Raw genomic sequence first — 93,827 nt, 5'->3', positions numbered from 1 at the left:
ATTCTTGGGACAATGCTTACTTTACAAGATTTTCAGCCTTAACTGAACCGTATTGCCTTATACTCAACATATATCTCCAACGCTGTCTGCAAATGAACCCTCGCGTCTGCGTAGTTTTCTTCTGCTTCTGCAAGCGTTCCTAAACTGTGGTATGTGCGTGCTTGGGAATAGCGATCGCCAAATTCGATGAAGATAGCCAAAGCTTGTTGGTAATTGCGCCGCGCCTCCTCAAATTCCCGCAATTCTTGAGCAACAGATCCCAACTGGTGGTAAGTGAGTGCTTGAGAATAGCGATCGCCAAATTCGATTTTAATCACCAAAGCTTGTTGATAATTGCGCCGCGCCTCCTCAAACGCTGCCAATTTTTGACCAACTATTCCTAAGTTGTGGTATGTGCTAGCTTGGGAATAGCGATCGCCAAATTCGATTTTGATAGCTAAAGCTTCTTGGTAATTGCGCCGCGCCTTCTCAAATTCCCCCAATTCTTCAGCAACCATTCCCAACTGGTGGTATGAATAGTTCTGATTGTATCTATCTTCGTATTCAATCCATATTTCCAGAGCCTGTTGATAGTTACGTCGTGCTTCCTCAAACTCTCGGTATTCAGAGGCAACATTTCCTAGCCAATGGTAAGTGCTAGCAGAAGAATAGCGATCGCCTATTTGTTGTTCAATTTCTAGACGCTGTTGATAGAAAGTTGTCGCTTGTGTAAATTGTCTCAACTCTAAATAAGCATTGCCCAGTTTCAACAAAGCAGCAATTTCGCCGCGAGAATTCTGAAGTTGCTGTGAAATACTTAAAGATTTTTGATAATAAGCGATCGCTGTATCAAATTGCCTTTCCTGCCCATAAGAATCTCCTAATGTGTTGAGGACTTCAGCATGGAAGGTGGAATCTGGAAACTCATTAGCTATTTTTTCAGCTTCTTCTAAATATTCTCTAGCTTTGATAGGTTCTATCTTACTTATATACGCGATTCCTAGCTGATGCAAAATATTACTACAGTTGCGGAGGTTTTCTCCTATGTGATGATGTCCAGTAGGGTTATATTCCATTAGCAGGCGGTGTAATAAATCAATGCGCTCTTGCTTTTCTGGAGGTTCTAATCTGTCTATGATTCTCTCAGTATTTTGAGTCTCATTAATCGCATTATCTTTGGTAATTTGAGGTGTTTGAAACCGAAACATCCCCGATTGCCAAGCCCAAAAATCAGGAGCAAATTTGGCTAACCTAGTCAGCGCATAATCTGGCAGAATAAACAGAATGGGATGAGGAACAGTTCTTTTATAAGCATCTCGGACAAAGTTGAGGTCTTGTAAAACTGGCGGATAGTCTCCATAAACGCCAATAGACTTTTCTAAACCTTGTACAATCAAGACTAATTTTTTGTTAGATTCTATCTCAATAGTTGGTAATATCTTGATAATTTCATCCCTGAGAAATCGCAAATTTGCATCAGAAAAACTCAGACTAACAAACTGAATATCCCGACAATCAGGATTTGTCTTTAGCGCCTCAACTAATATTTCTGCATCTGGGGGAAAATTAATTTCCACAAAACCAATGGTAAACTTTTCTGCAAAGTCTACAAAGGTGAGTAATTGAGCAAATACCTCTTGATTAAGCGCGATAAATGCTCCTCTTTCTGAGCTAAGGTTGCGCTGCAAGTGCGGATTCGAGGGCTTTCTGGAAGAATTCATTTTGCTTCACCACTGGATTCGGGTAATTCCACCGTTTCTCGCCGTTGTATTCCAAAACTGAAGTGTTAAACAGCATTAACTGACCGATATCATCTTTGCTGACATTCTTGGTTATACACACTTGGCCTAAAAACGCATAATGTTCTTCAGGAATAAACCTTTCAAAACTAAATTGCCGTTCTTTCACAGCATAGATAATATCTTCGGCAATAATTTTGGGATGTTTGCGAGTACTAGCAGTATAGCAAGCAGTCCGCATCATCTGCATTAATTGGCGGACATGCCCACCACTGGCTTTTGCTAAATTTAGCAATTCCTGGCGAGATTCAAATACAGCATCAATATCTACCCGCTTTTCAATGACACTGGCAACTGCTTCTAGTCCGGTTTGATTGTAGTTTAAATGGCAGCGATCGCGTTCAAATTCATAAATATTCACCATTGGGACAATATGAGGATTACTATCAAACTGATTAAGTGGGTTTTTCGGGGAACAAAGCACAGAAATTGGAACTGTATAAATTATCGTGCAATCTAGTTCTTGTAACTGAGCCGCATAGTCAAAAAATAAATGTTCTGCAATCGTCGGTGGTACACGATCCATGTTGTCAAAAATAATTAATAAACCTTTATATTGAGGGAATTTTTTTCGGAGTTTAATGAATGCATCTCCTAATAAAAGGTTAATATCTGCTTTCAGACGTGATAGGTCTTTTTCTAAAGTTTGGCGAATAGTAGTTTTTTGCTTATCAGAACCTTTAATTTGTGCCAGTAATTTAACCATCAATTTAGCGATAAATGGAGCTTCTGGTTTCAGAGTCGCTTCTCCTTCAATACTGACAGACCTTTCCACAGTTTCTTCGGTTTCTTTGGTAATATCCTTAAACCAAGATTCAAAGTTTTCCAGAAGTTGAGAATCAAATTTTAAACCTAATTTACGCAACTCAAATTCTACTTGTTTGATGACGATTAAATATAAATCTGTATAACGAGCATCATTAATATCTGTTTCTTCGTTAACTTCTAAATAAATTACGTGATATTGTTCTTCCCATTGGTTTTGAATGCGTTTTAACTCTGTACTTTTGCCACAACCCCGATGTCCGGTAAACAAAATTGTGCTGAAATCTGCGGGTTCTTGAAAGTCTAAAATCGTACTAACGCTGTCAATTGCTGAAGTTTTGCGGACTGCTGATAAATCAACATAGTAACGCTCCATGTCTGCACCCTCTAGCGGTTCAACATTACAAACTTGAAAAGCAGCTTTGAGAGTATTAGCACGCTGGTGATTCATTGGGTTTTAATTAACTTTATAGATATGAATTTCTCAATTTTAAATTTTAGGCGATCGCACTGCGATTTTACATCTGATAAAAGTTTACTTTTTGATGATCTAATACTTTGTAATATCTTATACATGAATAAACTTTTAACTTGCATATTAACTGGAAGTAAAACGGGAGCATCCGAGTTTTTTGCAAAGAGGGTAAAAATCAGTCAGGACAAGTAAGACGAATGTGGGATTTACCTACGGATGACTCCAGAACAAAAGCAAGCTCTTGAAGAACATATTCAGGCGATCGCTGAGTGAGCAAATTGAGTGGCTTGAGGTGGTCGATTCTCACAGTGTATTGTCCATCCCACGTTGTCAGTGTACAACTGAAGTCGCCTACATGGTTGACACTGCCTGATTTTTAAATACCTACCCTTGAAAACTGCCCACTCCCCACTCCTGTTGTACCAGGACTAGAATTAGAATTGAGGTGACGTTTTCTAATAGCCAAAGTGTCAGAATCTCTGCCGTTGCGCGATCGCTATCTTGCCTTAATCGATGAAATTGTCGAAACCACCCTCAAGGGCAAAATTAGCTCTGTTGAGATGGTATATCAAATGCTGCTTAAAGGAATCACTTCCGGTACAGGGGAAGTATTTGAGCTAGCTTTGAGCGATCGCCTGAATGCCCTCCAAAGCCAAGTAGATAGCGAAAAAGACGAACTCAAGAAAGGGAAAGCGACTCGGAGTTTGAGAGCGATTAAGACTATTCAAAGTCAATGGCAACGCTGGCAAGAGCAAAACAAAGCCACAGAAGCGATCGCCGGAGCAGCTACAGAAATTACCACAGCCCCTGCTGAGGAGCGTCTGGCGGCATTTATACGCGTTACTGACCCCAATCAGAAGTATCCGCTAAATTTACAACAGCTACAGCAGTTGTCAAAAGCATTGCAGCAATTTGCTCAGGCAGATTCTGATTTAGAACAATTTTCTGAAGGTATTAGCCGTGGTTTAGCTTCTTGGCAGCGATTGCAAGACAACTTGCTCAGTTGGATGTACGAGCAAAAAGAATCTTTGGGATTTGGCGGCGTACCCGGAGAACGTGGCCCTTGGGCAAGTTGGGCCAAACAACTCAATAGTGAGTTACCCCAAGCGCTGCTTCGCACCTTGGCTATGGAAGAATCGGCAATTGAGTTTGCCCAGCGACAACGAGGAATCACCCTCAGAGATTGGGTGGAAATGGCATTGATTTTACAGTTCTTACAACGGGGACTAATTAACTGGTTTGACCAACAAGCTTACGATGTTAAGGCCGGGCCAAAGTTGTCCATTTCCACTTTCTTGACCTTTGCAGTGATTTGGAGTCAGTTAGCAAGTGGTTTTGGGAGCGTTGGGACAGTATACAGCGAAGCCTGTTCTCAAATCATGCTCCAGATTTTGCGAACCTTTGCCCAGCGTCCGTATTTTCCCTTTTACGGCGGGATTTTTGCCTCTTTTACTGGCACTTATTTGCGAGATGCCTTAGATTATCTGGATGAACCGCTACGACGAGGCGAGGGAACCCAAGAAAAGGCGCGAATTTTGACACTTTTAGGTTATTCTCAGCGTGCTTTAGGACAATACCAGCGATCGCTTGATTTTCATCAACAGGCGCTAGAAATAGCCAGGAATGCAGGCGATCGCGCCTGTGAAATTGCCAATCTCAACCACCTCAGCCGCACCTACGTGCAACAGCAAAATTATGCTGAGGCAATTAACTATAGTCAACGGGCATTAATACTAAGTCGGCAAGCAGGCGATAGAACAGGAGAAGCAAACGCGCTGGTAAATTTAGGTTACAGCGAAGTTATGCAAGCTCAAGAACTAGAACAAATAGAACCCGAAACCTATGAAGCCGCAATTAATTATTTGGAACAAGGTTTAAAATTATCAGAAAAATTAGGTGATATTCAAAGTAAAGCCTTATGTGTCAGCAGCTTAGGAATTGCCTATCTAGTAATTGGACAACACCAAACGGCAATTAAATATCTCGAAGACGGCTTTAAAACAGCGCAAGTTTCCGGCGATTTATATCTCCAAGGGCGGAACTTAGCTTATTTGGCAGAAGCTTATTATCATCTACAAAATTCGGAAAAAACAGTTTACACAGGCTGCTTGGGAATGTATCTTTTAGAGCAAATTGCTTCTCGTGAGTGGCGTCAACCAGCAGGGTTACTGACAATTTTACAAGGGCAAATAGGTGCAGAAACTTTCCAAAACTTATTACAGCAACATCGCCCTAAAATTATTGCAGTTATTGGTGTGGATGGGTATGATCACATTCCGCAATTGTTAGAAGAATATAAGGGAGATATCTAATTATTTGCCAAATGGTTAATCTGCATCTCGGATAAATTTTCGGATACAGGCTTAATATAAATAGTTGCTAACAGTTTATCTGCTGTATGACTACTGTATAGCTACGTAATTTCTATGAATATCTCCTTTTGGGGGTAACATAGTGAAACAGCGACGCTGATTTGTACTGCTTTACTTAGCCAAGTTTTGTTTCACACGTTTTGAGAATATGAGTAAACTAATTCCAGCCATTAGAGTCAAAAACTTCAGCTTCTATTACGACACTCAAAAGATAGTTGAAGGCGTGTCAATGGATATTTACCAAAACCAAGTCACGGCAATTATTGGTTCTAGTGGTTGTGGCAAGTCTAGTTTTCTTAAATCGTTAAATCGGATGACTGAATTAGAAGGAGAAATCAAGGTTGAAGGAAAAGTAGAATTTTGTGGACAGAGTATTTATGAGCGTCGTGTTAACATCAATCGCTTACGTCGCCAAGTTAGTATGATTTTTCCCAAGCCAAATCTTTTTCCCATGAGCATTTATGATAATGTTGCCTATGGGGTGAAGTTAGTTGGATGGCATCCGAAAGTAGAATTAGATGGGATTGTTGAATCTGCGATTAAAGCTGCCGATCTTTGGGATGAAGTGAAAAATAAGCTACACAAATCTGCTTTAGAGCTTTCTGGCGGTCAACAACAAAGATTATGTATTGCCCGTGCTTTAGCAGTCAAACCGAACGTTCTGTTGATGGATGAACCTTGCTCAGGTCTTGATGCTGTCGGTAGCATGAAAATTGAGCATCTGATCCATAACTTGCGTTCTGAATTGACAATTGTGATGGTTACTCACAATATGCAGCAAGTTACTCGCCTATCTGATTTTACGGCTTTCTTTTCTAGTAATGAAAATCGCATTACTCAAATGGTTGAGTTTGGTACTACAAATAAAATCTTTAGTAACCCCGTGGATTCTCGCACCCGCAATTACGTTTTCGCCCGCGTCAGTTGAAATGTTTCGATTCTAGCTATTTAGAGGGCAACAACATGGTGCCAGAGGGAATCAGGAGTTGAATTTAATTCCCACTGGTATACAGTTGTTCCTTTCGTTGAACAATAAAAAGTTATGAATAGTATTATTTTATACCATATTTTTTCAGACAAGTATCTGTTTTAGACAACCTGAATTACAAGATGAAATGTCCCAGGTGCGAATCTACTTCAGCTATTCGCAACGCGGTAGGATGCGATCGCTATTATATACCCCTGTTGTTTCAATAAATATATATTAAGCAACTATTGAATGTTTAGTTGCTGTATAGTACTATTATTTATAGAGTTATAAGTTTCGACTAAAACTTAAGTCAATTTGCTTTATCTAAGTAAGTCGGCACGGTAAAAGCCGTATGTGCTTAGTTTTGTAAAAAGGTTGTAATGACCGAATTCTAAGCTGTTTCCTGATTTTAAGTTTCGTTACATAGGTTGATTTTTTAACGCCGACTTACTTAAGTCGTAGCAAGGCTTTGAAATTTTGCTGTGTCAAATAGGCTAGAAATGGGGTGGATTAACTCTACTTTATGTCTAGTAAGACTTTTGAGCTTTCAGTATTCAAATTGGTCGAAACTCCAGTAATAAGTTGAACTGAAAATAAATTATTTTCAGAAATTTCAGTTAATTACAATCAAGGAGAAAAACCATGTCAAATATCGACAATATCACTTCTACTTCTAACAATTCTGTTGTTGGTCAAGAACAACTGTTCACCGAATTAACTCCCGAAGAAGGAGCTGTGATTGAAGGTGGTACTATCTACAATCTCGGCAATAAAGCGGGTATTACCGTCAACTTCAGTATTAACGGAAGAAATGACTTTTTGTATTTCAATGATGAAAGGCAATATGATTACAAAAAAGCACCAACTATTACCTTCGATCAAAAGATTGGCCCTGGCTATCAACCAACAAGTGTAAGACTATCTCCAGGAAACAATAACTTTGATACCAGTGAAGGTTATTTAATCTTAACTACTGGTAGTAATGGGCCTGTAGCTAACGTAATTGCCAACAGTGCGAGATTCTAGTCTAACCGCAATCACCTTTTACTGCCTCAGCCAAGCAGTCGAAAGTCGAATATGACAAGCTAAATGCTCAATACAGTCGCGTCAAATGACCCGACTGTATTTTTTCACCTATAACTAATCGGACAAAATTAATTACACAAGTGAATAAGGGGCTTCCAAAAAATAAATTATCCAAAATTATTTGTACATTTGTAGGGGCGCAACGCCTTGCGCCCCTACGTTCGCGGAGCGTCCCGCAGGGATGGGATGTTTTTTTAACTGTAAGTCCCTAATTAAAGGTTTTTATTAAGGGCTGAAGCCGCTTATTACGAGCAAATTTAATTAACTTTATATTGCGTAACATAATTTGATTTATTCTTGCCTACTTACTTAGGTATTCAGAGGACTATTAAATGGTGCAAGCCGAAATTAAAAGTTAAATTTAATTTCCGCTTGCTTTAAGTTTTTCTTGTGTTGGGCAATGCGAACTTATATTAACAGTATTTTTTATACTGTATACTTAAAGACAAGTATCTGCTCTAGACCACCTGAATCATAAGATGAAATGTCCCCGGTGCGAATCTACTTCATATCATAAAAATGGTCGTCGGAATGACAAGCAGAATTACCTCTGCAAAAATTGTGGTAAACAATTCCTTGAGCCTGTATTCTCTCGTTCCCTAGAAACTGACTTGGTTGCTAATAGCAACGGGCATACTAAAGCCTTTATGGCTGAAGCGACGGAAGTTCCTTTAGTAAAAAGCCTGCTAGAAGAAAAAATCACAGAGAAAAGTCTTAGCTCTTTTAGTTTGACATTAGCTGAAGAACTCCTGCAAACTATACTATCGCCTGATTGGCTAGAATCTGGTGCGTTCAGCCAATTTATCCAAAAATTTCAACAAAAAGCTGAAATTAAACCTCAATTAGAAACAGGAATCTCTCTTCTACTTTTGGATGCAGAAAACTTAAAATTAGATATTAATTCAGAATTATTTTTAGCCAGTGTCTGTAAGTATCCTCTCCAAGTTAAAATTGCATTTGCTAACTGGAGAAATCCCAGCATTGGAAAGCAAGATATTGAACTATATAACCGTGGCTATGAACTTGTCCATGTGCCTGAAGGTAAGAATAGTGCTGATGCAAAAATGATCGCAATTGGTGCTTGTGTTTTACGCCCTTATCCAACAGTTAAAGAAATCTTGGTCTGTTCTAGCGATGGAATTTTAATTCACCTTTGTAACGAACTCCAAAATCAAGGATTGATTGTCTATTGGGTACGTAGACAAGGGCAAACATTGCATATAGAAAATAGAAATACTGCCAAATTAACTCATTATTCCTTAGCAATGGCAACAGAAGTTCCATCCTTTGAAAAAGTGGTTGAGCAAATTCAAGATTTAATTAAAAATGAACAGGAATCAATCAATGCTCGATTAAACAGTTTAGTGACTATTGCGAGTTTATTTAAAGAAAAATGTGATATAAATATTAAACATAATCCAAAGCAACCAGAAGTTGAGAAAGTAATCCCTGTTTTGGATAACTCTTTTGGAAAATCTATTCAAGAAGTAAAAAAAGAAGATTTTGCAAAAATTCCTAATGGAAAAGCATTAGATAAATTACTATTAAAAATTATTCAAGACATCCAAACAAAGTCTCCTAAAACTAAATTATCTGTGCCTAAGCTAGGTTCAGAGTTACAGAAAATAACCGGAGAATCTCCTAATTCAATTATTAAAAAATTAAAGTTAGGTACCAATTTTACTAAATATTTAGAATCATCTCCCACATTTACATTAAAGGCGAGTGGCAAGGAATATGAGGTAACAGCGCTACTCTGTGAGTAAATACTTTCTGGATGTCTACGTACAATCTGAGCCTGTAATTCAGTATTATGTAAAAAGATGTAAAGAAATGTAAATAATACGATGCAGGATAAAGTCGTTGTTGTTGTTGGTGCTACTGGTGGTATTGGTTCAGCTTTAATACACAAACTTGCGCCTACAGGAGTCCGGTTGGTATTGGCTGCCAGAGATGCGGTTCGTTTAACAACACTGGCAGCTGATTTACCAGGGCAAGTTTTGAGCGTTCCCACCGATATTACTGACCCCCAACAGGTAGATAATTTGATAGAAAAGGCGATCGCTGAGTTTGGTCAAATCGATATTTTGGTGAATGCAGCTGGTGCTGGTATACTCAAGCCTTACAACAGCCTGGAACCTGCTGATTTAGATAAGATGCTAGATGTCAACTTAAAAGGCAGCTTTTATACCACCCAAGCGGCTGCTGAAGAGATGCAAAAGCGCAAGTCTGGTCACATCTGTAATGTGGTAGGAATTCTGGGCAAGCATTCGATGGGGATGGCAGCAGCTTATTCTGCTTCTAAGTTTGGTGTTGTCGGTTTTAGCAAGTGCATGGCAGAGGAACTCAAGCGTTTTGGTATCAAGTTTACGCTATTCTACTTTGGTGGAGTAGATTCTCCTTTTTGGGATAATGTCAACCTAAAAGTAGACCGGAAAAAAATGCTCAGTCCTGAAACTGCTGCCAATGCAATTTTTTTTGCCCTTTCTGCCGAACCGCAAGCTGTGCCAATGGAAATTAATATTCAACCTGATAGTCATCTGTTCTTTTAATGTGGGAGTACGTCTAGATAATTCTTGCTTAGTAAAGACGTGAAAATCTAGCAAAAAAGGCAAAATTTACAGATATATAAACTTTTATGCTGTATTTTCAGTATCTATGAAAATTGATCACGTTCATTTCTATGTAGAAGATGCCAAAGTATGGCGGGATTGGTTTGTACACCATCTTGGTTTTCAAGCAGTAGCCGATCGCATCAGTTCATTTCATACTTGTACAGAAGTGGTGGAAAGTGGTACTGTCTGCTTTTTTCTGTCTTCGCCACTGTTGCCCACAAGTCCAGTAGCTGAGTTTCTGCGTCAATATCCACCTGGTGTGGCAGATGTCGCTTTTGCTGTCGAAGATGTAGAAGGCGCGATCGCACTAGCTCAAATGCACGGTGCTACAATCTTACAACCCATCCAGGAACGCCAGATAGGTACAGCATTCCTGAAGTGTGGCAAAATAGCCGCCTGGGGTGGGCTGACTCATACGTTGATACAAAAGTCATTGGTTTTTGACAAAGGGCTAATGACTAATGACAACGGACAAATGACAAAGGACAACATTTTTACCGCCATAGATCATATAGTGCTGAACGTGGCAGTTGGTGAATTAGAGTCTGCTGTGGCTTGGTACAAAAATATCTTAGATTTTCAACCCCAGCAAGCATTTAAAATTAAAACTGATCGCTCTGGTTTACACAGCCAGGTGATGGTTTCGCGCAACGGTAGTGTCCAATTGCCAATTAATGAACCAGCTTCCAGTAATTCCCAAATTCAGGAATTTCTCAATGTCAACCGGGGGCCAGGAATTCAACATATTGCTTTGCGGACGACTAATCTTGTGAGTGCGATCGCTAAATTTCGTGCCAGTGGTTTATCCTTACTCTCAGTTCCCCAAAGCTACTACTCCCAACTAAAACAGCGTCCAGGACTGACGCTATCACACTTAGAATTGGAAGCGATCGCTCAACAGGAAATTCTCGTGGATTGGCAAGAATATACTCCTTTAGAGGGAGGAAATATCGCGCCCTTATTACTACAAATTTTTACCCAGCCAATATTTGAACAGCCGACATTTTTCTTTGAGTTTATTGAGCGCCGTTTCCAAGCTCAAGGTTTTGGCGAAGGTAACTTTCGCGCCTTATTTGAAGCCATTGAAAGCGAACAAATAAAACGCGGTACCCTGCAATGATGCCTGAGTACAATTTACCTTTTTTGTACTATTTTTATGGACTTAATGGTGATAGCCTTGATTTGTAACTTGCAGAGTGAAAGATATTGAGATAAATTAGATATAGAAGGCGAAAACTAGACTAAAAAACATGAAAGTCAAGTCTCGTGATAGACGTAATTATATTGCTATTGTAGAAGCTACTAGTCACGCACACCCACGTAAGTATTTTATAGCTTTTCTTAGAAAGTCTACAAGTGAGGTAGTATTTTACTCTAGCCAAAGCAATGTAAAGGCAAAAAAAACCAATAAAAAATTTGACAAAATTAAAGCCAAATTTTCTACAGAAGCGTTCTTAGACTTAATTGACAAAGATATTGCTCATAGCTCTAGTTTGATTGAACCTCTCACTGAAGATTTGTATCATCGTGCAGAAGCTCTTACCAAAGGTATGACAGCTGATTTTAATGAGGAGCTGCCAGAGGACTTTATTTTTGCATGAATGTTAATGGGTGGACATTAAAAGCTCACCCCGCTTTCAGTGAATATTTTAAAAAACTGATTGTGACTGTTGAGCAGCTTGAAGAAAGTAATCCTGAAACATATCAATCTCACCCATCTACAAAGCTCCTTAACATTATTAAGGAGCTTGTTTATAATCATATTCCTAGAGACCCTACAGCAAAAGAGTTCAGACAGGGGAAAAAGCTAGGGGCAGATAGAAAGCATTGGTTTCGAGCAAAATTTTATCAACGGTTCCGTTTATTTTTTCGTTACAGTAGTATTGATAAAATAATTATTTACGCTTGGGTAAACGACGAAAAAACCCTAAGAAAAGAAGGATCAAAAACAGATCCTTATCAAAAATTTACAAAAATGCTTGATCAAGGAAACCCTCCAAATTCATGGAGCGAACTTTTAAAAGCTTCTTTAGATATAGACAATTTAAACACACAAGATTTAAATATAGAAACAATATCTGAAGATTCTGAGACTTTAATTTAAGAGGTTAAAAATGTTTTTGGAGAGTTAGAAGATTTTCCTCCAGGTCATCGTCGATACTTTCTTAAAAAGAGTTTGGAAAAAACCCTTAGCCAGTAGGTTGCGCTAGGTTGAAACGCCCAACGCACCAATCACGACACAGGCAAAAGTTGGATAATTTCTCCAGGATTTATCTTAGGATATTCACGCCAAAGTAGATTGTACACCTGTAGTAAAGACTTTTTTTCAGGATCATCATCAGAATAACTTAATGCTAACTCGTAGAAGTCAGCAAAAGCTGGTTGGATTTCACAGCCTAAAAATTGGCTAACAAAACTATGCTTTCCAGTAATAACAAGGAAATCTAACTTAGTACACATAATTACCCAATCAGGCTCTCCAGCATACAGTGCAAACCAAAAAAGTGTACATTTCCAATTAAACTCTGCAATTGCTTCAGCCGTTGCTGGAAATACGAATGCGAGAGGGAAAGGTTCTACAGGCTCAAATGCTATTGCTACAATTTCTTGATTCCCATGTTGCAATACTGCTTGTAAGAGTTTAATTTCATCTTCTTCAGAAAAGTGATCTCCACTTTCTGTTGGTATGGCAATCCAGTCGGACTGCTTAATAATATTAAGTTTACTAGGCTCGACAGTACTTCCAGAACCGATTACAACTTTGTTTAGTGTTTCCCTAAGTTTAATTACTTCTTCATCATTGAAAATAGGCTTTAAAAATTTCCATTCTTCACTCATAATTTCCCTGAAGGTGATGGTAGTTTATATCTAAATACTGTGTGTTTTTTACTACCTACTGGATTAACTTGTATAGTTAGAGAACCTTCCGTACTATTATTCCGAACACTGATTGTTGAAATATATTGCTATATCTGGTAGTTCTTGAGCTAATTTTTGTGCAGCGCTTAAATCACGCTGCTGCTCTCGAAAAATAGCGAAATATCTGAGATAATTTTAATAAAATTTAACATTTTCCGCCGATGCTAAGACTTATTACTGACTTCGACGGCCCAATTATTGACGTTTCCGAACGATACTACCGTGTTTATCAATTCTGTTTGGAGAAAACCCGTCGCCCAGACCAAGTGGTGCAAGAACTTCCGAAAGCGGAATTTTGGCAGTTAAAGCGATCGCGCGTTCCCGAAAAACAAATCGCCTTAAATTCTGGGTTAGACGAAACCCAAGCCCAAGAATTTGCCCAGTTGCGGCGGCAAAATGTGCATACAGAAGCTTATTTCAAATATGACACTCTCGCGCCTGGTGCTGTGGATGCACTGTTAAAAATTCAACAAGCTGGAATTGATTTGGCAGTTATGACCATGCGCCGAGTTCGGGAACTAGATTATGCTTTCAAAAAACACGATTTAGATAGATTTTTCCCGGAAAATCGTTGTTATTGCCTGAGTAACGACTACGTTAAAACTCGTGATATTGAAGATAAGCCCTTGTTGATGGCTAGGGCATTAAAAGAACTGCCCCCGGCTACTGATACTTGGATGGTGGGAGATACGGAAGCCGACATCACCGCCGCTAAAAATTATGGCATTAAGGTGATGGCTGTGGAATCTGGTATCCGCGATCGCACCCAATTGGAAATTTACCACCCCGACTTAATCGTTAAGGATTTCAGCGCTGCTGTCGATTTAGTCCTAAAACCTAAACACCTTGTCTAGAAAGGCTCTGTAGCTGTAACAGATTGAATTAAAATAGGAGCCAGAAAAGGTATTCTGACTCCTGACTCTCAAATTTTAAGAAGAACATATATTAACCACGTCTTCTTTATAGAAACTTGCTTACGGATAGCGATTTAGCGGAGAAAGCTACTAACCAACCACAACAATATAAACGTCACTACACTAGAGAACTGATTCGTTCCCAGACTGATAAATGATATTTGTGGTAAGAGCAAGCTGGCAACTAGTCCCCCAGCGATTAAGCCAATTATTAAACTGGCCAGGGTGAACAAAACTGCTCGACCAAATTTACCTTCCTTGCGATTGAGAAAGTAAATACTGGTGCCTACTCCAACCACCAATGCTAACTGCAAAACCTGATCGCCTCCCTCTGGATAAAACAGGCTAATAGAACTCAAACCAAGAAACCAAGCTCCTGGTAAGAGAATATCCGCAGGTGTTGGCTGATCCAACATTCGTTGCAGCCATGCAGGTGACTGCTCGCGAGGGGTTGGACTTTCTTTAGGAACCGATTGCACTCGCAACTCTGGAAACCGGATACGCTCAGGGACTTTAATTTTACCTTCCTGTCGCATCCGTAAGCGATCCATTAAAATCGCATCGTAAGCCGCTTCAATTACTTCTAAATGCTTGGCATCGCCACTATGCTGCTCGAATAGGCGATTACGAGCATCCTGAATTTCATCGAAGCTAGCCTCTTCTGATACCCCAAGTTTTTCGTAGGGATTTTGATCGCTCATGGGAGTTTGTTACTTCAGCCTCAGTCAGCGGCAGTCTTTTGTCGAATCAAAAACAGCTTTAGGTTTTATTTTGATCGAAACTAAAATCTCGACCTATTTTATGCCCTACCAGGATAGTAGCACGGGTTAGTTTAATCGACTTTGTAATTTCAACTATAGTCACTTTAACATATCGCTATAACTCCGTGTATACCCTCATGTCGTTACCCAGTTCTGGCTCTAATCTAGAATTTGAACGGAGAGTACCTAAAACACATAGTTTTGATGAAAAAATCAACTTTACTGTTTCAGATTTGGCAACTTAGTGTACCGTAACAGATTTTTTTTAATTATACTGAATAATCGCTTGTGGTATATATCCGCATATCGATTTAAAATTGAAACGTTTTCAGTTACCACCTAACTGGGATCAAGAAGGTGTCTTGCTGTCAAGAACTGTTGCGGCCAAAGTCAGAGCGCCTATATACTGTGGCTAACATAAGTTTCGCGTTCTCATCGCCCACAATCCTGATTAGAGTATTTCTTTTTGAATAATCAGGATTCTCATGGTGTAGCCATGTAGATTCTTAGTTACTCCCAAAGTGGCAACTGCGTTTTTACGCAACTCTCTTGTTAATCTTACGAATTTTTGTGCAAAGTAATGGTCATGGCTCCTGCCAAGATTCTTGTAGTTGACGACGACCCTGCGGTTCGGAATTTAATCCAACGCTTTTTGATAAAGCAGAACTATCAGGTGGAGGCTGCCGAAGATGGAAAGACAGCCTTAGCTCTATTTGAGCAGTTTAACCCTGATTTGGTGATTCTAGATGTGAATCTACCAGATGTAACTGGGTTTAACCTCTGCCAAGAGATGCAAAGTCGTAATGGTGTTTTTGTTCTGATGTTGACTAGCCGTGCTGACGAAGCTGACAAAATTCGCGGCTTTTCTAAAGGTGCTGACGACTATCTCACCAAGCCTTTTGGGCTGGGAGAGCTAGAAGTCAGAGTCGGAGCGATTTTGAGGCGTCAGCGAGTGATAACTACGGCCGAGCAGAAACGCTTGGTATTTGAAAAACTTATGATTGATCCGGTGCGACGGGAGGTGGCACTTAATAACCAACCAGTACTCTTAACTGCTCTGGAATTTGACTTATTGCATTTTTTAGCCAGTCATCCAGGCCGAGTTTGGCGGCGTGCAGAACTAATCCAAGAGGTGTGGGACTATGAATATGTCGGCGACCAGCGGGTTGTAGATGTACATATCGGCCAAATTCGCAAGAAGATTGAAATTGATGCTAGTCAGCCAGCATTAATTCAAACTGTACGTGGCGTAGGGTATAAGTTTGAATCTGCTAGTTACGTTACCCCCAGCACTTAGAAGCCAAGTCCTGAGTTTATAGTCTAGAGTTTTTTAACTCTTGACTGTTAACTTCTGGGGGAGCAATTAGTGAATTTCTTTGGCTTTAGTAAAAGACAAATTTAGACAGTCAAAATAGGTAAATATTCCTCAAATACAGACCAAGCAGTTATTTGAGATATTGATTTATCTGTTTAAGGCAGTGGACACAACAGAGAGTCCACTGGAAAATATTTCTTTGCTTGTGACCGTTTTAGTAGATATGACGGTGCTTAGGATGGAGTTCGCAGGGGCGCATAGCTGTGCATTTGTGTCAACTTAAGTGAAATCGGCGGTTAAAAACCGCGTCTACACAAACAAAACCCACCTTCGTGGGTTCTCTCGAAAAGAAGTCTCTGACTCTTAATGCCTAATAGGAGGGCTGGAACCTTTTTAAGGATCAGAATCTACTGATCTTTTTTGTTGTAATATTGCCCCCAGATGGCCGATCGCTTCGGCTGAAAATCCATTAATGGGGCACGGCAAACCGTGCCCATATTAGGGCATTAGCTAGAATAACGCCCCTCATACCAGTACTGAATGGCACTAAGTTAAGATACAGACCTTTCCCATCCTGGGAGGCTCTGCCTCCTCTTTCTTTACCAGAGGCAGAGCCTCTGATCATACATTCCCAGTCTTAAGACTGGGAACGAGGCGAACGAGGTGACACAAGCCTTTGGGCTTTACAAGCGTGCCATTCATACCAGCACCTATGGGGTGTCTAGTAGATTAGCTGTTGCGGGTGAATCGATGCTGGGCATTTCTACTGAGGAGTGGTGGAACAAAGTTTCCAGATAGACTCGGGCAGCACGGCGATCGCTATCTCCATTTTGGAGTAAAAATAATGATAACGCCGCCGTCAACACTCTGTTTTCATCCCAATCGGGATGCTTTTCTAAGTAGTTTTTTAAGGATTCGTGGAGTGTTTCGGGAATTTCTGTAAAGATGCTAACCGTTGCTTTCATGAGATTTTCCTCCTATGAGGATAATCAAGAGGGACAAGTTGCTTGCGGTGAAACGGCAATCAGGCTACCTCACACGCTCTTTCGCCAGCCCGCCAATCTACGCCCGCATCTGGTAGTAATATATTTTACACATTTGATGCCAACGGTTGAACGAACTACAAAAGCAAGCCGAATCATTGTGCGCTAAGAGGGGGTGGGTTTGTCAATGCTGCGAAATGTTAAAAACGATTGTATAAAAAATAAATGCGAACGGAACAATAAGGCTTTAAGCCGATTTTTCGTTACTTTACTTTATAAAAACTCAGTCCTTGAAGTTCCTTGCCACTCTTAATTAACAATCCCCAGTTAGACGGCAACAGCCTATTGACTCGTAGAGCACCTGTGGAAAACTGCTAAAATCCCTGTGGAAACCTTGTGGAATGAGTGAGGAAAATTGTAGCAAATGATAAGAATTACCAAAATGTCAGGAAAGCATGACATTTAAACTGATGAAATTAGCTTCTCAATCCCAGTTATCATCGTGGCTGCCCTCGATACATCCCCAAGTCTGGATTTTCGCAATTGGTAGATTCTTCTCGGAAGTTGGCACCGGCTGTACCCTGTTTTACGCCCCGATATTTTTTGTCAATCAAGTTGGTTTATCTGCAACCAGTGTGGGGGTAGCCTTGGGTAGCGCCTCGATTTCCGGCATTGTAGGGCGGATTGTAGGTGGTTCTTTGGCTGATTCTGGACACTGGGGACGCCGCCGCACTTTGTTGCTAGCGACGGCGATTTCAGCAAGTGGTTCTCTAGTTTTGGCTACAACCAATAATTTTACTATTTTGGTAATTGGTAGCTTGATTAGCGGTTTAGGGATAGGTTTCTATTGGCCGGCGGCTGAAGCTGTTGTTGCTGACGCCAGCGAGATTGATAATCGCCGCGAAACTTTTGCGATCGCCCGATTAGCTGATAATCTTGGGTTAGCGATCGGAATTGTGCTAGCAGGGTTTTTGATCGCGATAATTGGGAGTTATCGATGGCTATTTGTGATTGATGCCATCTCTTTTATGGTGTTTTTTGGGGTTGTCTATGTGGGAATTAGTGAAACTGAACAACAGCAGATAGGGGAAGCTGAAAAGACAGAACATTTTGCTTCTTGGATGGCAGTATTAAGCGATCGCCGTTTCCTGGTCTACATAGCAGTTAATATATTCTTTACAATCTATATTTCTCAAATCCACAGCACCCTGCCGCTTTACTTCAAAAACTTTGTTATAAAAAGTACTACTGAAGGATTTGCTCAAACTACGATTAGCGTTCTATTCGCTTGGCATCTGGTGTTCGCCATCATCTGTCAGTTGCCTGTCACCAGCCTCTTAAAACGCTGCTCTCACACACTCGCGCTCACTGTTTCCGCTATTCTCTGGGCAATTGGTTTTGGCCTGATTTGGGTAAGCGGCACTGCCCCATCTCATAATCTGGTTTGGGTAATATTGGCATTAGGAGTATTTGCTGTGGCGATTGTTTCTTATACCCCATCTGCTGCCTCTTTAGTGACGGAGTTAGCCCCGGAAAATCAACGCGGCGTTTATTTTTCCATTAACGCTTTGTGCTGGGCTGTAGGCTCTTTTATTGGTCATCCCTTGGGTGGATGGGCATTAGATCAACCACAAATTATTACCAATAGTTACTGGCTATACTTTATCTTGAGTGTAGCGATCGCTGTGGTAATTTTACAATACCTGAATCGAATTTTTGCTGATTCAAAGCCTCATTCCACCCCACAGTAAAATGACTAGTTATTCCCTCTATTGACGACGTTCTTGCAACTTACGATACACCGATTTCAAATCAACTTGATGGTGAGCTAAGGCAACCAAAGTATGATATAGCAAATCAGCAACTTCACCTGCGATCGCATCTGCTTCATCATCCTTAAAGGCCATTACCACCTCAGCAGTTTCCTCACCAATCTTTTTCAAAATTTTGTTATCGCCACCTGCAAATAATTTACAGGTATAAGAACTCTCAGTAGGATTATCGCGGCGATCGCATATTATTTGAAACAATTGCGACAAAGTATCCCCTGGTGGTGCAGCAATTTTCCCTTCTATTTGGTGAAAGCAACTGCGTTCTCCAGTATGGCAGGCAACATCTCCTAATTGCTCTACCCCGATGAGCAACGCATCACTATCACAGTCATAACGGATACTCCGCACTTTTTGAATATGTCCAGAAGTCGCCCCTTTGTGCCACAATTCTTGCCGGGAACGGCTCCAAAACCAAGTTTCTTCAGTTTCCAAAGTTTTTTGTAACGACTCCTGATTCATCCACGCCATCATCAGGACAGTACCATCCAAATAATCTTGGACAATTGCAGGCACTAGACCGCGTTCATCGTAGCGAATTTCCTCAACAGGGATGGTGTAATGCAGCGATCGCGAATCGTTAGAAGACATACCAGCTAATTTGCTCTAATGAGAATAATTCATGGATTCACGATACCATTCTGAATAGAGCAGCTGGGATGTTTTTTTAAATTGAACTATCTTATCTAGCTCTCAACAAGAGCATTCCGTTCCATAGCAGACTGCATTTTTACAGCACTCAAGGCGACTTTGTGAGCTTTTGAGGCTTCACCATACCAATGGATCGCCGAGTTAAAAGCTGCTCGGTAAAGATCCTGGTATGCTTCAGATAATCGAGTTTGAATATCTAAAGGCAAGTCTTGATTCGACTTGTATAACATATTGTTATTTTTTAGTTCAGCTAATTCTATACGATAGAAATTCTAAGTAGCTTTTGACCCTATCCTAAGATAGAGCTTTTTATTGCCCACTGTTAGGAGAGAACCTTGGTAAATACCACAATTAAAACAACAAAATCACAAGAAGTCTTCGCCGCTGCTCAAAACCTCATGCCCGGAGGAGTCAGTTCTCCAGTTCGTGCCTTTAAATCTGTGGGCGGACAACCCATAGTTTTTGATCGTGTTAAAGGCGCATATATTTGGGATGTAGATGGCAACAAATATATAGACTATGTAGGCACCTGGGGGCCAGCTATTTGCGGTCATGCTCATCCAGAAGTAATTGCAGCCTTGCATGAAGCTTTAGAAAAAGGTACCAGTTTCGGCGCTCCCTCAGTCCTAGAAAATGTTTTGGCAGAAATGGTCATCGATGCCGTTCCTAGCATCGAAATGGTGAGATTTGTCAACTCTGGAACTGAAGCCTGTATGGGAGTTTTGCGGCTGATGCGGGCTTTCACCAACCGGGAGAAAATCATTAAGTTTGAAGGTTGCTACCACGGACACGCCGATGCGTTTCTCGTGAAGGCAGGTTCTGGAGTTGCTACACTTGGTTTGCCAGACTCACCAGGAGTTCCTAAATCAGCAACTAGCACCACTCTAACCGCGCCTTTCAATGACTTGGAAGCCGTCAAAGCCTTGTTTGAAGAAAACCGCGACGAGATTGCTGGCGTCATTCTTGAGCCAGTTGTCGGCAATGCTGGATTTATTGCACCTGATGCTGGCTTCCTAGAAGGATTACGGGAACTGACTCACGAGCATGGAGCGTTATTGGTATTTGACGAAGTGATGACAGGCTTCCGCATTGCTTACGGTGGCGCTCAGGAAAAATTTGGCGTCACTCCCGATTTAACGACCTTGGGTAAGGTTATTGGTGGTGGTTTGCCAGTAGGAGCCTATGGCGGTCGTCGGGATATTATGTCAATGGTTGCGCCTGCCGGCCCCGTATATCAAGCTGGGACTCTTTCTGGTAATCCCTTGGCGATGACTGCTGGCATTAAGACTTTGGAATTGCTGCAAAAGCCAGGTACTTACGAGTATCTTGACCGGATTACTAAAAAGCTAGCAGATGGTTTGCTGCAAATTACCACAGAAACTGGTCATGCGGCTTGCGGCGGTCAAATCAGCGCGATGTTCGGCTTATTCTTTACATCTGGCCCAGTTCATAACTACGAAGATGCGAAAAAGTCTGATACAGCCAAATTTGGACGCTTCCATCGCGGGATGTTAGAGCATGGTGTTTACTTAGCACCCTCTCAATTTGAAGCTGGGTTTACATCTTTTGCTCACACCGAAGAGGATATTGATCAGACTTTAGCAGTAGCACGGGATGTAATATCTAGTCTGTAACCTGTTAAGGGATTTCCAAATAAAAAACTATCCAATGACCTCTTGTGGGGTGGGCGTTTTCCACCCCACAAAATTCATGATTTATTAGAAGTCCGACTTTGCATTAAATCACCGTTACAAAACTTAATTATATTAGCGAGTCCGCGTAGAGAGCGTCATTACGAATTACGAATTACGAATTATTTTAACGGATCTGCCCTGTGCCCTCATTACTCAAGGAAAGTCACATCTTCGTCATAATTTTGCAATAGCTTCGTCAATAGGATATGCAATATTTAACCTACATTAAGTATATTCATATTAATAAGGCAGGATAAATTAGCTTTTACAGTTATTGAAATTCTCCTGATACCACCCTATAGTCTACAAAAATTAACGCGCAAGAAGGCTCTCACCTTCATGGTCACACAATGAGAGGATTTTAGATTTTAGATTTACCCCAGCAATCAAGTCACTTGCTCTGTGATTTTATTTTAGATTTATGCCACGAATAAATTCGCTTGTTCTCAGACCTTTTTAATTTTGAATCTTCTCTTCTTAGGCTCCGCCAACAATTCCATTATCCAAAATTTAAAATCTAAAATCCGGTGAGGATTTTGCTTATAGGTATTAGATTATCCCTAGGGTAAGGCATTTTTCAGGTCAGGGTTGGAGCTAACTTTAAAAAATATACCAATCATGCTCTAGCTTACAGGGCAAAGCTTACAAAAGTCTAAAAAACTACCCGAAGTATTGCGAAAAAAAGATGGTTCGACCCTTGAAGGAGCTATGAAGTGCAGGACAACAAATCATTTTTTTGTCTGCAAAAAATATTAACTAGGTTGCTTGTCTTAAGTGCCAGTTTGAGTGTCAACACGATGATGCTTATCAAGTCAAGCTCCTCTGAGGCTCAAAGTAGAGAGAATATAAATGTAAACAATCTATCAGCCAAAGTTGGAACTGAGCAGCAGATTGAAGAACTAAAAGCGGCGATGCTTAAAAGTTGGCAGCAACAAGCACAAATAAAGGGTCTCTCCTATGCTGTGCCGCTACGCTTTCAAGGGGCAATAGTTAAGTCGGCAAAACTTACTCCCGAACAGAAAGTAATTGCTCTCACCTTTGATGATGGGCCATGGCCTGAAAGTACGGCGCAAGTACTGGATATTCTTAAACAAAATCAGATCAAAGGGACATTTTTTCTGATTGGGCAGAACGTGAAGAATTATCCAGGCTTAGTAAAGCGGGAGATTGCTGAAGGTCACGTAATTGGAAACCATACTTGGCATCATTGGTATCAATTCTTGAATCCACAAGCAGCTGCCTATGAAATTGTCCATACAGCAGACCTGATTTATCAAGTCACAGGGATTAAAACAAATTTGTTTCGGCCACCAGGGGGAATCATGCACAATGGGGTGGCTGATTACGCTAGAAATAGCAAATATGCGATCATTCTCTGGTCTTCTGACTCTGTAGACTACTCGCGTCCTGCTATACCAAAATTAATTAATAATGTGTTCAGTAAGGCCAAATCAGGCGGGATTGTGCTGATGCATGATGGTGGTGGTAATCGCTCTAAAACTGTGCAAGCTTTACCAGAAATTATTGCCAACTTTCGCAAACAGGGCTATAACTTTGTTACTATCCCGGAACTTTTAGAAATGCAAGATAAAGATCAAAAGGAGACTCATTGAACCTCGCATGACTAGAAGTCACGCGATTCCTACTTCAACGATCTCTGCCTGGATGACTCCAGGTCTTACAAGTTCTCCATAGGCGTTTAAAGCATCCGGCGCACCGACGGCTGCTGCTAATATTTTCAATCCTTCAGTTAATATGTTCCTAGCCGCATTCTCATCTCTGGAATTGTAATTATGACAATGAGGACAAGACCATTCACGCAACTTTAAATCTTTGACTAGCGGGTTGATAAAACCACAATGATTACAAGTCTGAGATGAGGGATAGAACGTACCAACTTTTTGCACAATTCTGTCATGCCACAAAGCTTTATATTCCAGCATGGTAACAAATTTAGACCAACTAGCTTCTGTTATGCTCAATGCTAGCTTGTGATTCTTCACCATATTGGCAACTCGCAAATCTTCGATACAGATAATGCTGTTTTCTTTGATTAAACGAGTTGAGAGTTTGTGTAGAAAGTCATCTCTCAAATTGGTAATGTGTTGGTAAGTCCGAGCTAGCTTGATTTTCGCTTTAACTCTATTGTTACTACCTTTGACACTACGAGATAGTTTTTTATGGTATGAGCGTAACTTACGAGTTTGAGTTCGGTAATATTTGGGGTTATCTATAACTTCACCCTTGCTAGTAACAAAATAAGATTTGATTCCTAAATCTAATCCAATATTTTGAGTAACTTGTGGATATTTTTCTATCTCTGTTTCACACAAAATACTAGCAATGTAGTTACCGCTATTAGTACGAATTATGGTAACGTTTATAAGCTTTCCCGTGATATCTTGGGATTTGTGAAACTTTACCCATCCTAGCTTTGGAAGTTTTAAGCGATTCTCTATTATCTGAATGTTGCCGTTAGTCAGGTTAGTCTTATAAGACTGTTTGCACCCATACTTCTTTTTGAATTTAGGAAAGCCTACACCTTTTTTATTTTTGGCTTTTTTTAGATCGGAAAAGAAGTTTTTATATGCTGTCTCTAAGTTCTTGAGTGAGTTCTGTAAGGCGAACTTGTCTACCTCCTTGAGCCAGATAATTTCTTTTTTCAGTAAAGTAAGTTGCTGACTACAAGCATGATAGTTTAATGTTTTCTGCTCGGTGTTATACAACTCCTGTCTTAATGCTAGAAAGCGATTATACACAAACCTTGCACAACCAATGGTCTTGTTAATTAAGACTTGCTGGTTATGGTTAGGAGTGAGTGTAACTTTAAACGCTTTCTGCATTTTGGTTCTCGATATATTTCTTAACTTGTGCCTCTGTGTTTTCTGAAACAGTGCTTACAAAATATGAGGGATTCCAAAGATGAGCCACCCCCGTGCGGGGGTGGAGGAGTTTGAGGGGAGTGGCGTCACCTCCCCCTAACTTTTTTTTGAGTTCGGGAAACTTTAAAAATAGCTTTCTAGCCGATATTCCCTTTAGCATTTTGACTATATTCGGAATAGTGTGCTGAGGCGTTGCAGATACTAAGACATGAACATGATCTTCTACTACCTCAAGACTCTCGACTTTAAACTTGTAGAGAATTGCCGTCTCAATTAGAACCTCTTTCAGGAACTCAGCTATCTCATCCTTCAGTACCTTGTGTCTATACTTAACACACCATACAATATGATACTCAATTGCATAAACGTAGCCTCTGCCGTGTTTTACTTCCATACTTTACCTTACCATGTGCATGACCATAAGAAGAAAAAATATGGAAATATAGAGTGCCTAACTCATGACTAGAAGTCACGAGTGTGCGGCTTGCAGAAATCAATGCATTCCCAGGCTCCGCCTGGGAACGAGGAAAGCCTTCGTGAAAAGTCAGTAGGCGGGGTTCCCAATTTAAATCACCGTTTTTACAAAAAAACCGTCCAAAATTAACATCTGAACGGAATTTTTACGTATTAATACTTTATGCCAACCTAGTTTTGTTCCCGATTGTACTGATACCTAAAAACTACAAGTCAGGAGGTAAAATCACCTGATCGATTGCGTGGATTACACCGTTACTCCCTGTGATATCTGCCTGTGTTACTTTAGCATCATTGACAGTTACACCGGTAGCAGGATCAACTTTAACATTGATTGTGCCGCCTTCAAGGCTTTTAACTTCGCCAGACTTCAAATCAGCGGACAATACCTTACCAGGGACTACATGGTAAGTTAAGATTTTGATCAATACTTCTTTGTTGGCTGGTTTTAACAATTCTTGCAAAGCATCTGGTGGCAACTTAGCAAAAGCTGCATCAGTGGGTGCAAAAATAGTTAAGTTATCTTTGCCTTGCAAAGCTCCGGTCAACCCTGCTGCTTTCAAAGCCTTGGTTAAGGTTGTAAAGGAAGCGTTTGACTCTGCCAACGCTAACAAGTTTTTGCCTTGATTGTCGCTTGCTCCTGGGCCTGGTGGAGTTGTACTAGGTGTGCCAGGAGATGGTACTTCTGTTGGTGGTGTGGTAGGTTGATTTCCTGGGGTAGTACCTGGAGTGCGGGGTGCACTTTCACTAGGTGTAGCGCTACCACCACGGTTATAGGGAGGCTCGTTGAAAATACTTGGTTTGGGATTTAGCGTCCCACCGCCACTGTTCTGTCCTACTTGTTGGCGTTTGGTATTGCCTTTTTCTATTTTGGAAGCAGCCTCAACGGGTGTATATTGAGCGTTTGCTTGAAGGCGTTGTCCCTGGTTATAGGGGGCTTCGTTGAAAATACTGGGGTTAGGATTTAGTGCCTCTTTCGCATCAGATGGTAAAGTAATCAGGACGCTAAAACTAGTAAATCCTGCTATGCCTGCCAACGTGGTCAGCAATTTGCTGTAATTTGTCTTCATAAATTTTGTTTGTCTTTTTGTCCACACACTACATAAAAATTTATAACATTTTGCTACGCACAAAATAATATAGCCGAAGAGGGAAGTAAGATTTTTTCCCAGAATTTGTACTTGTGACGCAAAATATCCAACTTCGGCTTAGGCTCACAAGTATGAAATATATCTAGCATATATTTTATGTAAATTCAGCAAATTTTCTCTATCACACCAAAAAGAGTTAATAAAGCCTCACTTGGTGTAGCGTCACCTCTAAAAAAGCGGGAAAATCTCACATCTACAACTTATAAGTTACAATAAGCTGTGATAAAGATTCTACTTAAAAGCCAATTTATATACAAACTTGTACGTAAGTTAATAGTTGATTCAAAAACCCTGAATCCGATACGGCCCAAGGCTATAATCTCGAAATCAACCATTGATTTTTCAGCAAAAGTAGAGGAATTAAGTACCTAAATATCTTAACGTAGTACTCTGTCAAGTTTAAACTGATGGGTAAGCAAGTTCGTAGTAAGGACTTTAGTGATTATTTTCTAAGTACTAAAGTCCTGACGACAAACCTTCTTTCATTAGCTTGACGAAGTAGTAGGCTAACAGTGACGCAAATTAAAATAACGGCTGAAGACTCACGACTGAGCGGTTAGGTTTATTTATATATATGCCGAATTAAATTATTTAGTTATTTGATATTTTCATCAATCAGAGAGTAAGTTTTTTAAAATCGATAATTTTGCCAAACATCAGGCAGAGTTAAACCCTAATGTAAATTAAATAGACAACTAAGCAACTAATGCCAAGAAAAATTACTTTAACTAAAGATACAATTGTAAAGTTAAGAAGTTGACCAGTTACAAGGTATACAACATGCTGGAATTATACCAATGGGAACTCTCTCAATACTCAGAGAAAGTGCGCCTAATTCTAGATTTTAAAGGACTAGATTACCGCAAAATAGAGGTTACGCCTGGGATTGGACAAGTAGAACTGTTCCGGCTGACTGGTCAGAAACAAGTCCCAGTATTAAAGGATCGTAATAGATATATTGCGGATTCTACGGAAATAGCTAAGTATTTAGACTTAGAGTATCCCGATCGCCCAATAATACCGCAAGATCCCAAACGACGGGGTTTAACTTTATTAATAGAAGAATGGGCTGATGAGTCTATAGGCATTAAAGGTCGCAAAGCACTATTTGCTGCAATAAGTCAAGATCAAAATTTTCGCAAGTCTTTATTACCGACCTCAACACCAGATATATTTAAAAGTCTGGTTGAAGGAGTACCTAGTGACTTCTTGACACTGTTGGGTTTTGGGGTAGGTTATAGCCCAGATGTGATACAGTCAGCGATCGCATCCTTAAAACAAGACTTGGAAGCGTTGACATTGTTACTGGCAGATAGTCCTTATTTAACAGGAGATGAGCCGACTTTAGCTGACTTGGCGGTGGCTGGCTTATCGATATTGCTCAAGTTCCCCGATGGGCGGTATCTAGATTTACCAGCTTCTATTAGAGGTAAAGGATTGCCAATCTTTACAGAGAATATAGATTATGAACCATTCTTCACCTGGCGCGATCGCCTTTACACCCAATTCCGTAAACCTTTAATTGTTACGACTCCACCAACCGGAAGTGCGCCCACTTCGATTCAAATTGATTAGGTAATGGGGCATTGGGCATTGGGCATTGGGCATTGGGCATTAATTATCATTCCTAACTCCTAACTCCTAACTCCTGACAAATTCGCAACTTTTGCCCTATGCAATTACAATTCAACGTAAGAGATAGCACCAACAATCATGTAACTAATTAGATGAATTCGGCACAGCCATTAGGTTCGGTCATTCAAGGTTCTCTAACTGAAGGTTTAGAAGTACGATTGCATCCTGACATTTCTGTGGAAGATATGCGGGTGGGTAAGTTTCTCGTTGTGCAAGGGATGCGATCGCGCTTTTTTTGTATGCTGACAGATGTAGCATTGGGAGCTGCTAATGCCCGAATTATTGCTAATCCTCCCAATTGGGAAGACACTTTTTTACGAGATGTTTTAGCCGGAAGTGGCACATACGGTACTATCAACCTCGCGCCGATGTTGATGTTCACTCCCGAATCTGAAGAATCTTTATCGCCAACAAATGGTAAATCGGTAAATCCCTTCCTCCCATCGATGACGGGTTTGGCTTCATTCGTGCCACAAACTAGTACGACGATGGAATTGTTGCCTGTTAAAACTATTCCTAGCCACTTTAGTCAAGTTTACGATGCAAGTGTTGACGATTTTCGCCGGGTATTTGGCTGGGAAGATGACCCCCAAAGGCGCAATTTTTCCATCGGGAAACCTTTGGATATGGATGTGCCCGTTTGCATCGATTTGAACCGCTTTGTAGAACGCAGTAATGGGATTTTTGGGAAATCTGGTACTGGTAAATCCTTTCTAACACGGCTAATTTTAGCTGGCGTTATCCGTAAAAGTGCGGCAGTAAACTTGATTTTTGATATGCACTCTGAGTATGGCTGGGAAGCTGTTGCAGAAGGTAAAAACGTCAGTACTGTTAAGGGCTTAAAGCAACTTTTTCCTAGTAAGGTGGAAGTCTACACCCTCGACCCGGAATCGACAAAGCGTCGGGGTGTGCGTGATGCTCAAGAACTTTATTTAAGTTACGAGCAAATAGAAGTTGAAGATATTAAGTTATGTAGTCGAGATTTAGGACTCTCTGACGCAGCCTTAGATAACGCCAATATTCTATATAGCGAGTTTGGCAAGTCCTGGATTGTCCAATTGCTGAACATGACTAATGAAGAAATCGAAATGTTCTGCGACGAAAAGCGCGGACACAAAGGCTCGATTATGGCATTGCAGCGCAAACTCTTGCGGATGGATAGTTTGAAGTATATGCGAGCGGTTTGCCCCCAGAATTACATTAGTAAAATTGTGCAATGTCTGGAATCTGGGAAGAATGTTGTGATAGAATTTGGTTCCCAGTCTAATATGCTCTCTTATATGTTGGTGACAAATATGATCACCCGACGTATTCACGAGCATTACGTCAAAAAAGCCGATAAATTCCTCCAAAGCAAAAATCCTAGCGATCGCCCCACGCCATTGATGATTACCATTGAAGAGGCGCACCGTTTCCTTGACCCAGGAGTGGTACAAAGTACTATCTTTGGGACTATTGCCCGTGAACTGCGAAAATATTTCGTCACACTTTTGGTAGTTGATCAACGTCCATCGGGTATTGATAATGAAGTTATGTCCCAGATTGGGACTCGGATTACCGCTTTGCTGAATGATGAAAAAGACATTGAGGCGATTTTTACAGGTGTATCTGGTGGTAGTGGACTGCGATCGGTATTGGCAAAATTAGACTCGAAGCAACAAGCATTAATTTTGGGTCACGCCGTTCCGATGCCAGTAGTAGTACGTACCCGTCCTTATGACGCAACTTTTTACGAAGAAATGGGTGAGCCAGCCTGGGAAGAAAAACCTGACGCAGAAGTATTCGCTGCTGCTGAACTAGCCAAAGCTGACCTGGGATTCTAGATAGTTATTTCTCATTGGTCATTTCCGGTTGGTTATAATGATCAGTCCTAAGCAATGACGCCACTTGCTACCCTGCGGGAACGCCAAAGGCGAACAACCAAGGGAACCCCAGCAACGCCAGTGGCTCTCCAATGCCCAATTCGTAACATCCCTCCATCCTCACAGCAAATTAAGTTCGGTTATCCGGCTAGTTTTTGGCAACAGAAGAGGGGTTTTGGCGTCACTATAGATATAGTAAGTAATTTCAAGGAAGTTTAATTTTTTTTTGCAAATGGGCAATTTTGAATTATAATTATATGCTTTCTCTTAAGATACTTTACTATCTGCCTGATTTATAGTAATATAAAGCTAAGTAGAACTCATATCGACTTCGGATTTTCTAGTTGCTGTCAGTAACTGCCCAAAAGAAAAATTCTCAAAAACAGCCAGTGTGATTATAAGAGATTGAAAATTTAAGGAAGGTAGGGGAACCTATCATTGGAGGCTTACCGTCTTAACAACGGCTATATCAATTGATAATTACTTTTGGTAGCTCCCGATATTTCCTGATAGATGTACTACCTTTATCCATCGATTTTAAGAAGAAAATATACATTGTGTTTACGGAGTAGAGGATAACGCACCAATGCCTACTGTCAACACCCAAACGGAGAACCTCAACACTAAATTCACGGTTGATATGGTGCGAACCTATCTACGTGAAATTGGTCGTGTACCACTGCTAACCCGTGAACAAGAGATTGTCTATGGGAAGCAGGTGCAACAAATGATGACGCTGATCGACGCTAAGGAAGCCTTGGCGAAGAAGCTGCACCGCGAACCGAATATGTCAGAGTGGGCTGACCAAGTTGAACAATCGGAAACGGAAGTACAACAAACGGTGGCGCAAGGTAAGCGGGCAAAGCAAAAAATGATCGAAGCGAATTTGCGCTTGGTAGTTGCTATTGCCAAAAAATACCAAAAGCGGAATATGGAGTTTCTGGATTTAATCCAGGAAGGAACATTAGGATTAGAGCGGGGTGTAGAGAAATTTGACCCAACCAGGGGTTATAAGTTTTCAACCTATGCTTACTGGTGGATTCGCCAAGCGATTACCCGCGCGATCGCCCAGCAAGGTCGCACCATCCGGTTACCGATCCACATTACCGAGAAACTGAATAAAATCAAAAAAGTGCAGCGCGAGTTGGCTCAAACCTTGGGGCGATCGCCGACTCCAGCCGAAATTGCCAAAGAACTAGAACTAGAACCTGCTCAGATCCGCGAGTACCTGAATATGGCGCGTCAACCAGTGTCTTTGGATGTGCGAGTTGGCGAAAACCAGGATACTGAGTTGCAAGAAATGCTCGAAGATGACGGCCCATCACCAGAGTATTACACCAACCAGGAATTCTTACGCCAAGACTTGAACAACCTGCTAGCAGAACTAACCCCCCAACAGCGAGAAGTTGTAGCCTTACGCTTTGGTTTAGAAGATGGTAATGAAATGTCATTGGCGAAAGTGGGTGAGAGATTGAGTCTCAGCCGTGAACGCGTCCGTCAGTTAGAGCATCAAGCGTTGGCTCATCTGCGTCGCCGTCGTGCCAATGTCAAAGAATACGTTGCTAGCTAATAACCAGAGACGCGGAATTTCGCGTCTCTACACCACCTTGGTGATCCGCCTCCTGAATTCAGGGGGCGATTTTTTTATGCTGACAACCAGGAAAAATATTTGTCAGAAACAAGATCCGCGACTTCCAGTTCTACGGAGATAAATCTGAGAAAAAATATCAGTATTTTTATTACCTGAAAAATGTAAAAGCTAAGATTTGACATCCTCACTGCCCTATAAGGGACGGTGATTCTCTAGCAATCAAATAATCGTAATTGTTCGTATTCTAGGTGGAATAAAGAATAAATACTCGAACTGATGGTAATCTAAGATTGTTGAGCTAAATTAAATAAAAACTTTAGTTTTTGACAGTTTTCTTTTTTGGACAATAGTAATATAAGTCGTTAACAAAGTCTTTGACAATTAAGACTTGGTTATAATTTAAGTAAGTTCTAGAGAAGTTAGTTAGTTTTTTAACAGGAGAAGTAGGGTGCTTAACAACCTTCATCAGTTATTATCTCCCCGTCAGTGGGTAATTTCCCTCGCGGGCTTAGGCTTACTTCTCGGTTTGGGCTTTATAGGCAAGCAGACTCAAGTAGTACCAGTTACAGATTCTCCATTATCATCGGCTCAGATTCACAAAAGCTCCGAACCGTCTCTTTTGTCGCAGCTAAGAAGAGTTCGAGAGCAGAGAAGTCAACTAAATGCGGCTTCTGGAGATAGAGAGCTTTTTGTCCATAAGAGCGGAAAAACACAAGCTACAACCACCGCGCTGGTTCCAGGTTCTCAGGGAACTACACAAGGCGCAGGAATTTTACCAGAAGCGAATTTTCCTGAAAAAGATGGGGTTTATCTCTATGGTCAATCCCCAAAACCAAACCAGCTTGGTCAAGGTTACATCATATTTCAAAAGCAGCAGGACAAGGTAACGGGTGCATTGTATATGCCCCAATCAGAGTTTAATTGTTTTCAGGGTACACTCAACCGATCAGGAGAGTTGGCGATGACGGTTAATGGTTCACCAAATGAAGCCAGCTCTAATCAGTCGAATCAGGTAGCTACAAGCAGCAGACTGCCTAAGGTCGGTGAAGATGAGTCAAGCAGTTATGCTTACTCCGTGGCTCTGCAAGATTTTCATCGGTTAAATTCTATCACTGCTAGCGATCGCCGCACATTGCAAATGTGCAAATAATCTTCAAGTTAATACTCAATTCCTGGTTGCGCCTTAACACCTTGATCGCGGAAAGGGTGCTTAACTAAGGTCATTTCTGTTACGAGGTCAGCACGCTCAATTAAAGCAGCCGGTGCGCCTCTGCCTGTGAGAATAACGTGCTTGTTAGCTGGTTTTTGCGCCAAACCCGCTAAAACGTCTTCTACTGGTAAGTAAGCCATTTTGAGAGCGATATTGATTTCGTCTAACAATACCAGATGAAAGTCTGGGTTGCGGATGTATTCTAATGATTTCTCCCAGGCGGCGCTAGCTTTATCAAGATCGCGATCGCGGTCTTGAGTTTCCCAGGTAAAGCCTTCGCCCATTGCGTGAAATTCTATCTGGTCTTCCCAATAGCTGAAAACCCTTTTTTCGGAAGGTTCCCAGCTACCTTTGATGAATTGGATGATCGCTACTTTATACCCGTGACCTAGCGATCGTAACACCATCCCCAAAGCCGCAGTGGTTTTACCCTTACCGTTACCAGTATTTACAATAATTAACCCTTTTTCTGGTACAGCTTGTGCTATGCGTAAATCCTGCACTTCTTTGCGTCGCTGCATCTTTTTGCGATACTGTTCATCAGTCAGAGATGAAGACATGACTTCATCAATCAAGCGCCCAATCTCTTTGTCTGGGTTTAATTCTTCTGGTGTATCGTTTTTCATCAACCTTGTCTATAAATAACTCTTAAAAGTGTTGATAATGAACCAAAATCGTCTTACTTATCTAATTTCACTTAAATCACTTGATTGGAAATGTTCACTAAGTTTTCATGGGAAATATTAATAGTGCGTTAGCTTGATTAACATGATTTGCAGACAATTATGGAAATCCATATGATATACAAACTGGACTTATAATTTGAGTTTACTATTACTGTTTTAAATAATTTAATATGTTCATTAAAGCACTTTACTCAGAAAATTTTGTCATTCTCTCGTTTGGTACAGTCATGAGTTAGACTACTAACTGAGGGCAATGACCACCTGTACATTTGGCTTAACTATCAGAATTATGATGTCTGATGTCGGGAGTTGTGCATTTATGGATGTTGTTGTCTCCATTTTTCCCATAATGGCTGAACATCCTCTGGTTGCCCGTCATAATTGAGCAATTGGTCTGAAATTATTACCCATGACGCACTGCCTGTCCAAATGTTGCCCACTGGGCGTAACCAACTTGTATCATCTAACGTTCCGGCTTTGACATTGATAGTATTTGGGTTGTAAGTCCGTTCATGGAACAATCGCGTTCCGCAGTCGCCACAGAAGAGGTTATTTACTTCACGTCCGCTATCATTTTTCCGAGTCCAAGCTTTCGGTTTTCCCTGAACAATCATAACAGCATCTCGTAGTACTGTGAGAGACATTCCAAAGGCACTAGACGATTGTTTCTGACACTCCTTGCAGTGGCATAGGTAAAGGGTTAACGGTTGGGCATGAATTTCGTAACCAATTTGTCCACATTGACAACCTCCAGTATATGGAATCACAGGTTTTATCTCTTGACAATTTGTGTTGCTTCATTGTAACTAAAGCTATCTCAATCTTGAAGCTGGTTGTAGAAGACACAAACAGAAGACACGGGCACACGGGAACATTTTTATTGTCCACGTCTCTCTAAATCTCCCTCATTCTTCATCTTCATCCAATTCATCGTCCTCACTCCAATACTGTTGAGGTGCATTTCCGTAAACTTCTAAAATTTTTGCTTTTTTGATTTTGTTATCAGCCGGATTAATTGCTTCTAACTGCACATCAAATTCCCAATTATCACCAAAATCATAAAGATAAGTCATTTTAGCGCCCGGTTCTAGAGACAAGTCACCAATCTGCACTTGGTCTGCAAATGGGGGTGTTTCCATGTAGGGATGACCGATTTTGATTATACGACCAAAACGGTCTTTATAGCTAAACTCATATAAATGGTCGTAGTCAAAATCAAAAGCATCGAGAATTGTCTCTGCTAGCCAGCTTAATGGTTTTTTTGCTGGGATGGCGATGCGTCTCCAAGCCTTAGAAACGGACACTTTAAAAAGATAAATACCATCAGTAAAACCTGGCTTTGGAACAAATAAATTATGCTTCCATTCTGCAAAGAATGGTTGTAAATGTGACTGCAATTTTCCAAAAGTCACATTGACATCATCCTGTAATTCTCCTCGTATCCCCAGAGGAAATAATAATTGCAACATAGCATCACCAAAGGGCAAGCGTTGTAAACTAGTAATTCGCCACCCTTTGCCTTCTTGTGGTTTTCCTTGCTTGATAGATAAAAATCCAAATAACTCTAACAGGGCAACGTTATGCAGACCTGGGTAATAACTAATATCGTGTTGGTCTTCATATTTAGAAAATTTTAAACCTTTTTCTGGGACGCGAGGCCAAAGTTGAATGCATCTAAATAAATTCCCGAACGAGTCTTGGTGCTCACCCAAAATTTCGTTATTTCCCCAAATCAACCAGGCTTCTAATAAGTTGAAATAGCGTTCTGTTGGGTTGAGATTTGACCAAGATTCTAAGGTGGCTGCGTCTAATATTAAAATTTGCTTCTTCCCTTGGGATCTAATTTGGGCTATCCCAGAACTGCGTAATAACAGATATAGTCCATTAATGTAGGGGTATGATTTCTGTACGGGGCGTTTGAGTTTAGTTTCAATTGGGTGACTTAACCGAGAATTAAGTTCTGATAGGACTTTTAGCGGTAGAAGGTTATTAACACTACTCACTTCTACTCCATTTGGTTGCAAGAAATCTATCAGGGTTTGAAAGTCATGCAGAATCGTACCGGGTTGATTTTGATCAATACTGAGTTCTTGTAGAAGTTGTTGTTGTGACTCTGAAAGGGTTGGCAGTTCAGGATTGAGTGTGCGTTCTAGCCGCGCAAATAAATCTTCCATAAATAAAAATTCTAAATTCTAAATTCACAATTTAACCTTCCGTAAAACCCTGTTCTCTTTATATTATTACTTCAGGAGTTAGCCTAAAAAACATCGACCCGCCAAGTGTGACCGCAGGACTATCAATACCGTAAGCTTAATCAAATGTGAATAATAATATTTTCACCTTCTACTTGACAATCCCAGGAGTTTGATATGAATAGTAACACTCGTCTACAGATGATTTTAGCTGATACACCTATTGATACAGTATTAAGAGCGATCGCTCAACTAAATCTACCTAACTGGTGGTTAGCCGGGGGTGCAGTCCGAAACACGGTTTGGCATTCGATTTTTGGCGAGAATTGTCGGTTAGGTATTAAAGATTTTGATATTGCATTCTTTGATATAGAGGGGAACCGTTCCCAAGAACTAGCAGCAAAGGCGACTCTCACAGAACAATTTCCTCATCAGCAGTTTGATGTCAAAAATCAAGCTAGTTTTGCCCGTTGGCGGCTTGGTAGCAGACCCTACAGTAGTACAGAGGATGCGATCGCAGATTGGCTGCACACCGCTACTGCTGTGGGAGTTCGACAAGATACACAAGGCCAATGGCAATTTTTCACTCCCTATGGGTTGGATGACCTGTTTGGCGGCATTATTCGACCTACGCCAGCACATATTCATAACCCAGATGCCGATAATAAAGCATCTGGGTTTTTGCAAAAGTGTCCTTATCTGCGATCGGCGTAAAAGTTACAGTCGGATTTTAGCCACGGTTTCCGTTACAAGAAAATAATCGCTTTTCAATTTACAGCCCTTGGGTACGCAATCCCAATGTTAATAATTTTCTCCTACTGGGAATAATTAAAATAGAACCCCTTTCACGACAGAACAGGGGGTGATGCTAATTTTGTAACTTTATAGTCAAAAATCAATGCCAAATCGGACTGGATACCAAATCAACTCAACTCTCCACGAAGGAATCCAAACAATTATTTATCAAACCCAAACGCCAAAGACGCAAGAGCGAGTTATCCTCAAGCTGCTTAAAAACGAATATCCTACTCTCGAAGCCTTTACTCGCCTTAAAAATGAGTATCAAATTCAGCAATATTTAGACCATCCCAATATAGTTAAAGCCATCAGTCTGGAAACCTTTAACAATCGGATGGGGCTGCTGTTAGAAGACTTTGGTGGTCAGTCTTTAACTCAACTGCTACAAACAGAAAAACTTGACTTAATTAACCATTTAAAGATTGCTATTCAACTGACTAAAGCTTTAGATTATTTGCATAATAACCAGATTATTCATAAAGATATCAAACCCAGTAACATCATTATTAACTCCCAGACAGGTCTAGTTAAACTTACTGACTTTGGTATAGCCTCCCGCCTGAATAAGGAAAACCCCCAATTTAATAATCCTAACTGCGTTGAAGGCACACTTGCTTATATGTCTCCCGAACAAACTGGGAGAATGAATCGTATTCTTGATTATCGCACTGACTTTTATTCTCTTGGTGTGACTTTATATGAAATGCTCACAGAGCAAACACCATTTTTTAGCGAAGATCCCCTAGAAATAGTTTATAGTCACATTGCCCTTCAACCGATAAACCCGCAGTTATTAAATCCACAAATTCCTAGCGTTATCTCTGAAATTGTGATGAAGCTGATGGCAAAAAATGCGGAAGACAGATATCAAAGTGCTACAGGATTACTAGCCGATTTAGAATCGTGTCTCAACCAGTTAAAAACTAAGGGGATAATTGCTGATTTTGTTCCAGGTCGTTTAGATATCTTGAGCCAGCTATTAATCCCCCAAAAATTATATGGTCGTGAACAACAAGTTAATGAACTGTTAGCTGCATTTGAGCGCGTTGCTAACCCCCCTGAATCCCCCCTTGGTAAGGGGGGACTAAGGGGGGTAGAAATGATGCTAGTTTCTGGTTATTCTGGCATTGGCAAATCAGTTTTAGTAAACGAAGTTAATAAACCGATTACTCGCAGACAAGGATACTTTATTTCTGGTAAATTTGACCAATTAAAGCGAAATATACCTTATGCTTCTTTAATTCAAGCTTTTGCTTATTTAATGCAGTATCTGCTCACAGAAAATAATCAGAAAATAGAAATATGGCGGAATAAAATCTTATCAGCTTTAGGAACAAATGGAAAGGTGATCACAGACGTAATTCCAGAAGTAGAATTAATTATCGGTACACAGCCGGAAGTTGCCCAAATTGGAGCAACAGAATCACAAAACCGCTTCAATTATGTTTTTAAAGAATTTATCCAAGTTTTTACTCAAAAAGAACACCCCTTAGTCATCTTTTTAGATGATTTGCAATGGGCAGATTCAGCCACCTTAAATTTAATCCAACTCTTGATTACTGACACTGACAGCAAATATTTGCTATTTATTGGTGCATATAGAGATAATGAAGTTAGTCCGGCACATCCTTTAATCCAAAAAATAGAAGAAATTAAGAAGAATGGCACGGTTGTGAATAATCTTGTATTGCAACCTTTAAATTTAGAGAATGTGACTAATCTAGTTGCTGAGACTTTACAACAAACAGAGTTTAAGCAGGATACAGAAACCAGAGCTTTTAACAAAAACATTATTCAATTAGCTGAATTAGTTTTTAATAAGACAGGTGGGAATCCATTTTTTATAACACAACTAATTCAGGCGCTTCATCAAGAAAAGCTATTAATATTTGACTTTTTAAATGTTAAATGGCAATGGAGCCTAGAGGATATTCAAGCAATTGGAATAAGCGAAAAAAATGTAGTTGAGTTAGTTGCCAGCCGAGTTGAAAAGCTACCAAAGTTTACCCAAGATGTTTTAAAATTAGCAGCTTGTGTAGGTGACAAATTTAGTCTGGATGTTTTATCGATAGTCAATGAAAAATCAGCTTCTTTGACAGCAAATGATTTACACTCGGCTTTGCAAGCGGGATTAATTCTGCCTTTAAGTGAAGCTTATCGTATTCCTTTAGTTTTTAATCAAGAAGAAGCGGTTAATTTAAATTTCGATACTTCACGGGTGGGTTATAAGTTCTTGCATGACAGAGTACAACAAGCAGCATATTCGTTAATTCCAGAAGAGCAAAAAAAATCTACTCATTTAAAAATAGGGCAATTGCTTCTGCAAAATATACCTAAGGGGGAAATAGAAGCCAATATTTTTGATATCGTCAATCAGTTGAATGTAGGTATTGTTAACCTAATAAAGCAATCTGAAAAAACTGAATTGGCACGATTAAATTTAATTGCAGGGCGAAAAGCTAAAGCTTCTACAGCTTACGAAGCTGCTCTTAAGTACTTCACAAATGGGATAGAACTTTTAAATGTAGATGCTTGGCAAACTGAATATACCTTAACCATAGGTTTATATGAAGGAGCCGCAGAGGCAGCCTATCTAGGTGGTAATTTTGAGCAGATGCAGCAATGGGCTGAGGTGGTGCAGCAACAAGCCACAACCCTTTTAGATAAAGTGAAAGTCTATGAAGTACAGATTATCGCTTCTATAATTCAAAGTAAACAATTGGAAGCGATCAAAATAGCAGTATCAATTCTGCAATTGTTAGGAATAAGTTTTCCAAATGAACCGACATCAACTGATATTCAGCAGGGGATGGATGAAATTTCTACTTCTTTGAAAGGTAAAGCGATGTCTAACGACAAGCCACTGCGCGTCTACGCAGATTTAATTAACTTACCATTAATGACTGATCTTAATAAGATTGCAGCGATGAGAATTTTAATGGGAGTTCTCCCTGCGGCTTTTCAAACTGCTCCTGCAATGATGCCAATCATTGTCTGTAAAATGGTCAATTTGTCCTTAAAGTATGGGAATACAGCTGTATCTGCCTATGGTTATAGTCTTTATGGATTACTTCTTTGTGGAGTTCAAGGAGAAATTGATTCTGGCTATGAATTTGGTAAACTGGCTTCAAGTCTGGTGTCACAATTTGATTCTCAAGAACTTAAGGCTAAGATTCTGACAGTTGTTAGCGCTCATGTTATGCATTGGAAAGAGCATGTTAGAGAGACATTAACATCAGCAATGGCAGGGTATTCTAGTGGTCTGGAAACTGGAGATTTAGAATATGCTGGCTATTGTGGTTACATTTATCCCTATCATTCATTTTGGCTCGGTAAGGAACTTTGGGTTTTAGAAAAAGAACTGATAGCTTACTGTGAATCGCTAAAAAAAATCAAGCAACAAGTAGCTTTAACTTGGAACCTAGTATATTTACAAACAGTTTTAAACTTGAAAGGAAATTTTGAAAATGTGGACTGTTTAATTGGAGAAGCCTACGACGAGCAAAGTATGCTGCCAATTCATCAGCAAGTAAATGATCTTTACACAATTAACCATTTATTTGTTAATAAACTAATGCTCTCTTATATATTTGGGGAGTATTTTAAAGCTGTAGAAAATGCTGCGATCGCAGAAAAATCTTTAGGTGGTGTTACAGGGTTATTTGTTGTTCCACTGTTCTATTTTTATGATTCTTTAGCCCACTTGGCAATCTATCATACTGCTAAAGAGTCTGAGAAGCAAGCTATTCTGGAAAAAGTCCAAGCTAATCAGCAGCATATGGAACTCTGGGCTACTCATGCTCCAGCTAATCACTTACACAGATTTTATCTTGTAGAGGCAGAACGCTATCAGGTTTTGGGTCAAAAGCTTGAAGCAATGGACTACTATGAAAACTCTATTGCAAAATCTCAACAAAATGGTTTTCTCCAAGAAGAAGCTTTAGCCTATGAGTTAGCAGGAAAATTTTATCAATCTCTAGGTAAAGAGTTAATTCATCAAACTTATATAACTAAAGCCTATTATGCCTATATTCGTTGGGGTGCGATCGCTAAAGTTAAACACTTAGAATCAAAGCATACTTTTCTAGTAGGACAAACTACTACTATAGAAACTACTACTTCAAAAATAGATACAATTCACCTTACTACTACCACGACTACCAATAGCAGTTTGAGCGATTTTTTAGATTTTAATTCATTCATAAAGTTTTCGCAAGCGATTACCAATGAAATCGTTTTGGAAAATTTGTTGGGCAAGCTAATCAAAATTTTACTAGAAAACACTGCGGCACAAAAAGCAGTACTACTCCTACTTAAAGATAATCAACTATATATCGAAGCTTCTGGAAATACTGCTGACGATGTAGTGACAGTTTTACGCTCTATTCCTGTTGAAACCTATCAGGATTTACCGCTCTCTGTGATTAATTATGTTTTTCGGACTCAGCAATATCTTGTATTAAATGATGCGATAATTACAGAACCTTTTAACTTTGATATTTATATTCAGGAATCTCAAACAAAATCAATTTTTTGCTTGCCTATTATTTACCAATCACAGCTTACGGGCATTATTTATTTAGAAAATAAGCTATCATCAGGGGCTTTTGTGCCAGAAAGGGTAGAAGTATTAAAAGTTTTAGTTTCTCAAATGGCTATTGCGATAGAAAATGCTTGCTTGTACACAAGGGAACAAGACAAATCGAGAGAATTAGAACAGTCAATAAAAGATTTACAAGAGGCACAACTACAAATTATCCAAAGCGAGAAAATGTCTTCTCTGGGGAATTTAGTTGCAGGTGTAGCACACGAAATAAACAATCCTATTGGTTTTATTACAGGTAGTATTGTCCAAGCAAAAGATGTCGTGACTGATTTAATAGACTATCTGCAACTTTATCGAGAAAAATTCCCAAATCCTGGCGCTGAAATTGAAGAAAAAGCCGAAGAAATAGATATAGATTTCCTGCTAAAAGATTTACCGAAAATGATTGATGGCATGACAGTGGGGACACAACGCATTCGTAACATTAGTACTTCCCTCCGTACTTTCTCTCGTGCTGATACTACTTCTAAAGTGTTAGCTAATATCCATGAAGGCATTGATAGTACTTTGCTGATTTTACAGCATCGTCTGAAAGCTGATCATAATCGTCCCGCCATTCAAATAATGAAACATTATGCAGATATCCCCTTAGTAAAATGCTATTTGGGACAATTGAATCAGGTGTTTATGAATATTATTGCAAATGCAATTGATGCTTTAGAAGAAGGAAATATCGGTCGTAGTTTTCTAGAAATTGAAGAAAAATATCCTACTATTATTAATATTGAAACTAATATATTAGAGGATGAAAATGTGGTGATTAAGATTCAAGATAATGCTAAAGGAATGACAGAAGAAGTTAAAGGCTGCATTTTTGAGAATCTATTTACTACTAAAGGCGTCGGAAAAGGTACGGGATTAGGATTATCTATTAGTCGGCAAATTATAGTAGAAAATCATGGTGGAAGTTTGATTTGTGAATCCGTCTTGGGACAAGGAACACAATTTATAATTTCAATTCCTATTTTGGGAGAATAATATTTCATAGCAGAGGCGCGTTAGCAAAGCGATACGTAATTTCGCGTACAGTGTCTATCAGATAATACGCTTGGGTTGAACGAACGCGAACAACGCCCCGTAGGGAAGTGAAACCCAACATCAAGTGTTAATTGTTGGGTTTCGTTCCTCAACCTACGCAGGTTAAGGTTTTTATGGCTATAGCAATCCTATTTGAGTTGTGAAAATTACTTTTTAATCGAACCACTCCAGGCGCAGAGAAGCCAGTGCGCCCTTGCGGTTCCCCGACTTGTAGCAACTGGCGCGACACAGAGAGAAGAATCAACAGAAATTTTCACAAATGATTTAGGACTGCTATAACACCAAGCGTATTTGTCTATTAGAAGGAAAATTATTTTCTGCTAAACCTATTATTTCATAGCAATTATATTTTAGTTGCGTAAATCGGAAAAATAAAGATTATTGGATAGTTAAGAAAAGTATATAACCGCTAATTTCACTACTTAATCAAATCAATACACAAATAGTTGAGTTTACCACTTACAAACTTAATAATTACCTGTTATAAATGATTATATAGTTCAACTCTTGTACTAGCTTCGTAATTTTCTAAAAAATCAGCTTTTTGTCTGAAAGCGCACGTAAAATCTAGCTTTACCTGTAATAAGTTTAGCCTGTTTTAATGAGCTAAAATCTTCAGCAAAAATGTGAGTTTACAGCAAGTTATAAGATGCGAAAATCGTAAAAATTAAGGTGGCTATCCTGTGGAAAAAAAAAGAGAAAATGGGCGAATAGTTTCAAAGGCTATCTCGTTTCTGTTAAATCGTATAACTTTGATTGTGCTTGCAGTCACTTTTGTGCTGTTTATTGGAGGTAGGTTTGAGGTAGCAAGTGCAACTCAACCCAACGCGGAATTAGAAATTCAAAAATTAACATCCTGTTACGCGCTGGGAACTGATGCTATTGGTAGAGGAAATCTCCTAGAGGGAAAGAGTATTTATCGGGATTGTTTTACTCAAGATGCAGTCCTCACTGCTATTTTTCCTGATGGGGCAACTCAAACAAGTTATGGGACAGATTCTTGGGCAGATTTTGTCTATTCAGTATTCCAAGGAAATGGATATCAAGCTACCCAACATTTAATGGGTACGATAAACATTTCAGTTCAAAATAATCAAGCAAGGATGACCTCTTACCTTCATGCGACTCACAAACGTTCTGAAACCAGCATTGATGTCGCTAATGGTACTTATGAAGATAAAGTTGTCAACATAAATGGGCGCTGGAAAATTCGTAATCGTACCCTTAAACTAATCGATTTCTTGAACCTCAGTTCTCCGAATACTGATTCTTCAAGCACTAATTCCTCAACCACTAATTCCCGAACTGCTAATTCATCGACTACTTTGGTAAGACCAAAGATACCTCACTTAAAGTAGTAGTCGCTCAGACATGAATGCCACTAATAGGTTTGGATAAGTATTCTTCAGTTCCCTTATGGTCTGGGAAAAAGGTAAGAAAAAAATGGTAAGGGGTGAATTCAAATATTCACTCCTTTTTTCTTTGCTACTTACCGAATTATAGTGCGAGACAAAACACAGTTTAGTATTCAATAATTTAGTGAAAATATATCCCAATCTAAGTGTTGGCAAAGCTGTAAAATCATCCTTTATTCTGTTTGATACGTGAGTATAGAAGTTCGCGTAGGCGTAGCCCGTCGTAGACATCGCTCCGAGGATTTACAATTAAGCATGGACTATTACCGCCACTTCCATTACTTACAATAACGACAGTAATGCCGGATTTCGGACAAACTCCTAAACAACTGCTGCTAACGACCCGAAATTCACCCCACAATCCCTCAAATTTTAAACGAGATTTCAACCAATTCTCTAAGTCTTCCGAAGCCGTTGAGCTTCTGCTAGTTGGATGAAAACTATTTGATCGCTCGTTTGCACATTGTGAACACACAAGCACCAAACCAGACTCCCATCTGGGAGAAACACTGGGAATAGAAGTTTCTAACGGGTGAGAATTTATTAAGGGCGATGTCTGCTGAGAATTGGATGCAAACCTCTTGAAGATACGTTTGAACAATCTCTTAATACGCTGGATCAGCTTTTTCATGGACGAACCTATTTGTTTCTCTGAACAACTTAAAAAGACCTCTAAGAAGGTTTTACTACGTAAAACCGTCCCTCTCCGAGGCGGAGAGGGATAGAGATAGACTTGAATTTTAGTTCAAGGTTTGTTGAACAGGATAGTGGAAATTTCAGGTTTAGTCTGTTCTGGTAGATCATTAGACATAGGAGTGAAAAAGAATGTAGAGACGTAGCAATGCTACGTTTCTACAAGGGTTCTAAATAACGCATATTTAATTTTTGGAGATGTCTATTGTAAATGTACGACAAAAATTATTAAGCCACGCTAGGACATACCTTAACCGAAACGCCCTGAAATGTAGTCGCGGGTGCGGGGATCTAGTGGGTTGTTAAAGATTTGCTCTGTAGCGCCAAATTCAACCATTTGACCAATCCGACTTTCATCGGTGCTGAAGAAAGCCGTAAAATCAGAGACGCGAGCGGCTTGCTGCATATTGTGGGTAACGATCGCAATTGTCAACTGAGACTTCAAACTATGGAGCAGTTCCTCAACTTTCATCGTAGCGATCGGGTCAAGAGCCGAGCAAGGCTCATCCATCAGCAGAACTTTCGGCTTGACTGCTAAAGCACGGGCAATACATAATCTTTGTTGTTGACCACCAGAAAGCCCTAAACCGGATTTATCCAACTTATCTTTGACTTCATTCCAAAGAGCTGCACTGTGAAGTGCAGATTCGACAATTTCATCTAATTCTACTTTGGAATACCTGCCTGCTATCCTCATACCGTAGGCAACATTTTCGTAAATACTCAGGGGAAAAGGATTCGGTTTTTGAAACACCATACCAATTTGGCGACGTAAGCGATTGATGTTGACACGAGGAGCATAAATATTCTGACCAAAAAATTCTACATCTCCTTCAACTTTCACAGGCCCTTCTAATTCGCTAATCCGATTAAGAATTTTGATAAAAGTAGATTTACCACAACCACTAGGGCCAATAATTGCGGTTACTTGATTCTGACAAATATCTATTGATACCCCTTCGATCGCCTTGATTGTGCCATAGTAAAAGCTGATATTTTTAACTTTGATAGCTGGAATTAGGTTATTCATACTTGCCCAAGGTGCGAAACAACACAAAAATTTATTTTTAGTTTATTCTTCTCTGTCTAATAACTAAGCGAGAGAGAATACTGACACATAAAATTAAGCCAAGTAGAACTATAGAAGTAGTCCATACTAATTGGCTTTTTTCCGGGTCGGGGTCGTTGTAGAGGTTAAAAATTAATACTGGTAAGGAAGCTGTTGGACTTAAGAATCCTTCTGACCAATCTAGACTAAATAAGGCAGTAAAAATTAAGGGTGCTGTTTCACCAGCAGCACGAGCTACAGCTAATAAAATGCCTGTAGTAATTCCGGGAATTGCAGCAGTTACAACGATGCGAAAAATAGTTTGGAAGCGAGTTCCGCCTAAAGCAGCCGAGGCAAGCCGTTGAGATATGGGAATAAGTTTTAAGGATTCTTCTGTTGTCAGTATAATCACAGGTAGCATAATTACGGCTAAAGCAAAACCACCTGCGATCGCACTAAATCCTTTAGTTACCAAAACTATCACACCGTAAGCGAATACGCCTACAACAATTGAAGGCACGCCTGTAAGAATACTGCTGATAAAACGAACTACCCCAGTAATTGGGTTGGTTTGACTAAATTCTGCCAAGAAAATTCCTGTCATTATCCCTGTGGGAATGCTCAATATACCACCAATTAATACCATGATTATGGTTCCCAGTATGGCATTGCCAAAGCCATTGTCAATCACTGCTTTGACAAACATATCTGATTTCAGCCCAGATATTCCCCGGACGAGAATTTCCCACAAAATTGATAATAAAGGAATCAGTGCTAAACCTGTCAAACCAAAGGCGATCGCATTCATTGCATAAGTAAATATTACTCGCTCTGTTGGCAGAGGACTGCATAATTCTATCGCCAATTCATCAGTTTCAGACTGGATGGAACCACTCATATTTTTTACAAATTTTGATTAATAAATGTCTTACTACATTGAAATGGAAATATTTATGGCAACATTAAACTGAAATAGGATTATTTATTTTTCCTGCCAACCCACTTCACCAAAAGTACAGCGCCAATATTCACAGCTAAAGTTACGCCAAACAAAATCAATGCCAAATAACTGAGAGCGCCTATATGCAATCCCGGTTCAGCTTCCGCAAATTCATTAGCTAATACAGAGGGAATTGTATAACCTGGAGCGAGTAAAGAAGCACTGATTTGAGCCGAGTTACCAATTACCATAGTCACAGCCATTGTTTCGCCCAAAGCACGTCCTAAGGACAGCATTGCTGCACTCACCATTCCAGAAAATCCAGCTGGTAATAAGACTCGAAAAATTGTTTCCCAACGGGTGCCACCCAAAGCCATAGATGCGCTACGTAATTCTTTAGGAATAGCCATTAAGACATCACGAGTAATTGCTGCCATTGTCGGCAAAATCATGATGGCTAGAATAATTCCAGCAGTCAACATATTAGTCCCAGAAGGGTCTTCTGTATTAAACAGGGGTATCCATTTCAAAGTGCTGGAGAGCAACTTTTGTAGAGGTTCTAGAACTGGAATAAAAACAAAAATCGCCCACAAACCAATAATGACACTGGGAATTGCTGCAATTAATTCAACAACAAATGCTAAGGTTGTTCGTAACGATGAAGGTAAGAAATTTTCACTCGTGACTAAGGCTACTGCTATCCCCACTGGGACAGCCAATAAAATAGCGATCGCACTACTCACCAAACTTCCATAAATATAGGGTAATGCACCAAAAATCTGATTACCTGTATCCCAATCTTGATCCCACAAAAACCCCAGTCCAAACTGTTTAATGGCTGGCAGAGCCTCGTGTGAAATTACCCAACTCATCACAAATAGCACTGCAACAGTAATCACGGCAAAAAAGTATACTAGCCATGTAAAACCTTGGTCAAACCATAAATTTGTGCCGCCGATAGCTGTTAAATTGAAATTTTCATCGCCTAGATTTGAATTATTTGATGAATTTCTGTCGGCTGGTTCAGATGAATTTGCCATTACAAATCAATAAAATAGATTTTTTTATTACTAATAGAGTGAGTTGTTAATTCACTCTATTAGGAGAGGAAAGTATTCATCAGTGCTGAGTGAAATTATAGGGTTTCCTAATCACATGAGGTACATCATAGCCCCCTCCTCGCTTGCGGGGAGGGGGTTGGGGGTGGGGTTCTTTGTACCTCACTCAACCGATAACTGCAATTATTGTTTTTTACTCAGCACTCTTTCGGTAAGATTCCAAATTAAGGCTTGACAGAGCTATTTACTGTCTGAAGCACCCGATTTACCACATCAGATGGAATTTTGGTGTAGTTGAGGTCATCGTTATATTGTTGACCATCTTTCAATACCCAATTAATCCATTTCTTGACAGCATCAGCTTTGGAAGCATTAGCATACTGTTTGTAAACCATCATCCAAGTAAGACCTACAATTGGATAACCCTGTGCTGGTTCTCCTACGAAAACGCGATAGTTTTCAGGGAAATTCACAGTTGACAAAGCTGCATTTGCAGATTCTAAAGAAGGAGCAACAAATTCTCCTTTCTTATTTTGTACCAGTGCTGATTTCAGGTTATTTTGGACAGCGTAGCTATATTCTACATAACCAATAGAACCGGAAGTACGAGATACTAAGGCAGCTACGCCTGGATTGCCTTTACCTTTGAGGACGTTTGGCAAAGTCCATTTGGGAGCAGTGTTAGTTCCAACTCTGCCTTTAAAATAACCACTGGTAGCACTCAAGTGATTGGTGAAAATGAAAGTTGTACCGCTACCATCAGCGCGAACAACAAATTTAATTGATTGATTTGGTAGATTTACGCCCGGATTATCAGCTTTAATTTTTTGGTCATCCCATTTGGTAATTTGACCTGAGAAAATTGCTGGTAGTGTAGCGCGGGACAATTTAAGATTATTAACGCCAGGAAGATTGTAAACAACAGAAACGGCACCGCCTGCTGTAGGTACTAAGATTACACCGTTCTTAACTTTAGCAATTTCATCATCTTTCATTGCAGCATCACTACCACCAAAGTCAACTGTTCCAGCGATGACTTGACGAATACCGCCGCCGCTACCAATTGCTTGGTAGTTAATTTTCAAGTCGGGATATTTCTTTTTCACTTCACGAGCATAGCGTTCGTAAAGTGGAGCCGGAAAAGTTGCTCCTGCACCATTGAGAGTTTCAGCTTGTGCGATCGCACCAAAAAATGGACTAAGTGCAACAGAAGTTGCCATCACTGAAGTAGCAATGACACGATTCAAGATGGTAGTCGAAAAAATCATATTACCTCTAATTAAAGGAATACTTTTATGCTGTAATTTCAGCCTTAAGATAACTTACATTTTTTATGGTTAAGCATGAATAAACAACAGATTAATATCTGATTAAATCTTGCTTTTAAACATACCTTAATCTTTTGTTTATTGATATTTGATTAGCTAGATTAGTTGAGCAATAATACTCTATAGATAGGAAGCATTGCTTCTTGTTCATCAGATAGTTCGGTATGATGCGTTTTGGCATATCATTTATGCGTCTTGGCGTATTTCAGTGCAAGAATCGTAGATTGACTTGAACGAAGTGAACAAAATATCTTCTGTTACTTTTGGGCAAAAACATTAATGCTAAACTAATCCGATTAATAGATGATGTTTTTTTACATAGTTAGTAAGCTAAAACACATCTAAGAAAGCATATTAAAAAATTTTCAACATTTTGTGGGGTGGGCATCTTGCCCGCCTTGATTATGCAACTTAAATGCTGATTAGCTTCTTTACCTTATTCTAAAATATTTTTTAAATTTTCCAATCAGCCGCCATCTAAATTATTTCATGTTTGCTTGCGACTACAATACATTACTAAAAGTATAAATAATCCTATCCCTACCAAATATTTAATCGGTTCCGGTACGCTGGGATTAGGGGAAAAAAAGCCTTCGATCGCACCAGCCATAATCAACATTGGTACAATCCCAAATACTAGCTGCACTGCCTGAGAACCATACAATTTCAGTGCATCCCCACGGCGATATTTACCAGGAAATAAAATTGCTCTTGCTAATAAAAATCCTGCACCCCCAGCAAAAAAGATCGCGGGTAATTCCAAGGAACCATGCGGAAACACAAACGCCCAAAAAGGATAAGCCAGATTATTTTGACCAACTAAAGTACCAACAGCACCAATCAATAAGCCATTAAATACCATCAAATAAGTTGTATATGCTCCAGCCGTGATGCCACCAGCAACAGCCCCAAAACATACCGACAGGTTATTAATCATAATACTGCTGGATGCCAGAGGTTCAACACCGACAATTGACCCCATCCACAATTTATGCTCATCTCGCACCTTGGTAATCAAGCTTTCAGGTACTATCAACGACATAAAGCTAGGATTTTGCCAGGAATACCACCAAGCTACTAGCGCCCCCAGTAGAAACAGTGCCGTCGCCGCAGCAATATATGCAAATGTTTTCTGAACTACAGATGGTAATCCCCATCGGTAAAATTCTCGGATTGCCTGCCATTCCTGTCGCCGCGAACCTTGGTAAATCTGCGTATAGGCACGAGTTGTTAAAGATTGTAAACTTTGGATCAAAGTATTGCCGATTTGTTGTGTACGGGCACGAGCCAAATCTGCCGCTACTGAACGATATAAACTCGCTAACTCTCTAATCTCTGCTGCCCGTAAGGACTTTAACCCTTTTTTTTCTGTCTGCCTTAATAGGGCATCCAAACGCTGCCAATTCGGTTCTCGTCGCGCAATCCAACGTTGAATATTCATGAATTTTCGGAACACTGAGTTTAACTTAGCTTAAGATAGCCTCAACTTCATCTCCGTAGTTTCAAGGAAATTTAGTATTATGTCTGAAAACTTTGGATCTCCCGGTCAGATACAACCACTGAGTATCGGTAACGTTGTCAGTGCTGCGGTACAGTTGTATCGTTCTCATCTCAAAAGTTATCTGAAGCTGGCTTTAATTGCTCACTTGTGGATTATAGTTCCTATCTATGGCTGGGCAAAATATGCAGCCATTTCTGGACTAATTTCACGCTTGGCTTTTAGAGAATTGATTTACCAACCTGAAAGTGTCCAAACTGCCAGCAGCCATATTAATCCGCGTCTTTGGTCATTTTTAAGAGTTGGTTTCCAAGTAGGAATATCAATGCTTTTAATTTATTTGGGACTAGCGATCGCAGCTGGTGTCTTGGCTACCTTGCTGGCAGTAGCATTAGGACGGATATTTGGTGGTAGTACAGGCGTTATAGTCACAACTACATTGGTAATAATTTTTACAGTAGTTGTGCTGTTGGAACTAACCCGGTTCTACTCTCGTTGGGTAGTAGCTGAAGTACCACTAGCAGTTGAGGAAAATGTCAATGGTGGCGAAAGTGTTGCGAGAAGTTGGGAGTTAACTAAAGCTTCAGTACTTCGCATTCAGGGCGTCGTTTTAGTTGCTTTTTTCGTTACACTACCGTTGGTGTTTGTATTAAACTATATACCCCAACTATTCCTCTTAAAGCTTGAGCAAGGTTCTATAATCTACGGAATTGTGTATTTTATTTCTTGGATCGGCAGCTTAGTAGGTGGAGCTTTTGTGATGCCATTCTGGCAAGCACTAAAAGCTGTTTTATACTTTGACTTGCGTAGTCGGCGTGAGGGTCTAGGTTTGCAATTACGAGAACCTCCCTTGCAAGATTTTCGTTAACTTAACACCTTAATTCAACTCTATTAATTTTCAATTAGTTAAAATATGCGCTTTTTTAATCGCATCACATTCCAGACTCCAGAAAGTGTAGAGTTGGAATTTACTTTAGCGGGAATCGGCAATCGAGCTTTAGCACTGGTTATTGATTATACAGTCTTGGCTGTAACCTTGCTTGTGTTTTTCCTTACCTGGACTGTCTTTTCAACGCAACTGTTCAATTTTTTTGAGGCTCAGAATTTAGGAATTTGGTTAATAGCAATTTTCTTCATTATCGCCTTTGCAATTTACATCAGCTATTTTGTATTTTTTGAAACCCTATGGTTTGGACAAACTCCTGGTAAACGGGTTGCTAAAATTCGCGTAGTTCGAGATGATGGGAGACTCATCGGACTACAACAAGCAACGCTACGTGCCTTACTGCGACCCTTTGATGAGACTTTGTTTATTGGCGCATTTTTAATTATGTTTGGCCGTCGAGAAAAGCGCTTAGGTGATTTGGCAGCTGGCACAATTGTAATTCAAGCCCAAACATCCACTGCATCAGCGACATTAACAATTTCAGAACAGGCTAAGGTACTCCATGAACAGTTAATCAAAATTGCCGATTTATCACCATTATTGCCCGATGATTTTGCTGTGATTCGTGAGTATTTGCAGCGACGTGGTGCAATGTCATTAAAGGCCAAAGCCTCATTATCTCTAAAGTTAGCCGAGCAAGTTTTAGCTATTATTAATTTAGAAAAATTGCCAGAAGGTGTTACACCTGATGTATTTTTAGAAGCTGTTTACCTCGTTTATCAACACCCGGAATTTTAGATGCCAAAAAACTATAAAATTCCGATTGAATTTATGAAAAAGCAAAGGCTTAGATTCCCGATTTTTCTAAGAAGTTGGAAATCTTATTGTTCTTGCCAAGTAGCCGTTACCTCAATACGATTCGGTTAGTGATATTTTGCCCAGGAAGATCCCCCCAACCCCCCTTAAAAAGGGGGGCTTATAACCCTCTTTTACCCACTTTTTAAGGGGGTCGCCGCAGGCGGGGGGATCTTAACCGAACCGTATTGACCGTTACCTGTAGTGATGTCTACTTTAAGGGGCTACGCCTACGCTCCTTTGTATGCAATAGGCTTTGACCTCACTTCCATTCCTCTCTCCTAAAAGGAGAGAGGCTTTGAGACTTATTCCCCTTCCCTACAAGGGGAGGGGCTGTTCTTGTTAGGTCTATATTGGACTCAGCTGAGAACCGCTATATTAGCAAACCCAAATTTAATGTTGCTCAAATGATACGCGGATCAGGTCAGAAATCCAAAATCGGCCAGTCTGGTTCACGATAATAGCGTGTCATGTTATCAAACTTCCGTAATTCGACGCGATGAATCAAAAACTCTGGCAAATTCAACAGCCATTGTTCATTCAATTGAGAAAGCATTGTGCTGAAACTTGTGCGGTCTAAGTCAGATGAAACCTCCCCAAAATAGGCTAATGTAACATGGGCTGTGAAATGATAATGCTGCTCAATACCCAAAGCAATTAACTTGGGATTTTGATAGATTGTTCGGCGAAATTTAATAATTTCCTCGTAGCAGCGTTCATCCTTGGGTACTAAACAAACGGCTACAGCTCTTGGCATCAGTATTAGTCCCAACATTTGCCATTTAATCGGATGACTCCTGTTTGTCATCAATTGTTGATATTGCTGAAACATTTCGGCTAAACAAGAGTTTAACTCCTCGTCAAATTTGGGATTTTTTTCGTAGGCATCAAGGTAAGCATTCTCCCAAATTAAATCCGCTAAAGTCAGATGGAAGCTAGCAGGAGGTACAGGTACAATCAAATTACGGTTTACAGGCAACTGTAAAAGTTCCTGTTGGTAAGTCTGTAATTTGGCATAGAAAGCAGAGTTTTGTGATTCTTCTTCTGCCGCAGGCGGGGTAATTAGCGTATAGCCAGGAAAGGACGCTGCTTGTCTCAACCCAGAATCTGGCTGAAATTTAGAAGATTCCTGAATATGCTGGGCTTGAGATCTGTAGGCTTCTGGCAGCGTCAGCCGTGCTAACCGATTTAAGTAAGTTTGATAGTTGTCGTCCAATCTTTATAGCCTCATGCTCTCACTTGATAGATTTTAGGGAAAATTATCCAGATTAACAGAATGATTTCAAAAGTATTTAGTTTTGGGAGTGGGAAGTGGGGAGTGGGGAGTGGGGAGTGGGTAGAGACGCGATTAATCGCGTCTGTACTGAGTTAGGAGTTAGGAGTTAGGAGTTATAAATATTAACTCTTCACAAATGCTCAATCCCCAATCTACTAAGAGGTTAATCTATGCCAATCTATGTTTACTGGGGTGAGGATGATTTTGCTATAGAAAAAGCGATCGCTATGCTGCGCGATCGCGTCCTCGATCCCCAATGGATAAGTTTTAATTACACTTCATTCCCCGCAGATCAAGCTGATGCTGCGATCCAGGGGTTAAATCAGGCGATGACACCCACTTTTGGCGCTGGTGGGCGCTTGGTATGGCTGATAAATACTACTCTGTTTCAGCACTGTCCAGAGAATGTGTTAGCAGAATTGGTGCGATCGCTAGCTGTCATTCCAGAAAACTCATTTTTGTTGCTCACTAGCCGTAACAAGCCAGATGAACGCCTCAAATCCACGAAATTGTTAAAACAGTTTGCTACCGAGTTCCGAGAATTTCCCCTCATTCCCCCTTGGAAAACAGAATTACTGGTGCAATCTGTTAATCAAGCAGCCCAGACTGTGGGCGTGAAACTGACTGCCAATACTGCCCAGTTGTTGGCAGAATCAGTAGGAAATGATACACGGCTGCTCTACAATGAGTTAGAGAAACTGCGGTTATATGCCCAAGGTAGCAACAAGCCTTTAGACACAGATACTGTTACCAAGTTAGTAAGAAATACTACTCAAAATAGCTTACAATTAGCAGCAGCAATCAGAACAGGAGATACAGGTAAAGCTTTGACGACACTGGCAGATTTGAGCAATGCTTCCGAGCCGGGATTACGGATAGTCGCCACGCTGATTGGGCAATTTCGCACATGGCTGTGGGTGAAGATTATGATAGAAAGTGGGGAGCGCAATCAACAAGCGATCGCTCAAGCTGCTGATATCGGTAATCCCAAACGGATCTATTTCTTACAGCAAGAAATCAAGCTGCTTTCAGTGCAACAGTTAATCTCTTGCTTACCCCTACTATTGGAGTTAGAAGTCAGCCTCAAGCAAGGAGCATCAGAAATATCAACACTCCAGACTAAAATAATCGAACTTTGTAAAGTATGCCAAGGAAATTAACAATCAAATATAAAAGCTTGATGTATTGAGCAGTTGCTGGAACTTCCAACTCCGAAAATAATTCAAAGTCCTTATAATATGCCTGATGTAGTTCTGTGCCACACACTATATGAAGAAAATTTCCGATTTATTTTCCCGATATAGCCGAAAGCGAATCCTTTCCCAATCATTCTTTTTCGGCGCGATCGCTACTGCGGGAGTGATTTCCAACGCTTTTTCATTGGGTTCAAAAGCTTATGGTCAAACTCCATCACCAATAGTTAACAATACTGAAATCGACAGCTACGCTCAAGCCGTGCTAGCAATGGAGCCAGCACGTCAAAATGCCTTTGGAGAAATTAAAAAACTTATTGGCAATGGAGAAATTCCCAAGATTGTTTGTAACGATTCTGGCAGCATAAATGGTCTTCCAAAGAAGGCTCAAGATATCGCAGTGAATTACTGTACTCGCGCTCAAAAAATTGTCGAAGATAATGGTTTGAGCTTTGATCAGTTCAACAAAATTACTATAGAACTACAAAATAACAATATGTTAAAACGGCAGGTTTACGATAGTTTATTACGCCTGCAACAAACTCCTGAGTCTCGGTAGTTAAAACATCGCCCCAATACACAATAACAATTCATGCATTCACGCATTCACGCATTCTTCCATTAAAGACATTTTGCCTACGGCACGCTATTCGCGAACAGACTCTTATTTAAACTCCGACTGAAACTGAGTGGAGGCCAAGCCACCGTTGCCAAGCAGCGTCTCCCAAGCACTCCCTCACGCGCGTGGCTAGCGCCTGCCGTAGGATGCCCGAACGCGCAACAGCGTCTCCTGTCTTGAGAAGGGCTGTAGGGAGAAAGGGAGCGCTACCTCTAATGGTTGGAGTCTTAAACCCTTTAATTTACGATAATTATTTATAATAAAAATATACGAGGGGATGGGGCAAAATTTAATTTTTATTTCCCACTCCCCACTCCCCACTCCCCATTCCCTATTGCCTCTAAGTCCTTCCAACAAGGCTGGCGACTACTGTAGCTAACTCAGCTGCTTCAATAGGCTTAGGTAAATGCAGCTGATAACCTTCTTGTATAGCTCGCATCCGATCCTCTGCCCTAGCATAAGCTGTTAACGCGGCGGCGGGAATATTACCCCCTAATTCTGGTGGTTGCGATCGCAGTTTGCGGATCAAAGAATAACCATCCTCCTGGGGCATACCGATGTCGCTGACTAAAACATCTGGTTTCCACTGTATAATTATCTGCAATGCTTCTTCAACTGATGCTACAGCCTGAACTTCCGCTTGGCACTGTTGGAGTACTGTGATCATAAATTCACGGGTATCGGCTTGGTGATCTACAACCAGCACGCGCACGCCAAACAGGGAGAGGGGAAGAGGGGGAGAGAGGGGCAAAGGGGCACAAGGGCAAAAGGGTTGACTCTTCAGAAGTGGTATTTTGACTGTAAACGTCGCTCCTTGTTCTTTACCTGGACTATTTACGTGGACAGTACCGCCATGTAATTCTACTAAATGACTGACGATCGCTAATCCTAGTCCTAATCCACCATACAATCTAGTGTTAGAACTATCAGCTTGACGAAAGCGATGGAAGACGTAAGGAAGAAAATCAGGGCTGATACCAATACCTGTGTCAATCACCTGAATTTGGGCTTCTTGCTCACTGGCTAGTGACAATTGCACCTCTACCCGTCCTCCTACGGGTGTGAATTTGATGGCATTGGATAGCAGATTCCAGATGATTTGTTGCAAGCGCTCGAAATCACCGGAAACTAAGAATTGAGAATTTTCGCCAAGCTTGCTGGACTCTGAGTATTGATTGGTTTGGGATTGTGCTTCTCTTGATTCTAGGTTTTCGTGATTGATTCTTAATCTTAAATCTGAATTTGGCGCGAAAGTCACCACGGGCAGTATCTCCGGTGGCGCATTTCGCGTTTCTTTTGAGGGAATGAGGGAAAATCTTAAATCGATTTCCTTACACTGGGCGGCTAGCCTAACAGTCTCAATAGCTGACTCAATCATCAAAACCAAATTGCAAGTACCGACATTCAGGCGTAACTTACCTCTAATCATCCGCGATATATCCAGCAAGTCTTCAATTAGCTGGGTTTGCGCTTTCGCGTTGCGCTCAATTGTCTCCACAGCCCTAGCCATTAGGGTTTCACTGAGCTTACTTCTTTGCAGTAATTGCGCCCAGCCAAGGATGGCATTCAGGGGCGATCGCAATTCGTGAGACAATATCCCCAGAAACTCATCTTTCATCCGGTTGGCCTCTTGTAACTGCTCTGTTTGTTGTTGCAGAGAAGCAATTAAACTAGCCCGTTCCATTGCGATCGCTATTTGGTCGCATACTGCTTGCATCATCCCCAATTGATTCTCGGTGAAGCTTAACAGAGTGCGGCTGCCAAAAGAAAGAGTACCCAACAGCTGTCCTTGGGCAATCAATGGGTATGCATAATAAGCAGTAATCCCTAAAGAGCGAATCAATTCTGTTTGCGGGTCAGTTGATTGCTGCACATTCTCTACAGCTATGGGATGGCGTTTCTGCGCTACACTACCACAAACCCCTTCACCAGCTGCCAAACATTCAATTTCCTTTGCCATCTCCTGGGAAATGCCACTGTAAGACCTCAACCGCATTACCTGAGAGTTATCCTCAACCAAATAGTTAAAGTAAATATCTAAAGCAATTTGGTCTGTTAGTTTTCGGTAGACGCTATCGATTAGTACTACTGGTTGCTGGCTCGATAGTAAATCGTTAGCTGTGTCGAATAGTAGCTTTAGCCTTTTGTAACCTAACGAGAGGGCTTTTTGTGCCTGCTTGAGGTTGCTAATTTCTTGGAAGACCAAGATACAGGTAGCCGGATGACCGTGCATTGCTGGCAGGGTATCAGCAAATACTAATAGAGAGCGCACACCACCGGGAGTGTGCCAGTCTACCTCCAATCCATTCAGGCGTTCCCCAAGGGCAACCCGCACTCCTGGCATTTGCTGATTGGGGATGCGATCGCCAGCCGCATCTGTGTAGTGGTAAACTGTGTGATACTCTGTGGCTGGTACACCTTTGGGAAATTCGCCCCCAGCTAATTCGTTAGCAGAGCGATTGGCAAAAGTTACCCGCGCCGTTCCTGGTTCAATAAATAGCAACGGTCTTGGCATCAGATTTAACACATCCTCTAGCCATTTTTGCTGATTTAGGAGTGCTTGCTCTGCCCTGGCACTTTGCCAAATCAAAATAGTAAAAATCACAATCAGGACGATCGCAAACACTGATACTGCAAACGCCGAATCGTATTGTCCTGCCCGTTGACCTTCAACAATAATCCACCCTAATCCAAAAGGTACTGTGATCGCGGCAATTAATAAATGACGTGCAAGTAAGCCGCCGTCAGTATCACTTGTAACTACCCTCATTAACCCCTCTTCTGCCTGTGCCCACAGAATGCCGATACTTAATAAGAGGAACAACACCGCCGTATGTAACGCCATTGATGTTGTATAAGGGGCAACTCCATAGAGAACTTTCACTTTATAGGCATAGCCCATCAGCGCCTGAAAGGAAATTAAAGTCGCGATCCCAGCGATAATCTGGGCATACCAATAACTGCGGTGGGTTTTTGGATGAATCAAAATCTGTAGGGCGACGCTGACCAGCATAAAGTTCAGTGCTGTGTTCGCGCCCATTCGCCCCGGATGCAATGTCCCTATACTAGTTGGCGAATCACGAAACAGTAGCTCGTCAATGCCGAGATTCCAGCCAAATAGATATTCACAGAGTGTAAGCGCAGCAATTGTGGTGACAGCTATTCCACAGACTCTAGAAATTAGAAGCGAACTATGGGGGGAATTTTCAATTGTTCTTTCCCCCCTACTCCTCTGTGCTTTTAAAAATAGCCACAGCGACATACCACACAGGACAAAACATAGCGCTGTATTGACTTTCATTGTGGCAGGACTACCAGGGAAGCCGCGCTTAAGAACTTCAATGCCAAAGCACCAGCCAACTAGTACCAAGCTGCCAACAAAAACAGCGATCGCACCTGCAACTTTTGCCACAAGTGAATTTGTCGGAATATATCTATCTTGCAGCCGCAAGCGGTTAATATTTAACATTTAGTGTTCTCTAACCGCATCTATCTAGCGTAGTAAAGTTCCGTATTTCTTACGATTGAACTATTGAGCTTATTTGTATTTTATGTTACTCCTTGACTTGATTTTCATCTATCCTTATGCATACTTTTTCTAACAGAATTGAGAATCACCACAAAGGTGGTTCAGAATTGCAGAGTATGTCGCTTACCATCATCTGGGAAACGTTGCTCTCCAACACCAACAAGTTCTACAATCACTTCACGCGGTGGAGGTGTCCATTCTCCGATTCTCGCTCCAATTTCAACTACTGTTTGATTAGACTCAATAAATACGCTGATAGTTGCTAAGGAAAACTTTTGATCTTGATACTCGTTTGTGTGTCCATCATCTTCAAATAGTTGATATTCGTTATTCCCAGGCCAAATGCGTAATCGGATCTCGTCGAGTGGGGCTTGATCAACGTATTGCCTGACAGGTTGCATGGGAACGATCGCACCACTACGAACATACAGTGGCATTCTTTCGAGTGGTGCATGAGCAAGAATGTGAATCGGGCCTTGATAGCGATCGCCACTCCACCAATCATACCAAGTGCCGGCAGGTAAATAGACAGATCGATGCTCAACTCCAGGGCGGTAAATTGGTGCAGCCATCAGCGACGCACCTAGCAATACTTGATCGTAGAGGCTATAGGTTTTCGGATCGTTGGGGAAGTGGTACAATAGTGGTCTTAAAATCGGTGCGCCCGTTGTTGCCGCTTCCCAGAAAAGAGTATAAATATAAGGAAGTAGTTGGTAACGTAGATTAATGTATTCTCGACAGATATTTTCAACGCGATCGCCAAATACCCAAGGTTCATGACGAGCAGTAGACATTGCCGAGTGACCGCGCATCAATGGGTAAAGCATTCCTACCTGCATCCACCGAGCGAATAATTCAGCTGTGGCGTTACCAGCAAACCCGCCAATATCGCAACCCACAAACGCCACACCCGAAAGTCCCATATTGCAAAGCATCGGCAGAGACATTTCTAAATGCTCCCACAACGATTGGTTATCCCCCATCCACACAGAAGACCAGCGCTGCACACCAGCATAACCCGATCGCGTTAACACAAATGATCGCTCTGAGCTTCGATGCCGTTGCAACCCTTGATAACAAGCTTTAGCCATCATCAACCCATACAAATTATGCACTTCTACATGAGTCACATCAATTTTAGATTTTAGATTTGGGATTTTGGATTGAGAGTTTTCCTCCTCTCCGCCCTGCGGTGCATCTAGCGGAAACCAAATCTTTTCACCATCATCGCCGAAAGGGCGATCGTTTATGGCAGGTTCATTCATATCATTCCAAATTCCTGCCACACCGATATCAGTTAAGCTTTTGTGTAAATCAGCCCACCAATTACACACATCAGGACGTAAAAAGTCAGGAAAAACAGCTTTCTCAGGCCAAACGTAGCCGTGGAACAACGCACCATCAGCTTTACGCACAAAATAGTCGTTTTCTATTCCTTGGTCAAAAACATCATAATTGGCTTCTGGTTCATACTTCACACCAGGATCAATGATTGTGACTGTTTTAAAACCATCCTCTGCTAAATCACTAATCAGTTTTGCTGGGTTGGGAAAGCGTTGAGGACTCCAAGTAAATACTCGATAGCCCTGCATATAGTCAATATCCAAGTGGATAACATCGCAAGGAATGCGGCGTTGGCGAAATTCCTTTGCCAGTTCCCGCACAACGGTTTCTGAATCGTAACTCCAGCGACATTGATGATAACCTAACGCCCATTTTGGCGGTAATGGCATTCTCCCAGTTAGCTGAGTGTAAGTCTCCAAGATTTGGGCAGGTTCGGGGCCGTAGATAATGTAATAATCCAATTCATCACCGCGAGTTTCCATCTTCCAAATACCTGGTTGTTCAGCACCGATATCAAACTGACTCCAAAAAGTGGTGTTGAAAAAGATGCCATAGCTTACCTCAGGGCGCAAAACCATAAAAAATGGAATTGCTTGGTACATTTCATCAGTAAGTGCATCATAATCTAAAGCATCCGTTGTCCAGTTGGTTTTGACCTCGCTGAGTTTATCCAGCCAGCCTGTGCGTTCACCAAAGCCATAAAAATGTTCGTCGGCTGCAATTTGCTTCCACCCTGCAACTGCGCCCATCCGCCAACCCATCCCCATCTCTGCATCTTGGGCAAAGGGACGATTAGCTTTGTCAAAACAGGTGATGCGGCACTTTTCCCTCTGGACGCACACACGAATCTGTGCTGTTTCAATTTCTATCGTTGCTTCAGTTTCCCGCACCGCAAAAGGTGTTGTAGCCCATTCTGCATCATCTAACGTCACTGCCCAAGAACGGCGGGGCATAAATTCCCCAGTTGGTGCGAAACGCACGCGGATTAAATTGGGAGCAAGTACGCTGATGGTAAGGCGTGAGTTGCCACAGTCAAAATTAATAATAATATTGTCCCAGGTTACAGCTTTTACATTGCTAACAGTTGTCCAAGCTTGGCTAGTAGTGGGTAGTTTTCCGAAATATTGCGGCATATTATTTAGCCCTTTAGCACTTCTTTGCATCCATGATTACAGCTATTGAAGCAGAAAGCCGATCAGTAAAATCCTGAAATCCCAAAAATATTTCACGTCTGGTTGGCGCAGCCCAAGGTAGAGAAGAGAAGCGCCTTGCATCCGCTGCCCCATTTAGCTAAAACCATCTTCAATATGTTATGCTGGTAGTAGAGCGTAAGAGGCGGTGATTTGCTAGTCTACGAATTCAAGTTAAAGGGCAAACAAGAACAGTTTAATCTGATTGATCAAGCTATCAGAACTGCTTTGTTTGTCCGAAATTCTTGTGTTCGTTATTGGCTAGATAATCTAAAAATTGGTAAGTACGATCTAAGTGCTTATTGCAAGGTGTTGTCCGCTAATTTTGAGTGGGCGGGTAAGCTCAACTCAATGGCAAGGCAGGCATCGGCTGATAAAGCTTGGTCTGCAATTTCTCGATTCTACGATAATTGCAAGAAAAAGATTTCAGGCAAAAAGGGTTTTCCAAAATTCAAAAAGCGTGGACATTCTGTAGAATACAAAACCACAGGATGGAAGTTATCAGAGGACAGGAAGTACTTAACTCTGACAGACGGGTTTGAAATTGGGAAACTTAAATTAGTTGGAACCTACGACTTACATTTTTACCAAGTCAAAGACATTAAGCGTGTCCGCTTGGTTAAACGCGCTGATGGCTATTATGCCCAATTCTGCATCGCCGTAGAGCGTGAAATCAAGGTACATCCAAGCAAAAAAGTAGTTGGATTGGATGCGGGGTTAAATCATTTCTACACTGATTCTGACGGGAACAAGGTAGAAAACCCTCTTGTTCTAAGAAAGTCCCAGAAAGCGTTAAAACGCTTGCAAAAACGAGTTTACAATAAATTCCGTAAAGGGCAGATTCAATCTAGCAACTACAAAAAAGCTAGGAATAAACTAGCAACAAAGCATTTAAAAGTGAGTAGGCAGCGTAAAGACTTTGCTGTGAAGTTAGCAAGGTGCGTAATCCAGTCTAACGATTTGGTTGCCTATGAAAACTTGCAAGTGCAGAACATGGTTAGAAACCAGAAATTAGCTAAAAGTATCAGTGACGCTTCCTGGTATTTGTTCCGGCTTTGGTTAGAGTATTTTGGTAAGGTGTACGGCAAAATAACTATTGCTGTTGCTCCCCAGTGGACAAGCCAAAACTGCTCTAATTGTGGTCTGGTGGTGACAAAAACTTTGTCAACCAGAACTCATCAATGCCCACATTGCCGGACTGTTTTAGACCGGGATGAGAATGCAGCGCTGAATATTTTAGCGAAGGGATTAAGTACGGTGGGGCACACCGGGATCAGCGCTTGGGGAGAGAACGACCTCTATTTGAATCTGGCAACAGGTTCAGACAAGTCGGCTCGGTGAACCAAGAATCCCACGGCTTCAAGTCGTGGGAGTGTCAATACTCTCAGATTTATCCGTACTATTATTACTTAGGACTGGGGAATGGAAACAAGAAGCAGAATAATCACTCCTAACTCCTAACTCTTGTACAGACGCAATTAATCGCGTCTCTTGTACAGACGCGATTAATCGCGTCTCTTCTTTTAACTCCTAACTCAGCACGGGCTAAACCCTAGCTATCCGCTAACAGTACTCATCACTCATCTGGAGAGAGGAATTTGAAAAATCAGCAATTGGGAAATTGGCAAACCACAGTTTTAGGAATTGTATTAGCAATACTAGTGATTCTCGGACTAAATTCCTTTATCATTATTAATCCTGGACAAGCAGGAGTGATCAGCATCTTGGGTAAAGCTAGAGATGGCGCTTTATTAGAAGGTATTCACCTAAAACCGCCTTTTATCACAGTGATAGATGTGTATGATTTGACAGTGCAAAAATTTGAAGTGCCAGCAGAGAGTTCGACTAAGGATTTGCAAAATTTATCTGCGAGATTTGCGATTAACTTTCGCCTCGACCCGATAAAGGTAGTTGAAGTTAGAAGGAAACAAGGAACCTTAGAAAATATTGTATCAAAAATCATTGCACCTCAGACACAAGAAGCATTTAAAATTGCAGCAGCCAGAAGAACAGTAGAAGAAGCAATTACCAAAAGAAGTGAATTGAAAGAAGACTTTGATAATGCGTTAGGCGATCGCTTAGACAAATATGGGATAATTGTGTTAGATACTAGCGTAGTTGACTTAGCGTTCTCACCAGAATTTGCCAAAGCAGTCGAAGAAAAACAAATTGCTGAACAGAGGGCGCAAAGAGCCGTTTATGTAGCACGGGAAGCTGAACAAGAAGCACAAGCAGATGTGAATCGCGCCAAAGGTAAAGCAGAATCTCAAAGGCTCTTAGCAGAGACACTCAAAGCCCAAGGAGGGCAGTTGGTTCTACAAAAAGAAGCAATTGAAGCTTGGAAGAGTGGCGGCGCTCAGATGCCAAAAGTCCTTGTTATGGGTGGTGACTCAAAAAGCGGCGTCCCCTTCATGTTCAACCTTGGGAATGTCCAAAATCAACCTGAATTCGAGTAAATAATACTTAGTAAGTTTGGCTAGTTCCAACTAAAACACAAAAGAAAAACCAAAAAGATAATAATTGAAGTTTATGTCAACCCCCAATCCTCAAAATCTCACCGACGAAGAAGCAAAAAAAATACTGAAGAAATTCAACTGTCTAGACATTGCGCCTATTCTTAACCCATCAGAAAAAATTGTAGTTCGTAGTGCCTTAATTTTGCTCACCAAGCTTGCTGATTACCAAATTTTAGGAATTTGTGCTGATACAGCAGAAGAAGGAATACTGGCTATGAAAACTTATTCTCTGGCTTTGGGTTATGAACCACCAGACAATTTACTTACACCTGAAGGGCCAGTTTATATCAAATTAAATGGTAAAAATGGCTTGTGTTATCTCGATTCTTATGCTGGACATCATCGTGGTGTATTAGTATCTTGTCAGTCTGAGGATGAAGAGGGAATCAACGAGATGTATGGACATTTACCCTTGGATTTATTTGTATAGAATTCAATCTAGGTAGGGTATGTGCCTTGCCTACTGAATAATGAAAAATAATTAATGACTTAAATCTTATGAGTATTCTTACACTACAATCAGTAAAAAAAGACTTTGGCATCAAGGAAATTTTAAAAGATGCTAGCTTTAGCCTCGATGCTACGGATAAAGTTGGTTTAATTGGTACGAATGGTTCTGGTAAATCAACCTTATTAAAAATGATCGCTGGTCTAGAATCAATAGATAGTGGTCAAATTTTAGTCAACTCTGGTTCTAAAATTATCTACTTACCCCAGCAGCCAGATTTAGATGAAAATCACACAGTTTTAGAGCAAGTTTTCGCTGACAGTGGCGAACACATGGCTTTGGTGCGTGAGTATGAAGAACTCTCAGATAAATTGGTTCACTATCCAGATGATAGCCAACTGATGTCTCGCCTTTCTGTGGTGATGCAACGCATGGATACGAGTGGTGCTTGGGAACTAGAAACTAATGCCAAAATCATCCTCACAAAATTAGGAATTTCTGACTTTGATGCCAAAATAAGCACTTTATCTGGAGGCTATCGAAAGCGTATTGCTTTAGCATCAGCATTGCTATCAGAACCCGATGTTTTGCTGATGGATGAGCCGACAAACCATCTTGATGCTCTTTCTGTAGAATGGTTGCAAAGTTATTTGAATCGCTATCGCGGCGCACTTTTTCTAATAACTCATGACCGCTACTTTTTGGATAGGGTTACTAATAGAATCATTGAAATTGACCGAGGCGACATTTACACCTATACAGGTAACTATTCGTATTACCTGGAAAAGAAAGCCTTAGCTGAAGAATCTGCTATTAGCAGTCAACGTAAACATCAAGGCGTATTGCGGCGCGAGTTAGAATGGCTCAAAAAAGGCCCGAAAGCTAGAAGTACTAAGCAAAAAGCTAGAATTGACCGCGCTCATGCTCTCCGGGATACTGAATTTAAACAAGTTCAGGGTAAAGTTGATATTTCTACAGTTGGTCGTCGCATTGGCAAAAAAGTTATTGAATTAAATCAAATTTCTAAAGCCTACGATGGACGTACCCTGATTAATAATTTTACCTACGAATTTGGACGAGAAGACCGCATTGGCATCATCGGCGCTAATGGTGCTGGTAAATCCACTTTAATGGATATGATTACTGGGCGGGTTAAGCCAGATTCGGGGATTGCGGAAATTGGTACTACAATTCACATTGGTTATTTTGACCAGCATTCTGAAGAATTGCTGACAAAAATGAACGAAAATCAGCGCGTGATTGACTACATCAAAGAAGAAGGAGAATTTGTCAAAATTACCGATGGGACTCAAATTACTGCTTCCCAAATGTTGGAGCGGTTCCTGTTTCCTGGTAATCAGCAGTATGCCCCAATTCATAAACTTTCTGGTGGAGAAAAAAGACGTTTATTTCTGTTGCGGGTTTTGATGGGTGCGCCGAATGTATTGATTTTAGATGAACCGACAAATGATTTAGATGTCCAGACCTTGGCAATATTAGAGGATTATTTAGAGGATTTTGCTGGGTGTGTAATTGTAGTTTCTCACGATCGCTACTTTCTTGATCGTACCATCGACACAGTATTTTCCTTTGAAGAGGGCGGTAATCTCCGGCAATATCCAGGTAATTACTCAGTTTATTTAGACTTTAAAAAAGCTGAAGAAGCACAGCAGCAAGCAGCCAATACTAAAGAGAAGCCCAAAAATGTCGAAGTCCAAAATGTTACGTCTTCGCCCAAAGATGTAGACAATACAAAGCGGCGGAGGTTATCCAACTGGGAAAAAAAAGAATTTGAGCAGTTGGAAGGTAAAATTGCCCAGTTAGAAGCTGAGAAAGCAGAAACCGAGAAAACACTAGCGAATGTTTCTTCCGGTAATTATAGCCAAGTGCAGAAACTCTATGAAAAGGTGGAATCGCTCAAGCAAGCAATTGATCTGGCGACTGAACGCTGGTTAGAATTGGCAGAGATGGAGTCTTAATGTCTAAACTCCGGTGTGTTAGGCTAAAGCGACTCCTAATGATGCACGAGGCTTAGTCCTGTCTGGTGAAGTTGCTCTGTTTTCGCCGATCTTGCTTACAAATTAAGCAGCGAATATTTCCTGCACCAAAACGTAAGGCTGGACAATCAGGGTATGAAATCGCTTGTCGCGATCGCCATTCCATTCTCCCACCTGTACTATCGTCGGTTTAGTAATCAATTGCTCATCAATCCACTGTTGCACTGATGGTATGTTATCGCTGGCGATCGCTACTCCAACATCCAGCAAGTTTAACTCAGGTGCCACCAAAATTACTGCATCTCGTTGTACATGAGGAATTAGCCACTCCCACTCTGCCTCATCCACAATTTCTGTTAATTGCGCTCTTAAATCTGACATCATTCCCCAATCTTTATTTGTAGATGGCTATTTTTACATTATTAACTAAAAGGTACTTCCTGACCAAAAATTAATAACTAAACTTCTGATTTCATTTCATCAATTTCAAATAAAGATACAATTACTCCAGCGATGGGAATAGATATAAAAACACCTAGTAATCCTGCGACTCTACCGCCTACTAGCAAAGCAAAAAATACCACTACAGGATTAAGATTCAGCGCATCTTGCATAATTCGGGGCGCAATCAAGTTGTCTTGTATTTGCTGGAGGACAATACAAGCTATCAACACTTTTAATGCTAACCAAACACCTTGAGACAACACAAATAGAGTCACTGTGCTGACTCCTAATGTTGCTCCTATGCCAGGAATGATATCAACAATTCCGACTATCACTGATAATATCAAAGGAAAAGGTACTTTTAATATTAAAAAAACTAGAAAAGTCGTAGTTGTGAGAAATGCACTTAATAATAACTGACCTCTAAAAAATCCGAGAAAGGAGCGTCTGATTATATTTGTAAATCTATTGCGGCGCTGTTTTGGTACTATCTTTATGATAAAGTTCCAGAGCTTGTCTCCATCTAATAGCATGAAAAAAGCCACAACTGCAATTAAGACAAATGTCACAAAGTTCGTCATAAACCCTTGTAAAATAGCTAAACTAGTAACAAGAGTTGATACAGCTTGGTTTCGTAATTGTTCTTGAAGAAAACTTAAATCTATCTGCAAATTACGGTTTCGCAAAAACCCTTCTAGTCGCTCTAATAGAGGTATTAAAGAATTTACAAAGCCAGTTATACTGTCAATTAATTGTTGTCCTTGAGATAAAACCGTTAAGCCCACGGTAATTATCAGGCTGCCAATAATCACAATACTGAGCAAGAAAACGACACCAACAGCTACACTGTGGGGCAAAAAACGCCGCAGCCATTGTACAGGATAGCTGAGTAAAAAAGCCAAAATTGCAGCAAATGTAAAAATAACAATGACCGCTTCAAAGTAAGCTAAAAGTTGTACAATTGCCCAGCCAGAAGCAAGCAAAAGCAAAAAGCGGACTAACGCCAGATTATTTAATCGCTCCCAAAAATTTTTGGCTTCAAAGCCGCTCATATCAATTTTAGATTTTAGATTTTGGATTTTGGATTAAAAGCATTAGACATAGGCGTGAAATTAAATATGCGTTATCTAGAACCCTTGCAGAGAGACGTAGCATTGCTACGTCAAAACAATTCTTTTTCACGCCTATGTCTATTTACTAAGTTGACTTTAAACATACAGAAATTAAGGGGCTTAGTTTACCGCCGTAGACATCGCTACCTCCCTAAAGCATATATCTCTGGCTTGTCTAACTCATCGTCCTAAATCATGCATTTCATTAATTATCGTGGCACACTTTTGTGTCAACGCTTCCAATTCCTCTTTATTAGTGGAACTGGGAGCATCAATCAAGTTACCAATTCTCACAGTGATGGGAACTGCGCGAGGTAGGGACGATCCTTTTTGTAAAATCCCCTCAGTACCCCAGACACTTACCGGCAATATTGGGGCTTTTGCTTTCGCCGCCAGCAGCAATGCGCCTCTTTTGGGGTCTGTAATTCGACCATCTGAGGTGCGGGTACCTTGCAAAAAAACACCGACAGCCCAACCGTTATCAAGATATTCTAGGGCGGAACGGATGGCATTGCGATCGGCATTTCCCCGACTCACCGGGTAAGCGCCGTACAATTTAATCGCTTGTGCCAATATGGGAATATTAAATAACTCTTCCTTAGCCATGTACGCCACTGGACGACGTACACAGTTGGAGACAATCGGCGGGTCAAAGTAACTAGCGTGATTACTCACTACCAGCAACGCCCCTGATTGGGGGACATTTTCCGTACCATAAATCTGGCCCCGAAAGTAAGTGTGAAGCATGGGGCTGACGACCGACCATTTAAAGGCGTGGTAAAGTGCCAGACTGATAAACGGTTCGCGGTTTCTGTCCACAGAAGATAATTCAAATCAGGCTGAATTTAGCATAAGCGATCGCCAGCCCCAGAGCAAACTTAACAAAGCTGTAGAAACGCAAGCTACTGATTTCGACAATTTCAGTTGACGCTTAGTGAGCTTTTTACTATCGGATAATTTATTTTTTGTATTCTTTTAAATTATGAATTCCTTTACCCATCTGGGAATACTAGATATGGAAATCGTCAGGATTTAGCAGTATGGTTACTATTCCCGGATATCAAGTCAGCGAAGAACTATACAATGGTTCGAGAACCCTAGTTTATCGTGGGTATCGAGAAACTGACTCCTTAAAAGTAGTGATTAAACTGCTGAAAAATCCTTATCCGAGTTTCAGCGAATTCGTGCAGTTTTGCAATCAGTACACCATTACCAGAAATCTCAACTCACCCCTAATCATCCAAACCTACAGCCTGGAACCTTACCAAAATGGGTATGCGTTGGTGATGGAAGACTTTGGCGGGATTTCTCTGAAAGAATGGGTAACAGGGGAAAGTCTACGAGATATCACGGAGTTTTTACAGATAGCGATCGCACTATGCAATACCTTAGATATACTCTACCGCGATCGGATTATTCATAAAGATATTAAACCCGCGAATATTCTAATTAATCCCGAAACCAAAGAAGTTAAATTAATTGACTTTAGTATTGCATCTTTACTACCACGGGAAACTCAAACGATCATCAATCCCAATGTGTTAGAAGGAACACTCGCTTATATTTCCCCAGAACAAACAGGAAGAATGAATCGGGGGATTGACTACCGGACTGATTTTTATTCTCTAGGTGTAACTTTCTACGAATTACTCACAGGTGAGTTACCTTTTCAGTCAAATGATGCGATGGAGTTGGTGCATTGTCATATTGCAAAACTTCCACCCAATATGAATAAACCTGACCCGCATCAAGCACCCTCTTCTTACCAAAGAGAGGGTTGGGGTGAGGTTGATTTGACTATTCCCGAAGTTCTCTGTGATATCGTAATGAAACTGATGGCGAAAAATGCCGAATCCCGCTATCAAAGTGCATTAGGAATTAAATTTGATTTAGAAAATTGTTTAACTCAACTTCAAGAAACTGGTGAAATTAAGAGTTTTCCACTTGCCCAAAGGGATGTGTGCGATCGCTTTATTATCCCCGACAAACTTTATGGAAGAGAAACAGAAGTATCAACCCTACTCCAAGCATTTGAAAGAGTCAGCCTTGGGGCGACAGAAATGATGCTGGTAGCTGGTTTTTCGGGAATTGGTAAAACTGCGGTTATCAACGAAGTTCATAAACCGATTGTGCGGCAACGTGGCTATTTTATCAAAGGTAAATTTGACCAATTTCAACGTAATATTCCCTTCAGTGCATTTGTGCAAGCTTTTCGGGATTTAATGGGTCAATTGTTAACCGAAAGTGATGCTCAAATTCAGCGATGGAGAAACCAAATATTAGATGCTGTTGGAGAAAATGGACAAGTAATTATTGAAGTCATACCCGAATTAGAACGCATTATTGGTCAACAACTACCCGCCATAGAATTATCAGGAACGGCGGCACAAAATAGATTTAACTTATTATTTCAAAAATTTACCCAAGTTTTTCCTAGTACTGAACATCCCTTAGTGATGTTCTTAGATGATTTGCAATGGGCAGATTCAGCATCGCTGAAGTTAATGCAGCTATTAATGACTGATATAGGTCATCTTTTTTTTTAATTGGTGCTTACCGTGATAATGAAGTCAGCCCAGCCCATCCACTAATGGTGACTTTAAATGAAATCGAAAAAACAGCAGCCACAACTAATACGATTACTTTAGCACCATTAACTCAAAGACAAATAAATCAGTTAATTGCTGATACACTTAAATGTACAGAAGATTTGGCATTACCGCTTTCTGTATTGATATCGCAGAAAACTCAAGGGAATCCATTTTTTGCTACCCAATTTCTGAAAGCATTATATCAAGATAAGTTGATTGAATTTGATTTTGAGCTAGGCTGTTGGCAATGTGATATTGCACGGGTGAATCAGCAAGCGGTTACAGATGATGTCGTAGACTTTATGGTGACTCAATTACGCAGACTACCTGAATCCACTCAGCAAGTCTTACAGTTAGCTGCTTGTATTGGCAATCAGTTTGATTTAGTAACCTTGGCAATAGTTTCAGAACAATCAAAAATAGAAACGGCAGTTAGCTTATGGAAGGCTTTACAAGAAGGATTAATTTTACCTACTAGTGAAGTTTATAAGTTTTATCAGGATTCATCATTAGAAAACAGTCACCAGATAATAAACAATATAGACACGCAAGTGGCTGACTTTAGGTTAGGAGAAAAGACAGCTATATACAAATTTTTGCATGATCGCGTCCAACAAGCGGCCTCTTATCTGATTCCAGAAGAACAGAAACAGTTAACCCATCTCAAAATCGGGCAATTACTTTTAGAAAATATATCAGAAGCCCAGCAGTCAGAGCGAATTTTTGAGATTGTCGGTCAGTTAAATTGTGGAATCGCACTCATTACCCAGCCAACAAAACGTCAACAGTTAGCTCAACTAAATCTTAATGCAGGTCGCAAAGCCAAAGAAGCGATCGCTTATGGTGCAGCTCTCCAATATTTCAATCAGGGCATTCAGTTAGTGATTAGTGATGGCTGGGAAAATGCTAATGATTTGACGCTAGATTTATATCAAGCTGCCGCCGAAGCAGCCTTTCTAAATAATGAATTTGAACAGATGGATTTGCTAATTAAAGTTGTTATTAAACAAGCAAAAAATCTATTAGATAAAGTCAAGGTTTATGAGATTCAGCTTCAGTCTTATCAGGTACAAGGGCAGATGCTTAAAGCAATCGAGATTGGATGCCAAACTCTCCAACAGCTTGGAATATTCTTCTCTAAATCTATTACCTCTTCCGACATTCATCAAGCTATAGAAAACACATTGTCAATATTGGGAGAGCGCCAGATTGAAAGCCTAATTGATCTACCTTTGATGACTGATCCTCAAGCTTTAGTTGCCCTAAAAATTATGATCAGCCTCACTCCCTCTGTGCATCAGGCTGCTCCCCACCTATTTCCGATCATTGCCTGTGAACAAGTGAATTTATCGCTTAAATACGGCAATGCACCACTCTCAGCACCAGGATACGCTGACTTTGCCATTGTTTTGAATGCAGTATTAGACGAATTAGAAAAAGGCTACAAATTTGGGCAGTTAGCTTTAAGAATTGTAGATAAATTTGAAGCAAAATATGTTCAAAGTATGACTAACTTCAAAGTAGCTGCATTTAATCAATTTAACAAACTACCTGTTCGAGATGCAATCAATTTATTAAAAGAATCTTATACTTTTGGGTTAGAAGTTGGAGATTTTGTACATATAATTGTAGCAACATTTTTCCGGCTTTTTTATACCTATCTAGTTAGTGGGGAAAAATTAGAAATACTGCTGAAAGAAATTAAAATCTACGAGTTAAATTTTGCGAGTAGTCAATCTTTCTCAATTCGAGTTAGTATTCTTCGACGAACTATTGAAGCTCTCACGCAATCTAGTACTAATTCGGATTTGTTGATTGATGAATACTGGAATGAGGAAAAACTTATACCTGCTCTACTCCAAGAGAATGATGAATTTACACTCCATGAATTTTACCTAATTAAGTTAATTTTTAGCTACTTATTTGATGATGCTCTAGCGGCTGTTAACAATGCAGATAAAGGAGAGCGCCACCTCAAAGGTGGTGCAGGAATGCTATCTGTGTCTGTCTTCTATTATTATGATTCTTTGGCTCGTCTATCTCTCTATTCTAAAGTTGAACCCTCTGAACAAACAAAATTACTCTTGAGGGTTGACGAAAATCAGAAACACCTAAAAGTTCGAGCCACAGTTGCACCGATGAATTTTCAGCATAAGTTTGATTTAGTAGAGGCAGAGCGTCATTCGGTCTTAGGCCAGCGATTTGAGGCAATTGATTTATATGATCACGCAATCGCTGGAGCCAAAGAAAACGCATACATTCAAGAAGAAGCTTTGGCTAACGAACTAGCAGCTAAATTTTACCTCGATTGGGGTAAAGAAAAAGTGGCTCAAGCATATATGCAAGAAGCTTACTACTGCTATGCCCGTTGGGGAGCATTAGCCAAAATTAATCACCTTGAAAAAACCTATCCTCAGTTACTCCAACCCATCCTGCAACAGCAACGAATCAACCTCAACTCCCTAGAAACTGTTGCTTTTTATGGAACTTCATCATCTAATAACAAAAATAGCGCCAGTATTTCCGACATCTTAGATTTTACCTCTGTCCTCAAAGCGGCTCAAGCGATTTCCAGTTCTTTAGAATTAGATACACTTGTTACCAGTCTCACCCGTATTATCTTAGAAAATTCTGGCGCGAAAAAAGCTGTATTGCTACTTCCCCAAAATGATCATTGGGAAGTCCGAGCAATTACCTTTATTGCTGACGATCAAATACAAACTATACTTGAAAAACAACCACTTGACAATTGTCAAGATATTCCCGTAAAAGTTATCAATTACGTCAAGAATACTCAACAAACAGTTGTTATAGACAATTGCAAAACAGATATTCTTGGGGTAATTGGGAAATATATGATGGAACATCAACCCCAAAGTGTATTTTGTACCCCAATTATTAATCAAGGGCATTTGGTAGGAATTCTCTACCTAGAAAATAGCTTAACTCAAGGAGTATTTACTAGCGATCGCCTCAGCGTGATTAACCTCTTGTCCTCTCAAGCTGCAATATCTCTAGAAAATGCTCGACTGTATCAACAAGCCGGGCAAGCACTACAAGACTTACAACAAGCACATCTACAAATTGTCCAAAGTGAAAAAATGTCTGCATTGGGTAACTTAGTAGCAGGGGTAGCCCATGAAATGAATAATCCTTTGGGATTTATTTCTGCCAGCCTTCAACAAACTAAACCAAGTTTTGCGGATATTGTTGAACACTTAAAACTCTATCAATCAAGTTTCCCCAATCCAGGTGATGAAATTATCGACCATGCCCAAGAAATTGACTTGGATTATACCTTAGAAGACTTACCCAAGATAATTGATTCAATGGTGATGGCGTGCGATCGCCTCAAAAATATCAGCACTAGTCTCCGCACTTTCTCCCGTACTGATAAAGATTACAAAGTGCCGTTTAATATCCACGAAGGTATCGACAGTACGATTTTAATTCTCAAACATCGTTTGAAAGCAAACGAACAACGTCCAGCCATTGAAGTAATAACTGACTATGGCAATTTACCTAAGATTGAGTGTTTTGCTGGACAATTGAATCAGGTATTTATGAATATTCTGGCAAATGCCATTGATGCGTTGGATGAATCAAATACGGGACGTAATTTTAGAGAAATTAAGTCTAATCCCAACCGAATTATAATTAAAACCTCCCTGGAAAATCAAGGCGTGAAAATTGCGATCGCTGATAATGGTAAGGGGATGAATGAATCAGTTAAACAAAAGATTTTTGACCACTTATTTACTACAAAAGTTGTGGGTAAAGGGACGGGATTGGGATTAGCGATCGCCAAGTCTATTGTTGAAGAAACTCACAGTGGGAAATTGAGTTTTAACTCTGTTCTAGGTCAGGGTACAGAATTTATCATTGAAATTCCGGTATAAATTTCCGGCCTGTTTGGTAAATAACTTCAGATATCTGGGAATACTAGATATGAAAATCGTCAGGATTTAGCAGTATGGTTACTATTCCCGGATATCAAGTCAGCGAAGAACTATACAATGGTTCGAGAACCCTAGTTTATCGTGGGTATCGAGAAACTGACTCCTTAAAAGTAGTGATTAAACTGCTGAAAAATCCTTATCCCAGTTTCAGCGAATTGGTGCAGTTTCGCAATCAGTACACCATTGCCAAAAATCTCAACTCACCCCTAATCATCCAAACCTACAGCCTCCAAGCGTATCAAAATGGGTATGCGTTGGTGATGGAAGACTTTGGGGGGATTTCTCTGAAAGAATGGGTAACAGGGGAAAGTCTACGAAATCTCACGGAGTTTTTACAGATAGCGATCGCACTGTGCAATACCTTAGATATACTCTACCGCGATCGGATTATTCATAAAGATATTAAACCCGCGAATATTCTAATTAATCCCGAAACCAAAGAAGTTAAATTAATTGACTTTAGTATTGCATCTTTACTACCACGGGAAACTCAAACGATCATCAATCCCAATGTGTTAGAAGGAACACTCGCTTATATTTCCCCAGAACAAACTGGCAGAATGAATCGGGGGATTGACTATCGCACTGATTTTTATTCTTTAGGTGTAACTTTCTACGAATTATTAACAGAAGAATTACCGTTTCAATCAAACGATGTGATGGAGTTAGTGCATTGTCATATTGCAAAACTTCCACCACTTTTAGGGAATAGGGAAGAGATTCCCCAAGTTCTTTGTGATCTCGTGATGAAATTGATGGCTAAAAATGCTGAAGACCGCTATCAAAGTGCATTAGGAATTAAATTTGATTTAGAAAATTGTTTAACTCAACTTCAAAAAACTGGTGAAATTAAGAGTTTCCCAATTGGGCGACGGGATGTGTGCGATCGCTTCATCATCCCCGACAAACTTTATGGACGAGAAACCGAAGTATCAACTCTACTCCAAGCATTTGAGCGAGTTAGCCTTGGTGCAACAGAAATGATGCTGGTAGCAGGTTTTTCGGGAATTGGTAAAACTGTGGTTGTCAACGAAGTTCATAAACCAATTGTGCGGCAACGCGGTTATTTTATCAAAGGTAAATATGACCAATTTCAACGCAATATTCCCTTTAGTGCATTTGTGGAAGCATTCCGGGATTTAATGGGGCAACTGTTAAGCGAAAGTGATGCACAAATCCAGCAATGGAAAAACCAAATATTAGAGGCTGTTGGAGAAAATGGACAAGTAATTATTGAAGTAATTCCCGAATTATCAAGAATAATTGGTATCCAACCACCATCTCCAGAATTATCAGGAACTGCGGCACAAAATCGATTTAATTTATTATTTCAGAAATTCACCCAAGTCTTCACCAGCTTAGAACATCCATTAGTGATGTTTTTAGATGACTTGCAATGGGCAGATTCGGCATCGTTGAAGTTAATGCAGTTATTAATGGCTGAGACAAAGCATCTTTTATTAATTGGTGCTTATCGTGATAATGAAGTCAATCCAGCACATCCCTTAATGTTGACTTTGAATGATATCCAAAAAACCGCAGCCACGATTAATACGATTACTTTAGCACCATTAAGTCAAGGGCAAGTGAATCAGTTAGTTGCTGATACACTTAAATGTACAGGAAATTTAGCATTACCCCTTTCTAAATTAGTATCTCAGAAAACTCAAGGTAATCCATTTTTCGCTACACAGTTTCTCAAAGCATTATATCAAGAGCATCTGATTCAATTTGATTTTGAGCCAGGGTGTTGGGAATGTGATATTTCACAAGTGACTCAGCAAGCAATTACAGATAATGTAGTTGAATTCATGGCATTGCAATTACAGAAATTGCCAGAATCAACTCAAAACATCTTGCAATTAGCTGCGTGTATCGGGAATCAGTTTGAATTAGCAACTCTGGCAATTGTTTCGGAACAATCTGAGATAGAAACGGCAGATTATTTGTGGAAGACATTGCAGGAAGGATTGATTTTACCTATTAGTGAAATATACAAGTTTTATCAGGGAGATGATAATGAAGAATTGGTGGTGGAAAATAGGAATACCGATAAACAATTAGCCAAATATAAATTCTCACATGATCGCGTTCAGCAAGCTGCTTATTCACTGATTCCCGAAGACCAAAAACAGACAACCCATTATCATATCGGACAACTGCTTTTACAACAGATTTTTCCAGAAGCAAGAGAAGATCGCATTTTTGAACTGGTCAATCAATTAAACTATGGAACATCTCTGATTACTCAACAATCAGAACGAGATGAATTAGCACAACTCAACTTTATTGCCTGTCGTAGAGCCAGAGCCACCACCGCTTATCAAGCAGCTCGCGACTATGCCGCAGCCGGATTATCATTGCTGGGAGAAAACGCTTGGCAACAGCAATATGAAATAACCCTTGCCCTGCATGAATTAGGGGCTGAAGTTGCTTACTTGAGCGGCGATTTTGAACAGATGGAACGGTTCATTAATATTGTCATCTCACAGGCGCACTCTTTATTGGAAAAGATCAATGTTTACTATATTAGAATTCAAGCAAATTCCTCCCAGAATAAATTTACTGAAGCCATTGCGATCGCTCAATTGCTCCTGGAACAACTTGGGGTAAGATTTCCTGAAACACCCACACCAAGTGATATTCAACGGTCAATCCAAGAGATCAGCGAACTGATTGGAGACAGGGAGATTGAAGATTTAGTTCATCTAAGCGCGATGACGAATGCGGAAAAACTCGCGATTGTCCAGATTGCCACTAGCATCATGCCAGCAGCTTACCTCTCTGGTTCCCCCTTGTTCCCATTACTGATTTGCTTGTCAGTCAAACTATCCATTCAGTACGGAAACACATTGGCTTCAGCCTCTAGCTATAGTAGCTATGGTCTTATTATGTGTAATGTTTTACAAAATGTGGATTTAGCAGTACAGTTTGGTCAATTAGCCCTCCAGGTCGTCTCAAAACTAAATGCCAAAGCGACTAAACCTGAAGTGTTGCTAATTCTGGGACTATATATTTTACAACGCAAATCTCACATTAAAGAAACGCTAATACTCTTGCAAGAAGGCTATGCCACTGGACTAGAAGTAGGAAACCTAGATTATGCTGGGCATAATGCCCACAATTTTTGTAGCTATTCTTTTTGGTGCGGTCAGTCCCTGACGACCTTGGAGCAGGAGACTCGTGCTTACTGCAATGGGTTGGTGCAACTTAACCAATTGACATCAGCCAATTACTGCCGAATCTATTGGCAACCTCTTTTAAATTTGCTGAATTTGGCGGAGCATCCCACCATTTTGTCTGGGGAAGCTCTGCAAGAGACGGAATTTCTGTCCCTGCTGCGGTCTGCGAATGATGGGTATGGGTTATACATTTTCTATTTGTATAAGCTGATGCTTTGCTTCCTGTTTGGAGAAATGGAAGCAGCTAACAACCACGCAATTGAGGTCAGACGCTATTTTATGGCTGGTGCGGGACTGGTCAGTGAACCCGCATTTTATTTTTATGATTCTCTACTTGCTCTGGCACAATTGAATCAACAGCTAGATGAGACGTCAGAAGGATTACAGCGCGTGGCACAGAACCAAATGCAGTTACAGCACTGGGCGCACTATGCCCCGGTGAATTATCAGCATAAGGTTGATTTGGTGGAAGCCGAAAAATATCGGGTCTTAGGGAAGAAGTATGAAGCAGGGGATTGGTACGATCGCGCCATTGCTGGAGCCAAAGCCAACGGTTACATCCAAGAACAAGCCCTCGCTAACGAACTCGCCGCCAAGTTCTACCTCGACTGGGGCAAAGAAAAAGTCGCTGTTGCATATATGCAAGAAGCTTACTATTGTTATGCCCATTGGGGAGCAAAAGCCAAAGTCGAGGATTTAGAAAAACGTTATCCTCAACTACTGCAACCCATTCTGCAACAGCGACAACTTAACTTCAATCCTCTAGAAACTATTAGCTTTCGTGGCACTTCCTCATCTACTGGCACGAATACCACTGGCAGTACTAGTATTTCCGATATTCTAGATTTTACCTCTCTTCTGAAAGCGGCTCAAGCTATTTCCAGTTCTCTAGAATTAGATCAACTCATTGCCAGTCTCACGCGTATTATCTTAGAGAACTCTGGCGCAAAAAAAGCTGCACTAATTCTTCCCCAAGAAGATACTTGGCAAGTACGAGCAATTACTTTTATTCAGCATGAGGAAATACAAACTATCGTAAATACACAATCAATAGACAATTGTCAAGATATTCCCGTCAATATTATCAATTACGTCAAGAATACTCAACAAACAGTTGTTATAGACAATTGCAAAACAGATATTCTTGGAGCAATTGGGAAATATATGATGGAACATCAACCCCAAAGTGTATTTTGTACCCCGATTATTAATCAAGGGCATTTGGTGGGGATTCTCTACCTAGAAAATCAACTGATTCAAGGGGTATTTAACAGCGATCGCCTTTCTGTGATAAATTTTCTCTGCACTCAAGCTGCGATTTCTTTGGAAAATGCCCAATTATACAATCATCTCCAGAAGCGAGAAAAGTTTCTCAGTAGTATTTACGAAGGTGTTGGCTGTCTCGTCTTTGTGATTGATGTCCGCGATAATGGTAGGTTTGAGTACACAGGATGGAGCAAATCCTGCGAACTAGGGGCTGGTATACTTGCTTCGGAAGTGCTGGGTAAAACTCCGCAAGAAATCATGGCTGATGATCAAGGTGCAACAGTGGAGCAAAAATATCTGCGTTGTTTCCAAACCGAAATACCCGTCACCTATGAAGAATGTCTAACATTTAATGACCAAAAAACTTGGTGGTTAACCACACTCAGTCCATTAAAAGATGAGATGGGCAAAGTTTATCGCCTAGTCGGGACAACTATTAATATTAGCGAGCGCAAACAAGCTGAGTCAGCGTTAATAGAAAAATCTCAAGCACTGGGAACAGCCTTAGAAGATTTACAACAAGCGCAATTACAAATTGTTCAGAGTGAGAAAATGTCTGCATTGGGTAATTTAGTTGCAGGGGTAGCCCATGAAATGAATAATCCTTTAGGCTTTATTTCTGCTAGCCTCAAACAAGCTAAACCCACCGTTGCAGATATTGTTGAACACTTGAAACTATATCAAGAAAGTTTGCTAAATCCGAGTGATGAAATTCTCGCTCATGCCGAAGAAATCGACTTAGATTATAGCTTAGAAGACTTACCCAAGGCAATTGATTCAATGGTGATGGCGTGCGATCGCCTCAAAAATATTAGCACCAGTCTCCGCACTTTTTCCCGTGCTGACAAAGATTATAAAGTGCCGTTTAATATCCACGAAGGTATCGATAGTACGATTTTAATTCTCAAACATCGCCTGAAAGCAAATGAACACCGTCCAGCCATTGAAGTGATTACCAATTATGGCAATTTACCTAAGATTGAGTGTTTTCCTGGACAATTAAATCAGGTATTTATGAATATTATCGCCAATGCAATTGATGCGCTGGATGAATCAAATACGGGACGGAGTTTTGAGGAAATTAAGACCAATCCCAACCGAATTATAATTAAAACCTCCCTGGAAAATCAAGGTGTGAAAATTGCGATCGCTGATAATGGTAAGGGGATGAATGAATCGGTGAAACAAAAGATTTTTGACTACTTATTTACTACAAAAGGTGTGGGTAAAGGGACGGGATTAGGATTAGCGATCGCCAAGTCTATTGTTGAAGAAACCCACAGTGGGAAATTGAGTTTTAACTCTGTTCTGGGTGAGGGTACAGAATTTGTAATTGAAATGAAGTTCTAAAAAAATTAAACGGGAGCATCTTACTTTTTTGACAAGACAAAACCCACCTCCGTGGGTTTCAAATTCCTAGAGTCCGCGCACGCGGACAAGAGTTTGTGTAGCCGCGATTTCTAATCGCCAGGTATATTTGCAAAGCTAAACAGGCAAATCAGCAGCACTTTGGATGTTTTCTAATATTAAATCAGGGCTACTACGTTTAATCAAGCCAGTTAGCACTTTACCAGGGCCAATTTCCACTACTCGCTGGATACCGTTGGCTGGTAATTGCAGAGAAATTTCTCGCCAGCGTACCGAACCAGTCATTTGTTTGTTCAGGCGCTGCTTTAAAATCTCGGCATCAATAGAGGGAATTGGTTCTACATTAGACAACACTGGTACAATAGCTGGCTGAAATTCCACAGATTCTAGAATCTCTTGGAATTGGGCAGCTGCTGGTGCTATTAAATGTGAGTGAAATGCTCCAGAAACTTTTAGGGGAATAGCACGCTTTGCTTTAACTTGAGACATCACTGCTTGTACAGCCTCAGCTGTGCCTGAAATTACCACCTGAGTCGAGCTATTGTCATTTGCTAGCACAACATCAGGCGTTTGGGCAATGACTTTTTCCAACTGTTCACGGTCAAAGTTTATCAAAGCCGCCATCATCCCACCGACAGCACTATCCATGAGTTCCGCACGACGCTTCACCAGATATAAACCAGCCGACCACTCAAAGACACCCGCAATATAAAGGGCAGAATATTCTCCCAAACTGTGACCAGCAACTAAATCTGGCTGGTGTCCTCGTTCTCGGAGAAGATCAGCAAGAATGCTTTCTACCACATAAAGAATTGGCTGGGTGTATAGCGTCTGTGATAGCTTTTCTTCTTCGTTTTGACAGATTTCTGTTAGAGACCAGCCTAAAATTTCCTCGGCTTGGGCAAATTTGTTTTTAGCGGAGGGTATATCTAATAAATCCATTCCCATTCCCAACGCTTGGGAACCTTGTCCGGGAAACACCCATGCAGTTTTTGTCATTGGTCATTAGTCATTGGAGAATGGGGAGTGGGGGGTGGGGAGTGGGGAGTGGGGATTTAGAAGTGAGAAGTTAAAACTCATAACTGATAATTCATCACTCCTGATTCTTTACCTTCCCCATTGAAAAATTGCCGCGCCCCAGGTAAGACCGGCACCAAAACCGGATGCAGCAACGATGTCATTGGGTTTAATTTTACCTTGCCGCACTGCTTCATCTAAAGCTAAGGGAATGGAAGCAGCAGAGGTATTGCCGTAGTGAGCGAGATTACTGATAACTTTATGTTCTGGGACATTTAGGCGTTGGGCTACGGCATCAATAATTCGCTGATTGGCTTGATGCAACAACAGCCAATCTATTTGGTCAACACTGAGGTTGGCTTGAAACAAGGCTTTGTCAATGATTTCTGGCACTTTTTGGACAGCAAAGCGGTAGACTTCTTTGCCGTTCATAGTAATAGGTTGGTAAGTGCCTTTGGTGATATTTACACCGGGGAGCAGTTCTTGGGAAGCGGCTGCATAGGCAAGGTTGAGGTGATGATTTTGAGTGCCATCACTTTTAAGTGCAAATCCCAACAAGCGATCGCTTTTGTCAGCCTGCAATACTACTGCCCCTGCACCATCACCGAACAATACACAAGTGCGCCGATCTTCCCAATCTACCCAGCGAGAGAGGATGTCTGCCCCGATCAATAGTACATTTTTATAGGCACCTGTTCTAATGTATTGGGCTGCTGTAACCAGACCAAACACAAAGCCGGAGCAGGCAGCAGTCAAGTCAAAAGCTACTGCGTTGGTAGCTCCTAATCGAGCCTGTACTTGACAAGCACTACCAAACAAATCATCAGGGGTGGAAGTCGCCAGCAGAATCAGGTCTAGGTCTTCTGGTTTAATTCCCGAAGCTGCGATCGCCTGACTACTAGCGGCAGTAGCGAGTACACTCAAGGACTCAGATGGGAGCGCTAATCGTCGTTGACGAATTCCAGTTCTTGTAGTTATCCACTCGTCTGATGTTTCAACCAGTTCAGTCAATGTCTGGTTGTGTAAAGAAGTTGCTGGTACTGCCGAGCCACTTCCGATAATTGCTACACCTAAATTTTGCACTCCTAATCTCCCCAGCTATCAGCTTTTTGCCTGTTGTCCCTTGTCTTTTGTCCTACCCTGCGGTCAGCCGCCCGGAGGTCGTCTATGTCAGTTCTCCTTTGCAAATAACCAACGACTAATGACTAATGACTAATGACTAACCGCCCTCGCGTTCTAGGATATATTGGGACTGAATTCGTTCTATCACCTGGTTGTCAACGGCTTCTTTGGCCATGCGAATTGCATTAAAAATTGAAGGAGCTTGTGAACTACCGTGACCGATAAAACAAACGCCTGCCACGCCTAACAGCAAAGCGCCGCCGTGTTCTGCGTGATCCATTCGCTGCTTAACCCGCTTCAGGTTTGGTTTTAAGAGTGCTGAACCGATTTGACCGTGCAATCCTTGGGGTAATTCTTCCCGCAGAATTTGCAGAATCACTTCTCCGACGGCTTCGGCAAATTTTAACAATACATTACCGACAAAGCCATCGCAGACAATCACATCAAAGCGACCGGAAAGCACATCACGCCCTTCGGCATTGCCAATAAAATTAATTTGGGAATTTTCGCGGAGCATTTGGTGGGCGCGGACGGCTGCATCATTGCCCTTAGAGTCTTCTTCACCGATATTCAGCAAACCCACCTTAGGTTCGGTTGTACCCAAGACATACTGACTGTAAACCGATCCCATGACGCCAAACTGCTCTAAAAACTTGGGACGGCAATCTACATTCGCGCCGACATCAAGTACCAGCACTGGCTTACCAGCAATAATCGTCGGAAAAACTGTCCCTATGGCTGGGCGGTCAATTCCCGGCAATCGTCCTAAGCGCAGCAAAGCTGATGCCATAGCTGCCCCAGAGTGGCCGGCAGAAAATACGGCATCTGCTTTTTGCTGCTTGACCAAATCCATGGCCACATTGATAGAAGCCTTGCGTTTGCGTCTAACTGCGTTTAAAGGCTCCTCATCCATTGCGATCGCTTCCTCCGCAGCCACGATCTCTACCTGCCCTAAATTCGTTTTTGGCGGCAAGGCAGCTTCTATTTGTTGGGGATCACCAACCAGTAATACATTTACACCCAATTCTTCCTGTGCTCGCAGTGCGCCAGCAACGATTTCACTGGGTGCGTGATCCCCTCCCATTGCGTCAATTGCGATCCTTACGCGAGTCGATCCCATTGCTCACAGCTTCTAGAAACCTTACAAATTTTACCAGATGGCTTTGCCGAAAAAGCTTAACTTTCTGACCGCCAAATTACTTCTGTTACTATTGCAACAATTTTTGCTGGCAAGCTCAAGATAACACGAATTGTTGGCCAAACTGGCCAAACAGGGCAATTCAATGCAAGAATTTTGGTGAAGCAGCGCGGTCTTCTCCCAAAGGGAGAGGCTAGCGCCAAGGGGGTTTCCCCCATGAGCGACTGCACCAAGCCGTTCGCGCAGCGTCTCCCCTTGGGAGAAGGGATTCACGATAGCGCCACGGAGAGCGAGTCCGCGTACTCCTGCGGAGGACAAGCTAGCAAGAGCGTCTGTCTGCGACACGCTATTCGTGTTCGTAGAGAGCGTATTTTGGATTAAATTTCAATTCTTTAATCTTTAATCTTTAATCTTTAATTCTTACTCCCCCTACTGCCTACTCCCCAGTACCCAGTACCCAATTAACTAGCATCCGAACGCCGTAGCCTGTTGCCCCTGCGCCGTTGTAGCCATTTTCTTTCTCTGTCCACACAGGCCCGGCAATATCTATGTGCGCCCAAGGGGTTTCTTTGACGAATTGCTTGAGGAAAAGGGCAGCAGTAATTGCACCACCTGGACGCGGGCCTGTATTTTTCATGTCCGCGATACCAGACTTTAGCCCTTCAAAATATTTTTCTTCCATTGGCATCCGCCAAATCTTTTCCCCTGAAGTTTCAGCAGCTTTCTCGATCTGGGAAGCTACAGCATCATCGTAAGCGTACAAACCAGCAATATCCTCACCCAAGGCAATAACGTTGGCACCAGTCAGGGTGGCTAAATCCACGATCGCATCCAAGCCCAATTTGTCGGCATACACTAAGGCATCGGCTAGGGTCAAACGTCCTTCAGCGTCGGTGTTGTTCACTTCGATTGTTTTGCCGTTTGATGCTGTGAGAACGTCTCCTGGGCGCATGGCGTGACCGCTAATCATGTTCTCAGTCGCTGCCGAGATAAAGTGAACTTCCGAATCTGGCTTAATTTGAGCAATTGCTTTTGCCGCACCCAAGGTAGCTGCTGCACCGCCCATGTCAATTTTCATGGTTTCGATGCCGCTACCAGCACCTTTAATATTGAGTCCCCCGGAGTCGAAGGTTAAACCTTTGCCAATAATTGCTAGTTTCTTTTTGGGTGTACCTTCTGGCTTGTAAGTCAGGTGAATAAATTTAGGTGGCAAATCGGAGGCTTGGGCTACTCCTAAAAAAGCACCCATGCCCAGCTTTTCGCAGTCTTCCCGTTCGAGAATTTCTATTTGTAAACCGTACTCGTTGGCGATCGCTTGAGCAGTTTCTGCCAAAGTAATTGGTGTTACTGCGTTAGCTGGCGCTGCTACTAACTGCCGTGCCAAAATTACCCCGGAAACGATTTGATTAGCGCGGGTGATGGCTGCTTCTTGTCCACCGAATCCTAGTAAATCTACGGTTTCTAGTTGTGATCCTTTCTCTTCTGGTTCAGATTTAAAGCGAATATCTTCGTAAAGTGCTAATTCCACACCTTCTGCGATCGCTTGGGCACTGGCTGCTGGATCGTTGTTCCATAATGGAAAACTAAAGCCCAAAACTTTGCTTTTTTGCTTTTTTCCGACTCTGGCTACAGCAGCAGCAGCGCGGCGCAAAGTATCTAGTTTTAGTGCATCTGGTTTGCCTAAACCTACCAAAATCAATTTCCGCACTGGGCTACCAGCATTTACACGGGTGAAGATTGTAGTGTTGGCTTTACCTTTAAACTCTTCTTCAGCAATCAGTTCTTTTAAAACCCCAGAAAACTTTTGATCTAAAGTAGCCAGTTCTCCGGTTAACTCGACTGCATCTTCAAATAATCCAATTGCCAAACTATCGCCTGCCCACTCTAGCAAAGGCTTATCACTAGGTTGAATTGTCATTTTGGGATTTTGTGTAAATATTCCTTCTTGTACCAGTATTGCTCAAAATTCTTGTTTCAGCTGAGGGGAGTGAGGGAGATAGGGGAGATGAGGGAGTAGGGGGCCTGTAGCTATAATTTAGTGCTGAGAGTGTCAATCGATAATACTCTTGAAAATTATGACATTTTAACCATAATAAATTAGTGGAATGGCAAGTTGAGTTTCATGATGATTTCGAGTCTGAGTTTGATGCTCTACCTCAAGAAGTAAAAAATGAGTTGCTTGCTACGGCTGAGGTATTAGAAAAGTTTGAACCACAAGCAAAACGTCCTCATGTTGATACGCTCAAAGGGTCGAAGTACGGAAACATGAAAGAGTTACGATTCTCAGCTTTTGGTGGTGTTTGGCGTGTGGCGTTTGCTTTCGATCCATTGAGACAAGCTATTTTATTGGTTGTAGGTGACAAATCCGGTGTTAGCCAAAAACTTTTTTATAAACACTTAATTCAAAAGGCTGATGCACGCTACAAGAGTCATCTTAAAAAAATAAAAGAGGAAGGATAAGAAGAATGGGTAAAAGCCTAAGAGAAAAAATTAAAGAACAGCCAATAGAAAGTCAAATTAAAATTGAAAGCCGCGCTCAGGAATTAATAGCTCAGGAATTAACTAGGCAAAAACTTAGACTAGAGAAACAACAACTTAAAGTTCGAGCTAGAAAAGGAAAAGGTTTTAAAAAAAGAGAGGTAGTTATATTTGGAAAGATTAATCATAGAACATTAATTTAGTAAAACACTCCAAAAGCCTGCCAAACTCGAATGAATTGGCAGGCTTTAAACTTATTAAAAATCTTTAGCCTCATTCAACCTTTTGAATCACCTTTAGAGGACTAGTACCGCAAGGTGGAAGTCACGCATTCACGCATTCAAAAGGATTATGGAATGGGCTTTTTAGGAATTTTAAATGGTTCCTCAAACGCCACTTGCTTCTCCCTACAGCCCTGCGGGCATCCTACGGCAGGCGCTAGCCACGCGCGTGAGGGAGAAGGGGAGACGCACAGGGGACAAGTCGGGAAACCGCACCTGTAGCAGTGGCTCCCCAACCTACACATTTTCATTTTTTGAGCTTCACCGAACCGTATTGCGTGAACTCCGCTCTTTTACCCCTTGCTCTATGCCCCAATTTTATTTGCGTCAATGTCAAATTTGCTGGCGATCGCTTCTATTATTTCTTGCTCAAGTGGTGTAGTCTTATTGTGAAGCTGGGCAATTTTGTAACACTGAGCCAGCAAGGGTATGGCAAAATCACGATTTAGCTGATTGAGCAATATATCTAAAGACTTAGGTGATTTGATATTTTGGGCAATGGCATCCAAGGAGTTACGACTGAGCTTTAGAGTTTGTAATTCTGGCAAAATTTCTTCCCAAGTCTTTTCTGGATGACTAGCCAGGATCATGTGAACTAAGATTTGATCCATAACGGCTTCTTGAGCGATCGCAGTTTCTAAATACTTCTCACTCTCTGCTTTTAATGTTGCTAGTGTCTGTGGCGATGAGAGGGAAGTTGATTCATCCAGCTTGGCTTCGTAAAATCGACAAGCAGCATACCCCAATGAATAGATCATCGTCGCATTTGAACTAGCTCCAATTACCGCACCCGCCAAGGGTATATTTCGCAGCAAGCCTAATCCCGCAGCTTTCAAAAGACGCTCTCCACCCAAAGCCAAACCAAAAATTGCCAAAACTTCACCTTTCCGCGCAGGATCTTTTAAATCTAGCCCGTAGACAGATGCAATTTGATAAAGCATTTCTGACTGCAATTTTGTTGTCGCTGTTAAATCAATTGCAAACAATGCGACTGCGATTCCTGGCAAAATACTAGTTGCTAGTCCAACTGTGGCTCCTTGAGTTGCTTTTTCTACCATGATTCGGTGAGCAATCTGGCTGGGTGATTCATTGGGATACTTTTGCTTTAGCTTGTTTACCGCAACTTCTGCTTTTTCCAAATCAACAAGGTTAGTAGTACCAATTAGCCAATTGAGATTTAACACTCCAGATAGTTTTCTAATCAGCCAATTTTCGCTAAGACGATTCACAAGCTGACCGCTAGTTTGAGTTGTTTGCTCAATTAATTTGTGTGTTTCTTTCGCCGTCGCTTCTCCCACCTCTACTGCTGTATCTAAAACTGCTTTGCCAGTCTGAGCAACAGTTTCAACAAAAGATTCTAATCCAGACGGTTTATTTTCTACTGATGATTGAGCCTGGATTTTTACTTCTGAAGTTTCTCTGGGTGAATTAACTAATTTATTCACCTGTGTTTCTTGGGGTTTGTCTGCCATTGCTTGACACCATCTTCTAAAGCCTCTCTCTTTAAAGTTGTAGCGAAGTATGAGCGGCTTGACATCCCTCTATAAACGTAAATCTCAGTTTAAGAGCAACTATTTTATTGTCTGAATAACTGTGTTAATCCATTAAAAATAGGAACATATTGCTCAGGGGTAAGTATTCCCAAATACGCCAAAACTCGATTTATATCTAATCCCCGCGTTTGATCTAGCAAGACAATGGAAGACAGAGGCAAACCAGCAGCACCAGCTGACAAACGCGGGTATAAACTGGGATTATTGAACACCCAAGAACCACTCTGCGTAGTTAAAGGTGCAATCATTAGCATTGGATAGCGGACTTCTCCCCAAGGTATACCGACGACTACAGCAGGTCTTCCTTGCTGTTCACGTCCTCTAGGAGTACTAGTAGGCAAAGTTACTATAATTACGTCGCCACACTCAAGCAAATCAGGTTGGAGCATCCTTGCCACCAACAACTGTTAGCCCAACTCCAGAGATATATTCTACTGGCTTCCCTTTTGGCTGTCCTTGGGAACCCCAATCATAAGAGTCTTCTTGAAGGAAATTTCCTTCGCCTTGGTTAATTTCCTCATTTAATAATTGCCACAGTTGATGTTTTTCTTCTAAAGGAAGGTTGGCAATGGCATCTAGGAGTGATTCAAAAGGAATTTGCAGTTTGACTGTTGTTTTGGTCATAGTCTGTTTTGAGTTTTTAACAAAACAAATTCAATTACAGCACTTTCTCAGGGTGTAAAGTTCAATGTGTATATCCATCTATCTCGCCCTTTAACAGGAAACTAACTATGCAAATTACTATTGCACCTTATCTGTTGAGTACCTATAAGCTGATTCAGTGTGCTTTTCCCAACGGAATAGAAACACAAGACTATTTACCACTGTTGGCATTACTTGATGATGAAATGTCAGATCGAAATTTAGCCGAAGTCATGGCTCACTACACAACAAAGCATTATGGCGTTGTTCTAAATGATGTGTATCGTGTGAGAACAACTGATGTGCCAAAGGCTGAAGCCATTGACAAGGTGAAACAGCATTTGCTTGTTTGTGGTTATGAAGAGTGGCTGAAAGAAGCTGAATAGAGCTTATCTCTTACCTCGTTGAACCCTCATTTCAAATCTTCTTGTGTAAGAAGTTCTGCATATTCATCTAATCCTGCTTCAGCTAGTTGACGATCTTCCTGAGCAAATTCACTGTAAAGAGCAGCCATTTGATTTTTATCTATTTGCCAGCTAACATTTCTGCTGCGGAATTTGAGGAAGGCAATAAAATCACTAACTTGTTTTAGTTGTTCTTCACTCAATTTGTCTAATTCTTGGCTGAGTAACTCTTTGAGAGCAACCATTTGAGAGTCTCCAAAAATATTTGGTTAAGGTTTTTGAGGACACAAGCATTATTTGAACAGTAATTATGTCTAGTACACTTTTTAGTTTTTAGTTTTTAACTCTAGCCCCGTACCGATATCAGCTTCACTTTCTAAAAAGTCGTTATCCTTAAGAATTTCATAGAGATTAATATCTTGTTCTAGCAAGCAAGCGTGTCCACAATGGGGCAACACCACAATCTTGTTATTTGGCAAGATATTCCCTATCCGCTTGACTTCAGTTACAGAAGGTAAAAGGCGATCGCTAGCACCGGCAATCAACAAAACTGGTTGAATCAAGCGGCTTAACTGTTCCTCATCAACATTAAACTCTCGCAGTAAAGACAACCGCCAATGAACGGTTTCTGGCGGTACAGAACGCATAGTTTTCAGCAGATCATGGCGATCGCTTGGAGAAATGCGTGGCAAAGATGCTAGAAACGGCAACAACCCCAGTGCGCCAACATCATACAACTCTGATGGCACCAAGTAAGTAAGTTGGGATGCCCAATTCAACCAAGGGCGAAGATGAAACGACGAAGCTGGATTAATTAGGATAATTCGCTTAAATAACTGCGGTGTTTGGATTGCCACTTTCATTGCCAAACAACCACCAAAGGACTCACCACACAGGTAAACTGGCCTCTGAGGGATTTTTTCTAATTCGGCGTGGATCAAGTCCAATACACTCTTAGCTAGCACATCCCAAGTGTTAAGGTCTTTCCGGGGGAGCGCCAAACAACGGACATCAAAGCCAGTTTCTAATCCAGCAGTTTGCGATCGCAATAGTTGACCAGTTCCATCCATTCCTGGCAAATATACCAACAGCGGATACTCTGGCTGTACTCGTTCAGGAGTTAAAAAACAAGGGTTTAGCTCAACTTCTGGCATAGTCATTGGTCACTAGTCAATGGTATAAAACTTTTGGACTGCTGATTGTTACTTATAAAAGCTTTCGTGTTTTTGATTCTAATAGCAACCTTGACGCAGTAAGTTGCTAATTTCGCCGTGACAGTGTTCTGTCAGTTCAGCCACAACAGTTCTGGCCTGTTTCCCCTGATATTTTTTCTGATGTTGGGGCGTAATCCAATAAGGGCGACCGATTAACACCGCAACCCGACGATAAATTACCAAAGGATGCCAACCACCTTGCTTAAATAAAGGTTCTGAAGGGTCAAATACACTCAAAAGCCTTAAGGGGAAGCCATTTGTGTTTACCTCTTCTAAAGAGGCGATCGCGATCGGCAAAACAGCTAAATCCTGCACATCCGCTCGCAATGCCAAATGGGCAAATCCCCGATGAAATTCACCCAGATGATTTGGCACAGTAAATTTCACCATTGGTTCAGTCCCTTCTGGAAATACTCCCACCATCTGCTTCGACTGCAATAGCACCTGCGACTGCGAAAAAAAGCTTTTTAGGCGGTTTTGAGTTTCCTCCAAGGGGAAACACCCCAATTGTCCGGTGACAATCTCCCGCATGACTGGCACTTGTCCCATGTAGTGATGGCAAGCAAAGCGAATCGGACTCGATAACGCCGTCATTAAAATCACTGCATCCATAAAGCTGCGGTGATTGCTGACTACCAACACGCTGGCATCCTGGGGAATGCGATCCTCATAATACCGAAACATTTGCGTTGAGAGTGCCGCCACCAAAGCGCTAGAAATCTCCAGGGGGCTATTTCGACTCATACCTAATCAATATATTTTTCCGGGAAATATGGCAGTTTATCTTAAATTAATTTTTACATTTCTTTACTATTGCCATCACCGTCTTAAGATAGAAATGTCTGATCCACAAAAGCAGCTAGATTTTCTGCGTTTGGAATTATGTATTCCTGATTACAATAATATCATCTAATAGTAACTATTAAAAAAAACTATGATTAGTTAATTCCCATCTTTTAGGCAAAAATCAGATGAATTGATGCAGATTACAAAAGGATTCTTGACCGGAAAAATTTGCTAATATTAAGGTGCTATTGAAAAAAATGGGAATAATATTGTATACTTCCGTAGTTTTCCTGACCGAAGCAAAGATGTAAAACGTTTTAATTTTAATAAGTTAATTTTTATTTTGCATGAATCTAGTGAATAAAACAGAAAAGACATTTGCACTGACAACACCGCTATATTATGTAAACGATGTCCCCCATATAGGCAGTGCTTATACAACGATCGCAGCAGATGTAGTCGCCCGATTTCAGAGACTACTGGGGCATCGGGTATTGCTGATTACAGGTACAGATGAACATGGGCAAAAAATTCAGCGTTCGGCAGAAAGTTTAGGGAAGGCGCCACAAGAGTTTTGCGATGAAGTTGTCCCTAGCTTCGTGAGTTTATGGCAGTTACTAGACATTCAATACGATCGTTTTAGTCGGACTACTGCTACTCGTCATGAAGCGATCGTTAAAGAATTCTTTGAGCGAGTTTGGGAATCTGGTGATATCTACCAGGGACAACAACAAGGCTGGTATTGCGTATCCTGCGAAGAATTCAAAGAAGAACGGGATCTGCTAGAAGGACACTGTTGCCCGATTCATACTAACAAAAAAGTTGAGTGGCGAGACGAGCAAAACTATTTTTTCCGCTTATCGAAATATCAAACTAAGCTGACAGAATTTTATCAATCTAGACCGGATTTTATTCAACCAGAAAGTCGGCGTAACGAAGTTCTCAGCTTTGTAAATCAAGGGCTGCAAGACTTTTCTATTTCGCGGGTAAATCTCGATTGGGGTTTTCCTGTACCAGTTGATCCCAAGCACACCCTTTATGTTTGGTTTGATGCGCTGCTAGGTTATGTAACGGCATTACTAGAACCAGATGCAGAACCGACTTTAGCAAATGCTTTAGAAACATGGTGGCCAATTAACTTGCATCTAATTGGTAAGGATATTCTGCGCTTTCATGCAGTTTATTGGCCAGCAATGTTGTTGTCGGCTGGCTTACCCTTGCCAGGGCGAGTATTTGGGCATGGCTTTTTGACCAAAGATGGGCAGAAGATGGGTAAAAGTTTGGGTAACACCCTTGATCCTGTAGCGTTAGTTCAGCGCTATGGTAGTGATGCCGTTCGTTATTACTTCCTTAAGGAAATCGAATTTGGCAAAGATGGAGATTTTAATGAAGTAAGGTTCATTAATGTTTTGAATGCAGATTTGGCAAATGATTTAGGTAATTTGCTCAATCGCACTTTGAGCATGGTGAAGAAATACTGCGCCCAGAATAATGTCCCATCAATCGGCAATGAAGGAATTTCTGACGAAAATCCATTGAAAACAATTGGTTTACGTCTAGGGGAACAGGTAAAACAAGCCTATGAGGAACTAGCTTTCAGTCAAGCCTGCGTGGCGATCCTTTCACTGGCGCAAGCTAGTAATAAGTTTATTGATCAACAAGCTCCTTGGTCATTATATAAACAGGGACAGCAGGAGACGGTGGAAAAAGTTCTTTACGCAGTTCTAGAATCAGTTAGACTATCAGCTTATCTCCTTTCCCCAATTATTCCGAACATCAGTAGCGATATTTATCAGCAGCTGGGCTTCGGAATAAACTTTAACGATCAAACACAAAGTTCAATTACCGCTCCTTTTGCCACCCATTCGACATGGGGGATACTATCGAGTAAACAACCGTTGGGTACACACCAACCTGTTTTTAAGCAAATAGAATCCCCGAAAAACGATTAATCCTGATCAAACTCTGATTTTGTTCAATTTCTTATTCTCTCAAAAAATTTATCGTGGCTCAAGTTATATTAGCCCCGGAACATTATCATAAGCCGCTGTGACTAGCATCTAAAAGTTGGTAATTTGTATCAAAAATAACAGGGATAAAAATTGAGGTATGACAACGATGTTGAATAATTTTGAAACCGATTCAATCTTTACGCCAGAACAAGTTTTGGAGAATCGGGGCAGGGTTGCCATATTTATAGATGGCTCAAATCTATTTTACGCTGCATTACAACTAGGGATCGAAATCGATTACACGAAGTTATTGTGCCGATTAACTGGAGGTTCTAGACTACTGCGTTCTTTTTTCTACACTGGGGTAGACCGGACAAACGAGAAGCAACAGGGGTTTCTGCTGTGGATGCGTCGCAATGGCTATCGAGTCATTGCTAAGGATTTAGTTCAGCTACCAGATGGCTCTAAAAAAGCTAACCTGGATGTAGAAATAGCAGTAGATATGATGGCGCTAGTAGATTCTTATGATACCGCAGTTTTAGTTAGCGGTGATGGAGATTTGGCTTATGCGGTAAATTCAGTCAGCTATCGCGGCGTGCGGGTAGAAGTGGTGAGTTTGCGTTCGATGACCAGTGACAGCTTAATTAATGTAAGCGATCGCTACATTGATTTAGAAGCCATTAAAGAGGATATTCAAAAAACCCCTCGCCAAAGCTATCCATATCGGCCGTTATCTGGTATAGGTTTTTTGGAAGACCCCAGAACTAGTGATGGACACCTAGAAATCCAAGAATAATGCCGCATCAATTTCATAAAAAGGGGAGAGAGGTGGGAAAAAAAATACAAAATTTCTCCTCCACTCGCTCCTTCCTTCTTTTACCTTTGACCTTTTTATTGATATTTGGTTTAGTTGCTTGCGGGGGTAAATCCCCCCCAGCTTCTCAACAAAATACTGGGGGATCATCTAATCAAGATAGCAATTTAACTTTCTTTGATGTCACCCTAGAACAAGCAGATGAAGTAGGACGACCGATTTGGAAAGTCAGAGCGACACGGGCAAAATACACCAAAGAAAAACAAATTGGTCAGGCTGAAAGTCCTTATGGTGAACTATACCAAGATGGGAAAGTGGTTTACCAAATCAAGGCAGACGTAGCAGATATTGAACAAAATGGGAAGCAATTGTTTCTTAAGGGTAAAATATTTGCCATAGACCCTAGTAATGGGATTGTGTTGCAAGGTAATGAATTAGAATGGCGTCCCCAAGAAGATTTGTTGATTGTCCGTAACCAGATTAACGGTAGTCATAAACAACTACAAGCAGTGGCACAGGAAGCGCGAGTTAAAACCCGCGAACAGCGCATGGAATTTTCTGGAGGGGTAGTAGCAAATTCCACTGATCCCCAGATGCAAGTGAGAACTGAGCATTTAATCTGGAAAATCAAAGAAGAAAAATTGATTGGCGATCGCCCCATACAAATTGACCGCTACAAAGATAATAAAATTAGCGATCGCGGTAAGGGAAATTCTGCTGAAGTCAACTTAAAAACGAAAATTGCCACTGTCCGACAGAATGCTCAATTAGAATTACTAGACCCACCACTGCAAATAGCTAGTAACTCTATGACCTGGAATATGAATTCAGAAACTGTCACCACAAACTCACCTACGCGCATATTCCAGCGTGCCGAAAATGTCACAGTTACCGCCAATCAAGGTGAAATGAAAATACCGCAAAAAACGGTTTATTTAACAGGTAACGTCAACGCCGTTGGGCAGCGTCGCCAGTCTTTGAAATCTAATACATTAACTTGGTATTTAGACAATAAGTTAGTTGAAGCTCAGGGAAATGTGGTTTATCGGCAAGTTGACCCACCCTTAAATTTTATGGGTGAAACAGCCGTTGGTAATCTGCAAACAGAAAATATTGTTGTCAAAGGTGGCAGTTCTAGCGGTAGGGTAGTAACAGAAATTATTCCCCAACAAAGAGCCAATCGTCAGCAGTAAAGTTAGGGGGAATGCGGAGTCTTTGAACTCCTCCTCATCCCCCTCACCGAATTTTAGATTTTAAATTTTGGAAAATGGAATTGTTGGGCGTTGCCTAAGAAGAGAAGATTCTTGCGTTCCATTATTTAAAAAGGTCTCTTCGCGAGAGCGTCTGGTAGAGTTGCGAACGTATTTAAACGCGAGAATAATTCTTTAATCCGTCTTGGAAAGTTTGCTCAAGTCAAGC

Annotated in this window: 71 protein-coding genes and 2 pseudogenes; 37 read left to right on the top strand and 36 right to left on the bottom strand. The window is 40.9% G+C overall.

Annotated features, from left to right (window positions below):
- Positions 1-38: 38 nt before the first annotated feature.
- From HWQ23_RS02785 to HWQ23_RS02775, 3 genes are all read right to left on the bottom strand, one after another.
- Positions 39-1,700: a tetratricopeptide repeat protein gene (locus HWQ23_RS02785; protein WP_292823286.1), complete on the bottom strand. Its 1,662-nt coding sequence runs from the start codon at positions 1,698-1,700 to the stop codon at positions 39-41.
- A complete protein-coding gene (locus HWQ23_RS02780; RefSeq protein WP_292823284.1) occupies positions 1,651-2,994 on the bottom strand; it encodes a P-loop NTPase fold protein in 1,344 nt (447 codons plus the stop codon). The genes HWQ23_RS02785 and HWQ23_RS02780 overlap by 50 nt, the downstream gene beginning before the upstream one ends.
- A gap of 199 nt (positions 2,995-3,193) precedes the next feature.
- On the bottom strand, positions 3,194-3,325 hold the full coding sequence (locus tag HWQ23_RS02775) for a hypothetical protein (RefSeq protein ID WP_292823282.1): 132 nt from the start codon (positions 3,323-3,325) through the stop codon (positions 3,194-3,196).
- Between the two features lie 160 nt (positions 3,326-3,485).
- Between HWQ23_RS02775 and HWQ23_RS02770 the strand changes: the two genes are divergently transcribed.
- The 8 genes from HWQ23_RS02770 (at position 3,486) to HWQ23_RS02735 (ending at position 12,165) form a co-directional block, all read left to right on the top strand.
- On the top strand, positions 3,486-5,330 hold the full coding sequence (locus HWQ23_RS02770) for a tetratricopeptide repeat protein (RefSeq protein ID WP_292823280.1): 1,845 nt from the start codon (positions 3,486-3,488) through the stop codon (positions 5,328-5,330).
- A 208-nt stretch (positions 5,331-5,538) separates the two neighbouring features.
- Positions 5,539-6,318, top strand: a complete 780-nt coding sequence (locus HWQ23_RS02765; protein WP_292823278.1) for a phosphate ABC transporter ATP-binding protein — start codon at positions 5,539-5,541, stop codon at positions 6,316-6,318.
- Positions 6,319-7,002: 684 nt separating this feature from the next.
- The gene (locus HWQ23_RS02760) at positions 7,003-7,386 is read left to right on the top strand and encodes a hypothetical protein (protein WP_292823276.1); all 384 of its coding nucleotides are present in this window, start codon (positions 7,003-7,005) and stop codon (positions 7,384-7,386) included.
- Positions 7,387-7,925: 539 nt separating this feature from the next.
- Positions 7,926-9,212: an IS1/IS1595 family N-terminal zinc-binding domain-containing protein gene (locus tag HWQ23_RS02755; RefSeq protein ID WP_292823274.1), complete on the top strand. Its 1,287-nt coding sequence runs from the start codon at positions 7,926-7,928 to the stop codon at positions 9,210-9,212.
- 81 nt (positions 9,213-9,293) lie between these two features.
- Positions 9,294-9,998: an SDR family oxidoreductase gene (locus tag HWQ23_RS02750; RefSeq protein ID WP_292823272.1), complete on the top strand. Its 705-nt coding sequence runs from the start codon at positions 9,294-9,296 to the stop codon at positions 9,996-9,998.
- A 106-nt stretch (positions 9,999-10,104) separates the two neighbouring features.
- Positions 10,105-11,181 (top strand): 4-hydroxyphenylpyruvate dioxygenase, encoded by a 1,077-nt coding sequence (gene hppD / locus HWQ23_RS02745; RefSeq protein WP_292823270.1) that lies wholly within the window; start codon positions 10,105-10,107, stop codon positions 11,179-11,181.
- Positions 11,182-11,311: 130 nt separating this feature from the next.
- Positions 11,312-11,662, top strand: coding sequence for an AbrB/MazE/SpoVT family DNA-binding domain-containing protein (locus tag HWQ23_RS02740; RefSeq protein WP_292823268.1), 351 nt, complete (start codon positions 11,312-11,314; stop codon positions 11,660-11,662).
- Complete coding sequence (locus HWQ23_RS02735; RefSeq protein ID WP_292823266.1) at positions 11,659-12,165, top strand: type II toxin-antitoxin system YhaV family toxin; 507 nt, start codon at positions 11,659-11,661, stop codon at positions 12,163-12,165. Before HWQ23_RS02740 ends, HWQ23_RS02735 begins: the two co-directional genes overlap by 4 nt.
- Positions 12,166-12,293: 128 nt before the next feature.
- Here HWQ23_RS02735 and HWQ23_RS02730 read toward each other — a convergent pair whose 3' ends face one another.
- The gene (locus HWQ23_RS02730; RefSeq protein ID WP_292823264.1) at positions 12,294-12,899 is read right to left on the bottom strand and encodes a hypothetical protein; all 606 of its coding nucleotides are present in this window, start codon (positions 12,897-12,899) and stop codon (positions 12,294-12,296) included.
- Positions 12,900-13,141: 242 nt separating this feature from the next.
- On the opposite strand from HWQ23_RS02730, the gene HWQ23_RS02725 reads away from it, so the two are divergent.
- Positions 13,142-13,834, top strand: coding sequence for an HAD family hydrolase (locus HWQ23_RS02725; RefSeq protein WP_292823262.1), 693 nt, complete (start codon positions 13,142-13,144; stop codon positions 13,832-13,834).
- 134 nt (positions 13,835-13,968) lie between these two features.
- On the opposite strand, the gene HWQ23_RS02720 is transcribed toward HWQ23_RS02725, so the two are convergent.
- Positions 13,969-14,595, bottom strand: a complete 627-nt coding sequence (locus tag HWQ23_RS02720; protein ID WP_292823260.1) for a CPP1-like family protein — start codon at positions 14,593-14,595, stop codon at positions 13,969-13,971.
- A 646-nt stretch (positions 14,596-15,241) separates the two neighbouring features.
- Between HWQ23_RS02720 and HWQ23_RS02715 the strand changes: the two genes are divergently transcribed.
- Positions 15,242-15,952, top strand: coding sequence for a response regulator transcription factor (locus tag HWQ23_RS02715; protein WP_292823258.1), 711 nt, complete (start codon positions 15,242-15,244; stop codon positions 15,950-15,952).
- A 791-nt stretch (positions 15,953-16,743) separates the two neighbouring features.
- On the opposite strand, the pseudogene HWQ23_RS02710 reads toward HWQ23_RS02715, so the two are convergent.
- Positions 16,744-16,935, bottom strand: a pseudogene (locus HWQ23_RS02710) (DUF2811 domain-containing protein); the annotation flags it as partial.
- A 473-nt stretch (positions 16,936-17,408) separates the two neighbouring features.
- Here HWQ23_RS02710 and HWQ23_RS02705 point away from each other — a divergent pair.
- Positions 17,409-18,704: an MDR family MFS transporter gene (locus HWQ23_RS02705; RefSeq protein ID WP_292823256.1), complete on the top strand. Its 1,296-nt coding sequence runs from the start codon at positions 17,409-17,411 to the stop codon at positions 18,702-18,704.
- Between the two features lie 18 nt (positions 18,705-18,722).
- Here the strand turns inward: HWQ23_RS02705 and hisIE are convergent, their stop codons facing one another.
- Both hisIE and HWQ23_RS02695 read right to left on the bottom strand, forming a co-directional pair.
- Complete coding sequence (gene hisIE, locus HWQ23_RS02700) at positions 18,723-19,373, bottom strand: bifunctional phosphoribosyl-AMP cyclohydrolase/phosphoribosyl-ATP diphosphatase HisIE (protein ID WP_292823254.1); 651 nt, start codon at positions 19,371-19,373, stop codon at positions 18,723-18,725.
- A 95-nt stretch (positions 19,374-19,468) separates the two neighbouring features.
- Positions 19,469-19,663, bottom strand: a complete 195-nt coding sequence (locus HWQ23_RS02695) for a ChaB family protein (RefSeq protein WP_292797388.1) — start codon at positions 19,661-19,663, stop codon at positions 19,469-19,471.
- Positions 19,664-19,768: 105 nt separating this feature from the next.
- On the opposite strand from HWQ23_RS02695, the gene hemL reads away from it, so the two are divergent.
- Entirely contained in the window at positions 19,769-21,067 is a 1,299-nt protein-coding gene (gene hemL, locus HWQ23_RS02690) for a glutamate-1-semialdehyde 2,1-aminomutase (RefSeq protein ID WP_292823252.1), read from the top strand.
- Positions 21,068-21,840: 773 nt separating this feature from the next.
- Complete coding sequence (locus HWQ23_RS02685; protein WP_292823250.1) at positions 21,841-22,740, top strand: polysaccharide deacetylase family protein; 900 nt, start codon at positions 21,841-21,843, stop codon at positions 22,738-22,740.
- 18 nt (positions 22,741-22,758) lie between these two features.
- Here HWQ23_RS02685 and tnpB read toward each other — a convergent pair whose 3' ends face one another.
- The 3 genes from tnpB to HWQ23_RS02670 form a co-directional block, all read right to left on the bottom strand.
- Positions 22,759-23,970 carry an IS200/IS605 family element RNA-guided endonuclease TnpB gene (gene tnpB, locus HWQ23_RS02680; RefSeq protein WP_292823248.1) on the bottom strand — a complete coding sequence of 404 codons (1,212 nt, stop codon included), beginning with the start codon at positions 23,968-23,970 and terminating at the stop codon, positions 22,759-22,761.
- Positions 23,954-24,403, bottom strand: coding sequence for an IS200/IS605 family transposase (gene tnpA, locus HWQ23_RS02675; protein ID WP_292823246.1), 450 nt, complete (start codon positions 24,401-24,403; stop codon positions 23,954-23,956). Before tnpA ends, tnpB begins: the two co-directional genes overlap by 17 nt.
- 286 nt (positions 24,404-24,689) lie before the next feature.
- Positions 24,690-25,553, bottom strand: coding sequence for a fasciclin domain-containing protein (locus tag HWQ23_RS02670; RefSeq protein ID WP_292823244.1), 864 nt, complete (start codon positions 25,551-25,553; stop codon positions 24,690-24,692).
- An 861-nt stretch (positions 25,554-26,414) separates the two neighbouring features.
- Between HWQ23_RS02670 and HWQ23_RS02665 the strand changes: the two genes are divergently transcribed.
- From HWQ23_RS02665 to HWQ23_RS02645, 5 genes are all read left to right on the top strand, one after another.
- The gene (locus HWQ23_RS02665) at positions 26,415-27,209 is read left to right on the top strand and encodes a glutathione S-transferase family protein (protein WP_292823242.1); all 795 of its coding nucleotides are present in this window, start codon (positions 26,415-26,417) and stop codon (positions 27,207-27,209) included.
- Between the two features lie 152 nt (positions 27,210-27,361).
- On the top strand, positions 27,362-29,092 hold the full coding sequence (locus HWQ23_RS02660; RefSeq protein WP_292823240.1) for a helicase HerA domain-containing protein: 1,731 nt from the start codon (positions 27,362-27,364) through the stop codon (positions 29,090-29,092).
- Between the two features lie 54 nt (positions 29,093-29,146).
- Positions 29,147-29,350, top strand: a complete 204-nt coding sequence (locus tag HWQ23_RS02655; protein WP_292823238.1) for a hypothetical protein — start codon at positions 29,147-29,149, stop codon at positions 29,348-29,350.
- 367 nt (positions 29,351-29,717) lie between these two features.
- Positions 29,718-30,701 (top strand): RNA polymerase sigma factor, RpoD/SigA family, encoded by a 984-nt coding sequence (locus HWQ23_RS02650; protein ID WP_292823236.1) that lies wholly within the window; start codon positions 29,718-29,720, stop codon positions 30,699-30,701.
- A 469-nt stretch (positions 30,702-31,170) separates the two neighbouring features.
- Positions 31,171-31,872, top strand: a complete 702-nt coding sequence (locus tag HWQ23_RS02645; RefSeq protein ID WP_292823234.1) for a hypothetical protein — start codon at positions 31,171-31,173, stop codon at positions 31,870-31,872.
- Between the two features lie 8 nt (positions 31,873-31,880).
- Here the strand turns inward: HWQ23_RS02645 and cobO are convergent, their stop codons facing one another.
- The 3 genes from cobO to HWQ23_RS02630 form a co-directional block, all read right to left on the bottom strand.
- Positions 31,881-32,558, bottom strand: coding sequence for a cob(I)yrinic acid a,c-diamide adenosyltransferase (gene cobO, locus HWQ23_RS02640; protein WP_292823232.1), 678 nt, complete (start codon positions 32,556-32,558; stop codon positions 31,881-31,883).
- A gap of 377 nt (positions 32,559-32,935) precedes the next feature.
- Positions 32,936-33,385, bottom strand: a complete 450-nt coding sequence (locus tag HWQ23_RS02635) for a GFA family protein (protein ID WP_292823230.1) — start codon at positions 33,383-33,385, stop codon at positions 32,936-32,938.
- Positions 33,386-33,523: 138 nt separating this feature from the next.
- Positions 33,524-34,792, bottom strand: coding sequence for a plasmid pRiA4b ORF-3 family protein (locus HWQ23_RS02630; RefSeq protein ID WP_292823228.1), 1,269 nt, complete (start codon positions 34,790-34,792; stop codon positions 33,524-33,526).
- Between the two features lie 195 nt (positions 34,793-34,987).
- Between HWQ23_RS02630 and HWQ23_RS02625 the strand changes: the two genes are divergently transcribed.
- The 3 genes from HWQ23_RS02625 (at position 34,988) to HWQ23_RS02615 (ending at position 42,610) form a co-directional block, all read left to right on the top strand.
- Complete coding sequence (locus tag HWQ23_RS02625) at positions 34,988-35,524, top strand: nucleotidyltransferase family protein (protein WP_292823226.1); 537 nt, start codon at positions 34,988-34,990, stop codon at positions 35,522-35,524.
- A gap of 184 nt (positions 35,525-35,708) precedes the next feature.
- Entirely contained in the window at positions 35,709-41,192 is a 5,484-nt protein-coding gene (locus HWQ23_RS02620) for a trifunctional serine/threonine-protein kinase/ATP-binding protein/sensor histidine kinase (RefSeq protein ID WP_292823224.1), read from the top strand.
- A gap of 818 nt (positions 41,193-42,010) precedes the next feature.
- Complete coding sequence (locus HWQ23_RS02615; RefSeq protein ID WP_292823222.1) at positions 42,011-42,610, top strand: nuclear transport factor 2 family protein; 600 nt, start codon at positions 42,011-42,013, stop codon at positions 42,608-42,610.
- Between the two features lie 223 nt (positions 42,611-42,833).
- Here the strand turns inward: HWQ23_RS02615 and HWQ23_RS02610 are convergent, their stop codons facing one another.
- The 6 genes from HWQ23_RS02610 to HWQ23_RS02585 form a co-directional block, all read right to left on the bottom strand.
- Positions 42,834-43,298, bottom strand: coding sequence for a (2Fe-2S) ferredoxin domain-containing protein (locus HWQ23_RS02610; protein ID WP_292823220.1), 465 nt, complete (start codon positions 43,296-43,298; stop codon positions 42,834-42,836).
- A gap of 312 nt (positions 43,299-43,610) precedes the next feature.
- On the bottom strand, positions 43,611-44,390 hold the full coding sequence (gene pstB / locus HWQ23_RS02605) for a phosphate ABC transporter ATP-binding protein PstB (RefSeq protein WP_292823218.1): 780 nt from the start codon (positions 44,388-44,390) through the stop codon (positions 43,611-43,613).
- A gap of 37 nt (positions 44,391-44,427) precedes the next feature.
- Positions 44,428-45,306, bottom strand: a complete 879-nt coding sequence (pstA, locus tag HWQ23_RS02600; RefSeq protein ID WP_292823216.1) for a phosphate ABC transporter permease PstA — start codon at positions 45,304-45,306, stop codon at positions 44,428-44,430.
- A gap of 80 nt (positions 45,307-45,386) precedes the next feature.
- On the bottom strand, positions 45,387-46,388 hold the full coding sequence (gene pstC / locus HWQ23_RS02595; protein WP_292823214.1) for a phosphate ABC transporter permease subunit PstC: 1,002 nt from the start codon (positions 46,386-46,388) through the stop codon (positions 45,387-45,389).
- A 242-nt stretch (positions 46,389-46,630) separates the two neighbouring features.
- The gene (pstS, locus tag HWQ23_RS02590; RefSeq protein WP_292823212.1) at positions 46,631-47,674 is read right to left on the bottom strand and encodes a phosphate ABC transporter substrate-binding protein PstS; all 1,044 of its coding nucleotides are present in this window, start codon (positions 47,672-47,674) and stop codon (positions 46,631-46,633) included.
- Between the two features lie 547 nt (positions 47,675-48,221).
- Positions 48,222-49,175 (bottom strand): stage II sporulation protein M, encoded by a 954-nt coding sequence (locus HWQ23_RS02585; protein WP_292823210.1) that lies wholly within the window; start codon positions 49,173-49,175, stop codon positions 48,222-48,224.
- 79 nt (positions 49,176-49,254) lie between these two features.
- Here HWQ23_RS02585 and HWQ23_RS02580 point away from each other — a divergent pair, with 79 nt between their 5' ends.
- Positions 49,255-50,100 carry a hypothetical protein gene (locus tag HWQ23_RS02580; protein ID WP_292823208.1) on the top strand — a complete coding sequence of 282 codons (846 nt, stop codon included), beginning with the start codon at positions 49,255-49,257 and terminating at the stop codon, positions 50,098-50,100.
- A 45-nt stretch (positions 50,101-50,145) separates the two neighbouring features.
- Positions 50,146-50,916: an RDD family protein gene (locus HWQ23_RS02575; protein ID WP_292823206.1), complete on the top strand. Its 771-nt coding sequence runs from the start codon at positions 50,146-50,148 to the stop codon at positions 50,914-50,916.
- A 481-nt stretch (positions 50,917-51,397) separates the two neighbouring features.
- Here HWQ23_RS02575 and HWQ23_RS02570 read toward each other — a convergent pair whose 3' ends face one another.
- A complete protein-coding gene (locus HWQ23_RS02570) occupies positions 51,398-52,189 on the bottom strand; it encodes a DUF1868 domain-containing protein (RefSeq protein ID WP_292823204.1) in 792 nt (263 codons plus the stop codon).
- A 230-nt stretch (positions 52,190-52,419) separates the two neighbouring features.
- On the opposite strand from HWQ23_RS02570, the gene holA reads away from it, so the two are divergent.
- A complete protein-coding gene (gene holA, locus HWQ23_RS02565) occupies positions 52,420-53,409 on the top strand; it encodes a DNA polymerase III subunit delta (RefSeq protein ID WP_292823202.1) in 990 nt (329 codons plus the stop codon).
- Positions 53,410-53,518: 109 nt separating this feature from the next.
- A complete protein-coding gene (locus HWQ23_RS02560; protein WP_292823200.1) occupies positions 53,519-54,001 on the top strand; it encodes a DUF4168 domain-containing protein in 483 nt (160 codons plus the stop codon).
- A 400-nt stretch (positions 54,002-54,401) separates the two neighbouring features.
- On the opposite strand, the gene HWQ23_RS02555 is transcribed toward HWQ23_RS02560, so the two are convergent.
- Positions 54,402-57,530 carry a hybrid sensor histidine kinase/response regulator gene (locus HWQ23_RS02555; protein WP_292823198.1) on the bottom strand — a complete coding sequence of 1,043 codons (3,129 nt, stop codon included), beginning with the start codon at positions 57,528-57,530 and terminating at the stop codon, positions 54,402-54,404.
- 161 nt (positions 57,531-57,691) lie between these two features.
- Positions 57,692-60,067, bottom strand: a complete 2,376-nt coding sequence (locus HWQ23_RS02550) for a glycoside hydrolase family 31 protein (RefSeq protein WP_292823196.1) — start codon at positions 60,065-60,067, stop codon at positions 57,692-57,694.
- A gap of 210 nt (positions 60,068-60,277) precedes the next feature.
- Between HWQ23_RS02550 and HWQ23_RS02545 the strand changes: the two genes are divergently transcribed.
- The 4 genes from HWQ23_RS02545 to HWQ23_RS02530 all read left to right on the top strand — a co-directional run bounded on the left by HWQ23_RS02545 (position 60,278) and on the right by HWQ23_RS02530 (position 65,067).
- The gene (locus HWQ23_RS02545; RefSeq protein WP_292823194.1) at positions 60,278-61,465 is read left to right on the top strand and encodes an RNA-guided endonuclease InsQ/TnpB family protein; all 1,188 of its coding nucleotides are present in this window, start codon (positions 60,278-60,280) and stop codon (positions 61,463-61,465) included.
- 257 nt (positions 61,466-61,722) lie between these two features.
- A complete protein-coding gene (locus HWQ23_RS02540; protein ID WP_292823192.1) occupies positions 61,723-62,580 on the top strand; it encodes a prohibitin family protein in 858 nt (285 codons plus the stop codon).
- 73 nt (positions 62,581-62,653) lie between these two features.
- Positions 62,654-63,070: a DUF1824 family protein gene (locus tag HWQ23_RS02535; protein ID WP_292823190.1), complete on the top strand. Its 417-nt coding sequence runs from the start codon at positions 62,654-62,656 to the stop codon at positions 63,068-63,070.
- A 68-nt stretch (positions 63,071-63,138) separates the two neighbouring features.
- Positions 63,139-65,067, top strand: a complete 1,929-nt coding sequence (locus HWQ23_RS02530; protein ID WP_292823189.1) for an ABC-F family ATP-binding cassette domain-containing protein — start codon at positions 63,139-63,141, stop codon at positions 65,065-65,067.
- A gap of 102 nt (positions 65,068-65,169) precedes the next feature.
- Here the strand turns inward: HWQ23_RS02530 and HWQ23_RS02525 are convergent, their stop codons facing one another.
- From HWQ23_RS02525 to HWQ23_RS02515, 3 genes are all read right to left on the bottom strand, one after another.
- Positions 65,170-65,466 (bottom strand): DUF2288 domain-containing protein, encoded by a 297-nt coding sequence (locus HWQ23_RS02525; RefSeq protein WP_292823292.1) that lies wholly within the window; start codon positions 65,464-65,466, stop codon positions 65,170-65,172.
- A 77-nt stretch (positions 65,467-65,543) separates the two neighbouring features.
- Positions 65,544-66,581, bottom strand: coding sequence for an AI-2E family transporter (locus tag HWQ23_RS02520; protein WP_292823187.1), 1,038 nt, complete (start codon positions 66,579-66,581; stop codon positions 65,544-65,546).
- A 240-nt stretch (positions 66,582-66,821) separates the two neighbouring features.
- Positions 66,822-67,460 (bottom strand): lysophospholipid acyltransferase family protein, encoded by a 639-nt coding sequence (locus tag HWQ23_RS02515; RefSeq protein WP_292823185.1) that lies wholly within the window; start codon positions 67,458-67,460, stop codon positions 66,822-66,824.
- A gap of 221 nt (positions 67,461-67,681) precedes the next feature.
- Here HWQ23_RS02515 and HWQ23_RS02510 point away from each other — a divergent pair.
- Together HWQ23_RS02510 and HWQ23_RS02505 are read left to right on the top strand one after the other, a co-directional pair.
- Positions 67,682-73,131 (top strand): annotated as a pseudogene (locus HWQ23_RS02510) (trifunctional serine/threonine-protein kinase/ATP-binding protein/sensor histidine kinase).
- Between the two features lie 74 nt (positions 73,132-73,205).
- On the top strand, positions 73,206-78,989 hold the full coding sequence (locus HWQ23_RS02505) for an AAA family ATPase (RefSeq protein ID WP_292823183.1): 5,784 nt from the start codon (positions 73,206-73,208) through the stop codon (positions 78,987-78,989).
- A gap of 135 nt (positions 78,990-79,124) precedes the next feature.
- Here HWQ23_RS02505 and fabD read toward each other — a convergent pair whose 3' ends face one another.
- The 4 genes from fabD to HWQ23_RS02485 form a co-directional block, all read right to left on the bottom strand.
- Positions 79,125-80,006, bottom strand: a complete 882-nt coding sequence (gene fabD / locus HWQ23_RS02500) for an ACP S-malonyltransferase (RefSeq protein ID WP_292823182.1) — start codon at positions 80,004-80,006, stop codon at positions 79,125-79,127.
- A gap of 108 nt (positions 80,007-80,114) precedes the next feature.
- Entirely contained in the window at positions 80,115-81,107 is a 993-nt protein-coding gene (locus HWQ23_RS02495) for a beta-ketoacyl-ACP synthase 3 (protein WP_292823181.1), read from the bottom strand.
- Positions 81,108-81,243: 136 nt separating this feature from the next.
- Complete coding sequence (plsX, locus tag HWQ23_RS02490; protein ID WP_292823180.1) at positions 81,244-82,266, bottom strand: phosphate acyltransferase PlsX; 1,023 nt, start codon at positions 82,264-82,266, stop codon at positions 81,244-81,246.
- A gap of 454 nt (positions 82,267-82,720) precedes the next feature.
- Positions 82,721-84,202 (bottom strand): leucyl aminopeptidase, encoded by a 1,482-nt coding sequence (locus tag HWQ23_RS02485; RefSeq protein ID WP_292823179.1) that lies wholly within the window; start codon positions 84,200-84,202, stop codon positions 82,721-82,723.
- 182 nt (positions 84,203-84,384) lie between these two features.
- Between HWQ23_RS02485 and HWQ23_RS02480 the strand changes: the two genes are divergently transcribed.
- The gene (locus tag HWQ23_RS02480; protein ID WP_292823178.1) at positions 84,385-84,744 is read left to right on the top strand and encodes a type II toxin-antitoxin system RelE/ParE family toxin; all 360 of its coding nucleotides are present in this window, start codon (positions 84,385-84,387) and stop codon (positions 84,742-84,744) included.
- Between the two features lie 5 nt (positions 84,745-84,749).
- Positions 84,750-84,965, top strand: a complete 216-nt coding sequence (locus tag HWQ23_RS02475) for a hypothetical protein (protein WP_292823177.1) — start codon at positions 84,750-84,752, stop codon at positions 84,963-84,965.
- A 383-nt stretch (positions 84,966-85,348) separates the two neighbouring features.
- Here the strand turns inward: HWQ23_RS02475 and HWQ23_RS02470 are convergent, their stop codons facing one another.
- The 3 genes from HWQ23_RS02470 to HWQ23_RS02460 all read right to left on the bottom strand — a co-directional run bounded on the left by HWQ23_RS02470 (position 85,349) and on the right by HWQ23_RS02460 (position 87,220).
- Positions 85,349-86,515 carry an EcsC family protein gene (locus HWQ23_RS02470; protein WP_365740421.1) on the bottom strand — a complete coding sequence of 389 codons (1,167 nt, stop codon included), beginning with the start codon at positions 86,513-86,515 and terminating at the stop codon, positions 85,349-85,351.
- A gap of 104 nt (positions 86,516-86,619) precedes the next feature.
- On the bottom strand, positions 86,620-86,985 hold the full coding sequence (locus HWQ23_RS02465) for a type II toxin-antitoxin system PemK/MazF family toxin (RefSeq protein ID WP_292823176.1): 366 nt from the start codon (positions 86,983-86,985) through the stop codon (positions 86,620-86,622).
- Positions 86,972-87,220 (bottom strand): hypothetical protein, encoded by a 249-nt coding sequence (locus HWQ23_RS02460; protein WP_292823175.1) that lies wholly within the window; start codon positions 87,218-87,220, stop codon positions 86,972-86,974. Before HWQ23_RS02460 ends, HWQ23_RS02465 begins: the two co-directional genes overlap by 14 nt.
- Positions 87,221-87,327: 107 nt before the next feature.
- On the opposite strand from HWQ23_RS02460, the gene HWQ23_RS02455 reads away from it, so the two are divergent.
- Complete coding sequence (locus tag HWQ23_RS02455; protein WP_292823174.1) at positions 87,328-87,624, top strand: DUF3349 domain-containing protein; 297 nt, start codon at positions 87,328-87,330, stop codon at positions 87,622-87,624.
- Positions 87,625-87,650: 26 nt separating this feature from the next.
- Here HWQ23_RS02455 and HWQ23_RS02450 read toward each other — a convergent pair whose 3' ends face one another.
- The 3 genes from HWQ23_RS02450 to HWQ23_RS02440 all read right to left on the bottom strand — a co-directional run bounded on the left by HWQ23_RS02450 (position 87,651) and on the right by HWQ23_RS02440 (position 89,600).
- Positions 87,651-87,887, bottom strand: a complete 237-nt coding sequence (locus tag HWQ23_RS02450; RefSeq protein ID WP_292823173.1) for a hypothetical protein — start codon at positions 87,885-87,887, stop codon at positions 87,651-87,653.
- Positions 87,888-87,968: 81 nt separating this feature from the next.
- Entirely contained in the window at positions 87,969-88,796 is an 828-nt protein-coding gene (locus HWQ23_RS02445; protein WP_292823288.1) for an alpha/beta fold hydrolase, read from the bottom strand.
- A 78-nt stretch (positions 88,797-88,874) separates the two neighbouring features.
- Positions 88,875-89,600, bottom strand: a complete 726-nt coding sequence (locus HWQ23_RS02440; RefSeq protein WP_292823172.1) for a lysophospholipid acyltransferase family protein — start codon at positions 89,598-89,600, stop codon at positions 88,875-88,877.
- Between the two features lie 389 nt (positions 89,601-89,989).
- Here HWQ23_RS02440 and metG point away from each other — a divergent pair, with 389 nt between their 5' ends.
- The 3 genes from metG to lptC all read left to right on the top strand — a co-directional run bounded on the left by metG (position 89,990) and on the right by lptC (position 93,601).
- Positions 89,990-91,594, top strand: coding sequence for a methionine--tRNA ligase (gene metG, locus HWQ23_RS02435; RefSeq protein ID WP_292823171.1), 1,605 nt, complete (start codon positions 89,990-89,992; stop codon positions 91,592-91,594).
- A 166-nt stretch (positions 91,595-91,760) separates the two neighbouring features.
- Entirely contained in the window at positions 91,761-92,390 is a 630-nt protein-coding gene (locus tag HWQ23_RS02430) for a LabA-like NYN domain-containing protein (protein WP_041565095.1), read from the top strand.
- A complete protein-coding gene (gene lptC / locus HWQ23_RS02425; RefSeq protein ID WP_292823170.1) occupies positions 92,390-93,601 on the top strand; it encodes an LPS export ABC transporter periplasmic protein LptC in 1,212 nt (403 codons plus the stop codon). Before HWQ23_RS02430 ends, lptC begins: the two co-directional genes overlap by 1 nt.
- The last annotated feature ends 226 nt before the right edge of the window (positions 93,602-93,827 follow it).

This window comes from Nostoc sp. JL33 (assembly GCF_017114985.1).
Lineage (GTDB): Bacteria > Cyanobacteriota > Cyanobacteriia > Cyanobacteriales > Nostocaceae > Nostoc.
The sequence above is the reverse complement of the archived record's forward strand: the minus strand, read 5'-3'. Positions and strand labels throughout refer to the sequence as shown.

Excerpts from the sequence above, each read along its gene's own strand:
- HWQ23_RS02715 (WP_292823258.1), top strand. The coding sequence starts at position 15,242 with ATGGCTCCTGCCAAGATTCTTGTAGTTGACGACGACCCTGCGGTTCGG.
- pstS (WP_292823212.1), bottom strand. The coding sequence starts at position 47,674 with ATGATTTTTTCGACTACCATCTTGAATCGTGTCATTGCTACTTCAGTG.
- HWQ23_RS02550 (WP_292823196.1), bottom strand. The coding sequence starts at position 60,067 with ATGCCGCAATATTTCGGAAAACTACCCACTACTAGCCAAGCTTGGACA.
- HWQ23_RS02755 (WP_292823274.1), top strand. The coding sequence starts at position 7,926 with ATGAAATGTCCCCGGTGCGAATCTACTTCATATCATAAAAATGGTCGT.
- HWQ23_RS02555 (WP_292823198.1), bottom strand. The coding sequence starts at position 57,530 with ATGTTAAATATTAACCGCTTGCGGCTGCAAGATAGATATATTCCGACA.
- HWQ23_RS02460 (WP_292823175.1), bottom strand. The coding sequence starts at position 87,220 with ATGACCAAAACAACAGTCAAACTGCAAATTCCTTTTGAATCACTCCTA.
- HWQ23_RS02455 (WP_292823174.1), top strand. The coding sequence starts at position 87,328 with ATGCAAATTACTATTGCACCTTATCTGTTGAGTACCTATAAGCTGATT.
- HWQ23_RS02505 (WP_292823183.1), top strand. The coding sequence starts at position 73,206 with ATGGTTACTATTCCCGGATATCAAGTCAGCGAAGAACTATACAATGGT.
- holA (WP_292823202.1), top strand. The coding sequence starts at position 52,420 with ATGCCAATCTATGTTTACTGGGGTGAGGATGATTTTGCTATAGAAAAA.
- HWQ23_RS02630 (WP_292823228.1), bottom strand. The coding sequence starts at position 34,792 with ATGGAAGATTTATTTGCGCGGCTAGAACGCACACTCAATCCTGAACTG.
- HWQ23_RS02620 (WP_292823224.1), top strand. The coding sequence starts at position 35,709 with ATGCCAAATCGGACTGGATACCAAATCAACTCAACTCTCCACGAAGGA.
- HWQ23_RS02445 (WP_292823288.1), bottom strand. The coding sequence starts at position 88,796 with ATGCCAGAAGTTGAGCTAAACCCTTGTTTTTTAACTCCTGAACGAGTA.
- HWQ23_RS02760 (WP_292823276.1), top strand. The coding sequence starts at position 7,003 with ATGTCAAATATCGACAATATCACTTCTACTTCTAACAATTCTGTTGTT.
- plsX (WP_292823180.1), bottom strand. The coding sequence starts at position 82,266 with ATGGGATCGACTCGCGTAAGGATCGCAATTGACGCAATGGGAGGGGAT.
- tnpA (WP_292823246.1), bottom strand. The coding sequence starts at position 24,403 with ATGGAAGTAAAACACGGCAGAGGCTACGTTTATGCAATTGAGTATCAT.
- HWQ23_RS02535 (WP_292823190.1), top strand. The coding sequence starts at position 62,654 with ATGTCAACCCCCAATCCTCAAAATCTCACCGACGAAGAAGCAAAAAAA.
- HWQ23_RS02465 (WP_292823176.1), bottom strand. The coding sequence starts at position 86,985 with ATGCTCCAACCTGATTTGCTTGAGTGTGGCGACGTAATTATAGTAACT.
- HWQ23_RS02720 (WP_292823260.1), bottom strand. The coding sequence starts at position 14,595 with ATGAGCGATCAAAATCCCTACGAAAAACTTGGGGTATCAGAAGAGGCT.
- HWQ23_RS02705 (WP_292823256.1), top strand. The coding sequence starts at position 17,409 with ATGACATTTAAACTGATGAAATTAGCTTCTCAATCCCAGTTATCATCG.
- HWQ23_RS02725 (WP_292823262.1), top strand. The coding sequence starts at position 13,142 with ATGCTAAGACTTATTACTGACTTCGACGGCCCAATTATTGACGTTTCC.
- metG (WP_292823171.1), top strand. The coding sequence starts at position 89,990 with ATGAATCTAGTGAATAAAACAGAAAAGACATTTGCACTGACAACACCG.
- pstA (WP_292823216.1), bottom strand. The coding sequence starts at position 45,306 with ATGAGTGGTTCCATCCAGTCTGAAACTGATGAATTGGCGATAGAATTA.
- HWQ23_RS02650 (WP_292823236.1), top strand. The coding sequence starts at position 29,718 with ATGCCTACTGTCAACACCCAAACGGAGAACCTCAACACTAAATTCACG.
- HWQ23_RS02780 (WP_292823284.1), bottom strand. The coding sequence starts at position 2,994 with ATGAATCACCAGCGTGCTAATACTCTCAAAGCTGCTTTTCAAGTTTGT.
- HWQ23_RS02610 (WP_292823220.1), bottom strand. The coding sequence starts at position 43,298 with ATGAAAAAGCTGATCCAGCGTATTAAGAGATTGTTCAAACGTATCTTC.
- HWQ23_RS02695 (WP_292797388.1), bottom strand. The coding sequence starts at position 19,663 with ATGTTATACAAGTCGAATCAAGACTTGCCTTTAGATATTCAAACTCGA.
- HWQ23_RS02430 (WP_041565095.1), top strand. The coding sequence starts at position 91,761 with ATGTTGAATAATTTTGAAACCGATTCAATCTTTACGCCAGAACAAGTT.
- hisIE (WP_292823254.1), bottom strand. The coding sequence starts at position 19,373 with ATGTCTTCTAACGATTCGCGATCGCTGCATTACACCATCCCTGTTGAG.
- HWQ23_RS02740 (WP_292823268.1), top strand. The coding sequence starts at position 11,312 with ATGAAAGTCAAGTCTCGTGATAGACGTAATTATATTGCTATTGTAGAA.
- pstC (WP_292823214.1), bottom strand. The coding sequence starts at position 46,388 with ATGGCAAATTCATCTGAACCAGCCGACAGAAATTCATCAAATAATTCA.
- fabD (WP_292823182.1), bottom strand. The coding sequence starts at position 80,006 with ATGACAAAAACTGCATGGGTGTTTCCCGGACAAGGTTCCCAAGCGTTG.
- tnpB (WP_292823248.1), bottom strand. The coding sequence starts at position 23,970 with ATGCAGAAAGCGTTTAAAGTTACACTCACTCCTAACCATAACCAGCAA.
- HWQ23_RS02560 (WP_292823200.1), top strand. The coding sequence starts at position 53,519 with ATGAAGAAAATTTCCGATTTATTTTCCCGATATAGCCGAAAGCGAATC.
- HWQ23_RS02670 (WP_292823244.1), bottom strand. The coding sequence starts at position 25,553 with ATGAAGACAAATTACAGCAAATTGCTGACCACGTTGGCAGGCATAGCA.
- HWQ23_RS02655 (WP_292823238.1), top strand. The coding sequence starts at position 29,147 with ATGACGCCACTTGCTACCCTGCGGGAACGCCAAAGGCGAACAACCAAG.
- HWQ23_RS02730 (WP_292823264.1), bottom strand. The coding sequence starts at position 12,899 with ATGAGTGAAGAATGGAAATTTTTAAAGCCTATTTTCAATGATGAAGAA.
- HWQ23_RS02440 (WP_292823172.1), bottom strand. The coding sequence starts at position 89,600 with ATGAGTCGAAATAGCCCCCTGGAGATTTCTAGCGCTTTGGTGGCGGCA.
- HWQ23_RS02525 (WP_292823292.1), bottom strand. The coding sequence starts at position 65,466 with ATGTCAGATTTAAGAGCGCAATTAACAGAAATTGTGGATGAGGCAGAG.
- HWQ23_RS02485 (WP_292823179.1), bottom strand. The coding sequence starts at position 84,202 with ATGACAATTCAACCTAGTGATAAGCCTTTGCTAGAGTGGGCAGGCGAT.
- HWQ23_RS02735 (WP_292823266.1), top strand. The coding sequence starts at position 11,659 with ATGAATGTTAATGGGTGGACATTAAAAGCTCACCCCGCTTTCAGTGAA.
- HWQ23_RS02580 (WP_292823208.1), top strand. The coding sequence starts at position 49,255 with ATGTCTGAAAACTTTGGATCTCCCGGTCAGATACAACCACTGAGTATC.
- hppD (WP_292823270.1), top strand. The coding sequence starts at position 10,105 with ATGAAAATTGATCACGTTCATTTCTATGTAGAAGATGCCAAAGTATGG.
- HWQ23_RS02765 (WP_292823278.1), top strand. The coding sequence starts at position 5,539 with ATGAGTAAACTAATTCCAGCCATTAGAGTCAAAAACTTCAGCTTCTAT.
- HWQ23_RS02450 (WP_292823173.1), bottom strand. The coding sequence starts at position 87,887 with ATGGTTGCTCTCAAAGAGTTACTCAGCCAAGAATTAGACAAATTGAGT.
- HWQ23_RS02475 (WP_292823177.1), top strand. The coding sequence starts at position 84,750 with ATGGGTAAAAGCCTAAGAGAAAAAATTAAAGAACAGCCAATAGAAAGT.
- HWQ23_RS02585 (WP_292823210.1), bottom strand. The coding sequence starts at position 49,175 with ATGAATATTCAACGTTGGATTGCGCGACGAGAACCGAATTGGCAGCGT.
- HWQ23_RS02470 (WP_365740421.1), bottom strand. The coding sequence starts at position 86,515 with ATGGCAGACAAACCCCAAGAAACACAGGTGAATAAATTAGTTAATTCA.
- HWQ23_RS02625 (WP_292823226.1), top strand. The coding sequence starts at position 34,988 with ATGAATAGTAACACTCGTCTACAGATGATTTTAGCTGATACACCTATT.
- lptC (WP_292823170.1), top strand. The coding sequence starts at position 92,390 with ATGCCGCATCAATTTCATAAAAAGGGGAGAGAGGTGGGAAAAAAAATA.
- HWQ23_RS02660 (WP_292823240.1), top strand. The coding sequence starts at position 27,362 with ATGAATTCGGCACAGCCATTAGGTTCGGTCATTCAAGGTTCTCTAACT.
- HWQ23_RS02520 (WP_292823187.1), bottom strand. The coding sequence starts at position 66,581 with ATGAGCGGCTTTGAAGCCAAAAATTTTTGGGAGCGATTAAATAATCTG.
- pstB (WP_292823218.1), bottom strand. The coding sequence starts at position 44,390 with ATGAATAACCTAATTCCAGCTATCAAAGTTAAAAATATCAGCTTTTAC.
- HWQ23_RS02575 (WP_292823206.1), top strand. The coding sequence starts at position 50,146 with ATGCGCTTTTTTAATCGCATCACATTCCAGACTCCAGAAAGTGTAGAG.
- HWQ23_RS02665 (WP_292823242.1), top strand. The coding sequence starts at position 26,415 with ATGCTGGAATTATACCAATGGGAACTCTCTCAATACTCAGAGAAAGTG.
- HWQ23_RS02785 (WP_292823286.1), bottom strand. The coding sequence starts at position 1,700 with ATGAATTCTTCCAGAAAGCCCTCGAATCCGCACTTGCAGCGCAACCTT.
- HWQ23_RS02530 (WP_292823189.1), top strand. The coding sequence starts at position 63,139 with ATGAGTATTCTTACACTACAATCAGTAAAAAAAGACTTTGGCATCAAG.
- cobO (WP_292823232.1), bottom strand. The coding sequence starts at position 32,558 with ATGAAAAACGATACACCAGAAGAATTAAACCCAGACAAAGAGATTGGG.
- HWQ23_RS02750 (WP_292823272.1), top strand. The coding sequence starts at position 9,294 with ATGCAGGATAAAGTCGTTGTTGTTGTTGGTGCTACTGGTGGTATTGGT.